Source organism: Mesorhizobium sp. M0715, from assembly GCF_040320355.1.
Taxonomy (GTDB): Bacteria; Pseudomonadota; Alphaproteobacteria; order Rhizobiales; family Rhizobiaceae; genus Mesorhizobium.
Genome location: NZ_JAMYPL010000025.1, coordinates 1 through 106,550, shown reverse-complemented (window position 1 = coordinate 106,550; position 106,550 = coordinate 1). Strand labels below are relative to the sequence as shown.

Below are 106,550 nucleotides of genomic sequence, written 5' to 3'. Positions count from 1 at the left end.
GGGCCCCCGCTTGCCCGCGGGGTTCCCTCCCGTTTGTGTAACTTCGGGGGTTTTGCGGGTGCCACCCAACCCGTCCCGCCCGTTTTTGGGCGGGGGCGCCACGCCCGCCGACCCGTGCATGAACGCGTGCGCCGGTGGTCATCGCCAGGATGACCGCCATTTCGTCGCCGCGCGGCGCATCGGCAATGCCGATCTCGATCGCATCGAAATGGCTGCGCACATAGGAGGCGTTTATGTGCGTGATCGGGATGTCGATGCGCGTTCCGGGGCCGCCGACCTTCTTGGTCGAAGGCACGATCGCCTTGGCATTGCCGAGCAGTTCGCGCATCGCATAGCCGCCCGGATTGTGCCAGAGCGCGCCATGTTCAAGCTCGCCGGCGGCACCGACTATGGCACCCTTGCCATAGCCTTCGATAGCCTGGCCGCCTTCACCAATGGCGTCGATCAGGCGCTGAGCCATATCGAGACCGAGCGGCTTCAGGTCTTCCATGAAGCCGGTGATCTCTTCGACATAACGTCCGGCAAAAGGGTTGGCGATGACCGCGACGACCGCGCCCCGCTTGAGCGGGCGTGCCGCGTGGGGTCCGCCCTCATGGAATATCTCTTCGACCTGAACCAGAAATTTCCTGACCACCACAGCCGGCATCGTTCGCTTCCTTCATCCCGTCGTTCATAAAAACTCATTAGAGTATCAACAATTATGCCCATGGACATTTGTCAAGCGCAGACGTCGAGCAAGTGGGCGAAGGGCCAAGAAAACTGCATCGGATGACGATTGACAGCCTGTTAAGCCGCTCCTAAACTCATATGACCATCAACGAACTCGCCGTTGTCCCGGCGGACACGTGGGGATGGTCAAAGCGTGGCTTCAAAAGCTGAAAAAAGCTGAAGGGGAATGACATGAAAAGGGCGCTCAAGAGTTTATTTCTGGCCGGCACGATGCTTGCCATTTCGTTCGGACCGGCCGCGGCACAGGCCAAGGTTTCCGTGGCCGCCATCTCGGGATATTTTGCCCAGGGCTTCGGCGTTTCGATCGTCAACGGCCTCAACAAGGCCAAGACCGATTTCGGCATCGACCTCAAGCTGGTCGACACCGGCAATCGCGCGCTCGACTACCAGCAGCAGTTCGAGAATCTTGCCAAGGGCAAACAGTACGACCTCATCTTCGTGATGGGCTGGGAGCTGGTGGACTCGCTGCAAAAGGTCAGCGCCGAATATCCTGACCAGCGCTTCGTGTTCATCGATGGCGTCCTCGACAACCCCAAGATGATCTACGCCAATTTCGCCGAGGAGCAGGGATCCTTCGTCGCCGGCGCGCTTGCCGGCATGATCGAAGCCAAGGGCACCGCCTTCGACAAGATCGGCGACGGCAAGGCGATCGGCTTTGTCGGCGGCCGAGATATCCCGGTGATCCGCAACTTCCTGGGCGGCTACGAGCAAGGCGCTAAATATGCCGCGCCCGACGTCAAGGTAAACTCCGTCTTCGCCGGAACCTTCGACGACCCGGCCAAGGGAAGCGAACTTGCCCAGGCGCTTTACGGCCAGGGCTCCGACATTGTCTACAACGTCGCCGGCCCGACGGGTGAAGGCGTGATGCAGGCAAGTGCCGCGGTCGACAAATATTCGATCGGCGTCGACATCGACATGTGCGGCTCGGCTCCCGGAAATGTGCTCGCCAGCATGCTGAAGCGCGGCGACATCGCCGTCTACACGCTGATCAAGGACGAGGTCGAGGGCCGCAAGATCACCGCCGGCACCCGCACTTTCGACCTCGCCTCGGGCGGTGTCGAGGTCAAGGTCTGCGATGACATCGCCGCCAAGATCCCGGCAGAGATGACCGCCAAGCTCGATGAGATCAAAAAGGGCATCGTTGACGGCAAGATCGTGATCGCCAAGGCAAAATAAGCCAACAACAGCGCCTCCCTCCCAAGAAAGCGCTACACTGATCCGCCGCGGCGTGCCGCGGCGGATCAGTGTCCAATCTGCGAGAGCCACGTTGTCGAACACGCCGGGGTCGCCGACCCTCCACAGCAATGCCGCGATGGCCGTCGAGTTGACTGGCATCACCAAGCGTTTTGGCGCATTCGTCGCCAATGACGGCATCGACCTTGCGGTCCGCCGCGGCGAGATCCACGCCATCATCGGCGAGAATGGTGCCGGCAAGACGACGCTGATGAACATCCTGTTCGGCCTCTTGCAGCCGGACGAAGGCTCGATCCGGCTGAACGGTGAAGAGATCGTGATCGCCGACCCGTCCGTGGCGATAAAGGCCGGCCTCGGCATGGTTCACCAGCATTTCAAGCTGGTTCCCTCGCTCTCGGTTGCCGACAACGTCTTTCTCGGTATGGAAATCCGTCGCCATGGGCTGATCGACCACGCTGCACAGGTTGAGCGCACGCGCGAACTGTCGAAGCGCTTCGGCTTGCAGGTCGATCCGACCGAGCGCGTCGGGCTGCTCTCGGTCGGCATAGAGCAACGCATCGAAATCCTGAAGGTCCTGGTGCGCGGCGCGCGCACCATCATCCTCGACGAACCGACCGCCGTGCTGACGCCGCAGGAGAGCCGTGAGCTGTTCCAGACGCTGCGCAGCTTCGTGGCCGAGGGCATGACGGTGATCTTCATTTCGCACCACCTGGAGGAGGTGATGGAAGTGTCCGACACGGTGACGGTGCTGCGCAATGGCAGGAAGGTGGCGACCCGGCCGACGGCCGAGCTCAGCAAGGACGAGTTGGTGCACATGATGGTCGGCCGCGAGGTCAGCTTCGACCGCCGGGCGCGTGCGTCGCTGCACGGCGACGTGGTGCTCGAAGTGAAGGATCTGTGGGCGCGCGACGATCGCCTGCTGCCGGCCCTTCGCAACGCCAGTTTCACCGTCCGCTCCGGCGAGGTGGTGGGGATCGCGGGTGTGGCCGGCAATGGTCAGACGGAGCTGGCGGAAGTGCTTTCGGGCCTGCGACCGGCAAGCCATGGCGGGGCGTGGCTGAAGGGCCGGAATCTCACCGCTCTCTCCCCCGCCGCGATCCGCCAGGCAGGCCTCGCCCATGTTCCAGGCGACCGCATGGTGCGCGGGGTCGATCGCAACGCTTCGATAGCGGCCAACACCCTGATGGGCCGCCAGCATCGCGCACCATGGAGCCGCGGCGGCATGCTCAACTGGAATGCCATACATCAAAACGCCGAAACACTGATCAAGAGCTTCGATATTCGCGCGCGCGCAACCGGCGATGCCGTCAAGCGGCTTTCGGGCGGAAACATCCAGAAGGTCGTTCTGGCGCGCGAATTCACCAACGGCGCCGATTTCCTGCTGATCGACCAGCCGACGCGCGGCGTCGACATCGGCGCCCAGGAGGCCATTCATGACGAGATCATGCGCCAGCGCGCCGCCGGCCGCGCAATCCTGCTGATTTCCGTGCAGCTCGACGAACTGGCCGCCCTTGCCGACCGCATCCTGGTGATGTTCAACGGGCGGATCATGGGCGAGGTCGCCGGCGACGATGCCGACGAGGAGCGCATCGGCATGATGATGGCAGGCGTGGCCGCGCCGGAATTCGCCGCGGAGATCGCATCATGAAAGACCATTTGCGTGCCGTTTCCGGCCAGGTCATCGCCATCGGCGTGGCGCTGCTGATGGGCGCGATCATCATCCTCATGGTCGGCGAAAGCCCGTTGCGTGTGTTCATGACGCTGTTGCGCGGCGCCTTCGGCGATCAGGAGAAGATCGCCGGGACCTTGCTGCAGACGACGCCGATCCTGATCTGCGGTGTCGCCGCCTGCATCGGCCTGCGCGGCGGCATGTTCAACGTCGGCATCGAGGGCCAGCTGTTCCTCGGCGGCTTCGCTGCCGCCTGGGTCGGCTTTGCCATGCCCCTGCCCGCGGGCATTCACACGCTGGCCGCGCTGGCGCTCGCGGTCGTGGCAGGCGCGGCCTGGGTCGCCATCCCCGCCTACTTCCGCGCCCGCTACAACACCAACGAGGTCGTCTCGACGATCCTGTCGAACTACGTGGCGGTGCTGCTTACCTCCTATTTCACCATCTTCCTTTTCAAACGGCCGGGCGGCTGGTCGGAGACGCCGCCGATCCTGGCGACTTCCTATCTGCCGGAGATCTTCACCTTTTCGCGGTTGAACTGGGGCCTGGTCATTGGCCTGGTGCTGGCGGTCGGCGCAGCCCTTGTCTTCCGCTACACCAAATGGGGTTACGGCGTCACGATGGTCGGTTCGGCGCCGAAATTCGCCGAATATGGCGGCGTCAACGTGAAACGGCAGGGTTTCCTGGTCCTGCTGCTTTCGGGGGCCGTCGGCGGGCTGGCCGGCGGCGTCGAGACGCTCGGCGTCCATCACCGCTTCATGGAAGGATTTGCCCCCGGTTTCGGCTTCGATGGGCTGATCGCCGCCCTGCTTGCCAATGGCTCGCCTGTCGCCACCATCTTCACCGCACTGTTCTTCGGCGCCCTGCGCAACGGATCGCTGCTGCTCGAGGTCGATACCAGCGCGTCGCGCGAGATCATCACCGTGATCCAGGCGCTGATCATCCTCAGCGTGTCGGCCCAGGTGCTGGTGAGAAAGCGCGGCGACAGCCAGGCAGGGGAGCGGCGATGGAAATTCTAGACAAGCTCATCAACGTCGCGCTGATCGCGGCGACGCTTCGCACCACCGCGCCCATCCTTCTGGTCGCGCTTGGCGGCTCGTTCACCACCAAGGCCGGCATCTTCAACATCGGCCTCGAGGGGCAGATGCTGGTCGGCGCCTTCTTCGCCGTCCTTGGTTCGATCTGGACAGGTTCCGCACTCGCGGGCGTCGCCTGCGGCGTCGCGGCGGCGCTCGTCTTCGCCCTGGTTTTTGCCGTCCTGGTGGTGAGCTTCAAGGCCAATGAAGTGGTCGTCGGGCTGGCGCTCAACATCCTGGCCGGCGGCATGACGATCTCGCTGATGAAAGCGATCTTCGGCACGCGCGGTTCGATCGTCGGTCACGGCATCGTCGGCCTGCCGAAAGTCCAGCTGCCCGGTGCCCGCGACCTTCTCGGCTCGTGGGCGCCGCTGATCTCCGGCTTCACGCCGCTCGTCTATGTCGCCTTCATCGCCGTGCCGCTGCTGGTCGTCTGCTACAAGCGGACGCGGCTCGGCCTCTATATCCGCGTCGTCGGCGAAAAGCCGGAAGCCGCCGAGGCGCTCGGCATCTCGATCACCCGCGTCCGCTACATCGCGTCCCTGCTGTGCGGATTGCTGGCGGGCCTCGCCGGCGCTCATCTGTCACTCGGCTACATCACCATGTTCACGGAAAACATGTCTTCGGGCCGTGGTTTCATGGCGGTGGCGATCCTGATCTTTTCCAACGGCGATCCGCTGAAGGTGCTGGCCGGCTGCCTGCTGTTCGGCTTCGCCGATGCTTTTTCGTTGCGCCTGCAGACGTTCGGCTATCCGTCCTACCTGGTTCTCACCGTCCCTTATGTCGTCGCGCTGATCGCATTGTTCGCGCTGTCCTACCGGGCGCGTCCAAGGGTTATCGCCGAGACGCTGGAATCGATGCGCAAGCTGCTGTCGGTAGACAAGAACACTGAACCCGGCCGCAAAAATCCCCAGTGAAGGAAGCCTTTATGGAACGCATAATCCTCGACGTGGATTCGGCCGGCGACGATATTCTCGCCGTGCTGTTTGCAGCGGTCAATCCGAGGCTCCGGCTCGAGGGGGTGACCACCGTGACCGGTGCGGCCGGCCCGATCGAACAGGTCACCAACGTCGTCCTCAACACGCTGACGCTCGCCGGGCGTGACGATATCCCGGTTCACGCCGGCGCGTGGCGGCCGATCGTCGGCAACGCCAAGGCCGACATGGAGGCGCCGGTGCATTTCGAAAAGCGGCTTGTTGCCCGTTTCGGCGATCGCCTGAAGAAGTTCAACCCGCCGGCGCCGACGCCGGTGCGGCAGGCCACATCGGGACATGCGGTCGATTTCATCATCGGCACCGTCATGGCCAATCCGGGCGAGATCACGCTGGTGACGACCGGCCCGTTGACCAACGCGGCGATGGCGCTGTTGCAGGAGCCGGGATTGACCGGCGCACTCAAGCGGCTGATCGTGCTCGGCGGCAATTTCCAGACACCGGGCAACATCACACCCCTGTCGGAGTACAACATCTGGGCCGATCCGGAGGCTTCGCGCATCGTGCTCAACGCCGATGTCGAGAAGATCCTCGTGCCGCTCGACATCTGCGAGGACAACCGCGTCGCCGATTCGATGCTGACGCGCGACGACATCGCCGACATGCAGGCCGTGGCAAGGGACAATCCCGTCCTTGAGATGATCGCCGACAGCTTCCCGATCTACATCGACATCTGGCGCGAATTCTTCGACCTCGTCGGGTTCCCGATGGACGACGTGATCACCGTGGCGCTGGCTTTCGATCCGGGCCTGGCGACGATGACCGAGCCGCTGTTCGCCGACGTCGTGCTCGACGGCCGGCTGGCGCGCGGCCAGACCGTCGCTTATCGCGGCCGGCAATTGCTGCCCGGCGGCGGGCCCAAGACCACCCGCATCTGCACCGGCCTGGACGGCCGGCGTTTCCTCGACGGCTTCAAGAAAACCATAGCGCGCTACGAGCGGGCGGCGTGAAAGACGACATGATGACCAAGCCAACTCCTATCCTGTTCGACTGCGACCCCGGCCACGACGACGCCATTGCGCTGGTCATGGCGCATCGTTCGCCTGCCATCGAACTCCTCGGCGTCACCACGACCTGCGGCAATGCGGAAGTCGAGAAGACGACCGCCAATGCCTTGCGCATCCTGGAATATATCGGCGCCGGCGACGTGCCTGTCGCGCAGGGCTGTCACCGTCCGCTGGCGCGCCCGCTGGTGCTCGGCACCGCCGATGGCCCAAGCGGCCTCGAGGGCTCGCCCTACCTGCCGCAGGCGACGATCAAGCCGGTTGACCAGCACGCCGTCGATTTCCTGGCCGACAGACTGCGCGCCGCGCCCGAACCGATCCTGGTCGTCGCCACCGGCCCGCTCAGCAATATCGGCCTGATGATCCTCAAGCATCGCGACGTGCTGCCCAAGATCAAGGAGCTGATCTGGATGGGCGGCGTGTTCTACCGCAAGAGCGAGATCATCACGCCGACCGAGTTCAATGCGTTCTGCGACCCCGAGGCGCTGAAGATCGTTCTGGACAGCGGCGTGCCGATCCTGATGGTCGGCCTCGACGTCACCATGCAGGTGCTGATCGAGGCGCCGCAATATGCCGAACTCGCCACCATCGACACGCCGCTCGGACGGCTCGTCAACGACTGGCTGCTGTTCTACGAGAAGCTGCACCGCAACTCGATGGGCGTCGGCGGCGCCATGCACGATCCGCTGGCGCTGGCGCTGGCCATCGACCCGACATTGGTGCGCACGCGTCCTGCCCATATCGGCGTCGACCTGTCCGGCACCTACGCCTTCGGCGCGACCATCGCCGACTACTGGGGCGAGCGCGGTGAAAAGGACAATGCCCGCATCGCCCATGAGGTCGATGCGGACCGCTTCTTCAAGCTGATGTTCGATCTGCTGCGGGACTGACCTAAGCGCAGCAGCGCAGGCAGCGTTAGACGATAGGAATTTTTTCTTGACTCCCTGCCCTCAGCTATGGTACATTTTTGCCTATGGTGCAGATTTGCGCCAATGACCCGCCGCGCAGGCGGGTTTTTCGTTTGGCGCTCCGTCAAATCTCCCTGACAAATTCGGCCGCGTGAGATGTCAGGGTCAGTTGAGCTGGTTGAGGATTCCAGAGCTGCTCGCGACCATCAAACTCCTGTAGATCAGGAACGCCAGCGTACAGATCGCGGCCAGCGAGATCGGGACGCCGAATGGCACCACGCCCTTGCGATCCAGATGCTGGACGATGAGCCGAAAAGCACCCGCAGGCAGTAGGAAAGGGTTTTTCACGATCGCCGCGGTTGCCAAGGCGAAAACCAGCAGCAGCACTGAAAACACCGCGAGAGCCCCGCCGCTGATCAGGAATGGCACGACCGCGATCAGCTTGACATCGCCGGCGCCGATCTTGCGCAAGGCCCAGAAGGGCAAGAACGCGACGAACAACAGAAGCCCTGCACCGGCGCTCAGTCCCATGTCCCACCACGATCCGGACTGGAGCGACAGCAGCAGCAAGCCCCCAGCGCCCAGGCAGAGCAGCAGCAGCACGTCGCGATTGGAAATCTTCTGGGTGGTGAAGTCGAGCCAGGCAATCCTTGCCAGCAGAGGGATGGCGAGCACCTTCAGCAGCAGCGCCTCGACCAGCAGCATGCTAGCGCTCGACGTTCTGCACGCTTGACGACAAAAGCTTCAGATTGTTGGCGACGGTCGGATCGTTGGGCGCCAGTTCATAAGCCTTGAGGAAGTTCGAGCGCGCATCCTGCAGCTTGCCGCGCAGCAGGTAGGAATAGCCGACATTGTTGTAATATTCGGGCGTCGCGCCGACCAGCTTGAAGGCCCTGGCATAGGCCTTGTCGGAAAGGTCGAAGCGGTGGATCCGGTCGGCGCAGGCGGCCAGCCCCATCCAGGCGTTACCATCATTGGGCGCCAACTGCGTCGCCTTGAAGAACAGCGCGCCGGCATTGCCGTAATTCTCGGCGCGGAACTGGTTCTTGGCTTCGGCGACAGCCTGGTCCGAGGCGTAATATTCGACATCGCTGACGGTTTTCAGCCCGTCGAAAGCATCGCCAAACGACGTCACGTCGCCTTTCGACGGCTCGTTGGTGCGAACGACCCCGTCGGTGGCGTCCGTCTGGCAGCCGGCAAGCATAACAGTCAACAGGCAGAACGCCGCCGCGATAGCCCTCTTCATACAGATTCCCCCAAGGGTCTCGGACCTCATATTAGAATCAGATCATACACGCAATCAGAAGAAAATGCCCCTCATGCGGATGATCACCGGTAGCATGATAACCATCATAACCACAGGGAAGATACAAAGCCCCAACGGAATCATCATTTTCACCGGCAAAGAATTGGCGCGTTCCTCGGCACTCAGAATTCTCTGGCTGCGCATCTCTTCGCTGTAAACGCGCAAAGCGTCCGTCAAACTGGTGCCGAGTTCCTCCGACTGCCGGAACAGTACGGCCAAAGCCCGCGCCTCATCGAGTCCGATGCGGTCAGCAAGTTCTCGCAGTGCTTCCCGCAGCGGCTTGCCGGCACGCAACTGCAGAGTCATGATCGAGAGCTGAATACCAAGCCATTTGTGGGTGCCAGCCAGTTCGCTGCTCACGCGCTCAACCGCCGCCTCCAGGCTCATTCCCGCGTCGGCACAGGTGATCATCATGTCCATGAAATCCGGAAAGCCGCGACGATAGATCTCCTTCTGTGCATTCTCGAAGCGATCGAGCATAATGCTCGGAATTACCATGCAGGCCAGCCCGAACAGGCCAGCCCCGGCAAGACCTATGAAACCGGGCAAGGAAGGCGGGAGCACTCGAGTCAGGAGCGCATAGGCAGCCAGAAACCCGACACAGACCGCACCAAGCCGCGACAGGGTATAGATGAGCGGAGCGCTTGACTGATAGAAGCCCGCCCGAAAGAGCTTCGCGTCCAAGGCGCTGGGCTCGTCTCGCTCCTTTTCTACGGATCGAAAGTATGCGTCGACCGGCCGCTGTGCGGCGATCTTGGCAAGCTGTTCCTGCCCAAGGAGCGTGCGGCGATCGGAAATACCTTCCGCCATCAAGCTTTGCGCTACCAACTTCCGCGTCTGCAGCGCCGGCAAAAAGACGAGGGCACCAAACAGGAATAGCGCCACCGCCGCCACGAAAACGGCGGCAGAAACCAAAATGCTGAGATCCTGAACGGTCGAAAACAAATTATGCCTCGCCCCCTATTAGAAATCGAAACTGACCATTCGATACATGATGAAATCTCCCAACAACGCCCATAGCCCAAAGGCCAAAAACACCGGCATGATCAGCGGGTCGTGCCAGACTTTGCCGTAGTAGGCTGGAGCAGTTAGCTGAAGGAGCAGAAATATCACGAGCGGGAACAGTGAGATAATCCATGCAGACACCCGCCCCTCGGCCGAAAGCGCCTTGATTTTCATCTTCAGTTTCTGCCTTTCGCGCAGCACCGACGAAAGATTGGACAGAATTCCAGTCAGATTGCCCCCGGTCTTGGACTGAATCGACAGTGATACCGAAAGCAGATGAAGACCCTCGAATCCAACACGTTGGGAAAGTTTTCGTACGGCTTGTTCAATGCTGAGGCCAAATGTGATTTCGTCGGAGACGATGCCGAATTCGGTACCGAGTGGATCGGGCATTTCGCGGGCGACGAGACCAACCGCTACCGAAGCCGGATGTCCGGCGCGCAACGAACGAACGATCATGTCAAGTGCGTCAGGGAGTTGTTTGGCGAATTTCTGGATCCGCTTGTTGCGGGCGCGGCGAAGAACGAGAAGCGGCAGCATAAATCCGACTATCACGAAAACAATGGACGACACCAAGGTCGAGAAGCCCAGAAGGAATGACAGAAACGACGCCAGTGCCAGCCCTGTTAGAAGGAATGTCGCGGCGAAAGACAGTGGATTCCGGGTGATGCCGGATTGGGTATAGAGCCTATTCAGCCAGATCAGGCCAGAAAGAAAGTCGCCCGACTCCGACAGCCCGCGTTCGCGTAGCAATCCTTGCAAGGTCTGTTCGGCCGGAACGTCGTCCGTCAGTCGCCTCAGCCGATGGTTGATCGCGCCAATTCGTGACCGGCTCTTGGCAAAGGAAAGATACATAGCTTCGCCGGCGAGGATGACCGACGCTGCCGCAAGCACGTAGATAAAATAAAGCAATGCCTGGCCGGTGAGCATCAGAGAGCAACCTGCGGATTGAACGCGTCCTTGGCGAAATGATGCCCTTGCGTTGCTGCTTCCGCGGCAAATCTGGGCCGGACTCCTGTAGCACGAAATTCACCGATGATCGTACCGTCGGCAGCGACATCGCGCCGGACAAAATGATAGATTTCCTGCAGTTGGACGACGTTGCCTTCCATTCCGGTGATTTCCGATATGGAGGTGACGCGCCTGCCGCCGTCGGAAAGCCGCTGCGTCTGCACGATGATGTCTATGGCCGACGCGATCTGCGCCCGGATGGAATCGTGACTCATCGGCATGCCAGCCATGCCGACCATCTGTTCGAGCCGCGAGATCGCATCGCGTGGCGTGTTGGCATGGATGGTTGTCATCGACCCTTCATGGCCGGTGTTCATCGCCTGCAGCATGTCGAAAGCTTCCTCGCCACGGACTTCGCCAACGATAATGCGATCCGGCCGCATGCGCAGAGCGTTTTTGAGCAACTCGCGCTGGCGCACCTCACCCTTGCCCTCGACGTTGGGCGGCCGCGTCTCCAGCCTGCCAACATGCGGCTGCTGCAACTGCAGTTCGGCCGCGTCCTCGATGGTGATCAGGCGTTCCCTCGGCGGGATGTAGCTCGACAGAGCGTTGAGCAGGGTCGTCTTGCCACTGCCGGTGCCGCCCGAAACCAGGATCGACTTGCGCGCCTGCACCGCGATCCGCAGCAGATCGATCATCGGCTGCTTGATCGAGTTGAGTCCCATCAGGCGTTCGAGCGAATAGGGGTTCTTGGAAAACTTGCGGATCGACACCAGCGGGCCGTCCACCGAGATAGGTCGGACAGCGATGTTGACGCGCGATCCGTCTTCCAGTCGCGCGTCCACCATGGGCGCCGATTCATCGACGCGCCTGCCGATGGCGGAGACGATCTTGTTGACGACACGCAACAGATGCGCCTCGTCGCGGAACCGGATCGATGTCTCCTCGATGACGCCGCGCCGTTCGATGAAGACGCGCTTGTGGGTGTTGATCAGGATGTCTGTTATAGAATCGTCCTTGAGCAGTGGTTCGATTGGCCCCAACCCCAACATTTCGTCGGCGGTCTCGCTAGTCAATCGGTCGAGTTCACGTGCATTCAGCGGTACAGCACGAGCCCGAACGAACTCCCGCACGATCGGACGGATCTCATTTAGGATTTCATCCTTGGATGCCGTTTCGAGCGTCGCAAGATTGAACCGGTCGATTAAGTGACTGTGTAGTTCAACCTTCAGCGTCAGGAGATGATCGCCGTCCGATTCGATGTCGGCTGCCGGGGAAAGAGCCGGAGCAACAGGCACCACCGCCAGCGGCTCGGCCTTTGTCGCTGCCTGTTGCTCGCCTGGCCCTTTGATAAACCGCCCCAGCATAATTGCTTATACTCCCCACGGACTCATATTAGCTGAAACTAACTGTTAACCACCGGGGGCACAAGCGCCCGGATGGCTCGCGTACAACCAATACTTTTACATAGTTAAGAGCAGGAGCCTGAAATAACGTGTTTATTTTATAGGGCTGCCTGTTCGCGACCTCAGTGCCGACCCCGCTTTCCGCGCCTGTCTTTTTTCGGCGCCAAATCGCCCCGGAAACACCGCTAACCGCCTAGATATAAAGGAATATGCATTATAGCTAATGCTTCCCTAATTTCGCCACACCCACGGCGAAATTGTGAACGAATGGTTAAGGACGGTTGAAAAATGAAAAGAATCAACGCCTTGAGAAGATCTCGGTTTGCATTCTTCTTACCGAATCATGTACAGGAAAGTTAAGGAACCCTTAATCTCGTTTGACTCTGCATTTTCTCGGGACCTAGGATCGAGATGACGGGGGATGCTTGGGTATGGATTTCATCCTTTGCTCTGTCTCGTCGGGTTCAAACCTCCAAGGGGAGAAATTGACATGAAGAAGCTCATGACGATGACCCGGCAGTTCCGCGACGATGAAAACGGCGCTGCCATGGTCGAATACTCTATCCTGATCGGCATTATCGCCACAGCGTCGATCCTGGTTGTTCTTGGGATCGGAGCTTGGGTTACAGACTCGTTCACATCGCTTTGCGACAGCCTGATCGCCGTTGGCAATATCGCGGCCTGCGATCCCAACGGTCCGTAATTTCTGAATTTCAGGCCCGGATTGTGTGATCCGGGCCTGAAAACTAGTCGCAGCGGGCGATTCCCGCATTATGGGCTTGGGGCTTGGGGCTATGCGCGCCAATACACTTATCATGATTGTCCTCGCCGGCGTTTTCGGCGTTCTGGCTGTGGTGCTGGTCAATATCTGGTTGGCCAGTCAGCGCAATGCCATGGCTCAAACCGGCGTGCCGGGCAGCACGGTCGTGGTGGCGGCAATGGCGCTCAAATTCGGCGACGTGCTGACATCAGACAAGCTGCGCGAAGTCGCGTGGCCAGCGGGCGCGGTTCCGGCCGGGGCATTCAAGTCAACTAAGGACCTGTTGGCTGGTGACGGTGCCAAGCAGGCACTGCAAGCGATCAGCGTCAATGAGCCGATTCTTGCTACCAAGATCACCGGCCCAGGCCAGCGCGCCACGCTTTCGGCAGTGCTTGGCGAAGGCATGAAGGCAGTGTCTATCCGCGTCAACGACGTGCTCGGCGTCGCAGGATTCGTATTTCCGGGCGACCGGGTCGATGTGCTGCTGACGCGCACGGTGCGCGGCGATGATGGCGCGGACAGGAGTTTTGTCGACGTGCTGTTGCAGAGCATGAAGGTGCTCGCCGTCGACCAGGTCGCCGATGAAAGCAAGGACAGTCCGACGGTCGTCAAATCGGTGACGGTAGAAGCCAGCACCAAAGATGCGCAGAAGCTGACATTGGCGGCAGGCGCCGGACAATTGTCGCTGGCACTTCGTCAGGCCGCTGCCAGCAAGGGCGAGTCAACGGAACGGGTGACGCTTGCAGACCTGACCGGCGAGACGCCGGCAGACGTCGCCGCCAGGCAGGCGGAGCTCGACAGGAAGGCAGCAGCGGAAGCAGCGGCCGCGGAAGAGCGCAAACGCGCCGAAGACAAGATAGCTGGCTTGACTCAGGCCGTGGAAAAAGTGGGAAGTCGCCTTGATGAACTGGGCAAGGTAAAGCCCGCTCCGGTCATGGTGACGGCACCCGCACCGCAGCCGGTCGTCAAGGAAGTCAAATATGTGACCCCCGCGCCGCCGATACGCACGACGGTCGGCGTCTTTCGGGGCGTGAAACTCGAGACATATGACGTGCCGCGACAACCATGATACGGTGCGGCTAATAAAACGGACTGCCGCCGGCAGCGATGGGGAGACGGGGATGCAGGGGTCTTGGTTGAGGATGGCGGCGGCCGCGTTGCCTTGTCTGGCGGCGCTGTTGCTGTCGAGCCTGGCGGCCGAGGCGGCCGACCGCTTCATCGACGTGTCGACCCCCAGCGTCCATCGGATTTTCCTGCCGATGTCGCAATCGGTAACGATCCAGGTGAGTGCCAATCTCGGCGACATCGTCGTCGGCGACGAGAAGATTGCCGATGCCCAGCCGATGACCGACCGGACACTCTATGTCATCGGCAAGGGCGCCGGCACCACCACGGTCAATTTGTTCTCTACGGACAAGCGCTCTCTCGGCGCGCTCCAGATCGAGGTCGGCGTCGATGTCAGCGACATGGCGCAAGCGATCCGCCAGGTTGCGCCAAAGTCGCGCATCGAAGTCGGCTCGGTCAACGGCAGGGTCAGGCTTGGCGGTCATGTCAAGGACGGCGCCACTTTGGCGGCGATCATGGCGGTTGCGCAGCAATATGGTCCTGACGCCATCATCAATTCCGTCATCGTCGACGACAGCCAGCAGGTCAATCTCGAAGTGCGCGTGCTCGAAGCCAAGCGCAACACCGGCAGGGATCTCGGCGTGTCGATCAAGAGCAGGAACGGCGATGGCACAACCCGTACCGGTACCGGTGTTGCTGCCGTCGACGAGGACGGTGTCGTGCTCGGACCGGGCGGTCTGCTCAGCGGCCTCCTGTCCAATTCGGCTCCGTTCGGAGCGCTGATCACGCGCGTCATCGACAGCAACATCAAGGTCGATCTGATCATCGAGGCGCTCGAGTCCAAAGGCGCGGTGCGCACGCTCGCGAACCCCAATCTCACCACCCTTTCCGGCGAGCCGGCCAGCTTCAACGCCGGCGGCGAGGTACCAATCCGCAGCATCGGCACGGATGGCCTAGTCCAGATCGATTACAAGCAATTTGGCGTCAACCTTACGTTCACGCCGGTCGTGCTCGACGACGGTAAGATCCATATGAAGCTGGCGCCGGAGGTCAGCGACCTGACCGGCTTCACCACCGCCGGCGACCCGATCTTCACCAACCGCAAGCTGGCGACCGTGGTCGAGTTGCGCGACGGCCAGAGCTTCGCGGTCGGCGGACTTCTGTCGAGCAAGACGACCAAGCTCCAGGACCAGGTGCCTTGGCTCGGCCAGGTGCCGGTTATCGGCACGCTGTTTCGCAGTTCGAGCAACCAGAAGGAAGAAACCGAGCTGGTCGTCATCGTCACGCCGCATATCGTGCGGCCGGTGAAGCCCGGCGAGCAGTTGGCGACACCGTTCGACAAGACGCGTCCCGCCAACGATCCGGAATTCTTCGTGCTCGGCCAGCTTGAAGTGACCAAGGACATGGTCCGCAAATATGAGCTGGGCGAAGGCGTCACCGGCCCCTATGGCCACATGCTCGACTTCAAATCGAAGGACAAGATGCTCTATGTCAAGAAATAGCGCCTTGATCCTCATTGTGTGCGTCGGTGCGCTGTCGGGCTGCGCCGCGGACTATCTGAATCACTACGATTCGGTGACCCTGGCTGCCGGCGACACACAGAAATTCAATTCGATGCTGCAGACGGTCGATCCGCTCAATCCGAACGCAAGGAATACCAAGATCGAGGGTGACGGCGCGCGCGCCGCTGCCGTTGCCCAGGCCTACAAATATCCGCCGCCGCCGCCGCCGCCGCCGGCGATCACGGTCAATGTCGGCGGGTCGGGTGTGACGCCGTGAACTGAACGGAAGGATGCGGAGGGCGCCGGGCATGCGAGGGGCTCTGGCGCGAGGTGAAAGAGAGTAAGGTCATGTTGGGGACCATTCGAGCCTTCTGGAACGATCAACGCGGCATAGCGATGATCCTCGTTGCAATCATGCTGCCGGTGATCATCGGTTTTGCGTTACTTGCCGTCGATATGAGCCGGGCCAACAGCCTTCACAATGATCTGCAGAAGGGGATTGACGCCCTCGCGCTTGCCACAGCCGCTGAGCTGGACGGCAGAGCGGATTCGATCACGCGGGCGGAGTTGGCGAAGACAACCTTACTCACAAATACAACGAAATTTTCTACCTCTGACGATCCTGCCTCTAACGTCCACACGCTCGCCGTGGCTGATGTGACCGTTAAATATCTGACCGGGATACCGGCCGACGACAGCATCGGGTTGAATGCTGCGGGTGTCGATGCCAATGGCCATGACTGGTCAAGCACAGACCCCAAAGCCGTGACGTTCTCCTTGGTGACAGTAAACCCGTCCGGTGACGGGGACGGTGCCGGCTCTTTCGCGACCATCTTTCCGGCAAGCTTTATCGGCAGCAACGGCACCTTCGACATCCGGCCGCAGGCGGTTGCCGGATTTGTCCAGTCGATCTGCGAAACGGTGCCGATCTTCATGTGCAATCCGTTCGAGACGACCGATCCGCTGACCAGCAAGACCATCCAGCAGGCATTCGCATCGGGCGATACCTACAGCCGCGAATTTCGCATTTTGAAAGTCGACAGCAACCCCGGCCCAGGCAACTTTGGCCTGCTGGAAAACGGCCTTACCTCGATACAAGAGGGAATGGCCAAGGGAACCGCTGGCACCTGCTACAGCCGGACTTCGCTGACTACAAAAACGGGCGTCACCTTGGGGCAGGTTAATACTGGCCTCAATGTGCGTTTCGATCTTTATCAGGGGTCTTTGAAAAACAACAAGGACCTCGGTTATCGGCCGGCGAGCAATGTTCGCAAGGGGGCCAGCAAGAACAGCAATTGCAACAAGTTTGATGTCGCGACAGATGGTTCCGCGTTGCCTCTTCCGGATGGTACCGGCTATAGTTCCACAACGGGCATGACGCTGCCGATCGCGTTGAATTCGTTCTGGACCGCCTATTGGGCCGCCAATCACAAGAACGCAGCGTATCCAAACCTCCCGGCGACGACTGACCCGCTCAAGCGTAACGTCCCCGCATCCAGGTATGATGTCTACAACTATGAGATCGCGGCCGGAATCGTAGGGGACAAGTCGAAAGGGCCTTCAAACGAAGTGGGAACACCTTCGTGCTATAAGGGAGACCTGACCAAGGCAGATCCGAGCCGCCGATTGATGAACATGGCCATCATCGATTGCAAGGCGAACCAAGCGAAGCTAAACGGGCACACCGCAGTCAAGCCGGATGGCTATGCGAGCGTCTTTCTGAACAATCCCATCCAGAAGCAAAATCCCAACGACGAGGACAATCCGGAAGGTACTGGTGCCGAGAAGGCGATCAGCCTTGAGATCGTCGACGTCGATGGAGGGTTTGCTAACAACACCCTTGTAGACAAGGCATTCCGCAACGAAGCCCAGTTGTATCGGTAGAGTCGACATGATCAGGTTCGGCAAAATCATACGGCGGTTCCGAGGCGACGAAAGTGGCGCCGCTTTGGTGGAAGTCGCAATCACAGCACCACTCGTATTGCTGTTGTCGGCCGGTGTGTTCGAATTCTCCAACATCCTGAACACACGCTTGCTTCTCGAAGCCGGCGTTGAGGATGCGGGTCGCTACATGGCGCGATGCAGCAGCGATTGGGCGACTTGCAAGGCACGGGCTCAAAACCTTGCTGCCTATGGGACGATCGATAGCGGCACCGCCCGGGTGACTGGATGGCTTCCAGCGACGGTTGACATCACCAAGGCGGTCTCGCTGGACGCGGTTGATGCCGCCACGGGCACGCAGCTTTATCTCAGCAGCACGACCAAAGTCGATGTCGTGGACGTCAGCACTTCCTATTCTTATCCGGACGTAGGATTCTGGTCGTATCTTGGCTTTGGGGCCCTGACCCTCAGTGTATCCCATCAGGAACGAGTCATCGGATGGTGACGGAGCGCATCAAGTTTTGGGCTAACCAATCCGGAGCGACAATGGTCGAAATGGCCATCGCTCTGCCACTGCTGTTGACGCTTCTGCTTGGCTTCGTCGATTTCGGATACGCCTTCTACCAATGGAACGCCGGAAACAAAGCGGTGCAAGCCGGCGCAAGACTGGCGCAGATTTCCACCCCCGTCGCCATCGGGCTTCCATCCGAGACGCTAACGCAGAGCGATATAGCCAAAGTCGGCACAGCGGTGTCGGCCGGCACGTATGATTATGTCTGTACTGCAAGCGCAGCAGGCGTCGCTTGCTGCAGTATCGGAGGAGGCTTGTGCAAGTCCGAGGATGCGAGCCAGGCCGCGTTCGATACGATCTATGACGGCACCGCCAATCGTGCTGGAATGCTCGACTTCCTGCCTATGCTGGAGAAATCGCAGGTGCGGATCGAATACGCGGCCTCTGGCCTCGGCTACTGGACGCGCCCTGGCGGACCGGTGCCGACCATTACCGTCAGCATTACCAATCATCCCTTCCAATTCTTCTTCCTGGGCGGCCTGCTCGGATTCGGAAACATCACCATGCCCTCCATGCTGAGCACGGTCACGGGCGAAGATTTGAAGAGCGTCTATCCATGAATGCCATCAGCACCAAGGTTACGCCGACCAAGCGCAAGCAGGTGGCGCTGTTTTCGTCGGATCCGAATTTCAAGCGCGATGTGGCGACGCGGCTCGATGCGCTGGCGATCTATGATGTCAGGATTTCCGAGACGAGCGACTTTCTCAAGGGGCCGCCGGCCGATACGCGCCCCGGCATCGTCATCCTCGATCTCGGCAATGGCGAGCTGCTCGGCAGGCCCGGCATCGTCGAGGCGCGCGCGCTGTGGGCCAGCGTGCCGCTGATCGCGGTTTCCGACGAGCTGAGTTCGGAGCAGACGCGCGTTTTGGTGCGCATGAACGCCTCGGACTGGCTGCACAAGCCGCTCGACGGCAAGGAGCTGCTCAATGCGGTGACCTTCCACGACACCGGCAACCAGGGAACGAAGAGCCGGATCATCACCTTCATCAGCGCCAGCGGCGGCGCCGGCGCGACGACGCTGGCGCTGTCGGCGGCCGAATTCCTGGCGTCGAAATCGGCTGAGCGCGGGGCGTCCACCTGTCTCGTCGACCTGGATTTCCAGAGCGCCAATTGCGGCGCCTATCTCAATCTGTTCAACCAGTTCGACCTTGCCGGCATCATCGGCCAGCCGGAGCGGCTCGATGTCGAGCTGATGGACGTCATCAAGCTGTCGCGCCCGTCCGGCCTCACCCTCTACGCGTTCGAGCGGCCGCAACTGCCGTTCGAGCCGCATGGCAGCGATTTCGTCTTCCGGCTGCTCGACCTCGTCGCCTACCGCTTCGACGACATCGTCATCGACCTGCCCAATCTCGAAACGCCCTGGCACAATTCCGTGCTGTCGACGAGCGACGAGATCTTCATCGTGTTCGAGCTCAACGTCGCTTCGCTGCGGCAGGGCAAGCGGCTCTACAAGAAGATCCGCGAGTTGCGCGGCAATGCGGTCTCGATCACGCTGGTCGCCAACAAGCACAAGCGCAAATGGTTCGGGAACCATTTTTCGCGCAGCGAGCTCGAAAAGATCTTCAAGGCGCCGCACATCAAGTCGGTGGCGCTGGACAACGCGCTTCTGACCGATGCGCTGAACAGGGCCATCCCGCCGTCGGAAGTGGATGGGCGGGCGCGCTTCAACAAGGATCTGAAGCGGATGTTCAAAGAGCGGCTCGATGACGCTGCCCGATAGATATCGGATCGCCCCAAAGCTCGCCGGCGCCTGCGTGCTCGGCGTGGCGCTGGCGCTGTCCGTCCACGATTTCGCCGAGGCGCGATCGGCGCTTTCGGAGCGGCCGCCGCTGCCGGCGATGGGACCCAGCCTGCGCAAGGCCGTCGCCTTTAGAACCGCCGAGCAGCCGGGAACGATCGTCATCCGCAAGGACGAGAAGGCGCTTTACCTGGTGACCCGCCAGGGCCAGGCGCTGCGCTACCAGATCAGCGTCGGGCGCGACGGGTTCGGCTGGACCGGCACCGTCAAGGTCGGGGCGAAGACCGAATGGCCGGAGTGGCGCCCGCCGCAGGAAATGCGGGCCCGCCAGCCGGAGCTGCCGAAAATGGTGCCCGCCGGCCCCTACAATCCGCTCGGCGCAAGGGCGCTCTATTTGTCGCGGGACGGGCGCGACACGCTCTACCGCATACACGGCACCAACGACCCATCGGGTGTCGGCTTCGACGGGACATCGGGTTGTTTTCGTCTCACCAACACGGATGTGATCGATCTTTTCAAACGCGTCGCGGTCGGCGCAAAGGTGGTGGTCCAATGACGATGATCAGCGAACCGGACATGCCGGCGATCGATATCGGAAACCAGGAACAGCGCAAATCGGCTGCCGCCGAGAAACCCAGCAAGGCAAAGACGATCGGCGTCATCGTCGCCGGTGGCGCGCTTCTGATCACCGCGATCAACATGGCGGCCGCGGTCTATCTCTATCGGGGCATGAGCGACCTGCGTTTCGTCGAAGCGCGGCTGGAGCAGCTCGGCGCGTTCGAGCAGCGGATCGCGGCACGGCTCGACACGGTCAACAACGGCTTCCAGAGCCGTTTCGAGAAACTGGACAGCCAGCTGCAAGGCAGCTTCAACGAGATCGATGCCAGCATTGCCCGGTTGGGGCAGAATGCGCCGGTCGCCGGCGGCGAGGCCATGCCGGGTGCGGAAGAACCGTCCGAATTCGCCACCAGCACGCTGGCGCAAGCGCCCGAAGCCCTCGACGGCGAGAGCGCGAGCGAACCCGGCGTCATCGAAGCGCCCGCACCCAGGAAGAGAATCGCATCGGCCTCGCCCCCTGCTCCAAGCTCCAACTACCAGCGCATCCAGCAGCCCGACGGCAAGGTCTATTACCGCCGGATCAACTAGACCCGGCAGAGCCCGGAGCGGGCGGGTTGCAGGTGGCGATCGGTCTAGAGATCGCGCTGCAGCGCCAGGATACGGATGGCCCGGACGGACCGCTCCCGCGCCTCAGTGAGGAAGGCGATGTGGCAGTAGGCACAGGCCACGATGCCCAAAAGCAGAACCAGGCTGTTTTTCAAGGTGAAATCGACGGCCAGCGAATACGGAAGACCCTTGGGCGACGTGAATTCGGCAATCGTGCTCGCCGTTTCCGAATGGCTGCCGACGGCGATCATCAGGCCAGCGAAAATCAAGGCGACGTGGTTGGCGAGGAACGAGAATGCCGACTTTTTGGTGTGGCACGCCACCCAGCAGACGATCGCTGCCGCGGCAAGAATGACGGCGTCGACAGCCATGGAACCACCCAGCCAGACATCGACCTGCTGCCAAAGCACCGTCGACAGAGGGCGCAGTTCAAGCCATAGCCACCATGCGGTGGGGCTGGCTGGATAGGTGCCCAGCAACAAGGTCGCCACGCGCTCCCCTGCCAGGACCGCCAGAATGAGAAACGGAAAGGCGAAAAGCAGAAGCGGCTTGCGTTTCATGTTCCCTCGACAATCTGCAAGCCAGGATAGGCCGTATAGATTGCTCAAGGCTTAACAGCCTACTTCCGGCCCTCTCCCGATTGCGAGCGTTCGAGGACGGCGAAGAAGATCACGGTGAGCAGAAGGACGATCAGCAGCAGCACGAACGCGGCCGCCGCGCCTTCGTTGAGCGAAAGGCCGAGAAAGGCACGGCGATAGGCAAAGAAGCTCAGCACTTCGGTCGCATTGCCTGGCCCGCCCTTGGTCAGGACATAGGGCAGATCGTAGGTCCGGAACTCGTTGATCAGCTGGATGATGATGGTGATCGCCGCGACCGGCCGAAGCATCGGCAGCGTGATGTAGAAGAATTGCTGCCAGCCGCGTGCGCCATCCACTTCAGCTGCCTCATAGGGATCGCGCGGCAGAGCGGCGAGCCCCGCGGCGAGGATCAGCACGACGAAGGACATTTGCTGCCAGATGTCGATCGCCGCCATCGTCCAGAGCGCCATGCCTGGCGTGCCGAGCCAGTCGAGGCGCGGCAGGCCGAACGTTTCCATCAGATGATTGGCGATGCCGAGATTGGGCTGGAGCAGCATGCGCCAGATCAAGGCGACGCTGATCGGCGACATCGCCATGGGAATGGTCAGAATCGCGAAATAGACCGGCTTCATCCGGACCGTCCGGTTGAGCATCAGGGCAATACCGAGCCCGATCACGAATTCGCCGACAACCGTCACCGCCGAATAGCGCACGGTGAGCCAGAGCGCGTTCCAGAACAGCTCATCGCCGATCATCGAGGCGAAATTCTTGAACCCGACAAGCGGCAGAAGCTGCGGCTTGATCAAGGTCATCGAGGAGATCGAGAGGATGCAGGCATAGGCCAGCGGAAAGCCCATCACGATCGCCAGCAGCAGCAGGCCGGGCAAGGCAAAGGCCCAGCCGGTCCGCCACTCGCGGCCACGGGCAGCCCATCCTTTTTTGATCGCATTGTGCATCGTAGCCGAGCCTTGGTCGGGGTGGCGTTGCTGATCTCGTCAAGATCCGGGGTCTGGACAAGTCCGGCGCGGCTGACACCGCCGCGCCGGATCTCCTTGCCGAGCCGGACCGCTATTTGTCGAGGAGCCCCTGCAAGCCGTCGGAAGCCGCCTTCAGCGCCGCGTCCGATGTCGCCTGGCCGCCAGCCGCCAGCGAGAGCTGGGTACCGAGCAGATCCTCGTATTGCGCCGAATAGGTGAAGATCGGGAACGACTTGCCGGTCGCCACCACATCCTCGGCGGTCTTGTAGAAGGGATATTTCGCCAGCACCGCCGCATCGGCATAGACATCGCTGCGCACGGGCGCGTGGCCCTCGAGCGCGCGCTTCACCGAAACATCCTTGCTCTGCACCCACTGGATGAAGGTCCAGGCGGCTTCCTGCTCTTCCGGCGACGTGTTCTTGGGAATGCCCCAGCCCCAACCGCCGCTTTCGCCGTGGCCACCCGGCATCACCGACAGGCCGACCTTGCCGGCGACCGTCGGACACTTCACGGCATCGTCCATCTGCGGCAGCATCCACCAATAGGTGACCATGCTGAAGGCCGAACCGCTGCACATCAGGCGCATGGTGTCATCGAGCGTCGCCGACACGGCACCCTGCTGGGCGCCGTGCTGGATGTTGTCGACATAGAGATCGAGCGCCTTCTTGGCCTCTGCCGTGTCGAGGCTCGCCTTGCCGTCGGCATTGAGATAGCTGCCGCCGGCGGAGAACAGGTAATTGGAGAATTCCATGCTGTTGGGATCGCCGCGCTGGCCCTGCATCGCGGCTCCGGCGACGCCGGCATTGGCCTTCATGAATTTGGAAATCGTCACATAGTCTTCGAGCGTCGTCGGCAAAGCGAGCTCCTTGCCGGTTGCCGTCTTGTAGGCGGCCTTGAGCTTCTCGTCGCCGATCAGGTCCGTGCGGTAGAGGAGGCCCATCGAGTAGTTGTACATGGGCACCAGGAACAGCTGGTCCTTGGTCCGGCCGAGCAGGTCAAGCGTCGAGGGAATGAAGGGGCTCAGATCGTATTTGGATTTCTCGACGAAGGGTTTCAGGTCGGCCAGCCAGCCGGCCGCCGGAAATTCGCCGGCCCACAGGAAGTCGACCTCGAGCACATTGTAGTAGCTCTGCGACGCGGTCAGCTGGGACACCAGCTTGTCGTGCATGTCGGGATAGCCGATCTTCTCGAACTCGACCTTGATGCCGGTCTGCTTCTCGAATTCGGGCAACAGCGCTTCGATGATCTTGGTTTCCGGCACGTCTTCCATCAAGGCGTGCAAGGTGATGGGCTCAGCCGCCCTGGCCGGAAGCGATGCGCTGACAACCGCTGCCCCGCTCACGGCCGTCATCAGCATTTTGATCAAGGTCTGCTTGTTCCAAGTCATAACTCTCTACTCCTCTTTCCCTCTGGACGCGGCGGTGATCCCGTCACGATTTAATAACCGGCTAGCGAGCCATGTCGGCTCTCGGAGCGACCGGCCTATTTCACGCTGCCGAACGTCAAGCCCTGGACGATGAAACGCTGGATGAAGCGGGAAGCCACGACCAGCGGCAGGATGGCAAGCACGACGCCGGCAGAAACCTTGGCGATCTGGACGCCGTTCGAGGTCTGCAACGCGGCGAGCGCAACCGGTATGGTCGCCGTCTTCGGCCCGCTCAAAACCAGGGCAAACAAAAACTCATTCCACGCCAGGATGAAGCCGAGCACGCCGGCGGCCGCGATACCGGGCATCGACACCGGCAGCACAATGCGCCAGAAGGCGCCCCAGGCGGTCGCGCCGTCGGTCATCGCCGCCCACTCCAGATCGACTGGAATGCCTTCGAAGAAGCCCATCAGGATCCAGGTCAGGAAAGGCAGGTTGAGCGCGGCATAAACGATGATCAGCCCGGTCAGCGAATTGCTGAGCTCCAGGCTTCGGAACAGCGTGAAGGTCGGCAGCACCAGCGCCACGGGCGGCAGCATTTGCGTCGCCAGAACGGCAAAGCGCGCCCAACGACCGCCCGTACGGAAGCGGGCGAAGGCATAGCCGGTGGTGGCGGCGAAAGGCAAAGCGAGCAGAACCGAGCCGAGCGCGACGATCAGGCTGTTGAGGTAGGACTGACCGAAGCGACCTGACAGCAGCGCCGAATAATTGTCCGTCGTAAAGGCCGGCATCAGCTCGTTGCTGTAGGATAGCTGCTCGGGCACGAAGCTCGTCCGCAGCACCCAGAGCGGCGGCAGCAGCACGATGGCGCAAACGACAATCAGCCCGAAATGCAGGCCGAAGCGGCGGCGAAAGGCAGGCCGTTCGTTTCTGTCCATCATCGAGTGGCCCCCATGAGGCTCGGCCGCGCGATGACCAGTTCGGTCTCGGGATCAAACAGGTGCATTGGCAGCGGGTCGATGTAGAGCTCGACGATCGAGCCGACGGGCGCCGTGAAATAACGGCTCAGGCGGGCGGCGATCTCCAACGGCTTGTCGTCTCCGGCGGGGTGGGCATGATCCTTGCCGGTGGCCTGACCCGCGATCTGGCCGATCAGGACGTTCTCGGCGCCGAGAGCCTCGACGGCCACGACCCGTACGGCAATCTTCTGCCAGTCCGGCTTGTCGGCGCGTTCGTGGAAATCTTCGGCTCGAACGCCCAGAATGACGCGGCGCCCGACACGCTCGCCATAGGCGTTGCGGTGGCGGGCGGGGACGGTAAGCACGGCACCACTGTCGGTCACGACGGAGAGCCCTTCGCCAGGTGCGGGCTGAAGCGTGGCCGGAATGAGGTTCATCGGCGGCGTCGCCAGGAAGCGCGCGACGAAGGTGTTGACCGGGTCGGCATAGACTTCAAGCGGCCGGCCGGCCTGGACCAGGCGACCATCGCGCATGATGCATATGCGATCGCCCATGGTCATGGCCTCGACCTGGTCATGCGTGACATGGACGATGGTGCGGCCAAGGCGCCGGTGCAGCTTGACGAGTTCGAGCCGCATCTCTGCACGCAGCTGCGCATCGAGGTTGGACAGCGGCTCGTCAAGCAGGAAGGCCGCCGGTTCGCGAACGATCGCCCGACCGAGCGCGACACGCTGCCGCTGGCCGCCCGAAAGCGCTGCCGGCTTGCGGCCGAGAAGATTCTGCAGCCCGAGCAGGTTAGCGGCGTCCGCAATCTTGGCATCGATGACCGCTGCGTCGGTGCCGCGCATCTTCAGCCCGAAGGCCATATTCTGCCGCACCGACATATGCGGATAGAGCGCGTAGCTCTGGAAAACCACCGCGACGTTGCGGTCGCGCGGCGCGACATTGGCGACGCTCTTGCCACCGATGCGGAGATCGCCGGAAGAGATACTCTCCAGGCCGGCAATCATCCGCAGCGTCGTCGACTTGCCGCATCCCGACGGGCCGAGAAAGATCACGAATTCACCGTCAGGAATGGTGAGATCGACCTCATGCACCCCGTAATTGCCATTGCCGTAGAGCTTGGAAACGCGATCGAGCTCGATAGACGCCATAGACTTTCCTCATGAACCCGTCTGACCCGGCTGAACGCCGAAGGCCGGAGTCGAGCGAACGGTCATCTTAGAGAACAAAATATAACATTGAAAGCCTGCCTTCTGATCATATGTGTTCACTTTTTTTGGATGGCGCGTGCCAGCATCAGGATCCGGTTACAGCCGCCAAAAGCCGTCAGGTCATGTAGACGCCGCCGGTCACGTTGACCCCCTGGCCAGTCATGAAGCGGGCTTGATCCGAACAGAGGAAGACGACGACGTCGGCGACATCCTCCGGCAGCTCGAGCCGGCCGAGCGGCGTCTGCGCGATATAGTCGGCGACCACCCGTTCGGGCGTGACTTGCCGCAGATGCGCCTCCCACTCGACTTCTCGCGATTGCATGCCGGTCTTGACGAACCCCGGGCAGACGGCATTGACGCGTATCCCTTTGGGCGCGAGCTCGCGGGCAAAGGCCTGCGTCCAGCCGAGCACGGCGAACTTGGACGCCGAATAATGCGCCAGGAGCGGCGCACCGACCTTCGCGGCAAGCGAGGCGGTGTTGACGATGCAGCCCGTGCCCTGCTTGACAAAATGCCGTCCAGCGATCTGATTTGCGAGGAACACCCCGCGCGCATTGACCGAGAAGTTGAAGTCCCACTCCTCGTCGGTCAGATCCAGCGCATGCTGCATGGTGGACACGCCGGCATTGGCGATCAGGATGTCGCAGCCGCCAAGCGCTTCCAGTACGGCGGCAAAGGCCGCCTCGACGGAATCGCGACGGCGAACATCGACCGTGACGGCGACGGCACCGCCGCCAATCTCCTCGGCCGCCTTGCGCGCCGCGTCGGGATCCAGATCGCCGATCGCCACGGCGACACCCTGCCGCGTCAGGGCGGTCGCGATCGCGCGACCGATCCCCGCGCCGCCACCCGTCACAAAGGCACGCTTGCCCGCGAGTTCGGCAAGCACTGGAGGAATGACGGAGACAGCCGGCATGGTCGTATTCTCTCTGCTTGGTGGCGGAATGCGATCTGTTGATATCGAGATGCATACCAATAAATTCGAACGCTGCAAACATATTTTTGTTTGAAAATGTTCGATCATGCGGTAGAGTTGAAGTTGCAGACCGCTTCGTCAGCGGCTTACCCACCGGATACATCGATGGCCGACGACACCGCCTCTCCCCTATCGTCCACGCATGGCGCACCGCGTGATGCCGATCGTCAGCGCCTTCTCGCGCACGATCGACAAGCCCGCATCCTCGCTTTCCTGCGCCGGACGGGGTCGCTCACCGTCGCCGCGGCAGCGGCCGAACTCGCCGTTTCCGACATGACGATCCGCCGCGATCTCGTCGAACTGGAACGCGAGGGCAGGCTGGTGCGAATCCATGGCGGCGCGATCGAGGCCGATAACCCGCCGCTGGTCGCCATGGACAGTGAGGAGCCGAGTTTCGATTCGCGCTTGCGCCAGCGCCGTGACCCGAAGGCCGCGATTGCCGCCGCCGCGGCCGCCTTGGTTTCGGGATACCGCACGATCGCATTGGATGTCGGCACCACCACCTATCTGATGGCCGAGCACCTCAAGGACCTTCCGCACGCCAAGGTGTTCACCAACAGCCTCAGGATCGCGGCGGCGCTGAACGGCGGTATGCCCGAAGTCTATGTTGCCGGCGGCCGCGTACGAGCCGACGAGATGTCGACCGGCGGACCCGCGGCCATCGCCCAGTTCGAGGCGCTGTGGTTCGACGTCGCCGTGATCGGCGTCTCCGGCATCACGGCGGACGGCCTTTTCGACTATTCCTTCGATGATACCGATATGAAGCGCGCCTATCTGAGACGCTCAGGCACCAAGATCGTGCTCTGCGATTCCGCCAAATTCCTGCGCATGTCGCTGGTGCGGATAGCGCCACTATCGGACATCGATATCCTCATCACCGATGCCGAGCCGCCGGCCAAGATCGCCGCGGCGCTCGCCGCGGCCAAGGTCGACCTGCGCATCGCGCCGCCACTGACGCGCGACTGAGGCGCAACATTCTCACTTTATCCCCAAGGAGACGACTCGATGGTATTTGAATTTTTCGGCGACAAGAAGAAGGCTGTCATCTCGATGGCCCACATCGGTGCCCTGCCGGGAACGCCCCTCTATGATGCCGATGGCGGCCTCGACAAGCTGATCGATGGCGTGCTCTCCGACATTCGCAAGCTGCAGAGCGGCGGCGTCGATGCCATCATGTTCGGCAACGAGAACGACCGCCCCTATGTCTTCAAGGCGCCGCCCGAAGGCATTGCCGCCATGACTGCGATCGTCCAGGCGGTGAAGCCCGAACTGAAAGTGCCGTTTGGCGTCAATTATCTCTGGGATCCGACCGCCAGCGTCGCGATCGGGGCTGCCACCGGAGCCCGTTTCGTGCGCGAGATCTTCACCGGCCTGTTCGCTTCCGACATGGGCTTGTGGGAGCCCGATTGCGCCGCCGCCTCGCGCCTGCGGCACAATCTTGGCCGCGACGACATGAAGCTTCTCTTCAACATCAATGCAGAGTTCGCACACTCGCTCGACCAGCGTCCTATTGAATTGCGCGCCAAGAGCGCGGTGTTCTCGTCGATGGCCGACGCCATCCTCGTTTCCGGTCCGATCACTGGCCAGCCGGCCGACCAGTCCCACCTGCGCAGCGTCTGCGAGACGATCAAGGACGTGCCGGTCTTCGCCAACACCGGCGTGAACATCGACAATGTCCGCGATGTCCTTTCGCTGGCGAGCGGCGTCGTGATCGGCACCCATTTCAAGATCGATGGCAATACCTGGAACGCCGTCGACGGCGATCGGGTCAAGCGCTTTATGGACGTTGTCGCCACTTTGCGCTGAGGACGGCTTCCACGGCGATGCCGGCCACCGCCGGCTCGCGGTGATCATATCGATCGTTGCGGGCCGGCGTCCGGAATGATCGACTGGTATCGAGCAGTGGGACACAACGAGGCAGACAGGTTCGCCCGCCTGCCCTTCCCGGCATTTCAATGGATTCGACATGGCGTTCGTTCTCGGTCTCGATATCGGCACCACCTCGACGATCGGCATTCTGATCCGGCTTCCCGATCAGGTGCTGGGCCTCGCCTCGCGCCCCGTCACGCTGCATTCAGAGCACGCGGGCTGGGCTGAGGAAGACCCCGCGCAATGGTGGACCAATGTCCGGGACATCGTGCAGGAGCTGCTCAGGACCAGCGGCATCAAAGCCGAGGAGATCGTGGCATTGGGCACAACCGGCATGCTGCCAGCGGTCGTTCTTCTGGATGACCAGGGCGAGGTGTTGCGGCCGAGCATCCAGCAGAGCGACGGCCGCTGTGGCGCCGAAGTGGCCGAACTGCGGACCGAATGCGATGAGACGGCTTTCATCGCCAAGGCCGGCAACGGCATCAACCAACAGCTCGTCACCGCTAAGCTGCGCTGGATAGAGCGTCACGAACCGGAGGTGTTCAGCCGCATCGCCACCGTTTTCGGCTCCTATGACTATATCAACTGGCGCCTCACCGGCGAACGTGCGGTCGAGCAGAACTGGGCGCTGGAGGCCGGCTTCGTCGACGTTTCGACGCACCGGATCGACGACGATCTGGTGGCGCTCGCGCACATACCGCGCTCGGCCGTGCCACGAAAGATCGCCTCGCATGAGATCCTCGGTTCCGTCTCGGCGAAGGCCGCGGATGAGACCGGCCTGATGGCGGGAACACCTGTCGTCGGTGGTGCGGCCGACATGATCGCCTCCGCGCTCGGCGCCGGAGTTGCCAAAGCAGGCGATGTCCTCCTGAAATTCGGCGGCTCGGTCGATATCCTGATCGCCACCGATCAGATCAAGCCCGATCCGCGCATGTATCTCGATTACCACCTGGTGCCGGGCCTGTTCATGCCCAATGGCTGCATGTCGACCGGCGGCTCGGGCCTCAACTGGTTCGTACGCAATTTCGCCGGCGGCGAGATGGCCACGGCACAGGCCGAGGGTATTTCGGTACACCAGCGGCTCGATGCGCTGGCGGCAGAGCGTCCCGCCGGTGCCGATGGCCTCACCATCCTGCCCTACTTCCTCGGTGAGAAGACGCCGATCCATGATCCAGCGGCTCGTGGCGTGATCGATGGGCTGACGCTGTCGCACGATATCGGCCATGTCTGGCGCGCTTTGCTCGAGGCCTATGCCTTTGCCATCGCGCATCATATCGAGGTGCTCAACGACATGGGTCACCGGACCGAGCGCTATCTCGCCTCCGACGGCGGCTCGAGCAGCAAGGTCTGGATGCAGATTGTCGCGGATGTCTTGCAAAAGCCGGTCCAACGACTGACCGGGCACCCCGGCTCTTGCATCGGCGCTGCCTGGACGGCGGCGATCGGCGTCGGCCTAACCGACGACTGGTCGGGCGTTTCCGGTTTCGTCAGCTTCGCCGACCGGCTCGATCCCGACCCGCGCAAGGCTGACATCTACCGCGACGGCTATCGCCGCTATCGCGATCTTTATGCGCGCCTGTCGGCTCCTGGCGCGACCAGAGCGGGATCGTCATCGTGATGTATCGCGCCGTCGCCTGGGACATCGACGGAACGCTGATCGACAGCGAGCCGTTGCATCATCAATCCCTCCTCGCCGGCTGCCGCAACTGGAACGTCGATCTTGACGACCTGCCCGACCAAGCCTTTCGCGGCATCCATATGGGCGACGTCTGGACAATGCTGCGTCCGCGTCTCCCAGTCGGGCTCGACCAGGCGGAGTGGCTCGCCGCTATCAATGCCCACTACGTCGCGAACCGGGCGAACGCCGTCCCAATCCCCGAGGCGGTCGAGACGATTCGGACCCTGGCTGACCGCGGCGTCCCGCAGGTCTGCGTCTCGAATTCCGGCCGGCAAGTCGTCAATGCCAATCTCGATGCGCTCGGCGTGCTCGATCATATGAGTCTCACAATCAGCCTCGACGACGTGTCGGCCGGCAAGCCCGACCCCACGCCCTATCGCGAGGCCTGCCGGCAGCTCGCCGTAGCTCCAGAGTCGGTGGTGGCCGTGGAAGACAGCCGCACCGGCACTAAGGCAGCACGAGCCGCCGGTCTGTTCGTGGTTGGCTATCTCCCCAGCGGCGGCCTGCTCGGCGACGTCGATCTCAGCACCAACCGTCTGTCGTCGATCCTGGATCTGTTTCCAGGCTGAGGGTTTGCGCGTCGTTACCTTCCAGGTGTGCGCTTGACCATGCATTCAGGATCGTAGCGTGATGGCAACTGATCGATTCACATCGACCGGTAGGAATCCCCCTTGCGCCTCGGCGTCGTGAAACCGCAAACGACACCACACCAGGATGGACGCTTCATGAACGACCTCCCCCAAACACTTGCAGCGGACTCGCTCGGGCCAACCGTGGCGATTGGAGAAATCCTGGTAGAGATCGTCGCGAGGCAGACAGGCACCGGCTTCCGGGAACCTATCGACCTCATTGGCCCCTTTCCGAGCGGCGCGCCCGCCATCTTCATCGATCAATGCGCACGTATGGGCGGAGCGGCCGCAATGGTGGGCGTGGTCGGCGACGACGATTTCGGCGTCGTCAACGTGGAGCGCCTGAAGCGGGACGGCGTAGACACTTCCGCCATCGCTGTTTCCCCGGATTATCCGACGGGCAGCGCCTTTGTTCGCTACCGCACGGACGGAAGCCGCGATTTCGTCTACAACATCGCCAAATCCGCCGCCGCTCGATTGGAATGGACCCCGCAGGTCGAGGCGCTGATCGCGCGTTGCGGGCATATCCATGTCATGGGAACGGTGTTCGCAAGTCCCGCAGCCTGGGCGATCACCGAACGCGCGATCCCGCTGATCAAGGCACGCGGCGGCACGATGTCGCTCGATCCGAACCTGCGCAAGGAATTGCTGGCGCACGGCCAGACCGAGGAGAAATTCGCCGGTCTGGTGGACGAAGCGGACCTGCTGCTGCCGTCGGGCAATGAATTGTTCCTGGCCGCCGGCACGGACGGCGAGGAACGCGCGATCGAGGCGCTGTTCAGACGAGGGGTCAAGGAGATCGCCGTGAAGCGCGGCGAACATGGCGCGTCAGCCCGTCAAAGCACCGGAGCCCGCGCCGATTGCCCCGGCCTGATCGTCGAGGAAACGGACCCCACCGGGGCCGGCGACTGTTTCGGGGGAGCCTATGTCGCATGCCGGCGGCTGGGCATGGCGCTGCAGACGGCGCTCGAATTCGCCAACGCGGCAGGGGCGCGCAACGTCACACGCCACGGTCCCATGGAGGGAGCCGGCACGCCGGCCGAGCTGGAAGATTTCATGGCAAGAACGGCGAGAAGAAATTGATGCGTGTGGCGATCGAAGATTTGCCGGCCCTGCACAGGGACGGGAAGAAAATCGGGGTGACCTCGGTGTGCTCGGCGCACCCGCTGGTGCTTAAAGCCGCACTACGCCACGGCCGGGAAACCGGCACCACCGTGCTGATCGAGGCGACGTGCAATCAGGTCAATCATCTGGGCGGTTATACGGGCATGACGCCGGCCGATTTCGCGGCGATGGTGGAAGCGCTCGCGGCAGCCGAGCGGTGCCCGGAAGAGCTGATCGTGCTTGGCGGGGATCATCTCGGCCCTAATCCCTGGAAAGACCGGCCCGCCGAGGAGGCGATGGCGCAGGCCGGGACGATGGTCGATGCCTATGTCCGCGCCGGCTTCCGCAAGATCCACCTCGATGCTTCGATGGGCTGCGCGGGTGAACCGGCGACGCTAGACGACCACACGGTGGCCGGGCGCGCGGCCAGGCTGGCGGGCGTCGCGGAGCAGGCGGCAGCGCAGAGCGGCGGGGCAAGCCCGGTCTACATCATCGGGACGGAGGTGCCGCCGCCCGGTGGCGCCGATCACGCTTTGGATGCGATCACCCCGACCAGTCCGGAGGCGGGTAGCCAGACACATGCCATTCACGCCCAGGCGTTCCAAACCGCCGGGCTTGAAAGCGCATTTTCCCGCGTCATCGGGCTTGTCGTGCAGCCGGGCGTGGAGTTCGGCAACCAGAATGTGATTTTCTACGATCGGACCAAGGCCGGCGACCTGGCGGCAACCCTCGACAGATTGCCGTCGCTCATTTTCGAAGCCCATTCGACGGACTATCAGGGTGAGAGGCCGTTGCGTGAACTCGTCGAGGACGGCTTCGCCGTCCTCAAGGTCGGACCCGAGTTGACCTTCAAGCTGCGCGAGGCGCTGTACTCGCTCGACCTGATCGCTTCCGACCTGGTGCCTGACTATGGCGAGCGGCCGCTTTACCACGCAATGGAAGAGCTGATGCAAGGCACCCCCAAGAATTGGGCAAGCCACTATCATGGAAGCGATGCCGACAAGCGGACGCTGCGCCACTACTCCTATTCCGATCGCATCCGATATTATTGGGCGATCCCGCAAGCCCGTGCCGCCTGCAACCGTCTCTTCGATACGTTGAACGGCCGCAAGGTGCCGGTGATGCTGTTTCTCCAGCACCTGCCTTCTGCAGTCACATGGGCTGACCGCGCCTGCGACGTCGAGGAGATCGCGATCGGTCACGTCCGGCGGAGCATCGAGGCCTACGCCCGGGCATGCGGCACCTGAGATCCTCGTCCGGTCCTTCAAGGCCAGAGCGGATGGGCTGGCGGGCGGCAGGAACGCTTACAGCGATGGCCCCAATCGGATCGGACTGCCGTCGCTGAAACGGGATTGACGGAACCTGTAGAGGTTGTGCCCAGTCTCGTTGCCTTGGACGAGGTCAGACAACACACGGCCGATGCCGGGTCCGATGCCGAAGCCGTGGCCGCTCATCCCGGTCGCTATAACGAGACCCGGGATCGCAGCGGCGCGATCGACGATGGGCACGACATCAGGCATCGCATCGATCATGCCCGCCCAGCTCGCCTTGAGCGGTACAGTCGTGAACTGAGGGAAAAGCTCCCTGAACCCGCGGTCGATGGCGCGGAGCGCCGACGTCTCGGGAGCGGGATTGAGGACCCGCATCCGTTCGAAAGGGCTTTCTTCATCCGCGTTCCATCTGCGCGGCGTCGACCAGCCATCCGGGTATCCTCGCGGCGCGCCCGGCAGGTAGCGCGTGCCGAAGGGATTGGCCATCAGGGCGCTGAAATATTTGCCCGCATGGCGAAATGCGTCCGGCCCTATGTAGAGTTGGCTGCTGCCTCCCGATGCGAGCGTATACCCGCCATCCTGCCTGCGCCGGAAAGCGATGCGTTCATCCGCGGCGGCACCGGCGTGGATCTCCGGCATCGGTGCTGTCGCGGCGACGGTCGCCCTGACGCTGAGCTGCGGAATCGAGATGCCGTGGGCGCGCAGAAAGAGCGACGTCCACGCGCCGCTGGCGACGACGACGCTCGAGGTCGCGATGCGCCCTTTCTCGGTCCAGACGCCACTGATGCGTCCCGCGGAGATGTCGAGCATACGTGCCGCGCAATTCTCGATGATCGTCACACCTTCGCGGGCCGCCAGGCGAGCAAGCGCGGGCACCGCGACCCAAGGTTCCGCCCGCATGTCCGATGGGGTGATCATTGCGCCTTTGAACGGTCGCGACATGGCCGGGATCAGGCTTGCCAACTCACCTTGGTCGAGGAGACGCGTGTCGACGCCATGAGCCTGGGCAATCTCGAGAAACTTCGCGAAACCGGCCATCTCCTTGTCTGTCCGCGCAAGATAGGTAACGCCCGTCTGCTTCAGTCCTATGTCCTCGCCACATTCCTGCGCCAGTTGCCGCCAGAGGCGCTGCGCTTCGATGACGATCGGCAGTTCGTCGGCATCGCGGCCCTGCTGCCGGATCCAGCCCCAATTGCGCGAGGATTGCTCGGCGGCGATGCGGCCCTTTTCCAGCAGCGTCACCGAGACGTTCCGTCGCGCCAGGAACAGTGCCGTGCTCACGCCAATGACCCCGCCGCCGATGATCACGACGTCCGAAGTCTTCGGCAGGGGCTGCTGGAACTGGATCGAGGTGGCTTCGGTGAAGGGGAAGATTGTCAAAGAGCACCGTCCTTCTTGGTATGCTGCGGCGACATCCGGTCCACGCTGGCAGCGAGATCTGGGCAGCGATATCTGGCCGCCGTGAAATGTCGATACCACGCGAGGAGATTGATCGTCAGCTACTGCTTGCCGACAAGGACAGCGACAGATCGCGGGTCTGGAAGTCCCTCTGGACAATGAGTTTTGAAACTGCCGGCCAAAGGCTGGCGACTGTGCAAGCGTGCCCCACTATAGCGTTATCGGCGGCGGCATCGTCGACCTGGCGACGGCCATGCGGCTGGTTGAGACATATCCCGGCTGCAGCCTGATGCTGTTGGCCGGAAATACTGTCCGAGCCTCGGCCTCGCCGACCTGCTCCCGCACGAAGCAGGCATCCGCGCGCAAGCCGTGCGCAAAGACAGTGCCCTCATGATTTCCTGTTCGCACAAACGGACCGCATGCTGCACGTCTGTAACGCCCCTTCACCCGCCGCCTCCTCGACGATCCCGATTGCAGAGATGATTCGAGATCGCCTCATGCAGGGCTGCTGAAAACGAGGCGGTATGCATGGAGCCGCAACGCCCGCTGAACGCTGGAGTATCCGTCTTGGCCAAGAAAGGGATTGGGGCACGGGCCGCGGGCAACGCAGCTTTTGCGTCAGAACCAGATCCGCTCACCACCGGGCCAGCAATTCCGCTCCCGGCGAGAAGGTACTTGGCCTGCCGGCTATAGCCGCTCGGCCTCAGGCCTGCGGTTTCCGCAAGCCTCCTGTGGACGCCGGCATTTTTGGCTGCGCAAAGATCTCAAGCGAAACGACGGCCGACGTCGCAGGTTCGACCGTCATAGGCATAGCCCGACGAGCTCCCTATGGTACACGTCCACAGAATGCACTGACACTCAAGCCAGCTTGGCTAAGCCAGAAATCTTTAAGTCTTTGAAATGACCTGACTATTTATGGTACCCTTGGCTGGGACCTATCCCCGGATCAAGCTATTGTTTTTATTATGTTTTTTCTGCTCCAACGTCCGATTTGTATCACAATAGGTATCACAATCTGTAGCACCTTCTCCGCGACCCTTGGATGCCTTCGCCCACAGCGGCCGCAGCGTGTTTGACTAAAGCCACTCGCAGATCCGGTGTCGTGGCAGGTAAAAGAATACCGTCATTCTTCTAACCGATTGCGTCATACGAATTCACCGCCACCGGCCGCTCCCAGGCTAGTCGGCTCAGCTTGCCTATGCACGAAGAAGCCGAAGCAAACCGTCATCAACTTTCCTTACTCGAAGGAATAGGTGAAGCCCTCCTTGGAGGCGCCGACGGTTACCCTTGTCATCCTTTCGCCCTCGAGCGAGCGGTTCAGCACGCCGCGGCTCAATTCCGGCAGCAGCGTGTTTGTCAGGATGGCATCGATCATCCGCCCGCCGGATTCGATCTCGGTGCAGCGGGCCTTGACTAGGTCCATGACGCCATCGCCGATCACCAATTCTGCGTCGTTGGTCGCACGCAGCCGGCGAGCGATCTTGGCAAACTGGTGACGGGTGATCGCTTCGATCATCGAACCCGAAAGCGGATAGTAAGGAATGGTCACCACCCGGCCAAGAAAGGCCGCAGGGAAGACCTTCAGCAACGGGCTGCGCAGCGCGGTGTCCAGATCGTCGAGCCCTGCCCGCAGCGTGCCATTCCTGGTCCGATCCATGATGACTTCGGAGCCGACATTCGAGGTGAGCAGGATCAGCGTGTTCTTGAAATCGATGCGCCGGCCCTCGCTGTCGTCCATCATCCCCTTGTCGAAGACCTGGAAGAAGATTTCGTGCACGTCAGGATGCGCCTTCTCGACCTCGTCGAGCAGGATCACCGAATAGGGTTTGCGGCGGACCGCCTCGGTCAGGATGCCGCCCTTGCCGTAGCCGACATATCCGGGCGGCGCCCCCTTCAAGGTAGAGACCGTGTGCGCCTCCTGGAACTCGGACATGTTGATCGAGATCAGGTTCTGCTCGCCGCCGTAGAGCGTCTCGGCCAAGGCCAATGCGGTTTCGGTCTTGCCAACGCCCGAGGGGCCGCAGAGCAGGAACACGCCCACCGGCTTCTCCGGCGCGCCGAGCCCGGCGCGGCTGGTCTGCACACGCTTGGCAATCATCTCCATGGCGTGATCCTGGCCGACCACGCGTTCGGACAGAGTGCTGGCCAGCCGCAGCGCTTTTTCGGTCTGGCTCGACAGCATCCGCCCCGTCGGGATGCCGGTCCAGTCCTGAACGACCGCCGCCACGGCGTTGCGGTCGACCGACGGCAGGATCAGCGGCGTCTCGCCTTGCGCCTCGGCCAGTTCGACCATCAGTTCGCGCAACCGGGTGAGATCGGCGGCCGGATCGGGTGGAGGGGCATTGGCAGCCGCCGGTGCCTCCACATTGATTTTGGCCGTTTTGGTCTTGGGCGTTTCGACCTTGGGCAGCGGAGTCTCAACCGAGTCCGTGCCTGCTGTTTCCCTATTGGTCTCCGGCGTCTCCACCGCATCGAGCGGCACACCTTCGCCACGCAGCCTGGCGCGCAGTTCGAGTATTTCGGCAACGAGTGCCTTTTCCCCGTCCCAACGCTCCTGTGCGGCGGCGAGCATGACTTCGGTTTCGGCTAACCCGGTGTCGACCCGTGCCTGCCGGTCGCTCACCTCGATGCCGATCGCGGCCTCGCGACCGATGATGCCGCGCTCGACCTCCAGCGCCTGGCGTCGGCGCATGATGTCCTCGACCTCCGCCGGCGTGGCGTGCTGCGATATGGCGACACGGGCGCAAGCGGTGTCGAGAAGGCTCACCGCCTTGTCAGGCAGTTGCCGCGCCGGGATATAGCGATGCGAGAGACCAACCGCCGCCTCGATCGCCTCATCCAATATCTGCACCTTGTGGTGCTGTTCAAGAACGCCGGCGATACCGCGCAACATGAGAACGGCCACCGCCTCGGACGGCTCGTCGATCTTGACTACCTGGAAACGGCGGGTCAGCGCCGGATCCTTCTCGATATGCTGCTTGTACTCGGCCCAGGTCGTTGCCGCGATCGTGCGCAGTTCGCCGCGCGCCAGCGCCGGCTTCAGCAGATTGGCCGCGTCGCCTGTTCCAGCCGCGCCGCCAGCGCCAATCAAGGTGTGAGCCTCATCGATGAACAGGATGACCGGCGTTTCGGAAGACTGCACCTCATCGATGACTGCCTTCAGCCGCTTTTCGAACTCCCCCTTTACGCTTGCACCCGCCTGCATCAATCCGACATCGAGCATGCGCACACTGACCCCTTGCAGTGTCGGCGGCACGTCGTCCGCAGCGATACGCAAGGCAAAGCCCTCGACGACCGCGGTCTTGCCGACCCCGGCCTCACCGGTCAAGATCGGGTTGTTTTGCCGGCGTCGCATCAGGATATCGACGATCTGCCTGATCTCTGGATCGCGGCCGACAACCGGATCTATCTTACCGTCGCGGGCGCGCTGGGTCAGGTCGGTGGCGTATTTCGCCAGCGCCGAATCCCCACCCGGAGGCCGCCGCGGCGCCTCTGCGGTGGAGACCGTGGTCGAGGCGCCGGCTTCGAGCGAGCCCTCCATGACAACGGCGAACCGTGCGATGACCGCGGCGGCGTCGATCTTGTCAAACTCGCCGCTGATCTTCGACAGCAGGCCTTCCAGGACCGGCGTCTTCAGGCAGGCAAGGAGAATGTGGGCGCTGCGGACTTCCTCGACGCTGAACTCCAGCGTGGCTAGGTTCCAGGCTTCCTGGATGGCATGGAAGATATGGTCGGAAAATTCCTCGATCGACGTTGCGCCGTAAGGCAGCTTGTCGACGGCGCGGGTCATATCGGCCGTGAGCCGGCTCGCATCAAGGCCCGCATCGGCGATTATCATTTGCATATCCGAACGGTCGGAAAGTACCAGTTGCTCGATGAAGTGGACGAGCTCGACGTAAGGATTGCCGCGCAGTTTGGCGGTGTCGGCCGCAGCCTTGAAGGCGCGCACACCGACAGGATTGAGCTTGCCGACCAGTTCCTTGCGTTTGAAGGTCTGCGATGACCGGCGCTGTTCCATCGAACGTGCTCCTGCAATCTGCCAGTCGATAACCTGCCACATAAGCCGTCACTTGACAAAGCGTGATGAACAGCGCCCCTTCCACTTGTGGAGAGTGCCGCGCCATCAGATGCAAACAACCACGCAATTGTCCGCCTCGGTGTAATGCATTTCACATACAGGGTCAGCAATCTGGTCAAGGGTTCCAGCACCCAAGACGCGGCTTGGTCAGCTTTCGTTAATTTTTTGAGCAGTGCTTGAATTGTGGTAAAGTGCAACCGTGTGATACCGTAGGGTCACGTACGGTTTGAGGGCCGATCGCTGGGGGTTGGTGTGATTGATGTCGCACTCTGGCTTGCTCCGCTCGACGGTGAAAATCCGTCAGGGGAGGATTTGCGCAACGACCCGGCTTTTCATGAGCTGGAGCGCCTGACGGAACCCGAGATCAAGGTCGTCCACGACGGCCAGAACAAACCCGCCTCGCAAAGCACCATTCCGGTCGACTGGCCCGCGGTGCTCGCCAAGGCGGAGGAATTGCGTGCGCATGGCCGGGACCTGCGCCTGCTCGTCGTCGTCACGCGCGCGCTGGCCAATGAAGAAGGACTGGCCGGGCTCGCGCAGGGGCTGGCCCTTATTGCGCAGACCTTCGATCAGCATTGGGAAACAATGCATCCGGCACTGCGGCCCAACGCTTTGCCACGCGATGCCGCCTTGCGCCGTATCAACGCGCTGCTCGACCTCCAGAATGGTCAGGAGGGGTTGTTGGCGAACCTGCGGCAAATGACGTTCTTTGCGCCACGTGCGATCGGCCCGATCCAGGGCAAGGATCTGGAAAGGTGTGCGCTCGACGACCGTGTCATGCTCCAGGAAGCCGCCTCGGGATTGAACGCGGCAGAAAAGGCCGCACTGGTCAGTGCGCACGGACAATTGTTGAACCGGGTGCGTGCTGGATGTGCGGCACAGATGGATCAAGCCAACGCAGAAATGGTCTTGCTCGTCGCCGACGCCCGGGCAGCGATCGCAGCCCTTGATGCGGTCGAGACCGCTCTCAACGCCCGTCTCGAGGGCGGCGGCGCTCCTGTTCCGGAATTGAAGCGGTTTCTGCAGCGTCTGCTGACGACCCTCGAACGGAATTCGGCAGCCGGCGCCTTGGCGAATGGCGCGGCCAAGCCGCCCACGCCGGCAGAACCGGCAACGCCTGCTCGAAACGGTCATGGAGCCGATACTATGGCAAGTGCGGCAAGCTACGCGGACTCGAGCACGGGGCTTCCCAACCGGATTTCCTCGCGCGACGACGTGGTGAAATGCCTCGACCTCGTCGTCGCCTTTTATGACCGCACTGAACCGTCGAGCCCGATTCCGCACCTAGCGCGGCGCGTGCGCCGGATGGTGCATATGGATTTCGTTGAACTGATGGAAGATCTCGCGCCGTCGGGGCTGAAGGAATTCCGGCTCCTTGCCGGCGTTCCCGATGTCAAGAAGACGGCTCAGAAGGATGAAAGGTAACAGCACATGCCAGCCGAAAGCAAAGCGAAGGTTATCGAACGAAATCGCGCACCGCGGGTGCAGATCGCCTACGACGTGGAAACCTACGGTAGCCCGACGACGATCGAATTGCCGTTTGTCATGGGCGTGATGGCCGACCTTTCCGGTGCTTCGCAGACCAAGGAAGCGTCAAAGTCGGTGCTGGACCGTTCCTTTGTCGAGACCGACGCAAACCGCTTCCCCAAATTCATGGAGGCGCTCGGACCACGAGTGAAAGCCCGCGTGAAGAATACGCTGCCTCAGGTTGAGGGCGCCGAGCGGGACGAGGAACTGGCGCTCGACCTTACATTTTCCAGAATGGGCGATTTCGCCCCGGACAAGATTGCCGAGCAAGTTCCGCAACTGGCCGAGATCCTCAAGATGCGGCGCCAGCTCGAGGAGCTGCTTGGCTTCATGGATGGCCGCGTCGACGCCGAAAAACGCATCGCGCAACTTCTGAACAACGAACCACTTCTTGGCAAGATCGCCAGCCAGGCGCTGGCCGACGACGACAAGGTTGGGGAGTAAATCATGGCCGAACAGCAAAAGACCGCCGCCGTCGCCGCCGAGGCGGAAGCCATAGATCTTGGAGAATTCAGCGGGCTTCTCGAGAAGGATTTCAAGGTCAAGAAGGACGACAGCGAGAAACTGCAGCAACTCGTGCGCAATCTCGCACTCGCGGCGCAGTCCCGTTCCGAGACCACCACCATCTCCTCCAATGCGATCAAGTCGATCAAGTCGCTGATCGCGGGCATCGACAAGATGCTGACGACACAGGTCAACGAGATCCTGCACGCGCCCGAAGTGCGTGAGATGGAAGGCACATGGCGCGGCCTCTGGTATCTCATCAACAACACCGAGACGGATCAGAAGCTGAAGATCCGGGTGATGAACATCTCCAAGGAGCAACTGGCCGACACGCTCGAAGACTATGAAGGCCAGATGTGGGATCAGAGCCCGATCTTCAAGAAAGTCTATACGGACGAGTATTCGATGCTTGGCGGCGAGCCGATCGGCTGTGTGATTGGCGCCTACGAATTCTCGAACCACCCGCGCGACGTCGGTTTGTTGCGTAACATCTCCGGCATCTGTGCTTCAGCACACACGCCGTTTATCGCAGCCGCCTCGCCGCGCCTGTTCCGCATGGACAGCTGGCAGGAATTGCCGAACCCGCAAGATCTCCAGCAGATCGTCTCCAACCCGGCCTATGCCTCGTGGCAGTCGTTGCGCGAGAGCGAGGACGCTCGCTATATCGGCCTGACCATGCCGCGTGTTCTGGCGCGGCTGCCATACGGCACGGATACCGTTCCGGTGAAGGGCTTCACCTTCGAGGAAGAGGTGCAGGGCGATCACAACAAATATGTCTGGATGAACGCCGCCTTCCCTATGGGCGTGAACATAAACCGCAGCCACAAGCTCTATGGCTGGGGCACGCAGATCCGCGGCGTCGAGAATGGCGGCACGGTGCTTAACCTGCCGGTGCACAGCTTCCCGACCGATGACGGATCGATCGCGATGAAATGTCCGACCGAAGTCGCCATCGACGACCGGCGCGAAGCGGAACTGGCCAAGCTAGGCCTGATGCCGATCCTGCATCGAAAGAACACCGATCTCGCGGCCTTCATCGGCGCACACTCACTGCAGGACGACGAGACGCGGGCGGGGCGGCTGGTCGACCCCGACGCGCAGTCCAATGAGCGGCTGAGTGCCAACCTGCCCTATCTCTTCCCGGTCTCGCGCTTTGCGCATTACCTCAAGGCCATTGCGCGCGACAAGGTCGGCTCGTTCAAAGAGCGCTCCGACATGCAGATCTGGCTGACCGAATGGATCAACCGATATGTGCTGGCCAACCCGGCCTTCGCCGACGACAAGGCGCGCGCCAAGCGCCCGCTTGCCGCGGCCGAGGTTCAGGTGGACAGCGTTGAGGGGCGGCCGGGCTATTACAACGCCCGCTTCTATTTGCGTCCGCATTACCAGCTCGAGGGCATCAATGCCTCGCTCCGACTGGTCTCGGAACTACCGTCCGTGAAGACTTGAATTGCAGCAACACCATCTTGGTTTTTTGAAAGCGGTGGAGAAAGACAATGCCCACAGGTACGAAGATTGATGGCTTTCTAAAAGTTCCGGATATCAAAGGCCCAAGCGTTCGTGACGGCCACGAGGACGAAATCGAAATCCATGGGGTCGATTACAAGATAGTCGCGCCATACGATCCGAATTCGCTCTCGCGCCGCGGCCGTGTCTCCTTGGGAATGATCAAGTTCACCAAGCACTACGACAAGTCCTCGCCCTATCTGAAGAAAGCACTGTTCGAGAACAAGGCGCTGGACGAAGTGGTGTTCTCGGCTCGCCGGACCATCGATGGCGAGACGAATGATTACCTGGTCGTCACCCTCACCGACGCCTCGATCATGGAATACGACCTGTCGCAGGCGGAGGATGAGGAAGACCTGATCGAGGAAGAGGTCAGCTTCGCCTACAAGAAGATCAAGTTCGTCTATGACGGCAATGACGAAATCGAAATGGATGTCTATGTCGGCAAGTGAGGGCCGGCGGCCCGACGCGGACAAGCTGCAGGTCACCGCTGGTTCGCGAGCAAAACGCGAAGCGGTCCAGCCCTCTCTCTGGGACCGCCTCGTAAACGACCTGCCGGGCATGACCTCCGAGATAGACGGGCTGCGCCAGGCCTTGCAGGACGAACTCGGCGCCGACCGGCTGGAGGGTCTGGTTGCGGGCAGCGCGCGGCTCATCGATGCCGATGCGGAGCTGACGGCCGATCAGAAGCGGCGCCTGCACCGCCTGGCCTTTCAGATCCAGCATCGCGTGGAGATGGAAAGCCGCGGCGTGGTCGTGTCGGCCCGCGTGCTCCGGGAGGCCGTGCGGCGCGATATCGAGGCCCTGTTCAACACCGAGCGTTTCGAGGCTGTTCCGCTTCTTTCCGATCTCGAAAGCGAGCAGGCAGCGGACAACCCGCCGTCGCTCGCCGATTTCCCGGAGGTGCGCCGAAGCGTGATCAACTACGGCGTGCCCTCCTTTTCGGGCCGTTCCTCCCGCGATTTTGATCGCGAGGCGCTCGCCCGCGAGATCCGCTCGGTGCTTGCTACCTTCGAGCCACGCCTCAAGGAAAGTACGACGAAGGTCACGGTGACGCTTGGCGACAAGAGCGTGGGTTTGAAGATCGAGATTGACGCGGTGCTGATCATGACGCCGACGCCGGAACGCATGCGTCTGCGCACCACGATCAATCTCGACAACGGCTTGGCGCGGACCGAATTTAGGGAGGCCTGAGATGGATCGGGTCTTCGTGGAATATTACGAGGAGGAACTGACCCATATCCGTGCGCTGGCGGCGGAATTTGCCGACCTGCATCCGGCGGTGGCGCGCAATCTCTCCCTCGACACGGTGCCGTGTCCGGATCCGTATGTCGAGCGGTTGCTTGACGGCGTCGCTTTTCTCGCGGCGCGCACCCGGCTGAAAGTCGATGCCGAGCGCTCGCGGTTTTCACGCAGCGTGCTGGATGTCCTCTATCCCGATCTGGTCACGCCGGCGCCGGCAACGGCTATGGTGGTGCTGAAACCCGGCCAGCAGGTCCAGACGATGGTTGCCGGCCATGTCGTCAAGCGCAACACCCGGCTGGTTTCCGGCCTGCAGCCCGGCCTTTCGACGCGCTGCACCTTCACCACCGCCCAGGACGTCACGCTGTGGCCGATAGCGGTGACTTCGGTAAGCTATTTTCAAGATCGCAGCGCGCTGGCGGCGGCCGGCATAGGGCCGATCGGCGGTGTGGCCGGCGAGGCGGCGCTCCGCATCGTGCTGGCCCGAACCGGAAAAGGCAGGCTCGACGAATTGTCGCTCGACAAGCTTGATCTCTATTTTTCCGGGCGCACCAAGGCACCCTTGATTCTCGACGCGATTTTTGGCGCTTGTTCGGCCGTTGGCGCACGCGCGGAAGGCAAGACCAACCCCGTATCGCCCTTGCCGGAACCCGAAATGATCGGCATCAGCGACGACGAAGCCCTGATGCCTCGGACCCGTCCGACATTCGAGGGGTACCGTCTGCTGCGCGAATATTTCATGATGCCCGAGCGCTTTCACTATGCGCGGGTTTCCGGACTGCAGCCCGTCGTGCGCCGATGCGCCGCCGGGCTCGAGATCATCTTCATGTTCAGGCGTCCAGTGCCCGAGCTTGCCGACTTGACCCCGGCCGATTTCGAACTTTTCGCAACGCCGATCATCAATCTCTTCGAGCGTGAGTGCAACGTCATCGAGCTTGATCCGCGCAGGACGCGCCAGGTGCTGCATGCCGACCGAACGCGGGCGCGTGACTTCGAAATCTATCGGGTCATCCGCGTGGAGGACGCCGACACCGGGGGCAGCGATGCCGAAATTCCGGAGCTCTTCAGCCTGGGTCAGAATCGTGGCAGTGGCTGGGTCTACTCGACCGAGCGGCGTCCTCGTCGCGCGACGGAAGACGAGCGGCGCGACGGGCTGACCCGCACCTCCTACGCAGGGGACGATGTTTTCCTGGCAATTTCACGCCCGGTGGAAAGCCAGGCGAACCGGTCGCTGAAGCGTGTCGACATCGTGGCGCTTTGCACCAACCGCGATCTGCCGATCCTCGATGACAATCCCACTTTGACGCTGGAGGCCGGCGACCCGGTCGAAACGGTGCGGCTTCTCGGCGCGTTGCGTCCGCCTCGCCCGGCCATCCCCGCGGCGCTGCCTTCGGGCGCGGCGGGCGAATCGCGCGCCGACAATCTCGCCTGGCGGCTGGTGGCGCAACTGGCGCTCAATTTTCTCAGCCTTGCCAAGGAAGGCCGCGGCGTCGATCCGCTGCATGCGCTGCTTGATCTTTACGCCGACCGGGGAGATCCGAGCCTTGCCCGCAACGTGCATTCGATCGTTCGCATCGACTCGCGGTCGGTCATCGAACGGCTGCAGATCGACGGCCCGATGTGCTTTGGACGTGGCACGGAAGTAACATTGCATGTCGACCAGTTGGTCCTGGCAGGGCAAAGCACATTGCTGCTTTCGGCCCTGCTGGCACGGCTGTTTGCCCGGCATGCCGGGATAAACGGCTTCGTGCGAACCCGTACGCGGCTGCTGCAGAAGCAGGAGGATGTGCCATGGCCGATGACGCCCGGCAATCGCTACCTGATCTAGACACAGTCGACCCGAACCATGCCGAGGCGCTGTCCGGGACGTTCGACTTCTTCGAACTGTTGCGCCGACTCGAACGGAGGGGCGGGCTGTTCGGCTATTCCGGCTCGCCAGAGCGCGAGCCTGCAAGGCTCGGACAGCATGTGCGTCTTAGCTTTTCGGCCAGGGACGTGGTTGAATTCCACGACGCGAAGGACAAGGCTCCGGCCAGGGTCACCGTCGCAAATCTCGGCCTGATGGGACCCGAAGGTCCGCTGCCGCTGCATCTGACACGCTGGGTGCTCGATCGTCTGTCGCAGCGCTGGTTCACCGGCGCCGATGCCCAGCAAACCAGCGACACGACATTCGTGGACTTCGTCAACATTCTTCAGCACCGCATGATCGCCCTGTATTATCGGGCATGGGCGGATGCGCATCCGGCCGTACAGGTCGAACGCGCGGTCGGCGGGCGCGTTCGCGCCATGCTCGAAGCCATGGCGGGAATAGGACTTCCGGGCACCCAGAACACCGATCTCGATACGGTGAAGCTTCGCCAGGCGGCTTCGCTCGCCAGCCAGGTCGACGGCCCGGAACGGCTGACGCTGTTCCTGGCGGAAGCGTTCAAGGTGCCGGTTCAGATTAAGGAGTTCATCGCCGCCTGGATAATCATCCCAACCGGGCTCCAGACCCGTCTTGCAAAAGCCTATGCAGGGCTTGGCCGAGGAGCGACAATCGGCCCGCGCGTTTTCAACCGCCAAAGCCGAATCGAGCTCCGTGTCGGCCCGCTGGGGTACGAGGACTTCAAGGCGTTCCTGCCCGGTGGCCAGCGGTTCAAACTGTTCAAGCAAGCCGTTCGCGACATGGTCGGGGAATCGCTCGACGTCGATCTGCGCATCGTGCTTGCGCGGGAAGCCGTGCCGCCGCCGCGTATCGGCGCGGTCCAGCTCGGCCGGACCGCCTGGCTTGCGCGGCCCGCCGAAAGGGGCGATGCTGACGATCTGCGGCTGCGCACAATCGTCGGATGGCAGCCGGAAATGGCGGGGGTCGCGACATGAGCCTGCTGCTGACGCTGGAGCAAGGGCCACGCACCCAGGCCGTACGGCACACCCGGCTGGACGAAGGCGACCTGGTGATCGGCCGCAGCGCGGACGCAGGCTGGCAGATCGACGATCCCGACATGTTCGTTTCGCGAGCTCATTGCAGGATCTCGGGCGGGCGAGATGGATATTTCGTCACCGATACGTCAAGCAGCGGATTGTTCATAAACGATTCTGACAGCCCGCTCGGCGCCGGCAAGTCGACGCGTCTTCAAAGCGGTATGCGGCTAAGACTGGGCGACTACGTCGTCTATGTCGATCTGCAGACGCCAACCGCCCAAGCACCCACAGCCGGCCAGCCGGCTCCGGAACGCCTGCCGCCGGCATCCCGGGCGCCGGTGAGCATCGGCCACGACGACTTCTTTTCCGCCACGGTCGAAGAAGAGCCGCGACGGCCACGTCCGGCGGATTTGCCGGACCCGTTCGAACGGCCGGTTCCAGGCGCGTTCGAGCGTGCCACCTCCGGCCAGCGCAGTTCGCCTGGTTTCGATGACCCGTTCAGCCTCGATCCGGTTTCAACGCCTGTGTCGAAAAATGCCGCCTCTTACCGCGAACCGGGCGGCGCGGCGAACCAGGCGGACCCCTTCGGCCTCGACCCCGTGCCGTCTCCCAGCCGGGGAGCCGAGCCCGCTCATGGAAAGCCGTCCGATTTCAAGGATGATTTTGGTTTCGGATCGGCCGCGGCGCCCGGTTCGGCAAACGGCACCGGCTCGGCCGGGCAGCGCGAGCGCATCGCCCAACGACCACAATCCGCCAATCCCTGGGATTTGCCCGCGCAAGCGGCTGACGTCCCGCCTCCGGCGCGGGCAGGTGCTGCTGCCAAACCCGCCCGCCTGCCGGCAGCGCCGCAACTGGGGGACATGGCGCTCCGCTCCGCATTCCTGCATGGCATGGGTGTCGAGGAAGCCGATTTCCCCGAGCGCGACAGCATTGCGGAAATGGAGAAGTTTGGCCGCGAATATCGGTTGATGATGGAAGGCCTGATGCAGCTTCTGCGCAAACGGGCCGAGGAAAAGGGAAACGCTCGCGTCGCCCAGACCATGGTTGGGGCTTCCGAAGTCAATCCGCTCAAGTTTCTGCCGACGGTCGACGACGCCATCGTCACGCTTCTCGCCGAGCGCAGCCCTGGATTTCTCGCCGGCGAAGCGGCAATCGCCGACGCGGTTCGCGACCTCGCCCAACATCACGTGCGCGCCTGGCGCGGCGTACAGGGCGCCTTGCGGCGGATGATTGACCGTTTTGACCCGACAGCGATCGAGGAAGAGCTGAAATCGAATTCCGCGATCGGCACGCTGCTTTCGGGCGGACGCAGCGCCAAGCTGTGGGAGCTTTACCAGAAACGCCACCGTGAAATCGCCGAGAGCGCGGAAAAAAGCTTTCTGGGCGAAATCGGCGCTGATTTTCGGGATGCATATGAGGAGGAGTGAGACATGATCGATCGACGCGAATTCATTGTCGCCTTGGGCGCAACCGGGCTGCTTACGGCTTGCCAGAGCGGGCCGCCGAAACCATCGGTGATCACCGTCAAACTGACCGGCGGGGCCGGTATGAACCCGGGACCGGGCGGCGGCGACCGGCCGGTGACGGTCCTCGTCATGCGGCTGCGCAGCACCGGCAAATTCAATTCCGCCGACTACTTTGCCTTGCAGGGGGATGCCGGTTCGGCACTCGCAGGCGACCTCATCGGATCCGACCAGATAGCCGTCGGGCCGGGAAAGACCGCGTCCAAGACCATCACGGTCGAGCCGGACGCGACGGCGCTGGGCTTCGTTGCACTGATCCGCGAGCCCGGCGGCCGGAACTGGCGGACGACCAAGTCAGTGTCGGCGGGATCACAATTTACGGTCAACGTCTCGCTTGGCAGCGGCGGCATTTCCGCCTAACGGCCAGGGCAAGGGGAGCTCGATGCAGAGAGTAGCGGCATGAGCGATGCAAACAGGGTGCTGTGGTCCGAAGGTCTGTTTCTCCGGACCCAGCATTTCCAGCAGCAGGATCGCTTTTTCGAGGCGACGGTGCGCGGCGCGTTGCAGGCCGGGCAGTTGCATACGTTCGGCTTCCAGCAGCTGACGCTGGATCAGGCATTGCTGGAGGCCGGCCAGATCTCGATCCTGTCCGCACGGGGCATCTTTCCGGACGGAACACCTTTCTCCATTCCAGACATGATGGACGCGCCGCGACCATTGCCGGTCACCCCGGACACGAGCGCCGGGCCGGTGCTGGTGGCCTTGCCTCTGGAGCCTCCGGGAGGTGTCGGCTTCGATCCGGCACACGCAGCCGCCTCGGGAGCACGCTATCACGGGCGGGTCGTTTCGGTGCGTGACGCCGTCCAGGGCGGTTCAGATCCTGAAGAAATCGAGATCGCCCGTCCGCAGGCGCTGCTGCTTGCACCCGGCAAGTCGGTCGGTGGCTACACAGCCTTGCCGATAGCCGACCTCAAGGGGGTTCGAGCCGATGGTGGCGTCTCTCTGGACGAGACCTTCCTGCCGCCGACACTGATTACCGGCGCGGTGGCCTGGTATCGGCAATTGCTTCTGGAAGTTGTCACAGGCCTCGAGCAGATCGCCGAGGCGCATGGCAAGATGGTCATGGGCGGGCCTGGGCGCAGCGTCGAAGATCTGCTGATGCTCAATCTCGCCAATGCGGCGCGTCCGCGGCTCGCCCACATGCTGGCGCAGGATGTCTTCCATCCGGCCGAGCTTTACCTGGAACTTGCCGGGCTCGCTGGTTCGATGGCGACCTACGGATCGAGCGCGCGGCGCCTGGGCGAATTACCCGCTTACGATCACATGGCGCCAGGCCCCGCCTATTCGGCGCTGGCGGATGCGCTGCGCTCGCTCATCCTCAGCCTGCGTTACATCGAGCCTAAATCGCGTGCGCTGCCTGTCATGCGGCATTCGACCAATGTCTGGAAAATCCGCATCGACAACCCGAAGCTGCTGGTGGCCAGCCGGATCGTCATCCGGGTCGGTTCGGAGCTGTCGGAGGACGCGCTGCGCAAGATATTCGTCAATCAGGCGACTGTCGGCTCGGCCGACCAGTTCGAGGGCCTGTGGAAATCGCGATTGCCCGGCATTCCGCTGAAACCGCTTCATTCCCAGCCGCGCGAGATCCCCTACGATGGCGATCGGCTGTGCCTCGAGCTGGACCAGAAAAGCGAGCATTGGGCCTCGCTGCTCGATGCTCCCGGCTTTGTCATCGGCGTTTCGGGCGTGTTGCCAAGCGAGCCGCAGGTGGACTGCTATTCGGTGAACAGGTGAGATCATGAGCCGCGATGATCCGTTCGGACTGTCGGATGATCGCGAACGCACCCGCATACGACTGACCGGCGCGCCGATGCCGCGACCGATGGCGCCGCTGTTGCCGGGGGCGGTGGTAAAGCGGTCTCGGACCCACCCGAACGCGCTTGTCAACGCATTCGCACCCTTGCTCGAGTTCGCTCCCGAGCTCGAGAGTGCGCTGCCGCCGGAGAATCCGGAAACGTTGCGCACCCGATTGCTCGAAGAACTGGTTCGGGCACGCGACATGGCAATGTCGACGGGATCCTCGATGGAGAGGGCCGACCAGGCAGCCTGGATCGTGGCGGCGTTGCTCGATGATCTGGCTCTGAACACGCCCTGGGGTGGGGCCAGCGCCTGGCCTCGGCAGCCGCTTGTGGTCATGCTGCGTGGCGATGTCGATGCCGGCACGCAGTTCTTCACGCGTCTCGACGAACTGGAACGCCATCCCAACCGCGATCGCGAATTGCTGGAACTGCAGTATGATTGCATGGCGCTCGGTTTCCGCGGCAAATATCGCGTGCCTGGGCGATCAGGCGACCGTTCGCTCAATGCCGTTCGCGTGGCGGCGGCACGCTTCCTGCGCGATGCCGACGCTGAAGGCGCGCCACTGTCGCCAAACTGGAAGGGCGTGATCGCATCCGACGAGCCGCAGCGCTTCATCGTTCCGATCTGGGTCATGGCGCTCGGTGCGGCGGTTGTTTCCACAGCGATCCATATCGGGCTCTCGATGGGACTGAGCAGCCAGGCGGTCGAGCTTTCCGCACTTGTGCGCACCTTGCCGCCGCCTGCACGCGGCGACATCAGCCGTACGTCGCCCAAGGTCGAGGCCCCGCCGCCGGAGAAAGTGGATTTTGCGCTGTTGCCGGAATTTCAGGCCGGTGCACCGGCCGACCTCAGATCCGCCCTCAGCGGCACCGAGAGCGTCTCGCTGGCCAAGCTGATCATCCAGGCCTCCAACCCCGAACTGTTCCAGTCGTCGCGGCCACAACTGACCGAAGGCTTCGAGCCTCTGATCGGTTCGATCGCCAAGGTGATCCTCGCCAATCAGGAGCTGATCGGAAACATCACGGTGATCGGTCATACGGACGGCGTTCCTCTGCAAAAGACCAATCCGCTGTCGACCAACCAGCGGCTGTCCGAGGCTCGCGCCCAGACGATTGCCGACATGCTGGTCCAGAACGGAGTGCCACGGGACCGCGTCCATTCCGAGGGCCGCGCGGCCACCGATCCAGTGGCCAGCGACAGCACGCGCCAGGGGCGAGCCTTGAACCGCCGCGCCGAGGTGCTTGTCGAAAAGAGGCTGTGAGATGTTCATCCTGCGCTTCCTCTGGGCGGTTCTGACATCGCGCTGGCTGTGGACGCTGATCGGCATCACGCTGCTTTCCCTGGTCATCTGGGTGTTCGGTCCGATCGTCAGGGTCGGTGCCTACGAACCGTTCGCCTCTGAAAATGTGCGCATCGTCATCATCGCGCTGCTGGTCATCTTCTGGCTGATCTGGCTGATCGTCGCCCAGCGCCGGGCGATCCGCGCCAACCGCCTGTTCGTCGCCGACATTGCCGCGCCCGCGGTGGAAAAGCCGCTGAGCCCCGGCGAAGAGAACGTCGCTGCCGTGGGTGCCAAGTTCGCCGAGGTGATGGCCGAACTGAAGCGCCGCAAGCTGGGCGGCCGCAAGTTTCTGCGCGACATGCCGTGGTATGTGATCGTCGGGCCGCCGGCCACCGGCAAGACCACGGCTCTGCGGCAGTCCGGACTGAATTTTCCGATCGACCTCACCGACGACCTGCAAGGGGTCGGCGGCACCCGCAACTGCGACTGGTTCTTTTCCGAAAACGCGGTTCTGATCGATACCGCCGGCCGCTATGTGCAGCAGGAGAGCCAGCCCGATGTGGACGCGGCGGAATGGCTGGGCTTCCTCGACCTTTTGAAGAAGCATCGCGGCCGCCGCGCGCTCAACGGCGTCATCGTGGCGCTTTCGATCGACGTGCTTTCGGAGGGCGACGAAGCCATCAAGGCGCACGGCCGCAAGATCCGCCGCCGGTTGGCCGAGCTCAACGACCGGCTCGAAATCCGCCTTCCGGTCTATCTGATGCTGACCAAGGCCGATCTGATTAAGGGTTTCGAAGCCTTCTTCGGCGGTCTGTCCACCGCCTCGCGCGAGCAGGTGTGGGGAACGACCTTCGCGCTGGATGCGCGCGTGGATGCCAAGACCATCGAACGCGAAATTTCGACGCTGGCGACGGAGCTGGAGCGGCGGCTGGTGCCGCGCCTGGAGGATGAGGAAAAACTCGCCGCCCGTGCAGAGATCTTCCGGTTTCCTGCCCAACTCGCAAGCCTGTCCGAACCGATCCAGGTGCTGGTCGAGGCGATGTTCGGCGAAAGCCGGTATGAAGAGGCTGCATGGCTGCGCGGCCTCTACCTGACGTCGGCGACTCAGGAAGGGGCGCCTATCGACCGACTGACCGCGGCGCTGTCGTCGTCTTTCGGTCTTCCGCCACGGCGGGTCCTGCCCGCACCAAGGGTCGAGAAACGCAGCTTCTTCCTGAAGAACCTGCTCACCGAAGTCATCTTCAAGGAAGCAGGCCTGGGTACGTTCGACCCGCTGGCGCAACGCCGCCGCGCCTGGATCTGGCGGGGCGCGGCGGCTGCCTGTGCCACAGCGGGCTTGCTGGCCAGTGCGGTGTTTGCCTGGTCCTACTACGACAACCGCAATGCGATCTCGGCCCAGGCAAGCCAGTTCGAAGCGCTGCAGACGCCGTTGACCTCGGCTGCCGCAAACCCGGCATCGGTGCAGCAGCCTGCCATCGACGGCGCGCTCGAGGCAATGGACGCGGTCTCAAATGCCCGGACAGCACCGCCGGCCGCTGTCCAGGATCTGCTAGGGCCATCGGCCTCGGCGGAACTGGTGCGGGCTCAGACCGACACCTACGATCACGCCTTGCGCAACGTGCTTGAGCCGCACATGGTGGCCCTTCTCGAGGCCACCATGTGGCGGCAGATCCGCGATCCGGATTTCATGCTCGGCGCTCTCAAGACCTATCGTATGATGACGGGTCTGTCGCAGATGGATCCCGACTACACCCAGAACTGGTGGGTCAACAGCCTTCCCGAATTCGCGGCCGCAGCACCATTTCCAACCGCCGATGCCGAAGAGCATCAGCTTGCGGCCATCCGCCGGATGACGGTCGACGAAAGCTATATCGAGCCCGACCAGGCGCTGGTTGCCGAAGCGCTGAAAACGGTATGCACGATTTCATTGCCGGCGCGTGCCTACAAGCAATTGCTGGCCGATCCGGTAGTGGCCGGGCTCAAAGAATGGATTCCGGCGAATTTCGCCGGTCCCAACGGCGCCAAGGTTTTTGCGCGTCGCTCCGGCAAGACGCTTCGCGTCGGCATTTCGGGAGCATTCACCTATGCAGGCTTCCATGACGCCGTTCTCGACCGGATCGAGGATGTGGCAGCACAAGCGGCGCTGGATCGGGCGGTCTTCGCCGGGGGCTGCTCCGAGAACTCCGAAACGTCCGTGTCGGCGCTGTCCGAGGACATCCTGAAGCTCTACTACGACGACTATATCGCACAGTGGGACAGCTTCCTGCGCGATATGAGGCTGGCGCCGTTGAGCGACCTCAATGTCGCCAGTGAGAATCTGAAGGATCTTTCCAGCGCCGATTCAGCGCTGAAACGCCTGCTCACGGCGGTCGTTCAGGAGACCGAGCTTACCCGGTCCGATGAAGCGCCGGCCGACGACAAGGCGGCGGCCAAGGGCGGCTCGAAACTGCTCGGCAAACTCGGCAAGCTCGGCAAGATCGTCAAAACGGGGGCAAAGCTGCTTCCACGCGCGGGCTCAGCTGACGAGGTGGATCTTACCGGCAACCTGGTGGCCGAACACTTCAAGCCGCTCAAAGGTGCTATTGCCGAGGTCGACGGCCAGCCGCCAGCACTCGACGCCGCGGTGGTGGCTTTGACGGCGCTGTCCAACGTTTTGCAGACGGTCACGGCCAATCCCGATCCCCAGGATGCCATCAAGAAGCAAGGCGGCCTCGCCGAACTGACGGGGGCGGTCGCAAGGCAAGCGCAAATCCTGCCCGACCCGGTCGACGACTGGCTCGGCGGTGTCGCCGGCGACACCAGCGGGTTGACGCAAAAGGCGGTCACCTCGGAGCTCAACGCCATCTGGCGCGCCGACATCCTGCCCTTCTGCCAGGCGGCGCTCAACGACCGCTATCCGTTCAGTCCCGAAAGCGCGGTGGACGTCAATGTCCGCGACTTCGCCCGCCTGTTCGGACCGGCGGGCCTGATCGACGCGTTCACCAACGACCATTTGATCAGCTATGTCGACACCGCCAGCCAGCCGTGGAAATGGCGTGCCGATTTCGGCCTCGACCCTTCGGCGCTGGCGGCTTTCGAGCAGGCCAGGCGGATACGCGACGATCTCTTTCCCGGCGGTACAGGACCGGTGATGAGCTTCACGCTGGAACCCAAGGACCTGTCTCCGAACGTCACGCGCGTAACGCTCAATCTCGATGGCCAGACCCTCGTCTACTTCAACAACGCGACGCGGCCGCAACCGATGACCTGGCCCGGCAAGGACGGCACCGGGGTCATCTCGCTCGCCTTCCAGCCCATCGATGGTTCGCCCGAAATCATGCTCAACGAGACCGGCAGCTGGGCGTGGCTGAGGATGCTGCGCAGCGGCCGATTCACTGGAACCTCGCTGTCCGATGTCTACAGCCTGCGGCTGGGCACGAAAGGCATGTACGCCGATTTCGAGCTCAAGGCCGCCAGCGTCGAAAACCCTTACAACCTGCAAATGTTCAAGAAATTCTCATGTCCGCCGCAGATATGAGCACCGGCTTCTTCGGCAAGATTCCGGCGACCGGAGATTTTGTCGCCGCGAACTTGCCGCGAGCGTTCATCGACCGCTGGGACCGGTGGATGTCGATGGAACTGCGCGAGAGGCCAGACGAGGGGGAATTGGATTCGCGTGTCTGGCGCTTCATCGTCAAGGGCGGCATTTTCGGCGACCAGCCCTGTGCCGGCGTCTGGCGCATGAGCGAGGATCGCGTCGGCCGCCGTTATCCGTTCGCCATCGTCCGGCTTGGGGCCCCGCCGGAGCCGGGCGACCCGTGGTACGATGCAGTGGCCTCGCTTCTTCAGAACTGCGTCGACAACTACTGGGCGCAGACCCGGCTGGCCGAAAGCCTTCAGATTTTGCCACCTCCGGGCGCCGCCGCCGCGACCGACAAGATCGCATTCTGGAGCGACGACTGGGAGGTCAGGGAGTTCGGCTTCGCCGACATCCACGACCTTGCTCAAAATGCCCTGCCCGCGATGCGCGGCATCGCCGGAGACGGCGGGGTCCTGAGCCATGGGTAACACGGTCTACGCCGAAAAGATGGGCTTCTTCCACCAGGCAAGCGGCGGCAAGGGCGTCGCGCCGGGCGACGTCTGCCTCAGCCCGCCGCCGCCGCCAGCGGGACCGGTGCCGGTTCCATATGTCAACATGCTTTCGGCCAGCGATCTCATCAAAGGCAGCAAGAGCGTCAAGGTGCAGGGAACACCGACGGCGCTGGAGAACTCTTCCGAAGTGGCGCTGAGTACGGGCAACGAAGCGGCCACGCCTGGACTTGGCGCCGGCGTGGTCACCCATCGCATCAAGGGTAAGGGCTCGTTCAAGCTCTGGTCGTTCACGGTCAAGGTCGAGGGCAAGGGAGTCTGCCGCCACGGCGATCCGATGGAGCAGAATACCGCGAGCCCGCTGCCGAACACGGTCGACGTGTCCGCCATGGTCGACTTCTCGGTGGTGCTGGGCAAGGACGCGATGAAGGAAGACTGCCCGCGCGACTACAAGTACTCGGAGGACTATACCCCCACGACCGAGACCCAGCGCGCTTCCGTGCAGGGGCAGACCTGCTGGCAGTGCAAGAAGGACCGCGCCAACATCCTTCGTCGGGCTTCAGGCCCAGCCAAGGACAAGGCGCTGAAGGACATTGACAAGAAAATCAAAAGGCAGACTGACGGCAAGGTCACGATGATCGCCGATCACCAGCCGCCGCAGAAGACCGCGTGGGAGATGGGAGCGTGCCACGATCCGGGCAGCTTCGCCCAGCGGATGCGCGACCTTCCGTGCCAGCCGCATTGTCATGCTCACAGCATGGAGCAGTCCCAGGATATGCGCGCACTGGATCGCCGCGAGCTTTACGATGCGATGAACAAGCACATTGGCGGCCTGGGCATATAGAGATATGAAATGATCTCGATAACGTATCAAGACATCTATGATCGTTGGACAGACGAGTTGAAGATCGTCGTGCCACCATTGCTGGAATGGTGGCATGACCTTCGTGCGCAGGAAGTCAACAGGGAGCTTGTCGACGCCCGCTGGCCGGCGGGACCAGCGAGTCACCCTCGGGTCATTGCCCTGTTTCGGAAGTACTACTTCGAAACGACGCGACTGAACGACTTGCTTTCGGGCGGCGGGCCGGAGCCCGGGAGGAGCGAGATGTGGGGCTCCGAGGCCAAGCAGTTGTCCGAAGGGAGCGAGGGGGACGGGCCGGTCCCACCCGTGACGTTGCTCCTCTCCTGGCTGGGCGACACCGAGCCCGAGCTGGCGGACTTCATGAGGCCGTTCGACTTCATTCCCATCGGGGAAGATCCGGAATTCGAGGAGTCCTGAGCGATGGCACTGCTCGTCAACCACAACATCCAGAACGGGACCTACCGGCTGCTGCGCGCGCCCGGTGACGTCCGAGGCCGCGCGGAAGGGACGGCGCCGGGGACCGGCTCGGCTGGACATCGCAGCCTGTTCGCCGCCTATCTGCTCGATTTCGTGGACGTGTTCGCTGTCGCGTCCGAGACATGGAACGCGAGTGTCGAGGAGCGCATGGAGACCGGCCTGCCGATGGGCGAGGCAATCCTCCGAACGATCGAGGCCAAGGGGCTTGCCGGCCCCGCCGGCCACCCGAGGGTGGTCTGGCTCGTGCGCAAGTACTGGCTCGCGTGCGACAAGGAAAACCGGCGTTCCGCGTCGAGTGCGGTGCCTCCCGAAGTGTTACTTCTCGAGTGGCTGATCCAGGGCGGCCATGACGACTATGCGACGCTGCTGACCGCGATGCCCTACTGGCCGATCGGCCTCGACGAACACGGCAATTGGTGCTGAGCGATGGCGTTCGCGGTCGGGATCGAGAATCGCACGCCGTTCGCCACCGCAACACATGTGCAACTCGACGCCGACGGCCAGGAAGTCCTGGTCGTCATGTTCTCGGCAAGCTTCGATGCGCTCGACGGCGCACCGGCACTGGACGTCTGCGAAGACCAGATGCCGGTCGCGCTCTGGGATATCCCGTTCGGCGATCCAGCCAATTCCTCCAATCGCTACGAAGCCGATATTGCGCCGCATAAGCCGGCCGCCGAAATCCTTGTCAACGGTTCGGCGCACGCGCCGAACCGCCGTCCGGTGGCGGAGATGCAGGTCGGTTTCCGCGTCGGTGGCTTGCAAAAGGTGCTCAACGTTGTCGGAGACCGCATCTACGATGCCGGCGGCTACAGTGCGCCGGCCCTGTTCCGAACCATGCCGATCGTTTACGAGCGCGCCTATGGTGGGACGCTGCCAGATGGCCGGCTTGACCGACGCAACCCGGTCGGCGTCGGCTATCACCATGCCTCGTCCGCCGATCCGGCAGTGCGAACACAAGCCCCGAATGTCACCTACCCCGCCGAACCTTATCTCAGTCCCTCCGATCGGCCCAGACCGGCCAGCTTCGGCCCGCTCGGGCGGGGTTGGATGCCGAGACTGCCGCTCGCGGGCACCTACGACCAAGCCTGGATCGACACGCAGTGGCCACTGCCTCCCGGGGATTTCGATCCGCGCTACAATCTGTGCGCCCCGGCGGACCAGCACCTGCCGGCAATCCATGGCGGTGAGACTGTCACGATCATCGGCATGACACCGAACGGCCGCTGGGACTTCCGCCTGCCGCGCATCGTTGCGCCTGTGCGGCTGATCTATGACGACCGGGTCGAGGAACGTCCGTTTGCCGCGGACACGGTGATTGTCGAGCCGGATCTGTGGCGCGTCACACTGAAAGCGCGCTTTTCACACGTGACAAAACGGAACACGCCGGCGCTGCGGGAAATCGTCTTCGGCCATGTCACGCCCGCCTTTCTCGTGGCCCGGCGCAAGCGCAAGAGCTATCTCAGCCCGCGTGGCGGCGACGGCACAGTCGACCGCGCCGTGTGGCAGCCATGAAGCGGCCGCTCTACGTCGCCGGCGGCGGCGCCGTCACGCCCGCCGGGCTGAACGCGCGGCAAACGATCGCAGCCATTCGGGCGAGCCTTTCGGCCTTCGAGGAAATCACGCTCGCCGAACCGTTCGGAGTGCCACAGGTAGTCGCGCGCATACCCACTCACCGGCATCTGCGCCGCAACGACGGCGAATGGCTGGTCAACATGGCCGCCCGCGCTATCAACGAAGCGCTCGGCGCGGGCGAGCCGGGGGTCGCGGCGGCCACCGCGCTGCTCATCACGACGCCGGAGAGCTTTCGCAACCATCCGGCTTTCGTTGATATTCCGGCGCGCGATTTCCTGGCCGCGGTTGTCGACGCAACAGGCCTGAGATTCCACCACGCCTCGTGCGTCATCGACGGCGGCGCGGCGGCAAGTGTGGGACTGATAGAACGGGCGCTTGCACTGATGGAGGATCAAGGCGCCGCACAAGTGCTGCTCGGTGGCGTCGACAGCCTCGTCAACCACACCGACCTCGGCCGGCTCAGCCGGACCGGACGTTTACAGGGCGCGGACAACGCCCAAGGACTGGTTCCTGGCGAGGCGGCCGTCTTCGTGCGGCTGCTGCGGGAACCTGGCCGCGAGCCTGTCGTGGCCGCTATCCATGGCATCGGCATGGCCCAGGAGACGGACAGCATCCTTTCCGAGCGCTACAGCCAGGGCCGCGCCATGCTCGGCGCGCTGCGCGACGCCGTTTCGGGATCGGGACCATCGGAACCCGACATCGACTTCGTCGTCTCGAACGGCAATGGCGAGCGCTATCATGGCTGGGAGATGCTGATTGCCCGACCGCGCTTCTATCGCACGCACCGCACCCTGATGGCGACGGCCTATCCGGCGATGACGGTCGGCGACACCGGCGCGGCCAGCGGCGCGCTGGCGCTGATGCTGGCCGCCGACAGTCTTGTCCAGAATTATGCGCCGGGATCGATTGCCATGTGCGAAGTCGCATCCGAGAACGGATTGCGCGCCGCCGCCGTCGTGGCGCGGGCGAACCGCCGATAGATTACATCCAGGCCGGGAACCGGCGCGTCCTGCGCCAATCGGTCAGCGGCGTATCGGTTGCCGCGATGGCCGCGCGCAACGCGTCGAGCCGCAACCGGCGCATCGAATGGAAAGGCGTGCGGCCGCGCCCGCCCCGTCCCTCGTCCCACCAAGCAGCAACGCGATCGGCGACAGGCAACGGGCTGTGGTTCAGAGATTCAAACGCCTTCCCCAAATCGGCCGGGTCTATCGTGAACAGGTCGGTGTCGTTGAAATCCACCTCGAACAGATCGCGCATCGCCAGCCCGGCGGCAAAGACAAGTTCCGGTTCGCGCATCTTCTCGATCAGCCAGGGCATCACCGACGGATCGCCAAACAGGCCGATCGACGCCGTTGCCGCCACGCGTAGCAGGGGCTGGCCGAGGCGCGTCTGCAACCAACCTTTCGCGGCCTTGGGCGGCGTTGTCAGCAGGCGTATCTCGATCGCCGCCTCCGCTTGGTCCGTCTCCGTCAGCACGATCTTGTCGATCACTGGGTGCGCGGACCGCGCCTCACCAAGCAGGCAAGCGGCGAAGGCGGCCGCAAGACGTTCTCTCGCCGTCTCGCCATCAAGGCCAGCCAGGACTGCCGGAAGCAGGTCGCGCCGCCCGAGCCCACCGGCGAGCCGAACGGCGCGCCGGCGGACGTTCGCGTCGGAATGGCTGGCCAGATCATGCAGGCGCGGTCCCGGATCGACGCGGTGATGCCAGAGCGCAGACAGCCCAAGGCAGCGTAGTCGCGCATCGCTTGTGTCCAGCCATTGCGCCACGAAGGGACGCAGGTTATCGCGCGGCGTGCGCGCGATCGCAGCGGACAAGCTTGAAAAGCCGGCTTCACCCACGCTTACGCCGGCGTCGATTGCGGAGGTTACCAGTTTGGCATCGCTCCAACGCATTGCCAGAGTGCCGAGCACGAAAAGTTCGCCTGGTTCGGCGTAGTCAGCAAAGCGCGCTTGAGCAGCTTCCCAACCGGCCTTGCCGGCTGCCATGAGCCCTTCAAGATTGGCTTCGAGACGCTGGTCTATGCGACCGATATCGGTTTCGTCGAGGATTGGACCGTCGATCTCCCGACGACGGCGCAGCCACAGGAAAGCCGCGTCCTCGGCATGCTGATCCACGATGGCGGCGATGGTCGCGACGCGGTGCATAGGCAACGCCTCAATTGAGATGCACGGCCCCACCGCGAATACGGTTGGTCCCGCTGGCCTGGCTCGTCAACTGGCTGCCGCGAATGGTCACGCGGCCATTCTTTTCCAGAATGATCGACGCCAGGCCGCAGCGCAGTTCTATGCGCTCGTCTCCGGTGATGACGACACGGTCGCCTTCGCGAGCGACTTTCAGCTCCCTGTTCTTGTGCGCCGGATCGACGATGCGTCCAACGACCAACGGCCGCGTTGGATCACCCTCCTCGAACAGAAGGGCCAGTTCTGAACCGATCGCCGAAATGTCCAGTTCAGTCAGGCTGCGCGCCGCAATCGCCGTCTCGCGCGGATTGCCAACGAAGACAACAAGCGGTGCCCCGCCCTCGAAACCGATCAGCAGGCCGATCACGACGCCGTCGATACGATCCAGCACTTCCATGATGACGCCCTCAGTTGTTGTTGATGGTGCTTCCCTTGACGATCACGTCGCCGTCGGCCTTGACGGTAATCTTGCCGCTGCCCTTGAGCGTTATGTCCTTGCCGTCGGCAACAATGGTGCCGTCCTTTTTCATCGTGATCGACGCCGAGCCGCATTTGAGTGTGATCGAGTCACCCGCCTCGATCACCAGGTTCTTGCCGACCTTGATCGAGCTGTCGTCCGCAATCTGGATTCCGCTGCCCTTGCCGACCTTGAGCGCGTGCCCGCCTCCGACATCGGTTGCGTCGTCAGCGCCGATTTTTGCCGACCTGCCTTTGCCGATTTGCGACGACTGCGCGCCGCCGATGGCGAAACTCTGGTCCGCGCCGATTTTCACGCTCTGCGCGGCCGCGATTGTCCAATTGTCCGCCGCTCCGATGGTGTGAGTCTGTCCGGCCCCCACTGTCATCGAGCGCGATGCGCCGATCTGATTCGTCTGGACGGCGCCAACGCTTCGGGTTTCCGCTGCGCCCACTGAATCCACTCGCGCCGCGCCCACGGTGATCGTCTGGATCAACCCGACGGTCTGCGTGTGATTGGACCCGATCGTCTCCGTCGAGTTCGCGCCGATGCCGATCGTCTCGTTCGAGCCAACCGTAAGCGAGCGGTTGACGCCCACCGTCTCGGTATCGTTCTTGCCGATGTCGGTTGTCTGGTCGACGCCGACCTTGACTGTCTTGTTGTTGCCGACGTCCTCGTCGAGGTTGTGGCCGACGGAATGCTTGGCGTCGTGGTCGATGCGGTCCGACTGATCGTGCTGCACCAGCTTGGTACGGTCATGCTTGATCAGAAGGTTGTGGTCCTTCTGCGCCTGGAAATTGACCAGTTCGGAGCCGGCCTTGTCCTCGAACATCAGCTCGTTGTAGCCGCCGCCGCCGAGCGAGGAGTCCGACTTCCAGCCGGATTGCGTGGCACTCGCCGGCAGCCCGTAGGGCGGCATCTGCGAGGCATTGTAGACCCGGCCGGTGATGATCGGCAGGTCAGGGTCGCCTTCGATAAAGTCGACGATCACCTCCTGGCCGATGCGCGGTATCTGGATGAAGCCCCAGCCGCTGCCGGCCCAGGTCTGTGAGACCCGCACGAAACAGGAGCTGTTCTCGTCCTTCTTGCCCAGGCGATCCCAGTGGAACTGCACCTTCACCCTGGCGTATTTGTCGGTGAATATTTCCTGGCCTGACGGACCGACCACGGTCGCCGTCTGCGGCCCACGCATGATCGGTCGGGGCGTGATCCGTGGCGGACGATAGGGCAAGGCGGTCGGCGCCACGCCCAGGATCACCTTGAAGTTCTCGCTGTCGACGTCGGCATGGCTTCTGTATCCCGGATCGAACAGCCTGTATTCGGCGCTGACCACCAGATACTCCTGGTTCTGGTCCTCGCGCGGAAAGCCATCGAGCTTGAACGTACAGCCCGAAAACAGGCCGCGCACGGTGCCGACCGCGGCGATACGCTGGTGGACGGCCTGGATCTCCTCGCGTCGGATCGCGGCCAGGTTGTCGCCCCGGCCGACTTCGAGATGCGCGCCGGGCTGGCGGTAGTTTTCGCCGGCGGCCAGCTTGTGACTGAACGGCTGGGCCGACTTGGCCATAAGGTCGGCGCCCGGCTTCTTGAAATCATAGTCGGTGTGGGCATAGGCGCCCGGACGCACCGAACTGCCCGGTATCCATTCGGTGATGTATTCGACATCGCGCCGGGAGCCCTGCCCTTCAAAATGATAAGGTACTTTCTCGTAGCCCGGCGCCGGCTTCAGCTTGCTCATCGCATCGGTCAGGACAAGCGTGTGTTTGCCCTCGTCATGCTCGAAAAAATACAGGATGCCTTCATGCTCGAGCAGCCGCTGGACGAAATCCAGATCGGTCTCGTCATATTGTACGCAGTATTCGCGCGGAGGGTAGGAACCCTGCAGACGCAGATCGAACTCCGCCGTGCTGTATTTCTTGAAGACGTCCTTGACGATGTCGACGACGCTCTTGTTCTGGAAAATACGGCAATCGGTGGTGTTGCCGAGGAACCAGAGCCACGGCCTGACGACCGCTTCGTAGTAGGCCAGCCGGTCTTCTATGCGGGTCAGGCGAAACTCGGACACAAGACCGCTGAACCAACGTTTCGGATCGGATTCGCCTTCCACCGAAACGACACCCCCCAGCATCTTCAGCGGATCGATATCGGGGCTGGGGCTGACGAACCCTACCGTATAGGCCAAACAACGGCTGATCTCATCGCGACCGACAAGATGCGTGAAGGTCAACAGCTCGGCGCCAACCGGTGTTTGCACAACCGTGGCACGTTCGTTCGGCATGGGTCGTGCCCCTCCTGGACGCGGCCGCCGGCAGTGGGTTTGAAGTTCCCGCATCCAGGAACTTTTTGGCCCGCCGCACCAGGCTATGTTGAGCCTACCACATGTTGTCCGGCCGACCAAAGAGATGCACAGCGGAAAAACCTTACCCTGCCGATGCATTGGCTCGAAACGCCGCTGTCCTGCTGGATGTGCAAACTGCTAGAATGTGGAGTATCGATCAGCGTTCGACGGCGATCCTCGATGTATATCAGTCTGCAAATCAACAATGTCGACGCCTTGCCTGCGGGCATCTCGACCAGTTACGCGGCGCGTGATCGCGGCTTCGAAATCGGACGCGAGGCTTGTGATTGGACCTTGCCGGACCCCGACAAGTTCATCTCCGGCCGGCATTGCGAGGTTCGCTACGAGGCAGGCGCTTTCTGGCTGCACGATGTCTCGCGCAACGGAACCTACATCAACGGATCGAGCCAGCGCATGACCGGCCCGCATCGGCTGAGCCATGGCGACCGGGTGCTGATCGGCCGCCATGTCATCTTCGTATCGATCGACGACGAGCCCGCCACGACAGGCCATATCAGTTCGACACAACGAGAAATGCCGGCCGCGACAGGCCGGCCGCTCGAATTCGCCGCCGAGCCGTTCTTCACTCCTTCGGAGCAACATTCCGGGCAGCGGGTTCCGGCTCCGGCGTTCTCGTCGCAACCGCCTCTCCCCTCGACCAGAGACGAAGTGCTGCGGGAAATCGCGATCGCGGCCGGCATCTCGCCGGAATTGCTTCAATCGCGCGATCCGCATGAAGTTGCCGCCGAAATCGGCACGGTCCTGCGGACTGTGGTCGAGGAACTGACCATGCTTTTGAAAGCGCGCACGGCCGCGAAAATACTGGCCAAGAGCACACAACGGACGATGATCAGCGCCGCCGACAACAACCCCCTGAAGTTCGGCCCGGGAACCGACGACATCCTCGAAATCATGTTCGCCCGCCGCAGGGCCGGCTATCTGGATGCCAGGCGCAGCATCAAAGATGCATTCCGCGATCTCAAGACGCACGAATTCGCCACCTATGCCGCCATGCAAGCTGCGCTGTCGCGGCTGCTCGACGATCTGTCGCCCGAGGCGATCGGAAAGAAACTCCCCCCGACATCGTTCTCGTCTAAGAAAAGCCAGGCCTGGGACGCTTTTGTCGCGACCTGGCGAACCATGGAGGAAGCCCACGAGAACGGCATGCTGGACATATTCCTGGCCTATTTCAGCGAGGCCTATGCCAAGGCCGACAAGCAGAAATAGACAGGCCCAAAGGGGGATGCGAGGCTGAAGTCGACGAAGAAAACCTCTTTGGTGCGCGGCATCCGGTTCCAATCGAGAGTTTGTGAGATTACGATCGCATACGACAATTCGCTAAGCGGCTAAGGCTGATCGACCTGGGGGTCTGCGGCAAATGTCATCTTTCGGCGGGATAGTAAGATATAGCCTACCTTCCTCCGGACACTGTCAGGGTCGGCAGGGGTTGCGTTTCCTTCACCTGACGAGAAACCGTTTTGCGCCTGTCTCACCCAGTCGCGGGCACACCGCCTGCACGGACGATCGTCCATGAGTTCGAAGGACGATCCTTTCGGCCCGGCTGGCAAGACCGTCATTCGCGCCCCTCCACGGCGTGAGCGAAAACCGGCGCCGGTCCCTCAAGTGCCCGTCGCGGATGACGGGCAAACCTCGCAGATCAAGGATTCGACCGTATTCGATCCCGGCATCGGCCGGCATACACCGCCGGGCTGGGCATCCGGGACAGTGATTTATCAAGGAGCCCCTTCCGCTTCGGCAGGAAGCGGCGCTTCCGAGGCAGCTCTACGGCAGGAGACCCTGCTCAATGTCACGGACAGTGTCAGATATTCCGCGGCAAACCCGATCCTTGCCGCGGCCGCACCATTGCTGATGCTGTTCGGCCAGTTCAGGCTTATCCCCGTCGAGAGACAAGCCGAGCCGTTGGCCGAACATGTCACTGAGGCGATCGATAGGTTCGACAGGACAGTCGAGAAATCAGGTGTTGCCGAAGAGGATGCGCGGATTGCGAAATTCATCCTCTGCGAAACCGCCGACGATCTCGTCGGCAACCTGCCTTGGCCACAGAAAGATACTTGGGCGCAGCACAGCATGCTGTCGCAGTTCTTTCACGTCGAGCCCAGCGGCACAGGCTTCTTCGAAGCGCTGAACAAGGTCCTGGCCAGTCCCGAGGCACACTACGATCTGCTCGAACTGATGCATGTCTGCCTGTCGCTGGGGTTCGAGGGCCAGTACCGGGGCCTGACGCGCGAAGACAGCAATCTCGAACGCGTTCGGCGCGACGTCTACGAAACGCTTCGCTATTTCAGGGCACGCGCGGACGCGGACATCTCGCCCCACTGGCAGGGCTTGGCGTCGACCATGACGCAGCCGTCGACACGCCTGCCGCTCTGGGTCGTCGCGGCAGCCGTGTCGGCGCTGCTGACTGCTGCGTTCTTCGCACTGCGGGTCTTCATCACCAACGAAGGCGACGCTGCCGCCGGTGAATTGCTGGCGCTCAACCCATCGACGCCGATTACCATCGAACGGGCCAGCGTGGCGCCGTTGGCGGAGCCGGCGAAAATCGTCCCACCCGTCGCCACAACCACGCAGATCGATCGCATCCGTTCGGCACTGGCCAAGGAAGTCGAAGGCGGCGGGCTGACCATCGGCACGAAGGGCGACTTCATCGTTGTGGAAATCAACAATCTCCTGCTGTTCCAGTCCGGCAGGGCCGAGGCGAAGCCGGAGTTCCAGCCCATTGCCGCAGATATCGCCGCGGCTCTGGAACCCGAGCGCGGACCGATCAGGATTGTCGGCCATACGGACAATGTGAAGCCGCGGAAATCGAGCCCATTCAAGTCCAACTTCGATCTCTCCGTCGCCAGAGCGAAGGCCGTCGAAGCAATGATGGCACCGAAGTTCAGTGATCCTTCGCGACTAACGGTGGACGGCAAGGGCGAGGACGAACCGATCGCCGACAATGCGACGCCGGAAGGCCGCACCAAGAACCGCCGTGTCGATGTGATGATCGCCAAGGAGGAAACATTGTGAGCACGGCCAGTCGGGAGCGGCCATGACGCGTTGGCTGCTGCGGATATTCAGCATGATTGCGCTGGCCGGCTTTGCGGCGGCAGTGTGGTTTGCCGGACCCTTGATCCGCTTCGCCGATACCCGTCCTCTCGGGCCTGCCTGGCTGCGCGCGACTATCATCGGGGTGATCGTGGCAGCGCTCACGCTTTTCTACGGCCTGCGTTTCTGGCAAGCGAGAAAAGCGCAAAAAGCACTCGAAACCGTGGTCACACACAATGACGACCGCGATGACGACTCGCGGGTGCTCGAGGCCCGCGTGAATGAGGCCGTGGCGGCGCTCAAGCGGTCGAGCGGCAAACGCAATTTCCTTTATGAGATCCCCTGGTACATCGTCATCGGCCCGCCCGGTGCCGGCAAGACAACGGCGCTGGTCAATTCGGGTCTGAATTTTCCGCTGGCCGGTTCGGGTGATGCCCAGCCAGTTGCGGGCGTTGGCGGAACACGCTCCTGCGACTGGTGGTTTACCGACCAGGCCGTCCTGATCGACACAGCCGGACGCTACACGACGCAGGATTCCAATGCCGAGACCGACAAGAAGAGCTGGCTTGCCTTCTTGTCACTGCTCAAGAGAGCCCGCGCACGGCAACCGATAAACGGCGTCATCCTGGCCATCAGCCTCGCCGACCTCGTCAGCCTCGACGATCAGCAGCTTGACGCTCACGTCGTCGATATACGCAGTCGTCTGCGGGAAATCCACGAGACGCTGAAAATCCAGTTTCCCGTGTACCTGCTGTTCACCAAGGCCGACCTGGTTTCAGGGTTCATGGATTACTTCGGCGGCTTCGACGAGCCGCGCCGGCGCAAGGTCTGGGGCGCGACATTCCAGACCACGGATCGCAACAAGAATATGGCCGCCGAGGCTCCGGCCGAATTCGATGCACTGGCAAGACGCTTGGTGGAGGAGATGCCTGACCGCCTCCAGGAAGAGGCCGATCCGGTCGCGCGTATATCCATCTTTGGCTTTCCGGCGCAGTTTGGCGCGCTGAAGGAGCGAATTACCAATTTCATCGCCAGCCTGTTCGATCCGACCCGCAGCCAGGTGAATGTCAGCTTGCGTGGACTCTACTTCTCTTCAGGCACGCAAGAGGGAACGCCAATCGATCAGGTGTTGGGCGCGATCGGTCGCAATTTCGGCAGCAGCCCCCGCGCCCATCTTTCCGGAACCGGCAAAAGCTTCTTTTTGCACGATCTGCTGACGGGCGTCATTTTTGCCGAATCCGGATGGGTTTCGTATGACAAATCAGCTGTAAGACGTGCAACGATCGCCAGGTTCGCCGGCCTTGGCGCCATCGCGTTGATCGCTGCGGCGGCCCTCGGCACCCTAGCCCTGAGCTTCACAGCCAACAGGTCGCTGATCGCCTCCACCACGCAGGCCATAAGCCAGTATCGCCAGACGGCGGACGCGTTGCTCAAAAGCACCGAGGTCACCGATGTCGACCTCGAAAACGTCATTGGCCCGCTCGACCAGTTGCGCAATCTGCCGGCTGGGTTCGAAACCGGCGACGTGCCGACACCGATCGAGGAGACGTTCGGCCTCAGCCAGCGGGAGAGACTTCTTTCGGCATCCAAGACGGCTTACCGGGAAGCGCTGGAACGAATGTTCCGATCGCGCCTGCTGATCCAGGCCGAGCGGACGATCCAGGCCAGGATGGCCGATCCCGCCGCGCTCTACGAGCCGTTGAAAATCTACCTGATGCTTGGCGGCAAGGCGCCGAAGGTCGACGACGCGTTGATCATTTCCTGGATGAAGCACGATTGGGAGCAGAACCGGTATCCAGGTGAAAACAACCGCGAAGGACGCGAGCATCTCGAAAAGCACCTGGGTGCCATGCTTGCCTTGGACGACGCCTACGATCCGGTTTTCGAACTCAACCAGCCGCTCGTCCAAGCCGCTCAACGGTCGCTCGGGCGCATGAGCCTTGCCGACCGTGCCTCGGCTTTGGTCAAATCCGCAGTATACGCGGCAGCTCTGGATGATTTTTCTGTTTCCCTGAAAAGCGGCCCGGAAGCCCCGTTACTGTTCGAGCGGGTCGATGGCGGCGATCTGTCAGGCCTTCGTGTTCCCGGCCTCTATACTTATGCCGGCTTCAACAGCTTCTATCTCGTGCAACTCTCGCGCATTGCCCAGACGCTCGTCGACGACCAGTGGGTCCTCGGTGGCGGCGGCGAGCAAGGCGGCATCGATCAGGAGTTGCCCAAGCTCGGTCCCGAACTTCTCGACCGCTATGGCAAGGAGTTCGCAACGGCGTGGAACAGCGTTCTCGACGGGTTGAAATTCAAGGCGATGCTGAAGGACAAGCCGCGCTATATCGCGCTTTCCGCCGTCGCCTCGCCAACCTCGCCGATCGAACTGCTGTTTACGGCGATCGCCGACGAAACCGCTCTGACGCGGGACGCTGCTTCCGGCAAGGACTCAGCCACCGGGGTTGAAGGCGGCGCGGGCCAGTTACAGGACGCAGCAAGCGTGGCCAAGGGTCTGGCTCGCATCGGCATACAAATCGCCACCGGAAAATCGCAAACCCGTGCCGGCACGGGATCCTTAAGCGCGCAAAACCAGAATCCCGGGGCCAACATCGAAGCGCAATTCAGGCCGTTCCAGGCCCTGGTGAGCGGTGCTGCCGGACACCGCCCGATCGATGCCTTGACCCAGAATTTCCGCGATATCTACCAGAGCCTGCAACTGGCGACCGACGTCCCCTCCCAGACGGAACGCGTCAACGCAAACCTGCAGCTCCAGATAGCCACCCTTCGCGCCAATGTCTCGCGACTGCCCAAGCAACTCGGCCGGATGGTCAATGCGACGGCAGACGAGTTTGAAGGCAACGTCACCGAGACCTCGGTGGCAAATTTGAACCAGATGCTCGACCAGACGGTCACACAGCCCTGCGAGGCGGCGGTCAACGGCCGTTATCCTTTCGCCCGCAATGGCACCGAGGACATCGCGATGGCGGATTTCGCCAAACTGTTCGCTCCGGGCGGGCTGATGGACCGGTTCTTCGCACAGAACCTCGCATCGCTGATCGATATGACCGGTCAGGACTGGAGCTGGAAACAGGATGCTCGCTTCGGCCGCGACCTGTCGAAGTCGACGCTGAAGAACTTCCAGCTGGCGGCCGAAATCCGTAGCGCCTTTTTTCCCCAGGGCGGTTCGGTGCCCTCGGTGAGCGTGACCTTCACGCCCTTCTCACTGCATGGCGATGCCGATGCGGCGGTGCTCGATGTCGACGGCCAGACCGTCCAGAGCAACCAAGCGGGCAACATGCCGAGCATAGTGACCTGGCCGAGCGGCGCGGCTTCCGGATCCGCCAGTCTGAGCCTGACGCCGGAGATGCCAGGCCGCGAATCCGCCATCAAGTTCGAAGGGCCGTGGGCCCTGAAGCGACTTCTGGACAAGGCTGCCGTCACCGGCCACGACAGCAACATGCAAGCACGCTTCGTGATTGGCGGACGCGACGTTACTTATACGCTCCAGACAGGTTCAGGCTCCAACCACTTCTTCCTCCCGGCCCTTTCCGGATTCAGCTGTCCCAAGGCGTTTTGAGATGGGTTTGATCTGCTGATCATGGCGCCGATCCGCTGACCAGAGTTCAAACCCCGGTTTTCCTTAGTTTTCGGTACTTTAATGTTCGAGCCTGTGGCAAAGTGGCGCCAGCGAGCGTCCAAAGGTGCGCCGCAGAAGGACGCTTGAAAAGCGCTTGGTGGCAATTTGAATACTGTCGCCCTTTCCATCGAAAGCTTCGGCGTGAGCCACAAAGGCTGTGTCCGTGAGCTCAATGAAGACAGCTATCTAGTCGAGCCACAAACTGGCCTCTGGGTGGTAGCCGACGGAATGGGTGGACATGACGCCGGAGAGGTCGCTTCCGCCAGTATCGTCGATCATCTGTCAACAATCGGCATCGCGAGCTCGGCACCCGATCTTCGGGCCCGCTTCGAGGACAGGCTGAGCCGGGCCAATGCCGAAATCCGCAGCATATCGGAATCGCGCGGCATCACCATCGGCTCCACGGTCGCCGCCCTGTTGGCGATGGACGGACGATTTGCCTGCCTGTGGGCGGGCGACAGCCGGGTTTATCTGATCCGCAACGCCGCGATCTCGCAGATTTCGAAAGACCACACCGAAGTGCAGGAACTCTTGGATCGAGGCATGATCAGCGCGGTCGAGGCGCTCACCTGGCCACGCCGCAATGTCATCACACATGCGATCGGGGTCAGTGACGACTTCGTCATCGATTTCCAGCAGGGCGAACTGATGCCGGGAGACATTTTCGTGCTGGCCACCGATGGGCTGACGGCACATGTCACCGACCCCGAGATCGAGGCCGCCGTCGTGTCGGCTACACCTCAGGCGGCCGGAGAAAACCTGCTGGAAACGGTTCTGGCGCGAGGCGGAACGGACAATGTCACCATTGTGCTGGTTAAGATTGGGAACGGGCGCAATGGACAATCGCTCCACCCTGATCTGTCCAGAGCGGAGGGCCGAGGCTGATGAGCGCCGATGACAAGACGCGAATATCGCCGCAAGTGGCCAACACCGCTGTCGGTACGCAGCTCAGCGGCATCTACGAACTTGACGAACGGATCGCATTCGGCGGCATGGGCGAGGTCTATCGCGGCCACAACATCCAGACCGGCGACCATGTCGCGATCAAGATCGTGCTGCCCGAATTTGCCCGTGACCAGACGATCTTGTCCTTGTTCCGCAAGGAGGCCTCGATCCTCAACCACCTGTCGCATGATGCGGTCGTGCGATACCACGTCTTCACCATCGATCCCGGGATCGGCCGTCCCTACCTTGCCATGGAATTCGTCGACGGCGAGTCGCTGTACGACATCATGCGACGTGGTCCGATGCCGACGGATGAGGTGCGCAAGCTCTGCCATCGCCTCGCATCCGGCCTGAGCGCCGTGCATCAAGCGGGAGCAATCCATCGCGACCTCTCGCCGGACAATATCATCCTGCCGGGGGGCCGGGTCGACCGCGCAAAGATCATCGATTTCGGTATAGCGCGATCGGCGACCGTGGGCGGGGAGACACTGATCGGCGGGAAGTTCGCGGGAAAGTACAACTACGTTTCGCCCGAACAGCTCGGGCTGTACAGCGGCGACGTCAGTGAACAGTCCGACATTTACAGCCTTGGGCTGGTGCTGGCTGCCGCTCTGCGCGGGAAACCGATCGACATGAGCGGATCGCAGTTCGAGATCATCGAAAAGCGCCGGGCCGTGCCTGACCTCTCTGATATCGACGACGATTTTCGTGACATTGTCGAAGCCATGCTGCAACCGGATCCGCGAGACCGGCCGGTCAGCATGGCTGATATCGCCAGGATGACGCGTGGCGAAGACGAAGGAACAACGCCGCCGACGTCCATCACACCCCGCAACCGGCCAGCCGGGCAAACCCTTACTCCTGATCCCAAGGGCGGCCAGGCATCCAATGTCGCGGGACGCAACGCGCCGACGGCAACGGGCCCGGGCGAGCAGCGCTTCGTCCCGCATGTCCGGCCCGCGCATTTGTCCGAACCGCTGCCTTCGCCGGTCGCCGGCCCTCCGCGCGCGGTCACTGCGGATATGCCCAAGAAATCCACAAAGACCCCAACTATCGCGATCGCTGCCCTGGCGACACTAGCTGTCGCCTCAGGCGCGGGCCTGTATCTGAGCGGCTTCATGACGCCGGCAACGCCGATTGCCGGCAAGACATCGCTTTCCGCGCCCGAACCGTCAAAGCCTACACCGGAAACTTCGGCGCCGACCCTCACGGACAAAGTCGCGAACGCCCCTGAGCCGGCAAAGCCAGTTCCGCCCGTGCAGCCGGAGGCCAGCGTACCGCCGGCTGAAAACCAGCCAGATGCCTCGGCGGCTCAAAAGCCGCAGCCGGCCAAGCCCGCCGAACTCCCTTCGCAGACCGAGGAATCTGAGAAACCGCCGGCAATGGAAGCGCAACCGCAAACAGAGGCGGGCGTGCCGCCGGCTGGAAGCCAGGCAGATGCCAAGGCAGTGCAAACGCCGGAGCCGGCCAAGCCCACTGTCCCCGCGCAAACCGCGGGCCCCCCGGAGTCATCGGCAACGGACGCGCAGCAGCCATCCGAAAAGACACCGCCGGCCCAGCCAGAGTTTGTGGAGAGCCCAAAGCCCAAACCGGAGCCGCAGATCAGCCAGCCGGCAGAACCCAAGGTTGCCGGGCCGGCGCCCAAACCCACTGCAAGCCAGACGGATGCCGCGAACGCCGAGAGCCAAAAGACTGTGCCACCGGCGGCCAAGCAGCCGGACCAACCTGTCGTCGCGTTGAACGTACCCAAACCGGCCATTCCTCCGGCCGTGGACGACATCGCGCAACGAGTCTCCTGGGTTCGCGACTTCGGCGGCGGCGACTGTTTCTATGCGACCATGAATTCGCCAACCGACACCGCAGCCGCGATCGAAGGATTTGGAACAGCGGTCCAGCCATTCGAACGCATGCTGGGCGATTTCCAGGCGAAATTCCATGTGGAGCCCGACATCAGCGTCCGCCTCATTGAGCCGAGCCAGTGCGAAGTCACCAATTTTCTGCGCTTTCTGGGACAGACCGCGGCCGACAAGCCGCAGCTTGTTCTCGACCGGACGTCGGTGCCGAACGGTACGCCGATCAGCGGCACGCTGGTGACGCGTGGCGGGCTCATTTCCAGCGTGTTGCTGATCGATCACAAGGGCATGGTGTTTAATCTCGACGATCGCATCGTCGCACAGTCGGACAAAGCCACCTTCAGCATCCCGATTGGCCTCGGCGCCGCCGACAAGGCCGCTGGAAAGGCCGTGCCGCAGATCATAATGGTGATCACGGGACCCCAGGATATTGAGGCGGCCGCATTCTCGGCGCCGACGCCAGCCTCGGCGCTGCTACCCAAAATTCTCGAGGAAATCGAGACCAACGGATCTCAGTTCTCAGCCACTGCCAAGTATTTCCGGCTCGGCGGATAGCATGGGCGCCCGATGGAACGCTGCTCGTGTTTGCCCCACTCGTCTGCCGACCTGCCCATAAAGCAGTGTGAACCGGTTCGCGCCCTGCTCGCCTTGGCGGGCCACATGAAGCTTGCGGTCATCGCGGGCGCCGCGCTGCTGGCTGTGCTGTCATCCGGCGAAGCGCGAGCCGAATTCACGGTCTGCAATCAGACACTCGACGTCGTCAATCTCGCAGTCGGCCAGAAGGTCGACAATGCCGATCAGACAGACGGCTGGTGGACCATCGGCGCCAATCAGTGCGTGAATGTCATTCGCGAGGAACTGACCAACCGCTACATCTACATCTACGCAACGGACGTCTTCGGCCACGCGATCCTGACGGGATCGACCGAAATGTGCATCGAGCGAAGGCGTTTCTCGACCCGCGGCATCGACGAATGCTGGCAACGCGGCCATATCGCGGCGCAATTTCTCGAAGTCGATACGCTCGAACAGGCGCGGTGGACGTTCTTCCTGACCGGAAACAGCCCGTGACGCACACTATCGACACGAGCTTCAGGCAGAAGAAGCAGGCGCGCCTTGCGCTTCGCAGACGCAGGCTCTGGCGCCGGCTGCTTGCCGGTCTTGCCGCGATCATCATGCTGTCGATCGCCGTGGGCTTCTACCTCACCGCCGATTATTGGTCGTTCGGCGACGAAGACGAAGAGCTTCACGCGGTCGAAGGGGTGGACGACGTGCCGGCCGATGCATCGGTCTATGTGCCTGCCATTATCGACCTTGCCGGGGACCCGATGTGGATCACCCTTGCCCCCGACGCCGACGCCACGTCGAGGGGCCGTTCGATCGCGAAGCCGGCGGATCTCGATCAGGCCGGGATTTCTCCGCAGATCGAAATCCTGTCGGATGTGATGCTCAGCGCCAGCGAAAAATTCATGACGACGATACCGTCGACGCAGGAAGACTTCGCATTCTTCCAGGCGCAACGGCAGACCGCCCCGCCGCCGTCCAACGATCTGCAGGACGATCTTCAGCCGCCGGCGGGGGATCTGCAGAACGATCTTCAGCCCTCGCCTGCCCCCAACGAGGCTCCGGCTGCTTCGGGGCAGCAGATGGGCACCGACGATCCCGAAGCCGGCTGGGGTGAAACAATCGATGCAGGCGAAGCAGCCCTGCCCGCATTCCAGAAGACACAGATCGAAAACAACACGAGTGTCGCAACCGTCACGAATGAGTATCAGCGGTTCGAGGCGACCGAAGACACGTTCGTGAAAATCCTCAACGACCGCAGCCTGGACAGCGTTGCGCTCGATGCGCATTTCTCCGTCGAGGACGCCAGGCGGGCGGGCGAAGCGCTGAAGGCGCTTTTCAACCGGGAAGGCCTGGAACCGGGTTATGTCGTCGCCATGCGTGGTTTCAGGCCGACGCGCGAGACGACAACAATGTCGCTCATGCAGGTGTCGATCTACGCCAAGAGCGTCTTTGTCGGCACGCTGACGCGCAACGCCGCGGGTGCATTCGTATCGGGTGTCGATCCCTGGGTCCGCGAAGATCTGTTCAACTATTCGGGTGCACCGGAAGAAGGCACGCACAAGCGGCAATATCGCCTGCTCGACGCAATCTATTCGACGGCGGCGCGCAACAAAGTTCCGACCGGCGTGATCGGCGAAGCGATCATGTACCTATCGAGAGGACGGGACCTGGACGCCTTCGCCAGCGAGGACCAGCGCCTTGTCCTGATCTATTCACAAACGCCGCGCGGCAAGGGCGAGACCGACGGACGCGTGCTGTATGTCGGCGTGCAGGGTGCTGAAAAGAGCTTCGAATGCTTCGTCTTCCAGCAGAGCGACGGTCAGTTTGCATGCGTTACCGGCGACGATCAGATCCGCTCGCTGACGGTCATCAACGGCATGGTCACGCCGGTCAACGGGGTCATGACGTCCACCTTCGGTCCACGCAAGCACCCAATTCTGGGCGTGGTTCGCATCCACAAGGGCGTCGATTGGGCGGCTCCGGTGGGTACGCCGATCGCGGCCGCTTTCGACGGCGAGGTCACCTTCCAGGGCGACGGCGGCGGTTATGGCAACCTGGTGAAGATTGCGCATGCCAACGGACGCGAGACGCGCTACGCGCATATGCAGAAATTCGCGATAGCAAGCGGTGTCGGCACAAAGGTGAAGGCCGGCGACATCATTGGCTATATCGGCACCACCGGCCTGTCGACCGGGCCGCATCTGCATTTCGAACTCTATCAGAATGGCGGGGCGATCGACCCGCTGGGCACGGTGACCGCCGCGGTCGCAACGAGCGATCCTGCTGTCGAAACACTGACCGACCGTATCGTTCATGTCGAAAGTGGTGGCAGCGCCCGCGCCAAGAACCCGCTTTCTTCAGCAACCGGTGCCGGCCAATTCATATCGAAGACCTGGATCAGGATGATGAACACCTACCGTCCCGAACTGGCGCGCACACTTTCAAATGCGGATCTCCTTGCTCTGCGCTACGACTACACGATCTCGCGCGAGATGGTGCGCAATCTTGCGCGCGAGGGTGAAGCCTATCTTCGGGCGCGAGGCCACCAGATCACAGCCGGCCGGCTCTATCTCTGCCATTTCCTGGGCATGGAAGGCGCCCATCAGGTATTGTCGGCGTCGAGTTCGGCGCAATTGAGCGCCGTGCTCGGGTCGGCCGTCATTCAGGCCAACCCGTTCCTCACCGGCAAGACCGCCGGCTATGTCGTGGACTGGGCCGAAAGGAAAATGGGCCGAAAGCTCAGCCCCGCGGGGACCGGCGCAGGCCAACCGGTATCGACCACGACGGAAGTGCGCCAGACGTCGCCAGAGTTCGAAGAATACAAGCAAGCCATCACGGCCGTCATAAGCTCGCTTCAGAATACCCTTTGAACCTGCCCTCGCGGTTCATGAGTTCACCGTCAGACCATTGGTGTTCCGGCTGCAAAGTGTTACTATGGACAACTTTTTTCGGGTCCTTTGTGAACCAAGACCGTGGTCAGGATCACATACGCCCAAGAGCCATTTTGGCATAAGCGACATTGTCGCTGACGAAATTGAGCATGCGCAGACATCAACAGTGCGCCCTGCTGGGCGGAGGGCTGGTCCATGAAAGCGTTCATCGTATTTCTGAGCGGATTTCTCCTTTTTATCCTTGCCGCGTTCAGCGCTGAGGCAGCCGCGCCCGACGCCAAGCGCGTCGCACTGGTCATCGGCAACAGCAAGTATGTTCATGCTGTCGCTTTGCCCAACCCCGCCAACGACGCGCACCTCATCGCCTCCACGCTGCGCAATGCCGGCTTCGAGGTGATCGAGGGGATGGATCAGGACAATGCCGGCATGCACAGCCTCATCAGCCGGTTCACAGAGCAGTCTTACGATGCCGACCTCGCCGTCATCTTTTATGCCGGGCACGGCATGCAGGTCGACGGCAAGAATTTCCTGATACCGGTCGACGCCGAGTTGACGTCGCCGGCCTATCTCAAGACCCGCACCATTCAGGTCGAAGACTTCCTGGCGGCGCTGCCGCCTGATCCGGCGGTCGGCGTCATCATACTCGATGCCTGCCGCGACAATCCACTCGCCAGGACGTTGGCCGCCTCGCTGCCGAAGTCGCGTTCGTTGGGGTCCGGTCTGGCACCGATCGAAGCAAGATCGGACGGCGTAGGCACGGGCGGCATCCTGATCGCCTATGCAACGGATCCGGGCGCCATCGCTTTCGACGGCAACGGCGTCAACAGCCCTTACTCCACGGCGCTCGCCAGGCACCTGACCGAACCCGGCATTGAGATCCAGAGCGCGCTGACGCGCGTGCGCGGCGAAGTGACCGAGACGACGCAAGGTCGCCAGAGGCCTTGGCACAACGCGTCGCTGGGGCGCGAGGTCTTCATTGGAAAACCCGTGGTCGTGGCGGCGCCTGAAGCACAGCCTGCCAATGCCGGGGCGGCAACCGCCCCCACGCTGGTGGTTGGTGACCCGCCTTCCTGGGAAGTCGAGCAGCGGCTCTGGGATGAAGCCTCCAAGCGCAACTCGGTGCCGTTCTACGAGGCCTATCTCGAGCAGTTCCCAAACGGCCGCTTCGCCACGGTGGCGCGGCTGAACATCGACGAATTGAACGACCCGGAAGCCCAGAACCGGCAGGTCGCGGCACTCGATACGGACCAGGCGAACGCCAGTTCCGGCTCCGCAGTGCGCACCTCGGTCGGCGTCCCCGACGAGGTGAAGCAAACACCGGGCACCGAGTTGACGGAAAATGCCATTGGCCTCGACCGCCAGGGTCGCATCGACTTGCAATTGCGCATCGAAGCGTTGGGCAACGAGCTTGGCCGCGTCGACGGAAACATAGGCCCACAGACCCGCCAGGCGATCGGTATCTGGCAGGTGGAGAACGGCCTGCCGCAGACCAGCTATCTGACACGCGAGCAACTTGCATTCCTCGTGATCCAGACTGATCCGATGATGGAAACCGTGCGCGCCAGATATGCTGCCGATCAGGCCCGTGCGACGCAGCCGAAAAAACAGGTGGTAAAGAAGGTCCGCACGCAGAGACCGGTGGCACAGAAACCCCGCAAACAACAGCAGGTCGTTCAGAAGCGGCGCAACCGGGACACAGTGGTGCGGCAGGATGATGATCTTCCGCCGCCCCGGGATAACAACGACTTCCTCACCAAGGCGCTGATCTTCGGCACCGGTGTGGCTGTGGGCGGCGTGCTCAAGAACTGACCGCCGGCGTTCCTGGAACAGTGGCACGCGGTAGGTGCTATTGCGTCTTTATCCGCATTTCCACGCGGCGGTTAGCCGGATCGTACGGGTTGGGGCTGCGCGGATTCTTTTCGCCCATGCCGATCGGGTTGATGCGGGCGGCCTCGACACCATTGGCCGTCAGGAAGGCTGCCACCGATTGCGCTCGCCGTTGCGACAGGCCCTCGTTGTAGTGGACCGTGCCGGTGGCATCGGTGTAGCCTTCGACAACGAAGTTGAATGTGCTCAGCCGCCTGTCCTTCAGGGCCTTGGCGAACTCGTCGAGTTCACTGCGCGCTGTCGCGTCGAGTTCGGCCGAATCCAACCCGAAATTGATCAGCATATCGAGGCTGGATTTTTCGGCCGGCGCGTCTTTTGCCTTGGTCTTGCTGTTGCACTCTTCCTCGGTTCCTACACAAATTCCTCGCGACTTGCCGAGGTCGGCGGCGCCGGCAAAAAACTTCACGATGTCTTCTGATTTCTGAACAGGGTCGGCGGAAGCGTGAGTCGAGAAAAACACGACTGCCAACACCAAGGCTGAACTGCCCCACTGCATAGCGGTTACTCCTGTTTGAGCATCCGATTTCGATGGTGGTGATCATACCAAATTCCGGGGCAATTGTCTGTCGATAAACGCCAGGGGATGCGGCGGTGCCGGCAGTTGTTGCAGCGTCACCGGTTGAGACTTGACCCGCGCCGCGCCTGGGGCTTGAGTGGTTGGAGCTTCTCGATGAAGGCGTGGCGGTCATGGCCAATGAGCTCCGATTCAAAACGGCACAGGATCTCTTCATGGCTTGTCCCGCTATTGCCCGGGACATGAGAGCCCTTCCAACCGAACAGCAATCGATCGAGTTTTGCCGCGACCTGCTCGCCGGGCGCGTTCCCGAAGAGGCGATCACGTTCTGTGCCTACCTGCTTCCCGACCGGGCTGCGGTCTGGTGGGCGCATGAATGCCTGAGCCATCTGAGCGAGTTGCTCGATGGAACTGATCACGAGTTGCTCGCCTATGTTCGCGACTGGGTCGGTGAACCGGACAGCCATCGCCCCGCGGTGAGCCAGGCAGAGGCAACGCCGCCAACAACGCCGGGAGCCTGGATTGCCCGGGCGGCGGGATGGCGTGACAATGGTTCCTTTATTGTCGGATCTGTTGTCGGCGCAGAAGCACCATCGGCCTTGCAGCCGTTTCCTGCCGCCCATGCAATCAATGCGGGTGTTCTGGCCGGGCTGGCGCGTGTCGCACTGGTGGACCGCTTTGCCGTTCTTTCCGCGTTTGTCGAAATGGGCATCCAGATGGCCGAGATCGAGGCCCTGCGCCAATCGGCGGATGCTTACTTGCAGCCACCTTGAGCCCATTTGGCAAGCGCCACCTTGAAGCGCGTTCCAAGTGGATGTTGCAGGCGCAAAACAGAAGCATCGTTGGTGGCGAAATTTTTCGCCTGTTCGCATAGCCGTGCCTCGTCCCATTCATGGCAGCCGTCGCAATGTTTGTCCTCCCATACCGACTTGTCCAATCCCTCCACCGGGCTGAACAGGGGTTTGCCCTTGATCAGCTGGGCGATGCTCTTGCCATCGATTGCCGGATCACCGAAATCGATCGGATGGTCGAAAAAGATCGGATCGTCCGAAGCCAGCCTGGGGATCTTCTGACGCAGCACATCGAGCGCAAGCTGGTCGTCACTTTGGCCTGATGCGCCTGCAGCGCCGGTGTTGCTTGCGTCGGAGCCGCCTTCGGTTGGAGGTGCGCTCGCCTCGCCCACGATCAACGGCGCATTGAGATCGACCTTGTGCAGAACGACATCCGTTTTCAGCGAAACGTTGATCCAGGGACGCTGCTTGCCGGAGGTTGCCTTGAAGACGTCGCTGGTGACCCTGTTCATGGCGTCGGTGATGGAGACGTTGGATTCGCCGATACGCTTGAGGAGCGCCGAGGTGAAAGGCGAATGTTCGCCCGACCCGTCATAGGCAAGTTGATTGGGACTGGCGGCGAAAGCGACGAGCGTGCCGGTGCCACCATTCTCTACCGGGATCTCGGCAAGGCCGCTGCTGGCGCCGTTGACGCCCGCGGTCTTGGCCAGCACCTCGGCGAGGGGATTGTCGCGGCAAGCGTCGAGAAACACCAGACTGATGCTGGTCTCTCGCGACATCTGGCGCAAAACGAAATCAACCGACACGGCTTCGAAGTCGACGGAGGTTTCATCTTCCAGCGCAGCGTCGACTGGAAGCAGATAGTTCTTGCCCGAAACCTGCAGGCCGTGGCCGGCATAGAAAAACAGCGCGATGTCGGCACCGCGCACCTGTTTCGCGAACTGCACGATCGTCGCCTGTGTCTGCAGCTTGGTCAGGTCGAAGCCGGAAACGACCTCAAAATCGAGTTTCTTCAAGCGTTCGGCCATGGCCTGGGCGTCGCGCACCGGATTGGCGAGCGGCGCCGCGTGCTGGTACTGGGAATTGCCCAGAACCAGCGCGATGCGGCGCTCGGCACTGGCGGCTGTTACAGTCAAAAGCAAGGCAAGCGCGGCAAGCCCGGCGGCACGAAAGAGGCCACCGCAACAGGCGATCAGATCGGACCTCACCGGAACCTCAGTTCACGGGCTTGGTGGCGGAAAACTCGATCCGCCGATTGAGCGCCTTGTTCTTCGGCGTATCGTTGGCGGCAACCGGCCGCTCCTCGCCATAGCCGGCGGCGCTGACCTGATTGCGCGGAATACCCTCGGCAATCAAGGCGTCGGCAACCGCGTGGGCGCGCCGCTCCGACAACTGCTTGTTTGCGTCCGGCGATCCATCGGAATCGGTATAGCCGGAGATCTCGACCTTCAGGCTTGGGCATTTGCCAACGACACCTTCGACCTCCGTCAGCAATGGGCGGCTTTTCGCATCGAGCCGCGCGCTGGCCGGCCGGAAGTAGATGGCGCCGGTGCGTGAGAGCACGGCAAACCTGTTCAAGCATTCCTCATCGCTGAAGTTCGCCTTGGCGGCGTCGGTGGCAACGGGACCTACATCGGTCGAACTCGCCGCGGCGGTCTGGGTTGCAGCGGGCTTGCTGCCGTCGGCGGTGAAGACGAAATCGAACGACACCGACGCGGTGGGCACGATGTTGGTGACGTTGGCCGCCTGCTGGAGTTTGTCCACGTTCGGCAGCAAGCCGAAATCCTCCACGTGAACCGCGACGGGAGCTTCCGAAGCAACGGAGACCATGTCGTCACTGATCATGGTGACGACGATGCTGGCCTCGAGGTCCTTGTCGACGCCGTGCAGATTGAGACGGAAAGGCAGCGTCGACTTCACCCTGCGTTTTGTCGCGAGATCGGCGAATGCGGCGGGATCCACATTGGCCGTCAGCTCGGCCGTCGGGTATTTGAATGTCTCGAAAAACAGGAAGCGCATGCGGACATTGCGCAGGTCGACGCCGGTATCGACCGAATTGAGGTCGAAGGTGACCTTGGCATCACCCGCCGAGCTGAGCGTGCCGGTGATGTTCCTGATCTTGTTTGTCTCGACGATCGTGTTTTTCTTCACCGACTGGTAGGTGATCACCGAAGCCGTGGGATCAAGCGTCCAGTTCGGCGCTGCGTTGGCGGCTTGCGATGCGAGTAGCAGCAAGCCGGAAAGCGCGACGATCAGGCCAAGACCTCGTGTGGCGGGGCCTTTCAGCCTCGTCTTCCACCAGAATGCGACGACTTCGAACATGGAACGCCCCCTGACCAGGACCACCGTATCGACACGACACCTGGCGAGAGCATAGAGCACTTGCGGCTGGTTGGCGAGCAGTTGCAGCCGGTCTTCCGGTCAAGGTCCGGGGGCAGAGTTGGCGTGTCAAATGGTGGCAGGCGGCCTCGGCGAGCGGTGCCGCGAAACCCTGACCTGCTGTTAGCATTATCCCCAGCCGCCGCCTCCGCCACCAGTGCCACCGGTGCCGCCATTGCCGCCGCCCAAAGGTGGAACGACGACAGGTGCGGTTTCCTCAGTCGGTTCGACGAGTTTCTTGGCGATAGCCTTCTTCTGCCTGGTGATCTTTGGCGTGGTCGTCGTGCGAATGAGCTTCGGCCTGTGCTTTGTCGTCGTCACCGTCGGTTCGGCCTTGGGCGCGGGCGCAACGGACATGCAGCCCGCTACTGCCACCAGAGCGCCGGATAGAACTGTGGCGATCAATGCCTGCTTCACTGCCCTGCCCACGATTGCCTCCTCACTGATCAAAACAAGTCCCGACGCGGATTGGCTTGCTCCCAGACCGCTCTGGCCGCATTGACCAGTTGGTCGTCAAGCGAGCCCTTCGCCGGGATCTTCGACTTGAGTTCGCCACGCAATTGCTTGAGCGCGGCCGTTTTCGTCTTCACTTCGAATTTCGTCAGCGTCGTCTGGGCACCCGGCAATTCCTTGCGAAGATCAAGCGCGACCGCAAAGGCCAGATAGCGCACCGCTATCGTCTGGTCGGCATTGGCGCCCTTCTGCATTTCGAGCGCTGCGCGATCATATGCGCCGGACTGATCGCCGCGTGCCGTGGCCAACTCGAACAGTCTTTGCGCTTCGTCGAGGTTTTGCTCGACACCAACGCCATCCCGGTACATGCGCGCAAGGCTGGCCGGAGCGTAGGGCTGGCCTAGATCCATAGCCTTCTGGAATAGCCCCTGCGCCTGCTTGGGGTCCTTTTCGACACCCACGCCGGCCAGGTAGTTACGGCCGAGAAGGTTCATAGAATACATGTCCTGTCGCTGGACGCCGGCCTCCAGGAAGGCAACTGCACGGGCCGGGTCGGCGGTCACGCCGTTGCGGCCTTCCGTGAAGATCGCGGCGAGATCGTTCATGGCATAGGTGTGCCCCATCGCGGCCGCCTTGAGCAGCAGGTCCAGACCTTTGGCGGTATCAGGCTTGACGCCATAGCCATTGAACAAGGCGCGGCCCCACGACGTCATGCCGTAGGGATCGCCCTTGTCGGATGCCGCGGCGTAAAGCGCGTTGGCCTGCGTGCGGTCGATGACCAGACCGGTTCCCGTCGCATACATGTAGCCGAGTTCGAACACAGCACGCACATGTCCCTTCTTGGCGGCCTCCTCGATGGCTGTCTTCGCTTCCTCGACCTTGCCAGTTGCGAGCAGCGCGCGCCCCAGTTCGTAGCGGAAGCGTGGGACATCGGGATAAGCCTTCACAGCGGCTTCGCAAACCTCCACGGCGCCGGCGCCGATTTCGTTCGGCAGCAGGCCGGGAACGACGCCTTGCAGGTCCAGAGGCTCGCCGGCGGCGGAGTCGCACGGATCGACGGTTGGCGACAGTTTCATCGTGGCGGGCTTGGACGAACTGCTGTCCGCACGGATTTCGAAGCCGACCTCGACCGGCGCGGCTACGCCGATCTGAGGTTCGTAGCGCAGGCGGTCGACTTCAGCGGCCATCAGGCTGGACTGAGGTGACAGGGTTCTGTCGGGGAGCGAAAGGGTTCCTGTCGCGGGATATGCCGAAACTTTGAGACTGACCGCGGGATCGTCGGTCGGGAAATCCAGGTTAAGCGCAACCGGGCCCACGCCAACGGGAACATCAATGTCACGGTTTTCGATCGCCTCGGCGGCACCTGTGATATGAATGCCGCGCTCCACCACCTGTTGCTTTTGCTCGGCCGCGAGCGAGGCCATGACCTGTTCGCCATGGGCGCCTTCGCCGCTTTTGACCCGGAACACCAGGATGCCCTGGCTTTGACCGCCCCAATTGTCATGCGTGGCGTAGGCCAGCATATCCACCTCGTCCTGCGCGTCGACCCCCTTGGGCACATCCATCTGCAAACGCGGCAGGTCCTTGCCCTGGATCGGTTCGCCAACCTCGACAGGTTCGCCGTCCAGCATGAGGCGGCCGAGAGCAGGTGGTCTCTCGATGCTCACGGTGATCGTTCCGCCGTCGACATCGACCGGTTCCGGCAGGCCGAGATCGACTGGGCCCACTCCCGACAACACGATTTTCTCCAGCACCGGCGGCAGCGAGGGGCGGTTGCTGCGGCGCATCAGCACCACTTCGTCGATCAGCGACGAGTTCTCCCAGGGAACCTGCAGGCCTTTTGTTGCCTCCACCACATCCCGGCGCACCGCCGCCATGACCGTGCGGATCTCCTGGTTCGGGGCCAGCGCGCGACGGGAAAACGCCGCCGAAAACGGACTGAGGTCGCCGCTGCCGTCATAGGCCGCCGCCCCAGGCTCGGTGGCAAAGGCAATGAGCGTGTTCAGCGAGCTTCTGACCTGCGCGAGCCCGGCGTTGCCGGAGGTGATAAGCTGGTCTCTCAGCCAGTAATTCTTGCGCGGGAACGGATTGTTGCGGCAGGCATCGAGGACGATCACCTGGATCTTCGATTTCGAACGCATCTGTTCCAGGACATCGTTGAGCTTGATGGCCTGGACCTCGATGTCCGCCGCCTGCTTCAACGAGGCATCGACGGGAATCAGGAAGTTTTCGCCGCCGATCTGGAAACCGTGACCGGAATAGTAGACGACGGCGAGGTCGGCGCCATCGATCGCGGCAAGATAATTGCGGAACTGCTCTTCGAACTGCAGCTTGGTGAGATTGCTTGCAACGAAAACTTCGAACCCTGCCAGTCGAAACGTCTTGGAGACGTCCTCGGCATCCTTGACCGGGTTCTTCAGCGCCGGGAATTGCCGGTAGTCGGAATTGCCGATCACCAGGGCGACCCGTCGATCGGCCGACGCATCGAAGGTCGTAAGGGCCGCTACGAAGAAGACCGCGATGAATCCGCAAAGTCGGAGCATGGCCTGTTTCCACCGTCGCTACCTGATGACCACAAGCCCCCAAGGTTGCGGTATCAAGGCTGTTAAAGAGCTCACAATCAGCCGAGACAGGAACAGAAAACAAAAAACCGTCGCGACAGCAGGCACTTTCCCATCCGATCAGGATCTAAATTACCTCAGAGCCGAGCCATCCGCAATGAGTGTCAAACGGCGCCGGCATGGCTGTCTGGATCCGACGCACCCGCCAAGTCCCAATCCAACGACGGGTGCGCCTGATGCCATCCATCGGCTCCCACGGTGGACGGGAAGCGGTCCACCGAAGCCTTTCCGGTTCGATTTTCTTCGCCAAGAATCCTGCGGTTTCCGACAATGATCATCGCGTGTCGCAAAAAAGCTTTTTGGTATCAATCACTTCGCGTCGCTTCCGAGCGCACCCAGTTCCTATTTGTGATACACATTGTGAGACCTACTGTGATACAAATTATGTCCCAAAGGTAAACTTTTACAATAAATTCAATTACTTACTGGAAAACCGATGGTACCGTTGGCTGGGATCGAACCAGCGACCTCCGGATCCACAATCCGGCGCTCTAACCATCTGAGCTACAACGGCACGTTGCCCGAGCGGATCGAAACAGAAACTCATCCGCCCGCTCTGTCGTTCGGCGATGCGTCCTTACGGGCTTATGGATTCTAATTCAAGGCTTTTGGAAAGCAAAGGTCACTTCCCCACATCGACGCGGCATTTGCCTGGCAAGAAGACCAGGCGCCGGACAAAGAAAAAGGCCGGCGGGAGGAGGTGCCGGCCTTTTCCTGTTACGAGCCAGCGGGAGGAGGTGCTGGCTGGTCACCCCGGGGAGCAGAGGGAGGAGGTTCCACTCACCGGGTATTCCTTGATGGCTGCCATCATACACCCGATCGTTTTTAAGAAAATGCGACCTTTTGTTGCATCTTCCGATCATGCGCAAATGTTAGGCAACCTTGATTTCCTTCATCGCCTTCTCGAAGGCGGTCTTGATCGGCTTGGAGACGTCCTCGGCCGCCTTGGAGGCAACGGCCTGGAAGTCCTTGGCCTGCTCGACGGTCGATTCGACGCGCTTGCGCAGGAAGGCGGTCTGCAGCTCGACGACTTCCGACAGCGACTTGGCGCCGATCAGGGCCTCGAGGTGGGAAAAACCGGCCTCGGCATTGGCACGCAAAGCGGAGATGGTCTTGAGCGACAGGTCGTTGGAAACGGTCTTGGCGGTCTCGTAGGTCGACTCCAGAGCCTTCTGGGTCTCCTCGGCGCCGGTCTTCAGCTTGGCGTAGGCCTCTTTCGACTGCTCAACGCCCTTTTCGGCGAAAGCGCGGATCTGGTCGGTGGCCTTGGAAGCGTCGAAGCTCGGGAATTCAACGTTTTCGATCGTCTCGGCGGTCTTGGTCCTGGACATTTTCCATCCTTTTCAGCGGCAGCGGCTTTGACAGAAAGCCGTCTCGTTCATGTATGATGGCAATATAAAGGCAAATTTTGTGCATTGCAATATCTTTGTTGCAGTGCACCATAAATTTCTTTGGGCCGTTAACCAAGAGCCCAGATTCCGGCCTTTGCACGTTCTGGCTTGTGGACCTTCGCGCCTCCGGCTTTTATTAACAAAGCGTTAACTGCAAAATCGCCGCTCCGTGAGGTCCGCCAAGCGCATGCCGTCCGAATACTCCTTCCTCGATGTCGCCGTGCTCGACGCGGTCCGCCAGCGCTTTGCGGCAGGCGACGCGATCGCGATCCTGTCGGCGGATCTGGAGCAGGTGATCTGGGCCAACGGGCCAGGAGCCGCGATGTTCGGGTATCCCGACATCGAGGCGATCATCGGCGCCTCGGCGCAGTTGCCCGTGATCGCCAGGCGCCAGATCATGGCGACCAGCGGATTTCCCGAGATTGGCAGTGACCGCGCCATCATGGTGCGGCTGGCGACCGGAATGACCAGCCGCGCCGTCGGCTTCCTGGCCAGTGCGGTGACCATGCCGGACGCCGAAAAGGCGATCATGCTGGCAGTCCCGGCGGCTCAGACCGGGTCACGCAATGCCAGCGAAATCGCCGCGCGCGCCATTAGCGGCTTCACCGAGGATGGTCATTTCATCGCCTTTGTCGATGCCAGGGGCAGCGTCGAGGCGGCCTCGGAAGGATTTTCGGCACTGGGCATCCTGCCGGAGACGCTGGCGGCACTGGTTGCCGACGTCGCAGCCGAGAGCGACCGCATCGTCAAGCGCCTTGTCCCCGGCGGCACGGCCTCCTATCCAGCGGGGCTGGCAAGATTGACCGAGGAGCGGCATCTGCTGGTGGTGATCGACGAGGACCAGCTCGACGACACCGCCCCTGCGGGCGAACATCCTACGCAAACCATTGCCGAGGCAGCACCGGCTGGCGACGCGGCCTCCCGGCCGGAACAGGGCGCAGAGACCGACGAACCAGGCGCCTCGCTGCCGACCGAGGACGTCGCCGGATCGCGGCCGCATGCGATCGCCGACGCGACCGTACAGACGCCGACAGCGGCCAACAGCGATCAGCCGGCATTGGAGCGCACGCCGGCGCAGCACGACCATTGGTACTTCAACGCTGGCGAGGACGGAGGGCAACAGGCGCCGCGACCTGCCGCGCCCGGACCTGAAGCTCCGGCCGAACCGGGGGCCCTTGAAATCCAGTCCACTTCCGCGGCCACGCCGACGACCGTCTCGGCGATGGACCGCGCAGCGGCGCCGGTGCGCTTCGTCTGGCGCACCGATGCCGAAGGCAAGTTCAGCGCGCTGTCGCCGGAATTCGCCGACATCGTCGGCAAGCCGGCGGCCGACGTAATAGGCCGACGCTTCAGGGATGTCGCCGCTACATTCGGCCTCGACCCCTCCGGCGAGATATCGGGGCTTCTCGAACGGCGCGATACCTGGTCCGGGCGCTCCGTGCTGTGGCCGGTCGTCGGCACCGATCTGATGATACCGGTCGACCTGGCGGCGCTGCCTGTCTATGGGCGCAGCCGCGCCTTCGAGGGTTTCCGCGGCTTCGGCGTCGCCCGCGCCAGCGACGCGGTCGTCGATCCGGAGGCCATCGGCATGGCGCTGGTGCCCAATAGCCAGGCACCGGCAACGCCGGAACCGCAAGCCATCCAACCCGCGCCCGAACAGCCGAACGCCGAGGAGCCTAAGGCCGAGGACACGCAGGCATCGGATCCGTTCAAGGGCGAGGTGCCTGCGCTGACCATCGTGCCGAAACAGGAGCGGCGCTTTGCCGACAAGGTGATCCGGCTCGCCGAACATCGCCAGCCAGCCAACGACAAGGGCCTGTCGACCCTGGAACGCAGCGCGTTCCGCGAAATCGGCGAGCGGCTGAAGAAGGATAGTGCTCCGGTCGAGCCGCCTGAGGCTGAGACTGCGGAGGCGTCGACAGCGGAGGCCGAGGCTCCGGTCAAGCCGTCCGACGACCCGATGCACAGCGGCGTCATCCCTGCGTCAGGGCCAGAGAACGAACCGGTCGAGCCACCCGATGTCGATGCCGAAGACGAGCGGGATCTGGTACGGCTTGACGGTCACGCGGACGAAGCGGCTCGTGAAGCCCCCCCTGGGATGAATGTGACGGGCTCGTTGCTCGACTATGCCGGCCAAGATGACGAACGTGGCCCCGCGGCGGCGGAACCAGAGAACACCGCTGCCGTTTCGCCCGGCGAAGAGCCTGAAGCCACTGACGCGACACATGATGGCCTCGATGACGACAGCATGACGTCAGCGGATTTTCGCGATGCCGAAGACAGTGAGGATTGGGCGCAGCCCGACGAGGAAGCCGCGCCGCCCGACGAGCAGGCGGTTGCCGAGGAAGTCGTCAATGCAGGCGACGCTGCGGAAATACGCGTCGAGCGCCCTCGCCTGCAGGTTCCGCCGCTCAAGACCGAAGGATTCGTGCCATCGGCGTTTTCCACCGGAGATGAACACAAGGCTCCGGACACGTCGCTGCTCGGCAAGCTGCCCGTGCCGCTGCTCATCCATTCCGGGGACCAGTTGCACTATGCGAATGAGGAATTCCTCAGCCTGACGGGTTACGAGGCGCTTGACGATCTGGCGGATGCCGGCGGCCTCGGCGCGCTGTTTGCCGACCCCTATGCCGAGGACGGCGTTTCCGACGGCACCGATCACGCGCTGCGGCTGAAAACGCGTGACGGACAAGAATTTCCGATCGAGGCCATTTTGCGCTCTGTCCCCTGGCGCGACGGCAAGGCGCTGATGCTGGTCGTGCGACGCTCCGGCGAGGATGATGCGCCGCCGAGCCTGCATGTGGTTGGCGACGAGCAGACGCAGCCGGACATTTCCGAGCTCAAGGTGCGCATCGCCGAGATGCGCACCATTATCGACACCGCCACCGACGGCGTCGTGCTGATCGGCCGTGACGGCACCATCCGATCGATCAGCCGGCCGGCTGAAGCGCTGTTCGGCTTCGACAGCGACGATGTGACCGGCAAGCCGTTCGCCTCGCTGTTTGCGATTGAAAGCCAGCGCGCGGCACGCGACTATCTCAATGGGCTGTCCGAGCCCGGCGTGGCGAGTGTCATGAACGACGGCCGCGAGGTGATCGGGCGCGAATCGCAAGGACGCTTCATTCCGCTGTTCATGACCATCGGCCGGCTGCCCAACGACAGCGGCTTCTGCGCCGTCGTTCGCGACATCACGCAGTGGAAGCGGGCCGAAGAGGACTTGACGCAGGCACGTGCGGTGGCCGAGCGCGCGTCCTCGCAGAAGACCGATTTTCTGGCCCGCATCAGCCACGAGATCCGCACCCCGCTCAATGCCATCATCGGTTTTTCGGAATTGATGGTCGACGAGAAATTCGGACCTGTCGCCAACGACCGCTACCGCGACTATCTGCGCGATATCAACCGCTCGGGCAATCATGTGCTCGACCTGGTCAACGACCTGCTCGACATCTCCAAGATCGAGGCTGGCCAGCAGGAGATGGCCTATGAGGCGGTGTCGCTCAACGACACGCTGGCCGAAACGGTGGCGATGATGCAGCCGCAGGCCAACCGTGAACGGGTCATCATCCGCTCCAGCTTCGCTTCGCGGCTGCCGGAAGTGGTGGCCGACCTGCGCAGCGTGCGCCAGATCGCGCTCAACATCCTGTCGAATGCCATCCGCTACACCCAGGCCGGCGGCCAGGTGATCGTCTCGACCGCCTATGAGACGTCGGGCGACGTCGTCATGCGGGTGCGCGACACCGGCATCGGCATGAGCCATGCCGAGATCGAGCAGGCGCTGAAGCCGTTCAAGCAGATCAACGCCCTGAAGCGCGGACGCGGCGACGGGACCGGGCTTGGACTGCCGTTGACCAAAGCGATGGTGGAAGCCAACCGTGCCCGGTTCACCATCAATTCGACACCGGGCGAAGGCACCCTGGTCGAGGTGGCTTTTCCGTCGACCCGTGTGCTCGCGGAATAGGTCAGCCCTCTCCGCGGTTCGGTCCCGATAAAAAGAAAAGGCGCCCAAAGGACGCCTTAAGAGATGGGATTGCTGTCACAACGGGGGCTTGAGCGAATTCGGATCCTCGGGGCTGAGGAACGGGATTTCTCCCTCAAGTTACCTGCGACTATCGACGCCGGACCTTAACAACTCCTTACCGGGGCGCCGGAAAATTTACGAATGTGTACCACTCATGAAATCTAGGTAAATTCTAGCGAGATATTTCGTTAACCATGCCGGCTGCCAATTACTCGGCCAGCTGAGGCAGGTTCTTGAACAGCTCGAGCGCCTCTGGATTGGCGAGTGCCTCCTTGTTCTTGATGGCGCGGCCATGCACGACATCGCGCACCGCGAGTTCGGTGATCTTACCCGACTTGGTGCGGGGAATATCCGACACGGCAACGATCCTGGCCGGGACATGGCGGGGACTGGCGCCACTGCGGATCTTAGCGCGGATGCGTTTTTCCAGATCCTCGTCGAGCTGCACGCCGGCGGCTAGCCGCACGAACAGGATGACGCGCACGTCGTTGTCGAAGTCCTGTCCGATGCACAATGCTTCCAGGATCTCAGGCATCTGCTCGACCTGATTGTAGATCTCCGCCGTGCCGATCCTCACCCCGCCCGGGTTGAGCGTGGCGTCGGAGCGGCCATGGATGATGAGGCCGCCATGCTCGGTCCATTCGGCGAAATCGCCATGACACCAGACATTGTCGAAGCGCTCAAAATAGGCCGCCCGGTACCTCTTGCCATCGGGGTCGTTCCAGAAGCCGATCGGCATAGCCGGAAAGGCTTTTGCGCAGACCAGCTCACCCTTTTCCTGCCGGACCGGCCTGCCGTCGTCGTCCCAGACATCGACTGCCAGGCCGAGGCCGGGTCCCTGGATCTCGCCGGTCCAGACCGGCTGCGTCGGCACGCCGAGCACGAAGCAGGAGACGATGTCGGTGCCGCCGGAGACCGAGGCCAGGTGCACGTCCTTCTTGATGCCGTCATAGACGAAGCGAAAATCTTCCGGCGACAGCGGCGAGCCGGTGGAGGAGATTGCCCGCACCGTGGCCAGATCATGCGTGCGGATCGGCTTGAGACCAGCCTTGCGCACAGAATCGATGAATTTGGCCGAGGTGCCGAAAAAGGTCATCTTCTCGGCATCGGCGAAATCGAACAGCACATTGCCGTCGGGATAGAAGGGCGAACCGTCATAGAGCAGCAGCGTGGCACCCGAAGCGAGCCCCGACACCAGCCAGTTCCACATCATCCAGCCGCAGGTGGTGAAGTAGAAGAAGCGGTCGCCATCGGTGAGACCGGCATGCAGCCGGTGTTCCTTGACATGCTGGATCAGCGTGCCGCCGGCCGAATGGACGATGCATTTGGGAATGCCGGTCGTTCCCGACGAAAACAGGATGTAGAGCGGATGCGAAAACGGCAGCGGCTCGAAAGTGACAGGCTTGCCGGCGAAGGGCGACAGCGCCTCTTCCAGCGCTACCGCCTTGTCGATGGTCCCGGCGACATCGCTCGATGTGCCGAGATAGTTGACGACCAGGATCTTGCGGACAGTGCCGAGCTTGGCCGCGACCGCGGCGATCTTGTCGGCGACTTCGATCGCCTTGCCATTGTACCAATAACCATCCGGCGCGATGAAGACGACGGGCTCGATCTGGCCGAACCTGTCGAACACGCCCTGCTCGCCGAAATCGGGAGAGCAGGACGACCAGACGGCACCGATCGAGGCGGCGGCCAGCATGGCGGCGACGGTCTCCGGCATGTTGGGCATCATGGCGGCAATGCGGTCGCCCTTCTTCACCTTGAGCGACAGGAAAAGCTGCTGCAGCCGCGAGGTCAGCGCGTGCAACTCGTTCCAGGACAGCCGGCGCTCGACCTTGTCTTCGCCGCGAAACACGATTGCGTCGCCTGAGCCGGTCTTCTTCAGCAGATTCTCGGCGAAATTCAGTGTCGCATCGGGAAAGAAAGAAGCGCCGGGCATCTTGTCGCCGTCGACGAGCAGGTTATCGCCCTTGTCGCCGACGATGCCGCAGAAATCCCAGATCAGGCTCCAGAACCCTTCACGGTCCTCGACCGACCAGGCGTGAAGCTGCGAATACGAGGAAAACGCTACGCCGGCTTTCACTCCGGCGGCCTTGGTGAAGGCGGTCAAGGGTGCTGCGTCAATCTGGTCTTGCGTCGGGGTCCAGAGCGGTTGTCCGGCAGCCATAATCGTTCCTCCACGGTCGCCATCGCTTATGCATATCGCAGCGCAGCAGAGCAAGATTTTGTTCGGCTGATGCGACCAGATGTGCGCAAATGCCATCGCCGGGCCATAAAGACTTGAAATGCCTCAGCCCTAAGTCGTAGTGACAACTTGAAGTCGTGGTGGCGGCCGGAAGTGTGGTCACGACTGCAGTCGTAGTGACGACTGGGGGTCGTGGTGACGACTGGGTTACACCCGTCGGGCGATTTGTCGGAATGGAAGCATACGGGGCCATATGCCATCATCTATGATCCGGCGCGGAATATGGGCGATCGGCGCTGCCGTGATCGTCATCGCGCTGGTCGTTGCCGCCCTGCCGCTGATCGCCTCCACCCGTATCGTGCGCGACCGCATCGCCTGGGAAATGAGCGCGTGGAGCGGCTTCCGGGTCGCCATCGACGGTTCGCCGCGCATCGAGGTCTGGCCGACATTCCGGGCAATCCTGACCGATGTGACGCTTTCACAATGGACCGACACCGAGGCGCCGCCTGTGGTCGAGGCAGAACGGGTCGAGGTCGACCTTTCCGCCATGGCGGCGCTGCGCGGCGACGTGGTGTTTTCGACGGCGCGGCTGGTGCGGCCGACGATCCGGGTCCAGCGCACACCTGCCGGCCTTTTCCTGCCCGCTGTCCCCACCGGCGGGCGCATCACGCGTTCCATCGACACGGCGCGCGGCGTGGTCAATGCCGACCCCGCCAAGCCGGACCTCGACAAGCTGCCTACCGACACCTTCGGCACGGTCGAGTTTCGCGACGGCCGTATGGTCGCCTCCATCGGCGGCAAGGACGTCGAGATCCTGAGCAGTTTGAACGGTCAGGCGAATTGGGCGGCGATGAACAGCAATGCGACGCTGTCGGCAACAGGGATCTGGCGGGGCGAAAGCGTCGCGCTGGACGTCGCCTCGGCCAGACCGCTTGTGCTGTTTGCCGGCGGCACGGCGCCGCTGACGCTGTCCTTCAAGGCGGCACCCGCCACCTTCTCGTTCGACGGCACGGCCAGCATGTCTGAAAATACCTATTTCGACGGTCAGGCGAAGTTCTCGGCACCCTCGCTGCGGCGTGTCCTGGAATGGTCGCAGGCCGGCATCGCTCCGGGTGCGGCGATCGGCTCGGTCAGCATTTCGAGCAAGATCACCGCGACCGGCGGGCGCGTCAAGTTCGACAACACGGCGATTGCGCTCGACAACAATCCGGGGATGGGTGCACTGGACCTCTCGCTTGGTGAAGCACAACCGGTAATCTCCGGCACGCTCGCCTTCGACACGCTCGACCTCAGATCGTTTCTGTCAGCCTTCACCCCGCTGGTGCCGACCGGAGGGGCGGGGCCCGGCGAAATCGACACAAGTTTCGCCGACAAGATCAATCTCGATCTCAGGCTGTCGGCGGCGCACGCCACGGCGGGGCCGATCCAGCTCGCCGACGTCGCCGCCACCGCCCAGGTCAAGGATGGTCTGTCCGTCTTCGACATCTCCGATGCCTCGGCCTTCGGCGGCAACATCCAGACCAGCCTTCGCTTCGATCGCAAGCCGGAAGGCTCGCAGGTCGAAATCCGCCTTCTGGCGTCCGACATCGACGGCGGTGCTTTCGGTACGGCGGCAGGGATGACGCGGCTGGTGCCGGTCGGCACGGGCACCGTCTCGGTGATCCTCAAGGGGCCGGGCAGAACCTGGGATTCCATCTTCGACAATGCCGACGGCTCGGTCTCGGCGACCTTCGGGCCGGGTGCGTTGAGCAAGCTCAACCTGCCGGCCTTCCTCAAACATACCGAACAGGGCGGCTTCTTCGCGCTCGACGATGTCTCTGACGGAACATTGCCGATCGACGGCGCCGAGATCAAGGCCACCATTTCGAAGGGCGTGGCGCGGATCGACAAGGCCGAGGCCAATTCAGCGAAGTACAAGATCTGGCTGTCCGGCATCGCGTCCTACGCCGGGCGCGGACTGGCCTTGTCCGGCGGCGTCATTCAGCCTGAGCAGGCGGCAACGCAGGCCAACGGCCAGCAAGGTCCCAACCAGTCGTCGTTCTTCGTCGGCGGGACATGGAGCACGCCGTTCATTTCCCCGATCAGCCGCGGCGTTTCGGGGGAATAGGCCGCCACCGCGCCTCCTATCTTTCACCCGCGCTGCGCGGCCTGCTCGTCGAGCTGGCGCTGCACCTCACGCCGTTTGTTGGCAAGCGAGGCGATGATGACGCCAATCGCCACGACGGCGATCAGAATGGTACAGGCGGCGTTGATTTCTGGCGTCACGCCGAGGCGAACCTGGCTGTAAATCTTCATCGGCAGCGTCGTCGCGCCCGGCCCGGAGGTGAAGCTGGCGATGACCAGATCGTCGAGCGAAAGGGTGAAAGCCAGCATCCAGCCGGAGACGATCGCCGGCATGATAACCGGCAATGTGATCTGGAAGAAGGTCTTCACCGGCGTTGCGCCAAGATCCATCGCGGCTTCTTCCAGCGAGCGGTCGAAGGTCATGAGGCGCGACTGCACGACCACGGCGACGAAGCACATGGTCAGCGTGATGTGGGCGAGCGTCACGGTGAGGAAGCCGCGGTCGAGCCCGACGGCGACAAAGAGCAGCAGCAGCGACAGGCCGGTGATGACTTCCGGCATGACCAGCGGCGCAAAGACCATGCCGGAGAATAGCACCCTGCCCTTGAAGCGCGTGTAGCGGGTCAAGGTGAGTGCCGCCAGGGTGCCCAGCACCGTCGCAACCGTGGCCGAGATCAGGCCAACACGCGCCGTCACCCAGGTCGCGTCCATGAGGCCTTGGTTGTGGAACAGCGAGACGTACCATTTGGTCGAGAAACCGCCCCAGACCGTGACCAGTTTCGATTCGTTGAACGAGAAGACGATGAGCAGCACGATCGGCAGATAGAGAAAGGCAAATCCAAGCACGATCGAGGTGATGTTGAAGCGGCTCCAGGTGGCGTTCATGAGGTCACCTGTCCATTTCCTGAGCGCGCGCCTGGGCCCGCTGGAAGAGCATGATCGGCACGATCAGCAGCAACAGCAGGATGACGGCGACGGCCGACGATACCGGCCAGTCGCGATTGGCGAAGAACTCGTTCCACAACGTCTTGCCGATCATCAGCGTCTGCGATCCGCCGAGCAGATCGGGAATGACGAACTCGCCGACGGCCGGAATGAACACCAGCAGACAGCCCGCGATGACGCCGGGCAGCGATAGCGGGAAGGTGATCTTCCAGAACGCGCTGGTCGGCGGACAGCCGAGATCCTTGGCTGCCTCGATCAGCGAATAGTCCATCTTCTCAAGCGCGGAATAGAGCGGCAGCACCATGAACGGCAGGTAGGAATAGACGATGCCGATGAAGATCGCCGTATAGGTGTTGAGGATGATCAGCGGCTGGTGGATGACGCCGGTGGCGAGCAGCAGCTGATTGAGCAGCCCTTCGGGCTTGAGAATGCCGATCCAGGCGTAGACGCGGATCAGGAACGAGGTCCAGAACGGCAGGATCACCAGCATCAGCAAGGTTGGGCGGATCGTCGCCGGCGCGCGCGCCATGCCGTAGGCGATGGGATAGCCGACGAGCAGTGTCAGGACCGTCGAGACCGCGGCGATGATGACGCTGGTCACATAGGCGTTGAAGTAGAGCGCGTCCTGCGTCAGCCAGGCGTAGTTGTCGAGGCTGAGTTGTTTCAGCTGGGCGAGGAACCCGGAAACTCCGCCGCTGAAATCGAGCGCCGGCGTATAGGGCGGAATGGCGATCGCCGTCTGCGACAGCGAGATCTTGAAGACGATGACGAACGGAATGAGGAAGAAGAACAGCAGCCAAACATAAGGGATGATGATGACCAGTCGGCCAACGAAGGCAGCACCCAGCCTGGCGAGGATGGATTTGCCGGCATTGGTCGTCGGAGAGGCTGATGCGGTGGTGACGGCGGCGCTCGACATGGTCGCCCCTACCGCGTCAGCACGACGCCGGCGTCGGGCCGGAAGGAAACCCAGGCGCGGTCGTTCCAGCTCAACGGATCCTCGGTGATGCGGGCCGCGTTCATGGTGCTGGCGCGCACCACCTGGCCGTCGTCCAGCCTGACATGATAGACGGTCATGTCGCCGAGATAGGCGATGTCGTAGACCTCGCCCTCGATGGCGTTGACCGCCTCGGCCGGCTTTTTCGACGACACCTTGATCTTTTCGGGCCTGATGGCGAAGGTGACGGCCGTCCCGGCGCCGGCCGTCCCGGCATTGTCGGTGCGGATGGTGATGCCGTTGCCGGCGTCGATACTGGCGCTGCCGGCCTCGCCACGCGCGATCTTGCCCTCGAACATGTTCACATTGCCGACGAAGCCGGCGACGAAGCGCGACCCCGGCGCCTCGTAGACTTCGGCCGGCGTTGCCACCTGCATCACCTCGCCCTTGTCGATGATGGCGATGCGATCGGCCATGGTCATCGCCTCTTCCTGGTCGTGGGTGACGACGACGAAGGTCAGGCCGAGGTTCTGCTGGAGGTCCATCAGTTCGAACTGCGTCTCTTCGCGCAGCTTCTTGTCGAGAGCGCCAAGCGGCTCGTCGAGCAGCAGCACTTTCGGCCGTTTGGCGACCGAGCGGGCGAGCGCGACGCGCTGGCGCTGGCCGCCGGATAGTTGGTGCGGCTTGCGCTTGGCGAACTGCTCGAGTTTGACCAGCTTCAGCATCTCGGCAACGCGCGATGCGATTTCGGGCTTCGGCATGCCGTCCTGCTTGAGGCCGAAGGCGATGTTGTTCTCGACCGTCATGTGCGGGAACAGCGCATAGGACTGGAACATCATGTTGACCGGCCGCCGGTAGGGCGGGATGCCGCGCAAATCCTGGCCATCGAGCAGGATGCGGCCGGCTGTCGGCTCCTCGAAGCCGGCGAGCATCCTGAGCAGCGTCGACTTTCCACAACCGGAAGCACCGAGCAGCGCGAAGAACTCGCGCTCGAAGATGGTCAGAGACAGATTGTTGACGGCGGTGAAGTCACCGAACTTCTTGGTGACGTTGTCGAACTGGATGTACGGCTTGGCGTTCGGGTCGTTCCACGGTGCAAAATCCCTGCGGATGCTGCCAAGCGATTTCATGTCCCACTCCGTCCTGATTTTCTTGCTTCTTACCCCAGGTAGAAACGGTCCCGGCAGGTGGCTGCCGGGACCGTGTCGGATTGCTTACTGGCCAGTGACGATCTTGGTCCAGGTGCGCGTGATGACGCGCTGGGTCTTGGGATCGTATGGCGAGACGGTGTAGAGCTTCTTTATGGTCTCGGCATCGGGATAAACCGAAGGATCCTCCAACAATGCCTTGTCGACGAATTGCTGCGAGGCCTTGTTGCCGTTTGCGTAGAGCACGTAGTTCGACGACTTGGCGATAACTTCCGGCTTCATCATGTAGTTGATGAACTCGAGCGCCTCCGCGACATGCGGCGCATCGGCAGGGATCGCCATCTGGTCGAACCACATCTGGGCGCCCTCCTTCGGCACGGAATAGCCGATTTCGACGCCCTGCTTGGCCTCGACCGCACGGTTGCGGGCCTGGAACACGTCACCCGACCAGCCGACCGCCAGGCAGATATCGCCGTTGGCGAGCGCGTTGATGTATTCGGAGGAATGGAACTTCCTGATATAAGGCCGGACCTTGAGCAAGGTCTCCTCGGCCTTGGCGATATCGTCTGGCGATGTGCTGTTCGGGTCGAGGCCGAGATATTTCAGTGCGGCCGGAATGATGTCGGCCGGCGAGTCCAGCACGTAGACACCGCAGTCCTTCAATTTGGCCAGGCTATCGGGATTGAAGAAGACGTCCCAGCTGTCGATCTTGTCGGTGCCGAGTGCCGCCTGCACCTTCTTGATGTTGTAGCCGATGCCAACCGTGCCCCACATGTAGTTGACCGAGTATTCGTTGCCGGGGTCGTACTTGGCGGTGCGCTCGGTTACCGTATCCCACATGTTGGAAATGTTGGGCAGTTTCGACTTGTCGAGCTTCTGGAACACACCGGCCTGGATCTGGCGCGCGAGGAAATTGCCGCTGGGCACGACGACGTCGTAGCCGCTGCCGCCGGCAAGCAGCTTGGTTTCCAGGATTTCGTTGGAATCGAAGGTGTCATAGACGACCTTGATGCCGGTTTCCTTGGTGAAATCGTCGATGATCGAACTGTCGATGTAGTCCGACCAGTTGAAGACGTTGACGACACGATCCGCGGCGTGACCGCCGACGGTGAAAAGTGTCAGGAATGCCGAGGTAGCCGAAAGCCAGAGCGCTTTGCGGATCATGCTATTCTCCTTTGATGAGTGTTCCTTCACCGGCTCGTCGCGATATCAGCGCGATCGGCATTTTCTTCAGACTATTGAGCTTTCCAAGGGGCGACAAGCGCGAACTGCCGAGACCATGCAGGCGGTTCGATGAGATGGCTCGATGCCCCTGAGGCGGGCTGGGAGGCATACCGTCATAGGCTTTCGCCGTGGCGCGGGCAGAGATACGACGATATGGTCCGGTCTCGATCGGACCGGCTGGGAGACTTGGCAAGATACGCCTGTCTTGTTGTTGCCGTATTCCCAGCCTGCCCGTGCTGCAGCGACGTTGTCAATGGCAAAGCTGCAGGCCGCTTCAATTAGGCGACGGCACCCCGGTGACCCCGGCGCGTTCGGGCCGTGCCTGGCGCTTGAATTCGAGCCCGATATGGACGAGCAGCGCCGTGACAACCACCGCACCGCCAATGATGGTGCGCCCCGACGGCACCTCGGAATGGATGAGCCAGACCCATATCGGACCGAGGATCGGTTCGAACGTGCCGAGCAGCGCCGCGATGGCCGCCGGTATCAGCCGCGCTCCGGTGGCGAAGAAGGCGAGGCCGAGGCCGAGATTGACCACGCCGAAGGCAAACAGAAAGCCCATGTCGCTGACCGACACGGCGAAGGTCGATGCCTGCGAGACGGCAAAGCCGGCCGCGAGCATGGTGCCGAGGCACGTCGCTGGCGTCATGCGCACGCCGGAAAACCGCCGGGTGATGACGGTGGCGACCGAGAACATGACCGCGATCAACAGCGCCAGCCCATCGCCTATGGGCGAGACGGCGCCATCAAGCGATTCCGACACCATGATGGCGACGCCGGCAATGACGGCGGCAATCGCCACCCAGGTCGCGGCACCAACCCTTTCGCGGAACAATGCCCAGGCAAACAGCGCCGCCAGAAGCGGCACGCCGGCCTGCATCAACAGGATGTTGGCGACGGTGGTGTAGGCCAGCGCCACGACGAAGGCGGTCGATGCGGTGGCAAAGCAGATCCCGACGGCAAGGCCGGGCAGACCCATGTCGCGGAACAGCTTCAGCGTGCCACGCCAGCCGTCGCGCCAGACCATGAAGCAGACCAGGAAGGCGGCTGCCCAGACGGAGCGCCAGAAAATGACCGTCCAGCTGTCACCGACAGTGATGAAGCGGGCGATGGTGCCGCCGAAACTCCACATCAGCGCCGACAGGAAGACCAAAAGCATGCCGACGCGTTCCTCGCGCGGCGAGACGGCTGGCGATGCGACGATCGGCGATGCGGTATCGATCATGAGCGCGACTGTCGGGCTTTTGTGGACGGGACGATGCGCAAGGGACGACAAAAAGATGCTCTGTTCGCGTAACGCAAAGGCGCAGGCCGGAACTGAGCCAGCGGCCGGCGACAATTGTGGCACCTTGCTCCTATTTCAGAGGAACACGGCTACTGGAAATCGAAGGCACTCAGGCCCGTCACCATCTCGTCAAGGCCGAGCGGGCGCGTCACCGGCGGCTCGGCGCGCGCCAGGCAGCCGACGCGTTCGCAAAGCCGGCAGGCAGGCCCGACCGGCGTCGCCGCGATACTGCCGGCCTTTGCGGTGATTGCCGCACCGGGTAATGCCGCGCCATAGACGATGTCGTCACGAAAGCCGATGTCGCAGCCAAGCAGCAATGCGGTGCGGCGCGGGCGTTCCGAGAACGCGCCTTGCGGCCCTTCCAGTGTGCGGGCGATGCACAGGAACTCGGCGCCGTCGGGCATTTCCACCGTCTCGACAAATATCTGGCCGGGTTGGGTGAAGGCAACATGCACGGGCAGCTTGGGACAGCCGCCGCCAAAGCGGCTTTGTGGAAACCCCTGGCTGCCGGCCTTGCGGAAGCGGTTGCCTGCATTGTCGACCTCCAGCATGAAGAACGGCACGCCGGAGACACCCTGCCGCTGCAGCATGGTCAGCCGGTTGGCTGCCTGTTCGAAGGAGACCCCGAAGCGCGAACGCAGGACATCGATGTCGTAGCGGGCGCGCACGGCAGCCGCATGAAAGGCCTGATAGGGCATCATCAGCGCATGCGCCGCATAACGGCCAAGTTCGAAGCGGGCCAGGCGGCGCGCCTCGTCGGTGCTCAGCTTGAGCGCCTGGATCTCGCCGGCGACCGCGACCGTCATGCGGATCAGGCAGGCCTCCATAGCGACTTCGCGCAACTGGTCGAACGGCGACAGCCGTTCGGACAGGAACAGGCGCTGCGAATGACGATCATAACGGCGGCGCCAGTTCGGCATGGTCGCGACCGGCAGCACCTTGACCACGATGCCATATTCGCGCTTCAGCCAGGCCTTCAGCGCGCCGAACAGATCGTCGCCGGGATCGAGCACCGAGGTGAACGCCGCGGCCTCCTCCTCGAGGGCAGCAAAATGGTTCGGCCGGCGCTCGAAAATCTCGTGCACCTCGTCGATCGGCAGGCGGGCGCCGGAAAGCGCCGTCGCCCGACCTTCGCGCGCCAAAAGCTCGTTGAGATCGGACAGGCGCTCGGCCTGCTCGCGATAGGCGCGGAACAGTTTTATCACCGCCGCGGACGCATTGGGCGCCGCCTCGGCAAGCTCGATCAGTTCCTGATCACCCGGCAACTCGCCGACCAGCAGAGGGTCGGTGAACACTTCCTTCAAGGCAGCGACAGATCCCCTCGCCTCGCCCTGCAGCTCGTGTGGATCGACCTTGTAGACGGAGGCCAGCCTGAGGATCAGCTGCACCGTCAGCGGCCGCTGGTTGCGCTCGATCAGATTGAGATAGGATGGCGAAATGCCAAGACCCTCGGCCATCGCCGTCTGGGTCAGGCCCTTGGCGTTGCGGATGCGGCGGATGCGCGGCCCGGCGAAGATCTTCTGGTCAGCCACGGACTGTCCTTTACAGCATTTACACGAATTTTCTGGGCTTTGGCCTTTTACAACAATGACAAATTTACAATGCACCTCTGTCAAACACAACACAGGTTTTCTCTTATATTCTGCCGGCTTTGTGGATTTATGTGGCTGATTTCGCGCAGAAATGTAAATCCAGTCATACCCAACGACCCCAAATTCTTGACGCCTTGACACAGATCAGCAATCCCTCGGAGTGACCAATGACTGATTTTTACAACCTCGTCCCATCGGCCCCGGAAGGTCGCTTCGACGGTATCGAACGGCCCTACTCCGCGGCGGATGTGAAGCGCCTGCGCGGTTCGGTGCAGATCCGCCAGAGCCTCGCCGAAATGGGCGCCAACCGGCTGTGGAAGCTGATCCACGAGGAGGACTTCGTCAACGCGCTCGGCGCCATGTCCGGCAATCAGGCGATGCAGCAGGTGCGCGCCGGGCTGAAGGCGATCTACCTGTCGGGCTGGCAGGTTGCCGCCGACGCCAACACGGCTGGTGCGATGTATCCGGACCAATCGCTCTACCCGGCCAATGCGGCGCCCGAACTGGTCAAGCGCATAAACCGCACGCTGCAGCGCGCCGACCAGATCGAGACCTCCGAAGGCAACGGGCTTTCGGTCGAGACCTGGTTCGCGCCGATCGTTGCCGACGCGGAAGCCGGCTTCGGCGGACCGCTCAACGCCTTCGAAATCATGAAGGCCTTCATCGAGGCGGGCGCCGCCGGCGTCCACTATGAGGATCAGCTTGCGTCGGAAAAGAAATGCGGCCATCTCGGCGGCAAGGTGCTGATCCCGACCGCGGCGCACATCCGCAACCTCAATGCCGCGCGCCTGGCGGCGGACGTGATGGGCACGCCGACCCTGGTCGTCGCGCGCACCGATGCGGAAGCCGCCAAGCTGCTCACCTCCGACATCGACGAACGCGACCAGCCTTTCGTCGACTACGACGCCGGGCGCACGGTGGAAGGTTTCTACCATGTCAGGAACGGCATCGAGCCCTGCATCGCCCGCGCCATCGCCTATGCGCCTTACGCGGATCTGATCTGGTGCGAGACCTCGAAACCCGACCTGGCACAGGCCAGGAGATTCGCTGAGGGCGTGCGCAAGCATCATCCCGACAAGCTGCTCGCCTACAATTGCTCGCCCTCGTTCAACTGGAAGAAGAACCTCGACGACGCGACGATCGCCAGATTCCAGAAGGAGCTCGGCGCCATGGGCTACAAGTTCCAGTTCATCACGCTCGCCGGCTTCCACCAGCTCAACTATGGCATGTTCGAGCTGGCGCGCGGCTACAAGGCACGGCAGATGGCGGCCTATTCCGAGTTGCAGGAAGCGGAGTTCGCGGCCGAGGCCAATGGCTACACCGCGACCAAGCACCAGCGCGAGGTCGGCACCGGCTATTTCGACGCCGTGTCTATGGCGATCACCGGCGGCAAGTCGTCGACCACCGCCATGCATGAATCGACCGAGCACGCGCAGTTCAAACCAGCCGCGGAATAGCGGACCGCAGAAATACAGAGGGAACGCCCAACAGGGCTTGGAACACAAGGAGAAGACCAATGGCATCGATAAGCCGCGTCAAGGAACGCGCCGAGGAACAGTCGACGACGATGAGCGTCGACCAGCAGGCGACGATCCGCATGCTGGCCAACGACCTGCACCGCCTCAACCAGTCGGTGATGAAGGCGGTCGAGGCGGGCGTCTCGGTCGAGCTCGTGCGCTCGGCACGACATCACGGCGGCGACGGCAACTGGGGCGATCTGCTGATCCCGGTCATCGTCACGCAGCAGAGCCACGGCTGACCGAATCCATGCAACCGACCCTTCACCTGCGCAGCCTCTGCGCAGGTGAATTTTCTTTTCATCAAGCTCACGTGTGGACAGTTGAGTACAGTAGCGTTGCTTGAAATTCACTGCTCCCGGCGATGATTTAGGGTACTTTTATTTCAACTTGACATAGGCTCCGATCTCACGCCAATTGCGCTCCGGATTCAACTCTGCATTGAAATAGGGGCGAGCTTCTTGGCCGACTTGTGTGCCCGGTGAACCGCCAAGGCGAGACTCCAAGACATCCGAATCTGGCGACCCGTGACTCGAGCGCCGAGGCGATCCGTGATCCGTCGCAGGTGCTTGTCGTCGGGAAATCGCCAATCAATCGCGTGGTGATTTCAAAGATCGTCGAGCGATCCGGGCTCAAGCCGATTTCGGAATCTCCCGACACGGCGGCAAGGATCTTGCGGTCCCTCATTCCCGGTGTGGTTGTCCTTGACGGCGGCGCCGACAACAAGGACTGCGAGAACCTGATGTCCAGCATCGCCGCGTTGCGCCGCGCCTCGGGCAAATCGCTGCCACCGGTAATCCTGCTGTCAACCAAGAATGGCGCGACGGAAAGTCTGGGCCTGTCTGGTATCATCGACGTGGTGGTCGCCAAGCCGATCACGCCCGAACGGTTGCAACCGGTGATCGATCGCCTCATCGGCCGCTAAGCTAATTGCGGGAAAGTGTGTAACGGTTTTCCGTCCGGAATTGAGCAAATTAGGTAAGGCCCGGCAATCACGGATCGATGATGCTTTCGATCAATCCGGGCAGTTGTCCGAGATCGGATATCTGACGGAACTTCGATTCGGTTACCGGCGCTTCGACATGCTCCAGCACCCAGGTCAGTTCGTGCGGCACATGGACACCCCAGCCGCCGGCCTCGATGGCCGGCACCACATCCGACTTCAGCGAGTTGCCGACCATCATGCTTTTCGCGGCACCATCGCCGTGGCGGCTGAAGATCCTCCTATAGGTGGCGGCATTCTTGTCGCTGACGATCTCGACCGCGTCGAACAGATCGCCAAGGCCAGAGCCAGCCAGCTTGCGCTCCTGATCGAAGAGGTCGCCCTTGGTGATCAGCACAAGCCGGAATGCGCCGGCAAGCTTTTCGACCGTCTCGCGGGCGTGCGGCAAGGCCTCGATCGGATGACTCAGCATTTCGCGGCCGGCATCGAGAATCTCTGCTATGACCGAGGCCGGTACGCGGCCTTGCGTGACCTCGATCGCCGTCTCGATCATCGACAGGGTAAATCCCTTGATGCCGAAGCCATAGACGGCGAGGTTGCGCCTTTCGGCCTCCAGCAATCGTGCCGAGATATGCTCGGCTTCGCCATGGTCGACGAGCATGGCGGCAAAGCGCTTTTCCGTCAGCCGGAAGAACTGCTCGTTCTGCCACAGCGTGTCGTCGGCATCGAATCCGATCGTCGTCAGTTTGCCGTTGGGCCGCATTCAATTTCTCGATTAAGATTTGGGCCTCGATTGGAATTGCGACGGCCGAAACTAGGCCGATTGGCGTGATTTTCAACCGCACCGGCCAATGCCCGACGCGGCTCCCCTTCCCTTCCACAGGGGGGCACGGCTATACTCCACAATCCGCAACCCAATCTGGTGAATGATGCCGCCTGCAAAAAAGGAAGTCCGTCCGTCGAGCCGCGGAGGACGTGTCCGTACGCCTGCCTTCGTGAAAAACCAACGGGGCGTCAAGAACTGGAAGGAAGTCAGCGCCTGGCTGGAGTGGCGCGGCATCGAGGATATCGAGTGCATCACGCCTGATCAGGCCGGCGTCGCGCGTGGCAAGATGATGCCGTCGAAGAAATTCACCTCCAACACCTCGCTGGCACTGCCTTCGGCAGTTTTCATGACGACGATCTCCGGCGGCTACCCCGAGGATGGCAACGGCTTCCATTATCCGGAAGACGACGGCGACCTTAAACTGATGCCCGACCTGTCGACGCTGACGGTGGTGCCCTGGGAAGAAGACCCGACGGCCGCGGTCATCTGCGATCTCGTCCACCAGGACGGACGCTCGGTCGAGTTCACGCCGCGCAACGTGTTGAAGCGTGTGGTGGCTGCCTATGACAAGCTCGGCCTGAAGCCGGTGGTGGCGCCCGAGATCGAGTTCTACCTGGTGCGCAAGAATCCCGATCCGGACTATCCGCTGACGCCGCCGGTCGGCCGTTCTGGACGCGCAATCGGCGGCGGCGCCGGCTATTCGATCGCCGGCGTCAACGAATTCGACGAACTGATCGACGACATCTACCATTTCTCCGAAAGCCAGGGCCTGGAGATCGATACGCTGATCCACGAGGAAGGTGCCGGGCAGCTGGAGATCAATCTGCGCCATGGCGACCCGATCGAGCTGGCCGATCAGGTGTTCATGTTCAAGCGCACCATTCGCGAGGCGGCGCTGAAGCACGAGATCTACGCCACCTTCATGGCCAAGCCGATCCAGGGGCAACCCGGCTCCGCCATGCATATCCATCAGTCGATCATCGACAAGAAGACTGGACAGAACATCTTTTCGGCCGCTGACGGCTCGGAAACCGACGATTTTTTCCACTTTATCGGCGGCATGCAGAAGCATGTGCCGAACGCGCTGGTGATGTTCGCGCCCTACGTCAATTCCTACCGCCGGCTGACACAGGCGGCGTCGGCGCCGGTCAACAACAAATGGGGCTATGACAACCGCACCACGGCATTTCGCGTGCCACGTTCGGATCCGGCGGCTCGGCGCGTCGAAAACCGCATCCCGTCCTCCGATGCCAACCCCTATCTAGCGCTTGCGGCATCGCTTGCCTGTGGGCTGATCGGCATCACCAACAAGATCAAGGCCGAGCCTCCCGTGCTGACCACCGCCAATGCCGACGAGATCGACCTGCCGCGCGGCCTGCTCGAAGCCGTCGACCTGTTCGAGGGCGACGAGGAACTCTGCGCGCATCTGGGCAAGTCCTTCGCCGCCACCTATGCGGCGATCAAACGGGCGGAGTTCGAGACCTTCATGGAAGTGATCAGCCCGTGGGAGCGGGAGTATCTGCTGCTGAATGTTTAGGGGAGTAGGGGAGTAGGGGAGTAGGGGAGTAGGGGCGTAGGGGAGTAGGGGCGTTGGGGAGTAGGGGATTAGGGGAGTAGGGGATAAGGGGAGTTGGAAGTGACGCCATAAA

Annotated in this window: 85 protein-coding genes, 1 tRNA gene and 2 pseudogenes; 56 read left to right on the top strand and 32 right to left on the bottom strand. The window is 62.4% G+C overall.

The window, feature by feature from the left end; all coding sequences use genetic code 11:
- Positions 1 to 63: 63 nt before the first annotated feature.
- A pseudogene (locus NKI21_RS25725) lies at positions 64 to 646 on the bottom strand (amino acid synthesis family protein); the annotation flags it as partial.
- 254 nt (positions 647 to 900) lie between these two features.
- Here NKI21_RS25725 and NKI21_RS25720 point away from each other — a divergent pair.
- From NKI21_RS25720 to NKI21_RS25695, 6 genes are all read left to right on the top strand, one after another.
- Positions 901 to 1,905 carry a BMP family lipoprotein gene (locus NKI21_RS25720; RefSeq protein ID WP_013530296.1) on the top strand — a complete coding sequence of 335 codons (1,005 nt, stop codon included), beginning with the start codon at positions 901 to 903 and terminating at the stop codon, positions 1,903 to 1,905.
- A 136-nt stretch (positions 1,906 to 2,041) separates the two neighbouring features.
- Positions 2,042 to 3,571: an ABC transporter ATP-binding protein gene (locus NKI21_RS25715; protein WP_502896772.1), complete on the top strand. Its 1,530-nt coding sequence runs from the start codon at positions 2,042 to 2,044 to the stop codon at positions 3,569 to 3,571.
- Complete coding sequence (locus tag NKI21_RS25710; protein ID WP_023809105.1) at positions 3,568 to 4,608, top strand: ABC transporter permease; 1,041 nt, start codon at positions 3,568 to 3,570, stop codon at positions 4,606 to 4,608. The genes NKI21_RS25715 and NKI21_RS25710 overlap by 4 nt, the downstream gene beginning before the upstream one ends.
- Positions 4,596 to 5,582: an ABC transporter permease gene (locus NKI21_RS25705; protein WP_352679203.1), complete on the top strand. Its 987-nt coding sequence runs from the start codon at positions 4,596 to 4,598 to the stop codon at positions 5,580 to 5,582. The genes NKI21_RS25710 and NKI21_RS25705 overlap by 13 nt, the downstream gene beginning before the upstream one ends.
- A gap of 11 nt (positions 5,583 to 5,593) precedes the next feature.
- Positions 5,594 to 6,607, top strand: coding sequence for a nucleoside hydrolase (locus NKI21_RS25700; RefSeq protein ID WP_352868003.1), 1,014 nt, complete (start codon positions 5,594 to 5,596; stop codon positions 6,605 to 6,607).
- Entirely contained in the window at positions 6,604 to 7,551 is a 948-nt protein-coding gene (locus NKI21_RS25695; RefSeq protein ID WP_352584258.1) for a nucleoside hydrolase, read from the top strand. The genes NKI21_RS25700 and NKI21_RS25695 overlap by 4 nt, the downstream gene beginning before the upstream one ends.
- 183 nt (positions 7,552 to 7,734) lie before the next feature.
- Here the strand turns inward: NKI21_RS25695 and NKI21_RS25690 are convergent, their stop codons facing one another.
- Genes NKI21_RS25690 through NKI21_RS25670 form a run of 5 tightly spaced genes read right to left on the bottom strand, consistent with a single transcriptional unit; the run spans position 7,735 to position 12,198 of the window.
- Positions 7,735 to 8,274, bottom strand: a complete 540-nt coding sequence (locus NKI21_RS25690; RefSeq protein ID WP_352868000.1) for a prepilin peptidase — start codon at positions 8,272 to 8,274, stop codon at positions 7,735 to 7,737.
- 1 nt (position 8,275) lies between these two features.
- On the bottom strand, positions 8,276 to 8,815 hold the full coding sequence (locus tag NKI21_RS25685; protein WP_352867997.1) for a tetratricopeptide repeat protein: 540 nt from the start codon (positions 8,813 to 8,815) through the stop codon (positions 8,276 to 8,278).
- A 54-nt stretch (positions 8,816 to 8,869) separates the two neighbouring features.
- A complete protein-coding gene (locus NKI21_RS25680; protein ID WP_352867994.1) occupies positions 8,870 to 9,820 on the bottom strand; it encodes a type II secretion system F family protein in 951 nt (316 codons plus the stop codon).
- 18 nt (positions 9,821 to 9,838) lie between these two features.
- Positions 9,839 to 10,810 carry a type II secretion system F family protein gene (locus NKI21_RS25675; RefSeq protein WP_352867991.1) on the bottom strand — a complete coding sequence of 324 codons (972 nt, stop codon included), beginning with the start codon at positions 10,808 to 10,810 and terminating at the stop codon, positions 9,839 to 9,841.
- Positions 10,810 to 12,198 (bottom strand): TadA family conjugal transfer-associated ATPase, encoded by a 1,389-nt coding sequence (locus NKI21_RS25670; RefSeq protein ID WP_352867987.1) that lies wholly within the window; start codon positions 12,196 to 12,198, stop codon positions 10,810 to 10,812. Before NKI21_RS25670 ends, NKI21_RS25675 begins: the two co-directional genes overlap by 1 nt.
- Positions 12,199 to 12,727: 529 nt before the next feature.
- Between NKI21_RS25670 and NKI21_RS25665 the strand changes: the two genes are divergently transcribed.
- From NKI21_RS25665 to NKI21_RS25620, 10 genes are all read left to right on the top strand, one after another.
- Positions 12,728 to 12,940: a Flp family type IVb pilin gene (locus NKI21_RS25665; protein WP_352867984.1), complete on the top strand. Its 213-nt coding sequence runs from the start codon at positions 12,728 to 12,730 to the stop codon at positions 12,938 to 12,940.
- A gap of 91 nt (positions 12,941 to 13,031) precedes the next feature.
- On the top strand, positions 13,032 to 14,066 hold the full coding sequence (gene cpaB / locus NKI21_RS25660) for a Flp pilus assembly protein CpaB (protein WP_352867981.1): 1,035 nt from the start codon (positions 13,032 to 13,034) through the stop codon (positions 14,064 to 14,066).
- 52 nt (positions 14,067 to 14,118) lie between these two features.
- The gene (locus NKI21_RS25655; RefSeq protein WP_352867978.1) at positions 14,119 to 15,564 is read left to right on the top strand and encodes a type II and III secretion system protein family protein; all 1,446 of its coding nucleotides are present in this window, start codon (positions 14,119 to 14,121) and stop codon (positions 15,562 to 15,564) included.
- A 4-nt stretch (positions 15,565 to 15,568) separates the two neighbouring features.
- On the top strand, positions 15,569 to 15,841 hold the full coding sequence (locus NKI21_RS25650) for a hypothetical protein (protein WP_352752397.1): 273 nt from the start codon (positions 15,569 to 15,571) through the stop codon (positions 15,839 to 15,841).
- A gap of 71 nt (positions 15,842 to 15,912) precedes the next feature.
- A complete protein-coding gene (locus NKI21_RS25645; RefSeq protein WP_352867975.1) occupies positions 15,913 to 17,448 on the top strand; it encodes a TadE/TadG family type IV pilus assembly protein in 1,536 nt (511 codons plus the stop codon).
- A gap of 7 nt (positions 17,449 to 17,455) precedes the next feature.
- A complete protein-coding gene (locus NKI21_RS25640) occupies positions 17,456 to 17,950 on the top strand; it encodes a TadE/TadG family type IV pilus assembly protein (RefSeq protein WP_352609956.1) in 495 nt (164 codons plus the stop codon).
- Positions 17,944 to 18,576, top strand: a complete 633-nt coding sequence (locus NKI21_RS25635) for a TadE/TadG family type IV pilus assembly protein (RefSeq protein WP_352867972.1) — start codon at positions 17,944 to 17,946, stop codon at positions 18,574 to 18,576. Before NKI21_RS25640 ends, NKI21_RS25635 begins: the two co-directional genes overlap by 7 nt.
- Positions 18,573 to 19,736: a CpaE/TadZ family protein gene (locus tag NKI21_RS25630; RefSeq protein ID WP_352867970.1), complete on the top strand. Its 1,164-nt coding sequence runs from the start codon at positions 18,573 to 18,575 to the stop codon at positions 19,734 to 19,736. The genes NKI21_RS25635 and NKI21_RS25630 overlap by 4 nt, the downstream gene beginning before the upstream one ends.
- Positions 19,720 to 20,310 carry a L,D-transpeptidase gene (locus tag NKI21_RS25625; protein ID WP_352609952.1) on the top strand — a complete coding sequence of 197 codons (591 nt, stop codon included), beginning with the start codon at positions 19,720 to 19,722 and terminating at the stop codon, positions 20,308 to 20,310. The genes NKI21_RS25630 and NKI21_RS25625 overlap by 17 nt, the downstream gene beginning before the upstream one ends.
- Positions 20,307 to 20,900, top strand: a complete 594-nt coding sequence (locus NKI21_RS25620; protein ID WP_352609950.1) for a hypothetical protein — start codon at positions 20,307 to 20,309, stop codon at positions 20,898 to 20,900. The genes NKI21_RS25625 and NKI21_RS25620 overlap by 4 nt, the downstream gene beginning before the upstream one ends.
- A gap of 44 nt (positions 20,901 to 20,944) precedes the next feature.
- On the opposite strand, the gene NKI21_RS25615 is transcribed toward NKI21_RS25620, so the two are convergent.
- The 6 genes from NKI21_RS25615 to NKI21_RS25590 all read right to left on the bottom strand — a co-directional run bounded on the left by NKI21_RS25615 (position 20,945) and on the right by NKI21_RS25590 (position 26,928).
- Positions 20,945 to 21,478, bottom strand: coding sequence for a hypothetical protein (locus NKI21_RS25615; protein WP_352555009.1), 534 nt, complete (start codon positions 21,476 to 21,478; stop codon positions 20,945 to 20,947).
- 59 nt (positions 21,479 to 21,537) lie between these two features.
- Positions 21,538 to 22,452, bottom strand: a complete 915-nt coding sequence (locus NKI21_RS25610) for a carbohydrate ABC transporter permease (protein ID WP_128302633.1) — start codon at positions 22,450 to 22,452, stop codon at positions 21,538 to 21,540.
- Between the two features lie 112 nt (positions 22,453 to 22,564).
- Positions 22,565 to 23,860, bottom strand: a complete 1,296-nt coding sequence (locus NKI21_RS25605) for an extracellular solute-binding protein (protein ID WP_081734745.1) — start codon at positions 23,858 to 23,860, stop codon at positions 22,565 to 22,567.
- Between the two features lie 95 nt (positions 23,861 to 23,955).
- Positions 23,956 to 24,780: a carbohydrate ABC transporter permease gene (locus tag NKI21_RS25600; protein WP_081734746.1), complete on the bottom strand. Its 825-nt coding sequence runs from the start codon at positions 24,778 to 24,780 to the stop codon at positions 23,956 to 23,958.
- A complete protein-coding gene (locus NKI21_RS25595) occupies positions 24,777 to 25,952 on the bottom strand; it encodes an ABC transporter ATP-binding protein (protein ID WP_352440768.1) in 1,176 nt (391 codons plus the stop codon). The genes NKI21_RS25600 and NKI21_RS25595 overlap by 4 nt, the downstream gene beginning before the upstream one ends.
- A gap of 175 nt (positions 25,953 to 26,127) precedes the next feature.
- A complete protein-coding gene (locus tag NKI21_RS25590; protein WP_127292989.1) occupies positions 26,128 to 26,928 on the bottom strand; it encodes an SDR family NAD(P)-dependent oxidoreductase in 801 nt (266 codons plus the stop codon).
- Between the two features lie 165 nt (positions 26,929 to 27,093).
- Here NKI21_RS25590 and NKI21_RS25585 point away from each other — a divergent pair, with 165 nt between their 5' ends.
- The 6 genes from NKI21_RS25585 (at position 27,094) to NKI21_RS25560 (ending at position 33,515) form a co-directional block, all read left to right on the top strand.
- Positions 27,094 to 27,954: a DeoR/GlpR family DNA-binding transcription regulator gene (locus NKI21_RS25585; RefSeq protein ID WP_352440770.1), complete on the top strand. Its 861-nt coding sequence runs from the start codon at positions 27,094 to 27,096 to the stop codon at positions 27,952 to 27,954.
- A 39-nt stretch (positions 27,955 to 27,993) separates the two neighbouring features.
- Positions 27,994 to 28,794 carry a BtpA/SgcQ family protein gene (locus NKI21_RS25580; RefSeq protein WP_023809131.1) on the top strand — a complete coding sequence of 267 codons (801 nt, stop codon included), beginning with the start codon at positions 27,994 to 27,996 and terminating at the stop codon, positions 28,792 to 28,794.
- A gap of 160 nt (positions 28,795 to 28,954) precedes the next feature.
- Positions 28,955 to 30,475 carry an FGGY-family carbohydrate kinase gene (locus NKI21_RS25575; RefSeq protein ID WP_352867963.1) on the top strand — a complete coding sequence of 507 codons (1,521 nt, stop codon included), beginning with the start codon at positions 28,955 to 28,957 and terminating at the stop codon, positions 30,473 to 30,475.
- The gene (locus NKI21_RS25570; protein ID WP_352555013.1) at positions 30,475 to 31,104 is read left to right on the top strand and encodes an HAD family hydrolase; all 630 of its coding nucleotides are present in this window, start codon (positions 30,475 to 30,477) and stop codon (positions 31,102 to 31,104) included. The genes NKI21_RS25575 and NKI21_RS25570 overlap by 1 nt, the downstream gene beginning before the upstream one ends.
- A gap of 156 nt (positions 31,105 to 31,260) precedes the next feature.
- Positions 31,261 to 32,247 (top strand): tagatose kinase, encoded by a 987-nt coding sequence (locus tag NKI21_RS25565; protein ID WP_031212406.1) that lies wholly within the window; start codon positions 31,261 to 31,263, stop codon positions 32,245 to 32,247.
- Positions 32,247 to 33,515 (top strand): D-tagatose-bisphosphate aldolase, class II, non-catalytic subunit, encoded by a 1,269-nt coding sequence (locus tag NKI21_RS25560; protein ID WP_128302643.1) that lies wholly within the window; start codon positions 32,247 to 32,249, stop codon positions 33,513 to 33,515. Before NKI21_RS25565 ends, NKI21_RS25560 begins: the two co-directional genes overlap by 1 nt.
- A 57-nt stretch (positions 33,516 to 33,572) precedes the next feature.
- Here NKI21_RS25560 and NKI21_RS25555 read toward each other — a convergent pair whose 3' ends face one another.
- Positions 33,573 to 34,919: an NAD(P)/FAD-dependent oxidoreductase gene (locus NKI21_RS25555; RefSeq protein WP_128302644.1), complete on the bottom strand. Its 1,347-nt coding sequence runs from the start codon at positions 34,917 to 34,919 to the stop codon at positions 33,573 to 33,575.
- A gap of 318 nt (positions 34,920 to 35,237) precedes the next feature.
- On the opposite strand from NKI21_RS25555, the pseudogene NKI21_RS25550 reads away from it, so the two are divergent.
- Positions 35,238 to 35,449, top strand: a pseudogene (locus tag NKI21_RS25550) (L-2-hydroxyglutarate oxidase); the annotation flags it as partial.
- Between the two features lie 725 nt (positions 35,450 to 36,174).
- Here the strand turns inward: NKI21_RS25550 and tssH are convergent.
- Positions 36,175 to 38,955, bottom strand: a complete 2,781-nt coding sequence (tssH, locus tag NKI21_RS25545; protein ID WP_352440776.1) for a type VI secretion system ATPase TssH — start codon at positions 38,953 to 38,955, stop codon at positions 36,175 to 36,177.
- Between the two features lie 312 nt (positions 38,956 to 39,267).
- Here tssH and tssA point away from each other — a divergent pair, with 312 nt between their 5' ends.
- The 18 genes from tssA to NKI21_RS25455 are packed head-to-tail and all read left to right on the top strand — an operon-like array spanning position 39,268 to position 59,259.
- Positions 39,268 to 40,440, top strand: a complete 1,173-nt coding sequence (tssA, locus tag NKI21_RS25540; protein ID WP_352440777.1) for a type VI secretion system protein TssA — start codon at positions 39,268 to 39,270, stop codon at positions 40,438 to 40,440.
- A gap of 6 nt (positions 40,441 to 40,446) precedes the next feature.
- Positions 40,447 to 40,986, top strand: coding sequence for a type VI secretion system contractile sheath small subunit (gene tssB / locus NKI21_RS25535; RefSeq protein ID WP_352440778.1), 540 nt, complete (start codon positions 40,447 to 40,449; stop codon positions 40,984 to 40,986).
- 3 nt (positions 40,987 to 40,989) lie between these two features.
- Positions 40,990 to 42,495 (top strand): type VI secretion system contractile sheath large subunit, encoded by a 1,506-nt coding sequence (gene tssC, locus NKI21_RS25530; RefSeq protein ID WP_023809141.1) that lies wholly within the window; start codon positions 40,990 to 40,992, stop codon positions 42,493 to 42,495.
- A gap of 47 nt (positions 42,496 to 42,542) precedes the next feature.
- Positions 42,543 to 43,004: an Hcp family type VI secretion system effector gene (locus tag NKI21_RS25525; protein WP_027035516.1), complete on the top strand. Its 462-nt coding sequence runs from the start codon at positions 42,543 to 42,545 to the stop codon at positions 43,002 to 43,004.
- Positions 42,991 to 43,746: a type VI secretion system baseplate subunit TssE gene (tssE, locus tag NKI21_RS25520; protein ID WP_023809143.1), complete on the top strand. Its 756-nt coding sequence runs from the start codon at positions 42,991 to 42,993 to the stop codon at positions 43,744 to 43,746. Before NKI21_RS25525 ends, tssE begins: the two co-directional genes overlap by 14 nt.
- Position 43,747: 1 nt before the next feature.
- Positions 43,748 to 45,622 carry a type VI secretion system baseplate subunit TssF gene (gene tssF / locus NKI21_RS25515; protein ID WP_023809144.1) on the top strand — a complete coding sequence of 625 codons (1,875 nt, stop codon included), beginning with the start codon at positions 43,748 to 43,750 and terminating at the stop codon, positions 45,620 to 45,622.
- A complete protein-coding gene (tssG, locus tag NKI21_RS25510) occupies positions 45,586 to 46,653 on the top strand; it encodes a type VI secretion system baseplate subunit TssG (protein WP_352440779.1) in 1,068 nt (355 codons plus the stop codon). The genes tssF and tssG overlap by 37 nt, the downstream gene beginning before the upstream one ends.
- Entirely contained in the window at positions 46,650 to 48,122 is a 1,473-nt protein-coding gene (gene tagH, locus NKI21_RS25505; protein WP_023809146.1) for a type VI secretion system-associated FHA domain protein TagH, read from the top strand. Before tssG ends, tagH (NKI21_RS25505) begins: the two co-directional genes overlap by 4 nt.
- A gap of 3 nt (positions 48,123 to 48,125) precedes the next feature.
- The gene (gene tssJ, locus NKI21_RS25500; protein WP_023809147.1) at positions 48,126 to 48,578 is read left to right on the top strand and encodes a type VI secretion system lipoprotein TssJ; all 453 of its coding nucleotides are present in this window, start codon (positions 48,126 to 48,128) and stop codon (positions 48,576 to 48,578) included.
- 39 nt (positions 48,579 to 48,617) lie between these two features.
- Positions 48,618 to 49,952: a type VI secretion system baseplate subunit TssK gene (tssK, locus tag NKI21_RS25495; protein WP_023809148.1), complete on the top strand. Its 1,335-nt coding sequence runs from the start codon at positions 48,618 to 48,620 to the stop codon at positions 49,950 to 49,952.
- Positions 49,953 to 49,956: 4 nt separating this feature from the next.
- Positions 49,957 to 51,279, top strand: a complete 1,323-nt coding sequence (gene icmH / locus NKI21_RS25490) for a type IVB secretion system protein IcmH/DotU (RefSeq protein ID WP_023809149.1) — start codon at positions 49,957 to 49,959, stop codon at positions 51,277 to 51,279.
- Position 51,280: 1 nt separating this feature from the next.
- Positions 51,281 to 54,817, top strand: a complete 3,537-nt coding sequence (gene tssM, locus NKI21_RS25485) for a type VI secretion system membrane subunit TssM (protein WP_352440780.1) — start codon at positions 51,281 to 51,283, stop codon at positions 54,815 to 54,817.
- The gene (tagF, locus tag NKI21_RS25480; protein WP_023809151.1) at positions 54,799 to 55,347 is read left to right on the top strand and encodes a type VI secretion system-associated protein TagF; all 549 of its coding nucleotides are present in this window, start codon (positions 54,799 to 54,801) and stop codon (positions 55,345 to 55,347) included. Before tssM (NKI21_RS25485) ends, tagF begins: the two co-directional genes overlap by 19 nt.
- A 19-nt stretch (positions 55,348 to 55,366) precedes the next feature.
- Entirely contained in the window at positions 55,367 to 56,212 is an 846-nt protein-coding gene (locus NKI21_RS25475; protein WP_196815287.1) for a DUF4150 domain-containing protein, read from the top strand.
- Positions 56,213 to 56,221: 9 nt separating this feature from the next.
- Positions 56,222 to 56,647 carry a hypothetical protein gene (locus NKI21_RS25470; protein WP_023809153.1) on the top strand — a complete coding sequence of 142 codons (426 nt, stop codon included), beginning with the start codon at positions 56,222 to 56,224 and terminating at the stop codon, positions 56,645 to 56,647.
- A gap of 3 nt (positions 56,648 to 56,650) precedes the next feature.
- Entirely contained in the window at positions 56,651 to 57,130 is a 480-nt protein-coding gene (locus tag NKI21_RS25465) for a hypothetical protein (RefSeq protein ID WP_023809154.1), read from the top strand.
- Positions 57,131 to 57,133: 3 nt separating this feature from the next.
- The gene (locus NKI21_RS25460; protein WP_050592625.1) at positions 57,134 to 58,219 is read left to right on the top strand and encodes a DUF2169 family type VI secretion system accessory protein; all 1,086 of its coding nucleotides are present in this window, start codon (positions 57,134 to 57,136) and stop codon (positions 58,217 to 58,219) included.
- Complete coding sequence (locus tag NKI21_RS25455) at positions 58,216 to 59,259, top strand: hypothetical protein (protein WP_352867957.1); 1,044 nt, start codon at positions 58,216 to 58,218, stop codon at positions 59,257 to 59,259. The genes NKI21_RS25460 and NKI21_RS25455 overlap by 4 nt, the downstream gene beginning before the upstream one ends.
- A 1-nt stretch (position 59,260) precedes the next feature.
- Here NKI21_RS25455 and NKI21_RS25450 read toward each other — a convergent pair whose 3' ends face one another.
- Genes NKI21_RS25450 through NKI21_RS25440 form a run of 3 tightly spaced genes read right to left on the bottom strand, consistent with a single transcriptional unit; the run spans position 59,261 to position 63,195 of the window.
- Positions 59,261 to 60,424 carry a hypothetical protein gene (locus NKI21_RS25450; RefSeq protein WP_023809157.1) on the bottom strand — a complete coding sequence of 388 codons (1,164 nt, stop codon included), beginning with the start codon at positions 60,422 to 60,424 and terminating at the stop codon, positions 59,261 to 59,263.
- Positions 60,425 to 60,434: 10 nt separating this feature from the next.
- Entirely contained in the window at positions 60,435 to 60,857 is a 423-nt protein-coding gene (locus tag NKI21_RS25445; protein ID WP_378978123.1) for a DUF6484 domain-containing protein, read from the bottom strand.
- Positions 60,858 to 60,867: 10 nt separating this feature from the next.
- On the bottom strand, positions 60,868 to 63,195 hold the full coding sequence (locus tag NKI21_RS25440; protein WP_023809159.1) for a type VI secretion system Vgr family protein: 2,328 nt from the start codon (positions 63,193 to 63,195) through the stop codon (positions 60,868 to 60,870).
- 240 nt (positions 63,196 to 63,435) lie between these two features.
- Here NKI21_RS25440 and tagH (NKI21_RS25435) point away from each other — a divergent pair, with 240 nt between their 5' ends.
- The 8 genes from tagH (NKI21_RS25435) to NKI21_RS25400 all read left to right on the top strand — a co-directional run bounded on the left by tagH (NKI21_RS25435) (position 63,436) and on the right by NKI21_RS25400 (position 77,990).
- A complete protein-coding gene (gene tagH / locus NKI21_RS25435; RefSeq protein WP_352609940.1) occupies positions 63,436 to 64,482 on the top strand; it encodes a type VI secretion system-associated FHA domain protein TagH in 1,047 nt (348 codons plus the stop codon).
- 303 nt (positions 64,483 to 64,785) lie between these two features.
- Positions 64,786 to 66,285: a type VI secretion system protein TssL, long form gene (gene tssL / locus NKI21_RS25430; RefSeq protein ID WP_023809161.1), complete on the top strand. Its 1,500-nt coding sequence runs from the start codon at positions 64,786 to 64,788 to the stop codon at positions 66,283 to 66,285.
- 22 nt (positions 66,286 to 66,307) lie between these two features.
- On the top strand, positions 66,308 to 69,865 hold the full coding sequence (gene tssM / locus NKI21_RS25425) for a type VI secretion system membrane subunit TssM (protein ID WP_352867953.1): 3,558 nt from the start codon (positions 66,308 to 66,310) through the stop codon (positions 69,863 to 69,865).
- A 165-nt stretch (positions 69,866 to 70,030) separates the two neighbouring features.
- Complete coding sequence (locus tag NKI21_RS25420) at positions 70,031 to 70,810, top strand: PP2C family protein-serine/threonine phosphatase (protein WP_023809163.1); 780 nt, start codon at positions 70,031 to 70,033, stop codon at positions 70,808 to 70,810.
- Positions 70,810 to 73,278: a serine/threonine-protein kinase gene (locus NKI21_RS25415; protein ID WP_023809164.1), complete on the top strand. Its 2,469-nt coding sequence runs from the start codon at positions 70,810 to 70,812 to the stop codon at positions 73,276 to 73,278. Before NKI21_RS25420 ends, NKI21_RS25415 begins: the two co-directional genes overlap by 1 nt.
- Before the next feature lie 105 nt (positions 73,279 to 73,383).
- Positions 73,384 to 73,794 (top strand): DUF1036 domain-containing protein, encoded by a 411-nt coding sequence (locus tag NKI21_RS25410; protein ID WP_023809165.1) that lies wholly within the window; start codon positions 73,384 to 73,386, stop codon positions 73,792 to 73,794.
- Positions 73,791 to 76,160 (top strand): M23 family metallopeptidase, encoded by a 2,370-nt coding sequence (locus NKI21_RS25405; protein WP_023809166.1) that lies wholly within the window; start codon positions 73,791 to 73,793, stop codon positions 76,158 to 76,160. Before NKI21_RS25410 ends, NKI21_RS25405 begins: the two co-directional genes overlap by 4 nt.
- Positions 76,161 to 76,376: 216 nt before the next feature.
- A complete protein-coding gene (locus tag NKI21_RS25400) occupies positions 76,377 to 77,990 on the top strand; it encodes a caspase family protein (protein WP_023809167.1) in 1,614 nt (537 codons plus the stop codon).
- Between the two features lie 37 nt (positions 77,991 to 78,027).
- On the opposite strand, the gene NKI21_RS25395 is transcribed toward NKI21_RS25400, so the two are convergent.
- The gene (locus tag NKI21_RS25395; RefSeq protein WP_352440784.1) at positions 78,028 to 78,564 is read right to left on the bottom strand and encodes an OmpA family protein; all 537 of its coding nucleotides are present in this window, start codon (positions 78,562 to 78,564) and stop codon (positions 78,028 to 78,030) included.
- Between the two features lie 161 nt (positions 78,565 to 78,725).
- On the opposite strand from NKI21_RS25395, the gene NKI21_RS25390 reads away from it, so the two are divergent.
- Positions 78,726 to 79,355 carry a DUF6931 family protein gene (locus tag NKI21_RS25390; protein WP_245273063.1) on the top strand — a complete coding sequence of 210 codons (630 nt, stop codon included), beginning with the start codon at positions 78,726 to 78,728 and terminating at the stop codon, positions 79,353 to 79,355.
- Here the strand turns inward: NKI21_RS25390 and NKI21_RS25385 are convergent.
- The 6 genes from NKI21_RS25385 to NKI21_RS25360 all read right to left on the bottom strand — a co-directional run bounded on the left by NKI21_RS25385 (position 79,337) and on the right by NKI21_RS25360 (position 86,157).
- Entirely contained in the window at positions 79,337 to 80,581 is a 1,245-nt protein-coding gene (locus NKI21_RS25385; protein ID WP_352440785.1) for a caspase family protein, read from the bottom strand. The genes NKI21_RS25390 and NKI21_RS25385 overlap by 19 nt on opposite strands.
- Positions 80,582 to 80,588: 7 nt before the next feature.
- The gene (locus NKI21_RS25380; protein ID WP_023809170.1) at positions 80,589 to 81,695 is read right to left on the bottom strand and encodes an OmpA family protein; all 1,107 of its coding nucleotides are present in this window, start codon (positions 81,693 to 81,695) and stop codon (positions 80,589 to 80,591) included.
- A gap of 186 nt (positions 81,696 to 81,881) precedes the next feature.
- The gene (locus NKI21_RS25375; RefSeq protein WP_245273064.1) at positions 81,882 to 82,181 is read right to left on the bottom strand and encodes a hypothetical protein; all 300 of its coding nucleotides are present in this window, start codon (positions 82,179 to 82,181) and stop codon (positions 81,882 to 81,884) included.
- 17 nt (positions 82,182 to 82,198) lie between these two features.
- Positions 82,199 to 84,748, bottom strand: coding sequence for a caspase family protein (locus NKI21_RS25370; protein ID WP_023809172.1), 2,550 nt, complete (start codon positions 84,746 to 84,748; stop codon positions 82,199 to 82,201).
- A 515-nt stretch (positions 84,749 to 85,263) separates the two neighbouring features.
- Positions 85,264 to 85,340 (bottom strand) — tRNA-His (locus NKI21_RS25365).
- A gap of 358 nt (positions 85,341 to 85,698) precedes the next feature.
- Positions 85,699 to 86,157, bottom strand: coding sequence for a phasin (locus NKI21_RS25360; protein WP_013530255.1), 459 nt, complete (start codon positions 86,155 to 86,157; stop codon positions 85,699 to 85,701).
- 247 nt (positions 86,158 to 86,404) lie between these two features.
- Between NKI21_RS25360 and NKI21_RS25355 the strand changes: the two genes are divergently transcribed.
- Complete coding sequence (locus tag NKI21_RS25355; RefSeq protein ID WP_352440786.1) at positions 86,405 to 90,175, top strand: PAS domain S-box protein; 3,771 nt, start codon at positions 86,405 to 86,407, stop codon at positions 90,173 to 90,175.
- 268 nt (positions 90,176 to 90,443) lie between these two features.
- Here NKI21_RS25355 and NKI21_RS25350 read toward each other — a convergent pair whose 3' ends face one another.
- Positions 90,444 to 92,402 carry an acetoacetate--CoA ligase gene (locus NKI21_RS25350; RefSeq protein WP_352440787.1) on the bottom strand — a complete coding sequence of 653 codons (1,959 nt, stop codon included), beginning with the start codon at positions 92,400 to 92,402 and terminating at the stop codon, positions 90,444 to 90,446.
- A gap of 271 nt (positions 92,403 to 92,673) precedes the next feature.
- On the opposite strand from NKI21_RS25350, the gene NKI21_RS25345 reads away from it, so the two are divergent.
- Entirely contained in the window at positions 92,674 to 94,527 is a 1,854-nt protein-coding gene (locus tag NKI21_RS25345) for an AsmA family protein (protein ID WP_352440788.1), read from the top strand.
- 23 nt (positions 94,528 to 94,550) lie between these two features.
- Here the strand turns inward: NKI21_RS25345 and NKI21_RS25340 are convergent, their stop codons facing one another.
- The 6 genes from NKI21_RS25340 to NKI21_RS25315 all read right to left on the bottom strand — a co-directional run bounded on the left by NKI21_RS25340 (position 94,551) and on the right by NKI21_RS25315 (position 101,555).
- A complete protein-coding gene (locus NKI21_RS25340; protein ID WP_013530251.1) occupies positions 94,551 to 95,369 on the bottom strand; it encodes an ABC transporter permease in 819 nt (272 codons plus the stop codon).
- A gap of 4 nt (positions 95,370 to 95,373) precedes the next feature.
- A complete protein-coding gene (locus tag NKI21_RS25335; RefSeq protein WP_023809176.1) occupies positions 95,374 to 96,348 on the bottom strand; it encodes an ABC transporter permease subunit in 975 nt (324 codons plus the stop codon).
- An 8-nt stretch (positions 96,349 to 96,356) separates the two neighbouring features.
- Positions 96,357 to 97,496, bottom strand: a complete 1,140-nt coding sequence (locus NKI21_RS25330; protein ID WP_013530249.1) for an ABC transporter ATP-binding protein — start codon at positions 97,494 to 97,496, stop codon at positions 96,357 to 96,359.
- An 84-nt stretch (positions 97,497 to 97,580) separates the two neighbouring features.
- Complete coding sequence (locus tag NKI21_RS25325) at positions 97,581 to 98,678, bottom strand: polyamine ABC transporter substrate-binding protein (RefSeq protein WP_352867947.1); 1,098 nt, start codon at positions 98,676 to 98,678, stop codon at positions 97,581 to 97,583.
- A gap of 334 nt (positions 98,679 to 99,012) precedes the next feature.
- Positions 99,013 to 99,963 (bottom strand): DMT family transporter, encoded by a 951-nt coding sequence (locus NKI21_RS25320; protein ID WP_352867944.1) that lies wholly within the window; start codon positions 99,961 to 99,963, stop codon positions 99,013 to 99,015.
- A 149-nt stretch (positions 99,964 to 100,112) separates the two neighbouring features.
- Positions 100,113 to 101,555, bottom strand: a complete 1,443-nt coding sequence (locus NKI21_RS25315; RefSeq protein WP_023809179.1) for a helix-turn-helix domain-containing protein — start codon at positions 101,553 to 101,555, stop codon at positions 100,113 to 100,115.
- 227 nt (positions 101,556 to 101,782) lie between these two features.
- On the opposite strand from NKI21_RS25315, the gene aceA reads away from it, so the two are divergent.
- From aceA to NKI21_RS25300, 3 genes are all read left to right on the top strand, one after another.
- On the top strand, positions 101,783 to 103,072 hold the full coding sequence (gene aceA, locus NKI21_RS25310) for an isocitrate lyase (protein WP_023809180.1): 1,290 nt from the start codon (positions 101,783 to 101,785) through the stop codon (positions 103,070 to 103,072).
- A gap of 59 nt (positions 103,073 to 103,131) precedes the next feature.
- Positions 103,132 to 103,374, top strand: a complete 243-nt coding sequence (locus tag NKI21_RS25305) for an SMc00767 family acetate metabolism repressor (protein WP_006202762.1) — start codon at positions 103,132 to 103,134, stop codon at positions 103,372 to 103,374.
- A gap of 230 nt (positions 103,375 to 103,604) precedes the next feature.
- Positions 103,605 to 104,057, top strand: coding sequence for a response regulator (locus NKI21_RS25300; protein WP_502896771.1), 453 nt, complete (start codon positions 103,605 to 103,607; stop codon positions 104,055 to 104,057).
- 67 nt (positions 104,058 to 104,124) lie between these two features.
- On the opposite strand, the gene NKI21_RS25295 is transcribed toward NKI21_RS25300, so the two are convergent.
- Positions 104,125 to 104,838: an HAD family hydrolase gene (locus NKI21_RS25295; protein ID WP_352867941.1), complete on the bottom strand. Its 714-nt coding sequence runs from the start codon at positions 104,836 to 104,838 to the stop codon at positions 104,125 to 104,127.
- Positions 104,839 to 105,001: 163 nt separating this feature from the next.
- Between NKI21_RS25295 and NKI21_RS25290 the strand changes: the two genes are divergently transcribed.
- Positions 105,002 to 106,438, top strand: a complete 1,437-nt coding sequence (locus tag NKI21_RS25290) for a glutamine synthetase family protein (RefSeq protein ID WP_023809183.1) — start codon at positions 105,002 to 105,004, stop codon at positions 106,436 to 106,438.
- Positions 106,439 to 106,550 lie beyond the last annotated feature (112 nt).

Bases quoted from the DNA above. Each gene is read 5' to 3' on its own strand.
- NKI21_RS25720 (WP_013530296.1), top strand. From the start codon at position 901: ATGAAAAGGGCGCTCAAGAGTTTATTTCTGGCCGGCACGATGCTTGCC.
- NKI21_RS25715 (WP_502896772.1), top strand. From the start codon at position 2,042: ATGGCCGTCGAGTTGACTGGCATCACCAAGCGTTTTGGCGCATTCGTC.
- NKI21_RS25710 (WP_023809105.1), top strand. From the start codon at position 3,568: ATGAAAGACCATTTGCGTGCCGTTTCCGGCCAGGTCATCGCCATCGGC.
- NKI21_RS25705 (WP_352679203.1), top strand. From the start codon at position 4,596: ATGGAAATTCTAGACAAGCTCATCAACGTCGCGCTGATCGCGGCGACG.
- NKI21_RS25700 (WP_352868003.1), top strand. From the start codon at position 5,594: ATGGAACGCATAATCCTCGACGTGGATTCGGCCGGCGACGATATTCTC.
- NKI21_RS25690 (WP_352868000.1), bottom strand. From the start codon at position 8,274: ATGCTGCTGGTCGAGGCGCTGCTGCTGAAGGTGCTCGCCATCCCTCTG.
- NKI21_RS25685 (WP_352867997.1), bottom strand. From the start codon at position 8,815: ATGAAGAGGGCTATCGCGGCGGCGTTCTGCCTGTTGACTGTTATGCTT.
- NKI21_RS25675 (WP_352867991.1), bottom strand. From the start codon at position 10,810: ATGCTCACCGGCCAGGCATTGCTTTATTTTATCTACGTGCTTGCGGCA.
- NKI21_RS25670 (WP_352867987.1), bottom strand. From the start codon at position 12,198: ATGCTGGGGCGGTTTATCAAAGGGCCAGGCGAGCAACAGGCAGCGACA.
- NKI21_RS25665 (WP_352867984.1), top strand. From the start codon at position 12,728: ATGAAGAAGCTCATGACGATGACCCGGCAGTTCCGCGACGATGAAAAC.
- cpaB (WP_352867981.1), top strand. From the start codon at position 13,032: ATGCGCGCCAATACACTTATCATGATTGTCCTCGCCGGCGTTTTCGGC.
- NKI21_RS25655 (WP_352867978.1), top strand. From the start codon at position 14,119: ATGCAGGGGTCTTGGTTGAGGATGGCGGCGGCCGCGTTGCCTTGTCTG.
- NKI21_RS25645 (WP_352867975.1), top strand. From the start codon at position 15,913: ATGTTGGGGACCATTCGAGCCTTCTGGAACGATCAACGCGGCATAGCG.
- NKI21_RS25640 (WP_352609956.1), top strand. From the start codon at position 17,456: ATGATCAGGTTCGGCAAAATCATACGGCGGTTCCGAGGCGACGAAAGT.
- NKI21_RS25635 (WP_352867972.1), top strand. From the start codon at position 17,944: ATGGTGACGGAGCGCATCAAGTTTTGGGCTAACCAATCCGGAGCGACA.
- NKI21_RS25630 (WP_352867970.1), top strand. From the start codon at position 18,573: ATGAATGCCATCAGCACCAAGGTTACGCCGACCAAGCGCAAGCAGGTG.
- NKI21_RS25625 (WP_352609952.1), top strand. From the start codon at position 19,720: ATGACGCTGCCCGATAGATATCGGATCGCCCCAAAGCTCGCCGGCGCC.
- NKI21_RS25620 (WP_352609950.1), top strand. From the start codon at position 20,307: ATGACGATGATCAGCGAACCGGACATGCCGGCGATCGATATCGGAAAC.
- NKI21_RS25615 (WP_352555009.1), bottom strand. From the start codon at position 21,478: ATGAAACGCAAGCCGCTTCTGCTTTTCGCCTTTCCGTTTCTCATTCTG.
- NKI21_RS25610 (WP_128302633.1), bottom strand. From the start codon at position 22,452: ATGCACAATGCGATCAAAAAAGGATGGGCTGCCCGTGGCCGCGAGTGG.
- NKI21_RS25605 (WP_081734745.1), bottom strand. From the start codon at position 23,860: ATGACTTGGAACAAGCAGACCTTGATCAAAATGCTGATGACGGCCGTG.
- NKI21_RS25600 (WP_081734746.1), bottom strand. From the start codon at position 24,780: ATGATGGACAGAAACGAACGGCCTGCCTTTCGCCGCCGCTTCGGCCTG.
- NKI21_RS25595 (WP_352440768.1), bottom strand. From the start codon at position 25,952: ATGGCGTCTATCGAGCTCGATCGCGTTTCCAAGCTCTACGGCAATGGC.
- NKI21_RS25590 (WP_127292989.1), bottom strand. From the start codon at position 26,928: ATGCCGGCTGTCTCCGTCATTCCTCCAGTGCTTGCCGAACTCGCGGGC.
- NKI21_RS25585 (WP_352440770.1), top strand. From the start codon at position 27,094: ATGGCCGACGACACCGCCTCTCCCCTATCGTCCACGCATGGCGCACCG.
- NKI21_RS25580 (WP_023809131.1), top strand. From the start codon at position 27,994: ATGGTATTTGAATTTTTCGGCGACAAGAAGAAGGCTGTCATCTCGATG.
- NKI21_RS25575 (WP_352867963.1), top strand. From the start codon at position 28,955: ATGGCGTTCGTTCTCGGTCTCGATATCGGCACCACCTCGACGATCGGC.
- NKI21_RS25570 (WP_352555013.1), top strand. From the start codon at position 30,475: ATGTATCGCGCCGTCGCCTGGGACATCGACGGAACGCTGATCGACAGC.
- NKI21_RS25565 (WP_031212406.1), top strand. From the start codon at position 31,261: ATGAACGACCTCCCCCAAACACTTGCAGCGGACTCGCTCGGGCCAACC.
- NKI21_RS25560 (WP_128302643.1), top strand. From the start codon at position 32,247: ATGCGTGTGGCGATCGAAGATTTGCCGGCCCTGCACAGGGACGGGAAG.
- tssH (WP_352440776.1), bottom strand. From the start codon at position 38,955: ATGGAACAGCGCCGGTCATCGCAGACCTTCAAACGCAAGGAACTGGTC.
- tssB (WP_352440778.1), top strand. From the start codon at position 40,447: ATGCCAGCCGAAAGCAAAGCGAAGGTTATCGAACGAAATCGCGCACCG.
- tssC (WP_023809141.1), top strand. From the start codon at position 40,990: ATGGCCGAACAGCAAAAGACCGCCGCCGTCGCCGCCGAGGCGGAAGCC.
- NKI21_RS25525 (WP_027035516.1), top strand. From the start codon at position 42,543: ATGCCCACAGGTACGAAGATTGATGGCTTTCTAAAAGTTCCGGATATC.
- tssE (WP_023809143.1), top strand. From the start codon at position 42,991: ATGTCGGCAAGTGAGGGCCGGCGGCCCGACGCGGACAAGCTGCAGGTC.
- tssF (WP_023809144.1), top strand. From the start codon at position 43,748: ATGGATCGGGTCTTCGTGGAATATTACGAGGAGGAACTGACCCATATC.
- tssG (WP_352440779.1), top strand. From the start codon at position 45,586: ATGGCCGATGACGCCCGGCAATCGCTACCTGATCTAGACACAGTCGAC.
- tagH (WP_023809146.1), top strand. From the start codon at position 46,650: ATGAGCCTGCTGCTGACGCTGGAGCAAGGGCCACGCACCCAGGCCGTA.
- tssJ (WP_023809147.1), top strand. From the start codon at position 48,126: ATGATCGATCGACGCGAATTCATTGTCGCCTTGGGCGCAACCGGGCTG.
- tssK (WP_023809148.1), top strand. From the start codon at position 48,618: ATGAGCGATGCAAACAGGGTGCTGTGGTCCGAAGGTCTGTTTCTCCGG.
- icmH (WP_023809149.1), top strand. From the start codon at position 49,957: ATGAGCCGCGATGATCCGTTCGGACTGTCGGATGATCGCGAACGCACC.
- tssM (WP_352440780.1), top strand. From the start codon at position 51,281: ATGTTCATCCTGCGCTTCCTCTGGGCGGTTCTGACATCGCGCTGGCTG.
- tagF (WP_023809151.1), top strand. From the start codon at position 54,799: ATGTCCGCCGCAGATATGAGCACCGGCTTCTTCGGCAAGATTCCGGCG.
- NKI21_RS25475 (WP_196815287.1), top strand. From the start codon at position 55,367: ATGGGCTTCTTCCACCAGGCAAGCGGCGGCAAGGGCGTCGCGCCGGGC.
- NKI21_RS25470 (WP_023809153.1), top strand. From the start codon at position 56,222: ATGATCTCGATAACGTATCAAGACATCTATGATCGTTGGACAGACGAG.
- NKI21_RS25465 (WP_023809154.1), top strand. From the start codon at position 56,651: ATGGCACTGCTCGTCAACCACAACATCCAGAACGGGACCTACCGGCTG.
- NKI21_RS25460 (WP_050592625.1), top strand. From the start codon at position 57,134: ATGGCGTTCGCGGTCGGGATCGAGAATCGCACGCCGTTCGCCACCGCA.
- NKI21_RS25455 (WP_352867957.1), top strand. From the start codon at position 58,216: ATGAAGCGGCCGCTCTACGTCGCCGGCGGCGGCGCCGTCACGCCCGCC.
- NKI21_RS25450 (WP_023809157.1), bottom strand. From the start codon at position 60,424: ATGCACCGCGTCGCGACCATCGCCGCCATCGTGGATCAGCATGCCGAG.
- NKI21_RS25445 (WP_378978123.1), bottom strand. From the start codon at position 60,857: ATGGAAGTGCTGGATCGTATCGACGGCGTCGTGATCGGCCTGCTGATC.
- NKI21_RS25440 (WP_023809159.1), bottom strand. From the start codon at position 63,195: ATGCCGAACGAACGTGCCACGGTTGTGCAAACACCGGTTGGCGCCGAG.
- tagH (WP_352609940.1), top strand. From the start codon at position 63,436: ATGTATATCAGTCTGCAAATCAACAATGTCGACGCCTTGCCTGCGGGC.
- tssL (WP_023809161.1), top strand. From the start codon at position 64,786: ATGAGTTCGAAGGACGATCCTTTCGGCCCGGCTGGCAAGACCGTCATT.
- tssM (WP_352867953.1), top strand. From the start codon at position 66,308: ATGACGCGTTGGCTGCTGCGGATATTCAGCATGATTGCGCTGGCCGGC.
- NKI21_RS25415 (WP_023809164.1), top strand. From the start codon at position 70,810: ATGAGCGCCGATGACAAGACGCGAATATCGCCGCAAGTGGCCAACACC.
- NKI21_RS25410 (WP_023809165.1), top strand. From the start codon at position 73,384: ATGAAGCTTGCGGTCATCGCGGGCGCCGCGCTGCTGGCTGTGCTGTCA.
- NKI21_RS25400 (WP_023809167.1), top strand. From the start codon at position 76,377: ATGAAAGCGTTCATCGTATTTCTGAGCGGATTTCTCCTTTTTATCCTT.
- NKI21_RS25395 (WP_352440784.1), bottom strand. From the start codon at position 78,564: ATGCAGTGGGGCAGTTCAGCCTTGGTGTTGGCAGTCGTGTTTTTCTCG.
- NKI21_RS25380 (WP_023809170.1), bottom strand. From the start codon at position 81,695: ATGTTCGAAGTCGTCGCATTCTGGTGGAAGACGAGGCTGAAAGGCCCC.
- NKI21_RS25370 (WP_023809172.1), bottom strand. From the start codon at position 84,748: ATGCTCCGACTTTGCGGATTCATCGCGGTCTTCTTCGTAGCGGCCCTT.
- NKI21_RS25360 (WP_013530255.1), bottom strand. From the start codon at position 86,157: ATGTCCAGGACCAAGACCGCCGAGACGATCGAAAACGTTGAATTCCCG.
- NKI21_RS25355 (WP_352440786.1), top strand. From the start codon at position 86,405: ATGCCGTCCGAATACTCCTTCCTCGATGTCGCCGTGCTCGACGCGGTC.
- NKI21_RS25350 (WP_352440787.1), bottom strand. From the start codon at position 92,402: ATGGCTGCCGGACAACCGCTCTGGACCCCGACGCAAGACCAGATTGAC.
- NKI21_RS25345 (WP_352440788.1), top strand. From the start codon at position 92,674: ATGCCATCATCTATGATCCGGCGCGGAATATGGGCGATCGGCGCTGCC.
- NKI21_RS25340 (WP_013530251.1), bottom strand. From the start codon at position 95,369: ATGAACGCCACCTGGAGCCGCTTCAACATCACCTCGATCGTGCTTGGA.
- NKI21_RS25335 (WP_023809176.1), bottom strand. From the start codon at position 96,348: ATGTCGAGCGCCGCCGTCACCACCGCATCAGCCTCTCCGACGACCAAT.
- NKI21_RS25330 (WP_013530249.1), bottom strand. From the start codon at position 97,496: ATGAAATCGCTTGGCAGCATCCGCAGGGATTTTGCACCGTGGAACGAC.
- NKI21_RS25325 (WP_352867947.1), bottom strand. From the start codon at position 98,678: ATGATCCGCAAAGCGCTCTGGCTTTCGGCTACCTCGGCATTCCTGACA.
- NKI21_RS25320 (WP_352867944.1), bottom strand. From the start codon at position 99,963: ATGATCGATACCGCATCGCCGATCGTCGCATCGCCAGCCGTCTCGCCG.
- aceA (WP_023809180.1), top strand. From the start codon at position 101,783: ATGACTGATTTTTACAACCTCGTCCCATCGGCCCCGGAAGGTCGCTTC.
- NKI21_RS25305 (WP_006202762.1), top strand. From the start codon at position 103,132: ATGGCATCGATAAGCCGCGTCAAGGAACGCGCCGAGGAACAGTCGACG.
- NKI21_RS25295 (WP_352867941.1), bottom strand. From the start codon at position 104,838: ATGCGGCCCAACGGCAAACTGACGACGATCGGATTCGATGCCGACGAC.
- NKI21_RS25290 (WP_023809183.1), top strand. From the start codon at position 105,002: ATGATGCCGCCTGCAAAAAAGGAAGTCCGTCCGTCGAGCCGCGGAGGA.